Raw genomic sequence first — 110,096 nt, forward strand, 5'->3', positions numbered from 1 at the left:
CATGTGGAGGAGCAGCTCTTCGCGGTCGAGGGAGCAACGGCCCGCCGCTGACCCGCCGAGGGCGGTAGGGGGCGGGCGTCGCCGGCGGGCCGGGGCCCGCAGGGCACAGCTTCGAAGGCAGACCGCCGCCACACCGCCGCCACACCGGCGACCGGTCTCCGCGCCGGCGGCAGGGGACGTCCGTGGTGGACCGACCGACCGACCGGGGCACGGTTCGCAGGCACACCACTGCCGCACCCACGGCCGACACGGCGGCGCAGACGCGAACAGCGGCTGCCGGGACACAGGACGGCACACCGCCAGCACCCCGGCGGCCGGGAGACACTCCGACGGTGAGGGGCCGGGCCCTGCCGCCACTCCGGGGGCCGGTCAGGGCGCCGGAGTGGTGCGCCTGCCGCCCGGGGCGAGGGCGCTTGGGCAGGCCGGTGTCGCGGCGGAGGTGGGCGGGGCGGTCAGGAGGCCTGGGGCTGGGGGGCGTGGTGGATCTCCACGTCGCCGGAGTCTCCGAAGGTCAGGCGGCAGGTGTCCGCGCGGTAGGTCGCGACGGAGAACGCGGCGGTGCGGCCCTCGGCGAGGTAGCGGGTGGTGACCACGAGGACGGGCGCGCCCGGGAGGCGGTCCAGTTCCTTCGCGTCGTCCGCCCCGACCGAGCCCAGCTCGACCGCGCTCTCCTGCCGCTCCAGTTCCCCGCGCTGCAGTTCGCGCAGCACGGCACGCGCGCGTGCGGCACCGGAGGGCGCGTCGATGGCGGTGAGGTCGGGCACCGAGGCCGGCGGAACGTAGAGCAGCTCCGCGGCGACGGGCTGGCCGTGGGTCACGCGGGAGCGGCGGACGGTGTGGACGGGCTCGTCACGGCCGGTCCCCAGCGCGTCGGCGACGGCCGCGGGAGGGGCCGCGAGGACGCAGTCGGCCGGCTGCCAGGCGTCGTCGTCGGTGCCGGGCCAGGCGTGCCGGCGGGTGCCGACGGCCACGCCGACCCGCGGCGGGGCCACGGTCGTACCGACGCCCCGGCGGCGCTGGAGCCTGCCTTCCAGCTCGAGCTGTTCCAGGGCCTGGCGCAGGGTCGCGCGGGCGACGCCGAAGCGGGCGGCGAGGTCGCGTTCGTTGGGCAGGATCTCGCCCACCTCGAACTCCGAGTCCAGCGCCTCGCTGAGCACGGTCCTGAGATGCCAGTACTTCGGTTCCGGCACCGATTCCAACTGCGTGGTCCCCACCCTGTCCTCCGCAATCGCCGTGGTCCGGCGGCGTTTTGACGCCCTTGTTTATTAAAGGTTGTTGCAGTTCTCTGCGACCATAAAACGGACCATCCCCTTGGTCAAGACCAATCCCGCGACAGGACGGCCCCGACCCCCGTCGCGGAACGGGGACCGGGGCCGGGGCGAGGCCGGGGCGGCGCTAGGCGATGTCGGCCAGGGATACCAGTTTGTCCGGGTTGCGGACGATGTACATCGACTGGATGCGTCCGTCGACGACGTCCACCTGGACGACGGAGTCGGGCTTCCCGCCGGACCGGACCAGCAGGGCGGGACCGCCGTTGAGCTCCAGGAGCCGGAAGGTGACGTCCGGGATGCCCTGGTGCGCGACGCCGAGCAGGAAGCGGCCCACCTTGTCGGAGCTCTCCAGCACGCGCAGCGGCGCCTTGGACTTGCCGCCGCTGTCGCCCACCAGCCGCACGTCCGGCGCGAGCATCGACATCAGGCCGGCCAGGTCACCGCCGGACGCGGCGGCGAGGAAGCGTTCGGTGAGGTCGCGGCGCTGCGCCGGGTCGACGTCGTAGCGGGGCCGCCGCTCGTCGACGTGCTTGCGGGCCCGCCCGGCGAGCTGGCGTACCGCGGCCTCGCCGCGCTCCAGCATGGCGGCGATCTCCGCGTACGGGTAGCCGAACGCCTCCCTGAGGACGAACACCGCCCGCTCCAGCGGTGACAGGGACTCCAGGACGACGAGGACGGCGAGGGACACGGTGTCGGCGAGGACGGCCTGCTCGGCGGTGTCCGGCGCGGTGTCCCCGAAGTCGGTGACGTACGGCTCGGGCAGCCAGGGGCCGACGTACGTCTCCCCGCGCGACTTGATCTGGCGCAGCCGGTCGATGGCGAGGCGGGTGGTGACGCGCACCAGGTAGCCCCTGGGCTCGCGGACGGCGGACCGGTCGGCGCCGGACCAGCGCAGCCACGCGTCCTGGACCACGTCCTCCGCGTCGGCCAGGCGGCCCAGCATGCGGTAGGCGACGCCCAGCAGGACGGGCCGGTGCTCTTCGAAGACGTCGGTCGAGGTGTCGGTGGTCACCCCTCCATCCCAGCGGACGCGTCCGGTGGTGTCCAGGCGGAATCACCCTCACCCGGCACCGGGGGCTACCCGTCGGTAGCTCTTACTGACAGGCTGTCTACGCACTGCCGTCCCCGTTACCGACAAGGAGCCCCATGTCCGCGACGCTCTCCTTCACGGCCCCCACCGGCCACGGTCCGCAGGACATCACCCTCGCCTACACGCGCGTGGGCACCGGCGAGCCGCTGCTTCTGCTGCACGGCATCGGCCACCACCGGCAGGCCTGGGACCCGGTGATCGACATCCTCGCCACCGAACGCGAGGTGATCGCCGTGGACCTGCCCGGGTTCGGGGAGTCCTCCGCGCTGCCGCACGGGCTGCCGCACGACCTGCCGACGACGAACGCGGTGCTCGGCGCCTTCTGTGCGGCGCTCGGCCTGGACCGCCCGCACGTGGCGGGCAACTCGCTGGGCGGCCTGCTGGCCCTGGAGCTCGGCCGGGAGAACCTGGTGCGGTCGGTGACGACCCTGTCCCCGGCCGGCTTCTGGACCCAGGCCGAGCGGCGCTACGCCTTCGGCGTCCTGACGGGCATGCGCCGCACCGCGCGGACTCTGCCGCTCCCGCTGGTCGAGCGGCTGTCCCGCACGGCGGTCGGCCGCACCGCGCTGACCAGTACGATCTACGCCCGCCCCGGTCGCCGCTCCCCCGAGGCCGTGGTCGCCGAGACGCTCGCGCTCGCGCACGCCGAGGGGTTCGCCCAGACGCTGCGGGCCGGACGGAGCGTCCTGTTCACCGAGGACGTCCCCGGCATCCCCGTCACCGTGGCGTGGGGCAACCGGGACCGGCTGCTCCTGCCCCGCCAGGGCATACGCGCCAAGCACACCATTCCGCGGGCCCGGCTGGTGCGGCTGCCCGGCTGTGGTCACGTCCCCATGAACGACGACCCGGCACTGGTCGCCCGCGTCCTTCTGGACGGCAGCCGCGCTCAGGAGGCGAGCGCGGCGAGGACCTCCTTCAGCACGGTCGGGTTGTAGGGCATGTTGACGTGCGGCGTGCGGTCGTCCGGGTCGATGTCCTGGAGGACGACGTTGTTGACGTAGCGGCCCTCGGCCGGTTCGAGGGCGCACGAGGTGTACGGGGTGACCACGTCGTCGTACCGGGTGGCGACGACCGTGTGCCGCACGCCCTGCGTGGTCTCACCGAGGTCGGCCAGCTCGCGCTGGAAGGGGTGGTCGTGCTGGAGCTGCGGCCAGGCCGGCACGACCTCCGCGACGGCGCCCTGTTCGAGGAGTTCGACGGCTCCGGGGATCTGGCGGGCGAGGTTCATCAGTCCCTGCGCGGTGACGCCGTGGTTGCTGGGCGCGATGCCGACGAAGTTGTGCACCTTGGGCCCGCCGCCCAGGGCGTTGAGGTAGTAGCGCGGCAGCATGCCGCCCTGCGAGAAGCCGACGAGGTCGACCTGCTGGGCGCCCGTGCGCCGCAGCACATCGTCGACGAACTCGGCGAGCTGCCGGGCGGAGTGCTTGATGTCGCCGAGGCCGAAGATCACGGGGTTGCCGTGCTGGCCGTAGTCGAGCCGGAAGACGCGGTGGCCGTGCTGCCGCAGCAGGGGCGCGGCCGAGGTCCAGGTGTAGCCGCGGTTGCCGAAGGTGCCGTGCACCAGCACCACGGGGCGCGGATGTTCTTCCGTCGCGGGGATGTTCCAGTCGTCCTCCCCCGCCTGTACGTCGACGGTCGCGACGACCTGGGCGCCGCCGGCCTGCGCGACGGCGGCCAGTCGGTGCGGGGCTTCGGTGAGGTCCGTGGTGACGTCCTCGGAGTTGACCCCCGGGGTGCGGGGATTCAGAAAACTCACGACGATCTCCCTGTCGTTGGGAATGCCCGTCGGGATTGCCGATGGGCTCGCTCCGACTCCTCAGTCTCGCGTCCATCGAATTGCGCAACGATCCCTCGTCCGGGGGAAAGAATTCCCTCCATCGAGTAAGTAGGGTTCGCTTATTCGAATGCGTCATACGGCCAGCAGCCCCGTCGCGGTGCGGAGCAGACGCACGTACCAGCCGCATCCGGCGGGACTGGCCACCCTCCCGGTCAGGGCCCGCTCGGCGCAGTCCAGACTGTGCCGGAACGCCGCGTCGTGCAGCGGCCGGACGATCAGCGCCCAGGCCAGCCAGCGCACTCCGCGCGGACGCACGACGAGGGTGTTGCGCAGCACGGTCCCTCGCTCGTCGAGGCCTTCGACGCTGAACTCGTGAAAGCCCTCGAACCCCCGCGGTCCGGTGAACCGGAACCGGACCCACCGGCCCGGCACGTAGTGACTCACCACGTACCGCACCGGTCCGTGGCCGCCGGGCACGCCGACGGAAAGGGGCCGTTCGAGACGCATCGGCGGCCAGTCGGGCGGCCACAGGCGGTCGTCCTCGCCGCCCAGCGAGTCGATCAGGGCGCCCACGGTTTCCGGTGGGGCGGGCAGGGTGCGTTCATGCACGTTCAGTACGGCGATCACGCAATTCAGCCTGCCCGCAGGCGCCTGGCGGCAACTCCGCCGAAAGGTGGAGGCGAAAAGGCACGCCCGGAGCGCGTTTCCCTGACCGCGCGCCGTCGTTCGCGCGCCAACGCGCGGTCGGAGGACGGGCGTTGTGCGTGGGGGGTGGGACGGCGTCCGAGCGTAAGGACAGATGAGACGCCGGACCGCCGGTACGGCTCACAGCGAGGGGGACATGGTCATGGCCGCAGGGCCCGAGGTGCCCGAGTCCGGTGACGACGGGGCGAGTTGGCCCGTCGTCCCGCCGGAGGCACTGCCCGGGACGTGGCAGCCCCTGTTGGGGCGGCCCGCCCTGGCGGAGCTGCTCGCCCATCCTCTCGCGGGCGCCGCGCTGACACGGATGTGCCGGCTGCCGCCCCGCATCGCGTTGCACTCCCTGCGGACGTTTCTGCTGGCCGACGCCTGCGCGCGGACTCGTGGCACCGCCTACGACCGGGTCGGGCTGCTGGCCGCCGCGGCCTTCCACGACGCCGGCCTGGTGGGGCGCGCGCCGCTCGGACGCGGGGGATTTCCCGGCCGCAGCGCCGAGTTGCTCGACCGCTTCCTGGCCGGGCATCAGGTGGGCGCGGCACGGCGCGGGGCCCTGACCCGCGCCGTGCGCGAGCACATGCGGCCGTTCCCCGCGCGCGACGCCGGGCCGGAGGCGCGACTGCTGCACTTCGGTGCGTGGCTCGACGTCACCGGGCGCGGCGAGCGCCTCGTACCGGGAGACCGGCGGCGGCTGTCCGAGCTGGCGCCCACTCCGTGGTTCGCCGTCTCCTTCTCCGCCCGGGTGGCGGCCTGCGGGCTGCGCCGGGTACTGCCCGCGTCCACGGTCGCCCACCGGTGAACCCGGTGAACGGGCAACTCGCTCTTCCCGTCGCGAAAGGAACCGCAGACATGCAAGAGGACCAGCGTGTTTTCGATGTCGCCATCGTGGGTGGCGGCATCGGCGGGACGATGCTGGGGGCCGTTCTCGCGCGCCACGGTGTGCGCGTGCTGCTGCTGGAGGGCAGCGGCCACCCCCGCTTCGCCATCGGAGAGTCCACCGTCCCCGAGACCACGTTCGGCCTGAGGGTGCTGGCCCGTCGCTACGACGTCCCGGAGATCGAGCACCTGGCGACCAACGGGGCGCTGCGCCGCCACGTGTCGTCCAACTGCGGGGTCAAGCGGAACTTCAGCTTCGTCTACCACCGGGAGGGCGAGCCGACCCGGCCCGACGAGTGCACGCAGTACCCCACCTGGGGCCCGCCGCTGGGCCCCGACTCGCACTACTTCCGGCAGGACGTGGACGCGTACATGTTCCACGTCGCCGTGTCCTACGGCGTCACCGCGTACACCCACACCCTCGTCGACGACGTGAAGTTCGAGGAGGACGGCGCCACCCTCGTCACCCGGGAGCGGGGCAGCTTCCGGGCCTCGTACGTGGTCGACGCCGGCGGGATGCGGGCGGTGCTGCCCGAGCGGCTCGGGCTGCGGCAGGATCCGCCGTACCGCACGAGGTCGCGCACGATCTTCACGCACATGGTGGACGTGCGGCCCTTCGACACCGTGGCGCCGCCGCGTGAACAGCACGGCATGCCCAGCCCGTTCAGCCAGGGAACGCTCCACCACATGTTCCGCGGCGGGTGGCTGTGGGTCATCCCGTTCGACAACCAGTCGACGAGCACGAGCGAGCTGTGCAGCGTCGGCGTCAACCTCGATCTCGACCACTACCCGCGCCCGGACGACGTGTCGGCCCAGGACGAGTTCTGGCAGCACGTGAGCCGGTTTCCCAGTGTGGCGCGGCAGTTCGAGCGGGCGCGGGCGGTGCGTCCGTACGTGTCCACCGACCGCACGCAGTTCGCCTCGCAGAAGGTGGTGGGCGACCGCTGGTGCCTGCTCCCGCACGCCAGCGACTTCATCGACCCGCTGTTCTCCAGCGGCCTCGCGGTCACCGTGATGGCGCTCAACGCGCTGGGCCACCGGCTGATCGAGGCCGTGCGCCAGGACGACTTCGACACCGCACGGTTCGCGTACCTGGACCACTGGACCAAGCGCATGTTCCGGTTCTACGACGACCTGGTGTCGTGCAGCTACATCTCGTTCGACGACTTCGACCTGTGGAACGCCTGGAACCGGGTGTGGACCATCACCACGCTGTACGGGACCAACTCCCAGAACCAGGCCGCGGTGACGTTCGAGAAGACGCACGACCCCGCGATCTTCGACACGCTGGAGCTGCCGCCGTACCGGGGCCTCCAGGCGGTCGACAACCCCTGGGTGGAGCGGCTCTTCGACCAGTCGAGGGACGCCGTACTCGCCTACAGGACAGGTGAGTTGACGAAGGACGAGACGATCGCGCGCATCTACGGGCTGCTGCGCGAGAGCGAGCTGTGCCCGGCGGTGTGGGGCACGCTCGACCCCGAGGACCGGTGCCCCTCCGGCGTGTTCACCCTGTGGCCGCTGATGAAGATCCTGCTGTGGGGCAAGTACCGCTCACCGCGCCATGTGCGCGGGTCCTACTTCACCGGCGGCGCCCGCCTGGTGGGCAAGGAGGCCGTCCAGGCGTACACCACCGAGCTGCGCGCCGGCAGCTCCCAGGTGCACCAGACCGTCCGGGACATGTGGTTCAACTGGAACCGCGACTGGGCCCGGCGTCCGGCACCGCGGAAATGACGGTGAAGAATCATTCCTGCCGACCGCCGGAGTCACACATTCCGGTTTGCCGCTCCAGGGCCTCGGGTAGGAAAAACACATGGCCGACAATAGAAAGTCGGCCGCGGTTCTCCCTGCTCAATCCGAGAGACAACGGGCTGCAATCCACAATGGTGCGACATTCCACCTGCCAATCGCCCGCTGAATGCTCCTGGGAAGACATCTTCCAGCATCAGGACCGCCTCATGCGGTTGGTTCGGCGAAGACTGCCGAGTTTTCAGGACGCCGAGGACTGCGTCCAGGAGACCATGGCCCGCGCAGCCGCCCACGCCTCGTTGGACAGGAATCGACTCGGTGCCTTTCTGACGTCCGTGGCGCTTCGCCTCTGCATCGACTTCTACCGTGAAATGGACCGCCGCAGCAGACTTCTGCAGCGTGCGGCACCCCTGGACGCCTCCGGCACGACCGAGGAGGACGTCTGCGACAAGGACTTCGGCAGATGGCTGCTGGGTCAGGTGCAACACCTGCGGGGGCGCGAACAGGAGGTCATACTCGCCCGCGCCAAGGGGATTTCCACCGCGGAATTCGCCCGCATGCACAACATCTCCGTCAAGGCGGCCGAAGCCGCCTTCACCAGAGGCCGCGCCCGCCTCAAGAATGTGTGCGCCAAGGCCCTTGAAGGCTGCATCCAGTAATCCTGGACCATTCCGGGACCATTCCGGGACCATTCCGGAAGCAATTCGGAAAGCCCCATCTCCTCGCATCAGAGAGACATCACAGAGAAACGGAAAGGAACCCCACCCATGTCCAGCAACAAGAACATTCAGGATATCTTCAAGGACCTGGTCGGCAATATGGCCGACAGTGGGAAGGAGGCCTTCGACGACATGCTCAACCGGCCGGACAAGCCCTGCTCGTCCACCTCCGGGAATCCCGTCGACACCCTGGCCGGGCTGCCCGCGAACGCGCTGGGCGTGCTGGCCGGCGCCGTCAACCCGGCGACCGCGCTGGCGGGCGCCGCCAACCCGCTGGCGGCCCTCGCAGGCGGCATGGGAGGCCTGGGCGGTGCGGGCAACCCCCTCGCCGCGCTGGGCCCGGGAGCCGCGAGCCAGTTGGCGAACATCGCCGGCGCCGCGCAGAACCCCCTGGCCCTGCTCACCGGAGCCGCCGGGGCGGCGAACCCACTCGCCGCGCTGAGCGGGGCCGGCAACCCCCTGGCGGCGCTGGGCGGCGCCGCGAACCCGCTCGCCGCGGTCGGCGGTGCGGCCGGTGCCCTCGGAGGGCTCGGCCAGCTCGCCGGGGGCCTCGGGCAGGCGGCCGGCGGGGTGGGCGACCTGATGTCGCTCCCGACCCAGCTCACCCAGCTGCTCCAGGTGCTGCCCAAGCTCATCGAGGCCCTCCAGGGCCTGCAGAACCTGGCCAACATCCCGGCCCAGGCGGGGCAGCAGGGCCTCGCCGCCCTCCAGGGCCCGACCGGGCAGCAGCCGGGGGGCCAGCCCCAGGGCGGGCAGTCCTCGTCCTCGAGCTGACCTGCCGTGCCCTCGCCGCGTACCCGCTCCCGAACCGAGGAGGATCACCCACGATGACGTCTGTCGTCGGCGACCGGCTGCGTCTCGTGGTCAAGGTCCTGGGCAGCCTCGTGGCCGACGAGGTGGGGCAGGCGACGCGGTTGCGCAGACGTGCGCGCCGTGACGCGCGGTCCCCGGCGGAGGGCGCCGACGCCTCCGCCGGATCCGGCGCCGACGCCTCGGCCGGGGCGGAGCAACGCCGTGCCAAGGCGGTGCGGCAGGCGCTGGAGAGCCTCGGGCCCTTCTACGTGAAGCTCGGTCAGATCCTCTCCACCCGCCCGGACATGGTCCCGCAGTCGATCCGCGAGGAGCTGCAGAACCTCCACGACCAGGTGGACGTGCAGCCGTTCTCGGTGTTCGAGCCGGTGCTGGCGCGGGACCTCGGGCCGGACTGGAAGCTGCGCTTCGACGACGTCGAGACCGCCGCCCCGCTCGGGGCGGCGTCCCTCGCCCAGGTCTACGGGGTGACCCTGCCCGGCGGACGCCCGGCCGTGGTCAAGATCCAGCGGCCGGGCATCCGCGAGGGCGTGCTCGCGGACATGGCGCTGATGCGCCGGGCGTCCAAGATCGTGGCCCGCGTCGCGCCCCGGTTCAACGAGGTCATCGACATCGAGGCGATGCTCGGCTCGGTCTTCGACGCGATGGAGCCGGAGCTGGACTTCAACGGCGAGGCCCGCAACATGGACGAGGCCCGCGAGCACATCAGGCCGTTCCGCTCGCTGGAGGTCCCCCGGGTGCTGCACGCCAGCCCCCGGGTCCTGGTCCAGTCGCTGGCCGGCGGGAAGTCGGTGCGGCACATCGACCGCGCCCACTTCACCGACGACGAGCGCGTCGAGATCGGCAGGGACCTGCTGCGCTTCATGTACCACGGGTACTTCGTGCACCGCTTCTTCCACGCGGACCCGCACGCGGGCAACGTCTTCGCCGCGCCGGGCGGGCCCGCGACGGTGATCGACTGGGGCATGGTCGGCCGTCTCGACCGGCGCACCAGCCTGCAACTGCTGCCGCTGTTCATGACCCTGGCGCAGAACGACGGTGCTGGACTGGCGCAGCACTGGGCGGAGATGGGCCGGATGACGCCGTGGGCCAACATGCCGGCGTTCGCCGCCGACATGGCCGCGTTCGTGCCCAAGGTCTCCCATCTGTCGCTGGAGGACATGAACTTCGGCGTCTCGCTCACCACGGTGCTGGCCAAGGCGACCAAGCGGGGCATCGGTTCGCCGCCGGCCGTCTCGCTGCTGGGCAAGTCGTTCGCCAACCTGGACGGCTCGGTGCGCTGCCTGGCCCCGGAGATCACGCTCCCGGAGGTGTTCCAGGGCGAGGTGCCGAAGATCCTCTTCGCGCTGGGCCGGGAGTTCCTCGGCCGCAACCAGTTCGCCCGCAACTCCATGGAGGTGCTGCTGGCCGCCGTCACCAGCCCCGAGCAGGTCCGCGGGGTGCTGTCCGACATCGCCAACCGCCAGTTCGCGCTGAACATCCACGAGCCGCGGACGCCGGCCTCGATGGGCGGCCAGCGGCCCACCCGCCCCTCGAACGGACTGCTGGCGCTCGGCGCGCTGGCCGTCCTGCTCAGCCGCCGCCGCTCCCCCTGAACGGCACGGCGCGCCCGCCGAACCGACTCCACCGACTCCACCGACTCCACCGACACGGAGGTCCCCCATGCCGGACACCGCCCGGCCCCACCCCTCGCCCGCTTCGGGCCTCCCGCTGCCGGACGGGCTGTCCCGGGTCGCCCTCTGGACGGCGTCCGCCCACGCCGCCGAGCACGGTCGGCCCACGCCGTACGTCCGCGATCCGTGGGCCGCGGACTTCCTGCGCGCGGCCGGTTTCTCCGGTGGCCCCCCGGGCGACGGACCGCTCCAGCGGCTGCTGCCCGACTGGGCCGTGGTGCGTACCCGCTTCTACGACGAGCACCTGGTGGCCGCGGCCCGCTCGGGCTGCCGTCAGGTGGTGCTGCTCGGGGCCGGTCTCGACACCCGCGCCTTCCGGCTCGACTGGCCGACCGGTACCCACGTCTTCGAGGTCGAGGATCCCGCGCTGCTGGCCTTCAAGAATCACGTACTGGACTGCGCTCCGCCGTCCTGCGGGCGCCGCAGCACCGTCGGCGCCGACCCGGCCGGCTCCTGGCGCGAGGAGCTGCTCGCCGCGGGGCTGGATCCGCGCCGGCCCACCGCGTGGCTGTGCGAGACCCACCTGTACCACCTCCAGCCGCGCACGGTGGAGTCCATCGTCCGCACGATGACCGACCTCTCCGCGCCCGGCAGTACCTTCGGTGCCGAGTGCGTGAACGCGGGGGCCGCGTCCTCGTCGTTCGTGGCGCCCTTCCTGGAGGCTCTCTCGGCCACCGGCATCTCCTGGCACTGGCAACTTGCCGATCCGGAGGGGTGGTGGGCGGAGCACGGCTGGGACGCGGGGGTGGCCGACCTGTTCACCCTGCCGTACGTGGTCCAGCGGCTGGCGCCCTATCTGCCGCTGCTCACCGAGGCCGCCGCGAAGTGCGTGTTCCTGACCACCGGGACGCTGGGCGACCGCCGCTGAGCCGGCGACCGGACGACACGGCAGGGGCCCCGACACCCGGGGCCCCTGCCGTGTCCGTCCCGGGCGCGCTCCCCTAGGGCCGTTCCAGGTCCAGGAGTGCCGCGAGCCACAGGTCCGGGAGTTCGTCGGCGGTCGTCAGTGCCTCGTCGTGGATCACCGCGAGGCAGGCGGTGTCGTGCTGGCTCGTGAGTGTGGTGAGGCAGCGGATTCCGGCGCCGAGCCCGGAGTAGACGACGGCCCGGCGGGCGGCGTTGCCCTGGTGGACGAGGGCGCTGCCGAAGTTCACGCTGCTCACGGGCCCGGCGACCGACCGGCCGTTCACCATCCGGGTCCCGACCCGCGCGCCGATCCCGCGCGGCCCGGCCGTCAGCATCAGGCGCAGGGCCTCACGCTGACGGCCGGTGCGCAGGGCGTCGGTGCGGGCCACGACGCGGTCCAGGGCGTGCCGCGGGGACGGCGCGTCGCAGGGCAGCAGGACGCGGGCGACGACGAGCCGGTTGCCCGGGGCGCACTCCTCGCCCCGGGTCCGCACGGACATCGGGACCGCCACCGGCAGCGGCGGATGGCCGGATCCGGTGGCCTTCCGGTGCCAGGTGCCGACGGCGTGGGCGAGCGCGGCGAGGAAGACGTCGTTGACCGTGGCGCCGTGGGCACGGCCGACGGCGCGCAGCCGCGCCAACGGGACGACCGCCTGGCACATGTTCGTGCGTCCGCTGACCGGTACGTCGAAGGCGGGCTTGTCGCTGCGGCGGAAGGAGGCCGCCACGTCACCGACGGCGCTCGCGATGCCGCTCAGCGCGGGCCGCCCGCGGCGGTGCGCCGGGGGTCCGCCCGCGGGGTCGTCGTCGAGCAGCGCCCGGGCGGTGTGCGCGGCCCCCACGCCGTCCTGGAAGGTGTGGTCGGTGCGGTAGCACAGGCTGTGGCCGCCGGTGGGGCCGTGCACGAGCCACACGTCCCAGGGCGGCCTGGCGTCACCGCCCATGGGCCGGGACATCATCAGCCGCCCCGCCCCCGAGCCGTCGTCGTCCCCGGGCAGCCAGGCCTCGTGCACGTGCCGCTCCACGTCGATCCGCTCGACGCGGGAGAACGTACGGCTCTCGCGGGCGATGCGGTAGCGCAACGCCGGGATGCGGTGGGCGCGTTCGGCGACCCGGGCGCGTAGCGACTCCAGGGAGGGGGCGCGGCCGGAGAACCCGAACAGGACGCCGGCGGGCAGCGGTCTGCCGCGCATGGCCAGGTGGTAGGCGAAGTCGGCGGTGCCCATGGGCAGGGACGCCGGCAGTCCGCCGTCGGTGCCGGGGTGGGGGTGGCGCATCGGGAACCTCTCTGTGGGTTGCGAGGACATGGCTACCGCGCCGGACCGCCCCGTCAGCACGCGTGCCGCGCGACACGCCCGAGCGTGTCCACGTACCCGCGCAGCAGAAGCCGGCCGGGTCCGCGCAGGGGCAGGCGCGGGGCCCGGGAGCGGTGCCAGGGCAGCGGCTCGCCGGGGTCCGGCTCGCCCAGCAGCGCGGCGGCCACGTGCGCGCCGTGCGCCACGGACAGGGCGAGGCCGTGCCCGCAGCAGCCGCCGATGTACCAGACGTCGGGGAAGCCGGGGACGGGCCCGACCACCGGCAGGTCGTCGCCGGTCATGCCGATCCGGCCGGACCAGCGGTGGCTGACCCGGACCCGGGCGAGGTCGGGGTGCAGGGACCGCAGCCAGCGCTCCAGCCGGCCCCAGGCGCGCTCCCGCAGGGCGTCGAGCCGCGGGGCGCCGAGCCCGGCCGGAACCGTGGCGGTGCCGCCGCCCGCGACCAGGCCCCGGTCCGGGAGCAGTCGGAAGTACGGCGCCAGCGGCACGGCGTCGACGACGGCGTGCCCGGCGCGCCCGCCCAGTGCCTCGTAGGCCGCGGCACCGATCGGCTCGGTGGCGACGGCGTACACCTCCAGCGGGATGATCGTGCCCACCGGCAGGTCCAGTGCCTGTGCGGCGGAGTTGACGGCCAGCACCGCCTGGCCGGCGTAGAGCCGGCCGTGCGGGAGGACCAGTTCGGGGCCGACCAGGTCGCCGGGGCGCAGCGCCAGCAGCGGGCTGCGGCCGTAGAACCGCACGCCCTTGTCCGCGCAGGCGCGGGCCAGCGCGCAGGTCAGGGCGGCCGGGTCGAGGGTGGCGGCCGGGCGGTGCAGCAGCGCCGCGCGGTAGGGCACGCCGACCCGCTCGCGGATGCCGGCCGGGGTGAGCACGGGGACGTCCAGGCCCAGTTCGCGGCAGGCGCGGGCCTGGCGGGCGAGCGCCACCAGGCCCGCGGGTGAACGCGTGGCCATGAGCTGCTCGCCGGGTCGCAGCCCGCAGGGCGCGTCGAGCCGTGCGCTGAGGTCGAGCACGTCCCGCACCGCCTGCTGACTGGCCCGGTGCATCCGGCGTGCCGTCCGGGCGCCGAACCGGCGCACCGCGCGGTCGAGGGCGGGTCCGGCCCGGGGACCCAGCAGGCCGGTGCCCCGGCCGCTGGCTCCGGCGGCCGGTTGCTCGGCGTCCACCACGGCGATGTCGAGCCCGGGGGCGCGTTCCGCGAGGTGGTAGGCGCAGGACAGCCCGGCCAGACCGGCCCCGACGACGGCCACGTCCGCGGTGACCACGCCGTGCAGCTGGGGCTGGGGCGGCAGTTCGGCCGGGCCCCAGTACGGCGTTCCGGCCGGCCGCCGGGTCATCCGGCCGCGTCCGGCACCGGCTCGGTCAGCGAACCGAACCGGCGGTCGTGCCAGAGCAGCGGACGGCCGGGACCCACGTGCACGGCGGCGACCCGGCCGACGACGAGGTGGTGGTCGCCGTAGCGGCGTACGTCCTCGGTGAGGCACACCGACCAGGCGAGCGCGCCCGCCAGCACGGGGACGCCCAGCACCTGCCGGGTGTCCGTCCCCGCGAACCGCTCGGCCGCGCTCGTCGTCGGGGACGCGAACCGGCCCGCCAGCTCCTGCTGTTCCTCGCGCAGCAGGTGCACGGCGAAGGCCCGGCGGGCGCGGACCGCGGCGAGGGTGCGGGAGCCGTCGCGCAGGCAGGCCAGGAGCAGCGGCGGCCGGGCGGAGAGCGAGGTGACGGCGGACACGGTCATGCCGAGCGGGCCGTCCTGGCCGCGGGCGGTCACCACGGCCACACCGGCGGCCAGCTTGGCGTACAGGCCGAGGCAGCGGGCGGCGCCCGGTCCCGGTTCCTCGTGCAGGGGGTCGGCGGTCGCCGCCGCCCGGTCAGCCACGAGCCGCAGCCGCGCGTTCATCGATCACCTCCGCGTCCGCCAGGCCGCGCAGCACCCGGGCGATGTTGGTCCGCACCGTCGACTCGGCCACCGGGTCGAGGATCTCGGCCAGCGAGGGGATGCCCAGGTCGAAGGCGGCCGTGAAGACGACGAGCGTGCCGTCGCCGCGCCCCTCGCAGCGCCAGCTCCCCTCGAAGGTCTGGAAGTCGCCGCTGAGCTGCTCGAAGGCGAGGGAGTACGTCTCGGGCGAGTAGGTGTCGCGTTCCCGCCAGCGCATCAGGCCGCCCCGGAACTCGACGGTCCAGTCCGAGACCGTGGAGCCGTCGGGCAGCGGGGGCTCGACGCGCACCTCGCGGAAGGTGTCGCTGTACTCGGGGTAGCGGCCGAAGTCGCTGATGCGGCGGTAGACGTCGGCGGGTGCCAGGCCGTCGGCGAGGGCGTGCAGGACCACGTGGCGCATGGGTCGTTCGGTTCCTTCCCGGAGGGTTCGCGGGCGCTGGTGTCAGCCGTCCCGGTGTCAGCCGGCCATGCGGCCGGCCGTGCTGTGCAGGGCCTCGGTGAGCGTGGTGAGGAACAGGTCGAGCGCGGTGTCCTCGACCACGGCCGGCGGGGTCAGCCGCAGCACCCGGGTGGAGTTGAGGGAGTGGTTGACGAGAACGCCGCGGGCGATCAGTTCCAGCAGGAGTTCGCCGACCGCCTGTTCCTCGGCGAACTCGATGCCGATCAGCAGTCCCCGGCCGCGCACCTCGCGGACCAGGCCGCCCTCGTAGGGCGCGCACACGGCCCGTACGGCGGTCAGGACGCGCAGGCCGAGCGCGGCGGCCCGGGCCACGGTGTTCTCCTCCTCCATCGCCCGTACGGTGGCGAGGGCGGCGGCGCAGGCGATCGGGGAGGCACCGAAGGTGGAGGTGTGCAGGTAGGGGTCGCGGCTGAAGGGCGCGTACGCCTCGGCGGTGGCGGCCATGGCGGCGATGGGTACGACGCCGCCGCTGAGTCCCTTGCCGGCCAGCAGCACGTCCGGGCGCACCGCCTCGGCGTCGACGCCCCACCAGGTGCCGAGCCGTCCCATGCCGGTCTGGATCTCGTCGACGACGAGCAGGGCGCCGTAGGCGCTGCACAGCGCGCGGACCTGGCTCAGGTAGCCGGGGCGCGGGATGCGGACGCCGCCCTCGCCCTGGACGGGTTCGACGATGACGCAGGCCCGGTCCCGGCGGGCGGCCAGGGCTTGTTCGAGGTCGGCGGGGTCGTCGTAGGCGACCTGGGTGACGTCGGGGAGCAGAGGCTGGAAGGGCGTCTGGTAGGTGGCGTTGGCGGTGACGCTCAGCGCGCCCAGCGTCTTGCCGTGGAAGCCGCGGCGGGTGGTGATCACCGAGCTGCGGCCGTGGGCGCGGGCCAGTTTCAGGGCGGCCTCGGTGGCCTCGGCGCCGGAGTTGACGAAGTGGACGTAGTCGACGCCGGGCGGGGTGTGGGCGGCGAGGGCCTGGGCGGCGCGGGCGGCGACGGGTTCGAGGAAGACGCGGCTGGCCAGCGGGTGGGTGTCGATCTGGCGGTGCACCGCCTCGACGACGGCCGGGTGGCGGTGGCCGAGGATGAACACGCCGTAGCCGCCGAAGTCCAGGAAGCGGCGGCCGTCGTCGGCGTGGATCCAGGCGCCCTCGGAGCGGACCTCGGCCATGCCGCCCATGACCCGGCCCATCACGGCGCGGCCGGAGCCGATGTGCTTGAAGTAGAGGTCGACGAGGTCGGTGGTGGCCTCGCCGGGTTCGGCGGCCTCGGTGGCGCCGGTGGCGTCGGTGGTCTCGGTCGAGGCGGGCGACACGGTCATCACGCCACCTCCGTCGCGCTCGCCGCGGCCGCGTGCGCGCGGTGCCGGCTGAGTACTCCGGGCCGGTCCGCGGCCCAGCTCTCCAGGTTGCGGACGAGCGCGGCGCGCAGGTCGGCGCGGGTGAGGCGGGTGCCGCAGTGCGGGGTGCCGAGGGAGGAGTCGAACGGCAGCTCGCGCTGGAAGACCAGGAGCAGTTCGGCGTAGTGCTGGAACCGCTGCCGCACCGAGGCGGGCAGTGAGGTGCCCTCGAGCATCGGCAGCAGCAGCCGGTGGACTGCCTCGACGGGGATGAGCCGGGGGCGCAGCGGCCGGGGCAGGCCGTGGCGGACGGCGAACTCGGCGCAGGTGTCGGCGATCTCGCTCAGGGCGGGCGCCTGACCGCCCGCGGTGAGCCAGTACTCCCCGCTGCCGACGCCGCCGCGGATCAGGTCGCCGAGGGCCCGGGTGACGTAGTCCTGCGGGATCATGTCGACGCGGGCCTCGGGGGCGCCCGGCAGCACCGGCACCTGGCCGAGGACCATCGCACCGATCGTCTTGGTGAGGCCCTGCTGCCCGGCGATGTGCCCGGTGGACGAGTGGCCCATGACCACGGAGGGGCGCACGATGGCGCCGGGCACGCCCGCGTCGCGCATCAGCTGCTCGGCCCTGCTCTTGGACGCGAGGTAGGCGGCGGCGCCCGGGAAGCGCTCCTGGTCCTCCTCGCTCGGGGTGTTGGCGACGAAGGCGGTGCTCACCAGGTAGAGGGGGGCGTCGGCGCGGGCGGCGAGGTCGAGCATCGTCTCCGCGCCGAGGGTGTTGGTCCGCACGATCTCCTGGGGCGGGGTGCGCCAGTTGGTCTGGGCGGCGGAGTGCAGCACCACGTCGACGCGCAGGGCCAGTTCGTACCAGGCCCCGGCGTCCAGGCCGAGGCGCGGCGCGAGGAGGTCGCCCTCGATCTCGCGCACCCGCGGATCGTGCAGCGGCCTCGTGCGGCGCAGGCAGAGCAGGTCGTAGTCGGGCGCCAGTTCGTCGATCAGGGCCCGTCCGAGGACTCCCGAGCCGCCGGTGAGCAGCAGGGTGGGACGGTCGCGCGCGGTGCTGCGCGGTGGCGCGGGCAGGACGGTGGGGCGTGGGGCGTTTCGCGGCATGGTGGGCTCCCCTCGACGGGTTTCGACTGCCGTGGAACGTGGGGGTGGCGGTCCGGTGACCGACACCGGGGCGGGCCGGACGGCGACCGGCATTGGGACGGGCGGGACGGGCGGGACGGACGACCGGCGTTAGGACGGGCCAGACGGACGACCGGCGTTAGGACGGGCCGGACAGACGACCCGCGATGGGACGGGCCAGACGGACGACCCGCGTTGAGACGGACGGGACGGACGACCCGCGCTGAGACGGGCCGGACAGACGACCGGCAATAGGACGGACCAGACGGACGACCGGCATTGGGACGGGCCGGACAGACGACCCGCGCTGAGACGGGCCAGACGGACGACCCGCGATGGGACGGGCCAGACGGACGACCCGCGTTAGGACGGGCCGGACAGACGACCCGCGTTGAGACGGACGGGACAGACGACCCGCGCTGAGACGGGCCGGACAGACGACCCGCGCTGAGACGGGCCGGACAGACGACCCGCGCTGAGACGGGCCGGACAGACGACCGGCGTTAGGACGGGCCAGACACACGACCCGCGTTGAGGCGGACGGGAGACGACCGGCGTTGAGGTGGGCAGGTGGGCCGGCGCGCGTCAGGCGATGGCGAGCGGGCCGTCGGCCAGGTAGGCGGAGAGCGGACCGGTCATGCGGGAGCGCGACGGCGGGTGCAGGGACAGTCCGTTGGCGCAGGCGGCCAGGTGGCCCACCTCGTCGGAGGTCATGAAGTTCAGTCCGCCGAGCAGTTCGACCGCGCGGGGCACGATGCGGGCGAGGGCGTCCTGGACGCCGTAGCGCACGCACAGCGCCTGGGCGAGGGCCGACTCGTCCAGGTCCCCGGCGTCGACCCGGCGGGCGACGCCCTCGGCGGTGGCCATGGCGGCCTCGGTCTCGACGAAGAGGCGCACGCGCTCGTGCTCGGGGATCCGGTCGTTCAGCAGCACGCGTTCCACCAGGGCGCAGGCGGCACCGAGGTAGCTGCCGGTCATCAGCACCTGGAACCAGACCAGGCCGGCGGTCTGGAGTTCGTCGAGGCGCTCCCCGGAGGTGGTCGCGGTGCGCAGGACGAGTTCCGGCGGCACGAGGACGTCGGTGAGGGTGACCTGTTCGCTCTCGGCGCCGGCCAGGAAGGTGCTGGACCAGAAGCCGCTGACGCTCAGGCCCTCGCTGTCGGCGGGCACGAGGGCGACGGCGAGTTCGTCGCCCTGGCCGTCCTCGCGCGGGATGACGACGCCGGCGGTGAGCACGTCCATGGAGTGGGCGAGGCTGCACGGGCGTTTGACGCCGTTGATGCGGATGCCGTCCGCGGTCGCGGTGGCGGTCATCGACGGGTCCAGGATGCCGGCGCCGCTGCGGCCCTCGGCGAAGCCGGAGGCGATGACGCGGTTGGTCGAGGCGACGCCTTCGATCAGCATCCACTCCAGGCCGTCGCCGAGGCCGCCGAGACCGACCAGGGTGGCCATGGAGAAGTGGTGCATGGTGGTGGCCACGGCCAGGGACGGTGAGCGGCTGCCGATGGCCCGCTGCACGCGCAGCGCGTCCAGCGCGGTGGCGCCGCGCCCCTGGTGCGACTCGGGGACGAGCAGCCCGGGGCCGCCGCTGTCCCGGAAGTGCCGGATGCCGGGGCTGCCGGGCCGCTCCAGCTCCATCAGGGGGATCTCGCGCAGGGCGGGGTCCAGGTCGGGCAGCAGCTTGGCGAGGGTGGTGCGTTCACGCTCGAGGAATCTCATGGGTGTGCGGTCCTCCTGGGTGACTGGGACGGGGGACGGGGGACGGGGGACGGGACGAGACTGCGGTGCGGACGTGGGCGGGCCGTGCGGGCGCCGGTTCTCACACGGCGTTGGTGGCGCGCAGCAGTTGCCACACGGCGCCGGGGCGGGGCCTGCCGCGGAAGGCGATGTACTCCGGGAGGACCGCGTGCGGCGCCCATTTCTGCTTGTACTCGAGCTGGGAGGCCGCGGGGTAGACCGCGTCGCCGTGCTCGGCCAGCAGCCGGGCGAACCGGGTGAACAGGCGGCTGGCACCGGGCAGTTCGTGGCGTGAGTCGAGGCCGGTGAACGGCGTGAACCCGAAGTGCAGCCAGCCGGCCCCGTCGGCGGTCAGCCGCTCCATGACGGTGGCGTTGAGCGCCTCCATCACGCCGGGCGGGGCGTCGGGGCGGCGCCGGCTGAGGTCGTGCAGCATGCCGGGGCGGCTGCCGTAGACCGGCGAGTAGTTGACGTACCCGACCGCCTCGCCGTCGATCCGGCCGACGAACAGGCGGCGGTGCCTCTGGAGGCCGCCGGTGCGCTGGCCGACGAGGAACCGCAGCTCCTTGACGTGCCGGCCCTTCTCCCGCAGCCAGCGCTGGTCGATGTGGTCCAGCTCGGCGCAGTCGTCGCCGTTGAGTACCTCGGCGACCTCCAGGCCGGCCCGCCGGGCGCGCGAGATCTTGTTCCGCAGGCGCACGAACCGTGAGCCGCGCAGCGTGAAGCGGCTCAGGTCGACGGCGTACGACGCCCCGATCTGGTTGACCGTGAACCCGTGCGCCGCGTACAGCTCCGCGTCCGCCCGTTGCAGTTGTACGGCGACCAGGCGGCGTCCGGTGTGGGTGGCGAAGGCGTCCAGCAGCCGCGCGCGGTGCTCGGGTGCCGTGAAGGGGCCGCCGAATTGCAGGACGTAGCGGCCGGAGGTGCGGTAGGCGCAGGCGCCGTCGAACCGGTCGTCGTGGAAGTACGCGTTCCCGCTGTTGAGGGCGAGAAAGGAACTGGGGTTGTCGCTGTGCGCGGCGAGCGTGTCAAGTACGGACGGCATCGGTGTCCTCCACGGAATTCCGCACCGCGCCGCTCGCGGCGGCCTCACCGGAACGCGCCGCCGGTCGATATCGCTGCTCGAACAGCCGGAACGCCGCGTTGGTTTCGGGTTCGAAGGCGACGCCGAAGGGTTTGAGGGAGTTCCCGAAGAGCGCCCGGTCGCCCATGAGGTGGATCGGAAGGGCGAGCAGCGCCCATTCCGGCCGGACGAACAGGGCCCACGCGCCGGCCAGGACACCCGCGGTGACCAGGCTGTGCATCGTGTTGTAGGCCACGTAGTAGCCGCGCGGAACCCGTCTGTCCGGGCGGCGCCGGAAGGCGATCGCGCCGGGAATGTATCCGATGGCGTCGATCACCGTGAACAGCAGCGCGAAAACGCCCCAGCGGATTTCCGCACGGTGCTGGAACGCGAGCACGAGCGATACGGCGAGAAAGCCCAGCCATTCGAGTCGGGAGAGAGCGAAGGTGACCTTCGTCTCGAAACGGTTCTTGGCGTCCACGGGCGCTCCTGGATTGCGCGTACGATTCCGGGGCCCGGCGGCGGCCTGCCCCCTCGCTGTGGTCTGTCACTCCGGTTTACGCACCAGCGGGTCCAACCCCTCGTAAAGTGGGGGCGATTGGGACGACGTGATCCTCGGGGGACTGTTTTCGTGACGTCAGCGTGGGAGTTGTTGCTGCCCGCCGCCTCGGCACCGGCACGCGCGCGTGGCCGTGCCCTCCAGGCGGCGTTGCGGGACGCGGTCCGCTCGGGCCGGCTGGCCCCCGGCACCCGCCTGCCGTCGAGCCGGGACCTCGCGGCCGACCTCGGCGTGTCGCGCGGGCTGGTGACGGAGGCGTACGAGCAGCTGACGGCCGAGGGGTACCTGCGCAGCGGACAGGGTGCGGGGACCTGGGTGGGCGAGGCCGTGCGGGCCGCCCGTCCGCGCGCGCGTGATCTCGCCCCGCGACCGGCCGGTGAGCGGGCCGACTTCGTGCCGGGGACGCCGGACCTGTCGCTCTTCCCCCGTTCGGCGTGGGCCGCGGCGCAGCGGAGCGTGCTGGCGGACCTGCCGCACGAGAGCCTCGGCTACCCCGATCCGCGCGGGCTGCCCCGGCTGCGGACCGCGCTGGCCGAACTGCTCTCGCGGCGCCGGGGCGTGGTGGCCGACCCCGAGCGCATCGTGGTGGTCTCCGGAGTGGCGCAGGCGTCCGCGCTGCTGGCGAGCGTGCTCCACGCGCGCGGGTGGCGCACCGCCGGTGTCGAGGACCCGGGCAGCCCTCAGCACTGCGCCCTGTACGCGTCGGCGGGCGTCGGCACCGTGCCCCTGCCCCTGGACGAAGAGGGGCTCGCCCTCGACCCGCTGCGTACCTCGGGTGTACGGGCCGTCGTGACGACACCGGCCCACCAGTTCCCCACCGGGATCGCCTACTCGGCGCGTCGGCGTGCCGAACTGCTCGACTGGGCCCGGTCCGTGGACGGCCTCGTCCTGGAGGACGACTACGACGGCGACTTCCGATACGACCGTGCCCCCGTGGGCGCGCTCCAGGGGCTCGATCCGGAGCGGGTCGCCTATACGGGGTCGGTCAGCAAGTCCCTGGCTCCGGGGCTGCGGCTGGGCTGGCTGCTGGTGCCCGACTGGCTGGCGGAGGCGGTGGTCGAGCGCAAACGCACCACCGACCTCGGCCACCCTGCCCTCGACCAGGCGCTGTTCGCCCGCTTCGTCGAGCGCGGCGACTACGACCGCCAGCTCCGTGTCTGCCAGCGCGCCTACCGCGAACGCCGCGACGTCCTGGTCGCCGCGCTGGCCGAACACTTCCCGGGCTCACGCGTCACCGGCATCGCCGCCGGCCTCCACGCCATCGCCACGCTCCCCGAGCGGTACGGGCCCGAGGAACGCTTCCTCGCGCGCGTGACGGAGGCGGGCGTCGCGGTGCGCCCGCTTGCGGCGTACGGGCACGGGGCGGCCGACGGGCCGGCGGCGACGAAGGAGGTGCGTCTGGTGCTGGGGTACGCGCACCTGACGCCGGGGCGGATCCGGGCGGGGGTGGGGAGGATGGCGGAGGCGGGGTGACGGCACATGCGGCCGATCACTCGTGTCGTTCGGGTCGCCCATGTCGTTCGAGTCGCCCGTGTCGTTCGGGTTGTTCGGGTTGTTCACCCGCAATTTCCGTGGGCGCCGCGCCGTGCCAGTAGGTCTGGCTCTGCACACTGGCCGTCACCCTGGCCGGATCCCGTCTCTGGAGGCGCATCCATGTCCCCTCGTCCGTTGCCCGGTCGCCGCAGCGTGCTGCGCGGTTCGCTCGCCGCCTCGGCGGCCCTGACCCTGCCCACCACTCTCGGGGCGGCGCCGGCGTTGGCCCGTTCCGGACGGCCGGGGGCCGGCTGGGGGGTGCAGACGGGAGACGTGACCTCCCACTCCGGTCTGGTGTGGGTGCGGTCCGACCGGCCGGCCCGGATGATCGTCGAGACGTCGGCGACCGAGTCGTTCCGCAACCCGCACCGGTGGCACGGTCCACTGCTCGGGCGCGACACCGACTTCACCGGCACCACCCGGCTGCGCGGACTGCCGCCGGGCGAGCAGATCCACTACCGCGTGCTGCTCGCCGACCCGGACGACCCGCGCCGCACCGGCGAACCGGTGTCCGGCACCTTCCGTACGGTGCCGGTCCGGCGGCGCGACGGGGTGCGGTTCGTGTGGTCCGGTGACCTCGCGGGTCAGGGCTGGGGCATCAACCCCGATCTCGGCGGCTACCGCATCTACGACGCCATGGGCGCCCTGGACCCGGACTTCTTCCTGTGCAGCGGCGACAACATCTACGCCGACGGCCCCATCGCGGAGACGGCCGCCCTGCCCGACGGCAGTACCTGGCGGAACATCACGACCGAGGAGAAGTCCAAGGTCGCCGAGACGCTCGCCGAGTTCCGCGGCAACTTCCGCTACAACCTGCTCGACGAGAACCTGAGGCGCTTCAACGCCCGGGTCCCCTCGATCATCCAGTGGGACGACCACGAGGTCCGCAACAACTGGTACCCGGGGCAGACCATCGCGGAGACGGACGCCCGTTACACCGAGAAGAGCGTGGATGTGCTGGCCGGCCGGGCCCGGCGCGCGTTCAGTGAGTACTTCCCGATCTCCATCCTGCGCCCCGGCGCGCGGGAGGGCCGCGTGCACCGGGTGCTGCACCAGGGGCCTCTCCTCGACGTGTTCGTGCTGGACATGCGGACCTACCGCAACGCCAACTCCCCGGGCGACCAGACCGTGGACCCGCAGGGCATCCTGGGCCGCGAGCAGCTGGAGTGGCTCAAGCGGGAGTTGGCGCGTTCGCGTGCGGTGTGGAAGGTGATCGCGGCCGACATGCCGATCGGCCTGGTCGTGCCCGACGCGACTGAGGGCGCCGCCAACATCGAGGCGATCGCGCAGGGCGACCCCGGCGCGCCGCTGGGGCGCGAGCTGCAGATCGCCGAGCTGCTCCGCTTCGTCAAGCACCGGCGGATCACCGGCACGGTGTGGCTGACGGCCGACGTGCACCACACCTCGGCCCAGCACTACCAGCCCTCGCGGGCGGCGTTCACCGACTTCGAGCCGTTCTGGGAGTTCGTGTCCGGGCCGCTCAACTCGGGTGCGTTCCCGGCCAGCGACCTGGACGGCACGTTCGGCCCTGAACGGGTGTTCGTGAAGGCGCCGACCGCCTCGAACGTCTCGCCCGCGGACGGCTACCAGTTCTTCGGCGAGGTCGACATCGACGGCGACAGCGCGGAGTTGACGGTGCGGCTGCGCGAGCAGGACGGCACGGTGCTGTTCACGAAGGTCCTCCGGCCGGGCCGGGTCGGCCAGTAGTCCCGTAGCCTGGGCCGTGCCGCGCATCGGCGTCATCCCCCGGTGCGCGGCGCGGGATTCCGCCGCCGCAAAAGGCAACAAATCTCCCAGAAGCCTTCTTTACCCAGCGGTCACAGAGCGTTCGTGATCACGCAACACCGTTCCTTCACAGTGGATGCATGAGTCGAGACATGTCTGATGTGACGGACGCCGTGGCACGCCTCGTCGAGCACGGCCCCGCGGTGCCCACCATGGTGCTGGCCTCGGTGGCGGCGCTGATCGCCACGGCGCGCTTCCACACCCGGTGGTCACGACGCCACGGCCAGGCGCCGCCGGCGGACGATACCGGCGCCCGGCCGCCGACCGCCGAGCGGCCGGCCGGGTCCGTGGAGACCGGGGCGGCGTCGGCGGTGGCCGCGGCCGCGGTGGATGCCGGGCCCGAGGGCGGTGAGAGCGCGCTGTGGCGGATGCGGACGACGGTGCGGGACGCACCGGGATCGCTGGCCGTGCTGTGCGCGGCCCTGGCCGAACAGCGGATCGACATCCTGAGCCTGCAGACCCACCCGCTGGCCGACGGCACGGTGGACGAGTTCCTGCTCCGGGCCCCGGGTGAGCTGAGCGGCACCGAGCTGGCCGGCGTGGTGACGGCAGCCGGCGGCACCCACACCTGGACCGAGCGGGCGGACGCCCACGACCTGGTCGACGCACCGACCCGGGTGCTGGCCCTGGCCGCCCGTACGGCCCTGGACGCGGCGGAACTGCCGCTGGCGCTCAGGCAGTTGCTGGGAAGGTGCACCATCAAATCGCTGCCCGCGGGCTCGGGCGCGGACGTGAGCGGCGCCGTGCCGCCGGAAGGCACCCTCGAGGACACCGTGCTGCGGCTGCGCGCCCCGGAGGGCGGGGTGATCAGCGTGGAGCGCGCCCATCTGCCGTTCACCCCGGCCGAGTTCGCGCGGGCGCGGGCCCTGGTCGAGCTGGACGCCCGGCTCGGACCGCGGATCCCGCACGGCCTGGACGTGCTGACGCTGCCCGAGGGGAGCGACATCACGGTCCGCCGGGCCGACACCCGGGACGTTCCGGCGGCGAAGGCGATGCACGAACGCTGCTCGGCGCGGACGCTCGGGATGCGGTACCACGGCCCGGTCGGGGACGCCGACCGGTATCTCAACCACCTGCTCAGCCCCCGTTTCGGCCGCACCCTCGCCGTACAGACCGCCTCGGGGCGGATCGTCGGGCTCGGTCACCTGCTGTGGGACGGGGACGAGACGGAGGTCGCGCTGCTCGTCGAGGACGCGTGGCAGCGCCGGGGCATCGGCGGCGAGCTCCTCGGCCGGCTCGTGGCGATGGCGACGGAGACGGGCTGCGAGAGCGTGTACGCACTCACGCAGGCGTCCAACACCGGCATGGTCGCCGCGATGCGCGGCCTGGGCCTCCCCCTCGACTACCAGATCGAGGAGGGGACCCTGGTCGTCACCGCCCGCCTGGACCCGTCGGCCCGCTCCGCGACGCGGCTGCCGCACGGGGAGCGGATCGGCCAGGAGTAGCAACAGGTCAGTGGGGTGAGCGGGCACGGCGGGGCCGCGGGTCTCTCGACCCGCGACCACCCCGGCCCACGGCCACCCCGCCCCGGCCCGCGGCCACCCGGCCCGCGACAGCGGCCCCGCAGCTGGGGCCGCGGGACCTTCGGTCCGCAGTCGGCCCCCGAAACGCGGTCACCCGCTCCGCGGTTACCCGGTCCGCGGTCACCCGGTCCGCGACAGCGCCTCCCGCGGCGGGACCGCTCCGGCCGTCCGCTCCCCCAGCGCCGCGTCCAGGTCGGCCCACAGGTCGTCGACGTCCTCGAGGCCGACCGACAGCCGCAGCAGCCGGTCGCCGACCCCGGCGCCCCTGCGGTCGACGGCGTCCACGATGCGGTGGCTGATGGACGCCGGGTGCTGGATGAGCGTGTCCACGCTGCCGAGGCTGACGGCCGGGGTGATCAGGCGGACGCCGCCGATGACCTCGTGCGGGTCGCCGTGGACCTCGAAGGAGACCATCGCGCCGCCGATGCGCGGATAGTGCACGCGGGCCACCCGCGGGTCGGCGGCGAGGCGACCGGCGAGTTCCGCGGCGTTCGCGGAGGCGGCCCGCACCCGCACGGGCAGGGTGGACAGCCCGCGCAGCAGGAGATAGCCGGCCAGCGGGTGCAGTACGCCGCCCGTCGCGAAGCGGACCTGCCGCAGCCGCCCCGCGAACTCCTCGTCGCAGGCCACCACCCCGGCCAGCACGTCCCCGTGGCCGCCGAGGTACTTGGTGGCGCTGTGCAGCACCAGCCGGGCACCGTGTTCGGCGGGGCGCTGGAGCACGGGTGTGGCGAAGGTGTTGTCCACGAGCAGCGGCACCGATCCGCAGGCGTGGGCGACGGCGCGCAGGTCGACCTCGGCCAGCGTGGGGTTGGCCGGTGACTCCACGAGCACCAGGCCGGTGTCCGGGCGCAGCGCGTCCGCGACGCCCGCGGGGTCGGTCCAGGTGACCTCGGAGCCGAGCAGCCCGGCGGTCAGCAGGTGGTCGCTGCAGCCGTACAGCGGCCGGACGGCGACGACGTGCCGCAGCCCCATCGAGCCGCGGACCAGCAGGACGGCGCTCAGCGCGGCCATGCCGCTGGCGAAGGCGACGGCGGCCTCGGTCCCCTCCAGCCGGGCCAGTGCCGTCTCGAAGCGGGCGACGGTCGGGTTGCCGAGGCGGCCGTAGACGGGCGGGCCCTCCGGCTCGGCGCCGGTGGCGGCGAACGCGTCGATACGGGCGGCCTCACCCCGGCTGTCGTAGGACGGGTAGGTCGTCGACAGGTCGATGGGCGGGGCGTGCAGTCCCTGGCCGGCGAGGTCGTCGCGGCCGGCGTGCACGGCTTCGGTGGCCAGTGCCCTGCCCGTGGGTGCGGAGGTGCGTACGTCGGCGGGTGGTGACGTGTGCGTGCGCGCAGAGTCCATGGCCGAAGGGTGAACACCGGCCGGGCCGGTCCGGTCGTACGCCGTGCTACGTTCGGGCCATGGCCGATTCCGTCGTACTGGATCCGGTGGATCTTCATCTGCTGCGGCTGCTGCAGAACGACGCCCGGACCACTTACCGCGAGCTCGCCGCCCAGGTCGGCGTCGCCCCCTCGACCTGCCTTGACCGGGTGTCCCGGCTGCGGCGGGCCGGGGTGATCCTCGGCCATCGCCTCGAACTGGACCCGGCGAAGCTGGGGCGCGGTCTCCAGGCGCTGCTGTCGGTGCAGGTCCGCCCGCACCGGCGGGAGCTGGTCGGCCCGTTCGTGGACCGGATCCGTGCACTGCCCGAGTCGCGCACCGTCTTCCACCTCACCGGCCCGGACGACTACCTCGTGCACGTCGCGGTCGCGGACATGGCGGATCTGCAACGGCTGGTCCTGGACGAGTTCACGTCCCGGCGGGAGGTGGCCCGCGTGGAGACCCGGCTGATCTTCCAGCGGTGGGAGTGCGGACCGCTGCTGCCGCCGGCCGGGTCCGGGGCCACGCCCTGAGCGAAATCCGGCCGCACGCGCGGCCGGGCCCGGTCCACCGGGCTGACGCGGCACCGGTATCCGTATGAGGATGTCCGCATGTCAGAGACCAAGAGCCCGCTGCCCCGCGAGGTCGCCGACGCCTACGTCGACGACCTCATCGCCCTCGACCCGGTCACCGGTACCTATCTCGGTGTCGCCGAGAGTTCCAGCCGCCTGCCCGACTTCTCGCCCGCCGGGCAGGAGGCCCTCGCGGAGCTGGCCCGGACCACCCTCGCCCGGCTGGACGAGGCGGAACGCCGGCCCGGCGGGGACAGCGACGTGGAGCGGCGCTGCGCGCGGCTGCTGCGCGAGCGCCTGACGGCCGAACTCGCGGTGCACGAGGCCGAGGAGGGCCTGCGCTCGGTCGGCAACATGGGCACCGCCGCCCACTCGGTGCGCGAGGTCTTCACGATCACCCCGACCCAGACGGACGAGGACTGGGCGCGGATCGCCGAGCGGCTGCGCGCGGTGCCGGCGGCGCTGGCGGGCTACCGGGAGTCCCTGGCCCGGGGCCTGGAGCGCGAGCTGTACGCGGCGCCGCGCCCGACCGCCACGTTCGTCGGGCAGCTCGGCGAGTGGGCGGACACCGGCGAGGGCCGCGGCTGGTTCGAGGACTTCGCCGCCGACGGCCCCGAGGCGCTGCGCGCGGAGCTGGACGAGGCAGCGCGGGGCGCGAGTGCCGCCGTGGTGGAACTGCGGGACTGGATGCGCGACGTGTACGCCCCGGCGATCGAGGGCGCCCCGAACACGGTGGGCCGGGAGCGCTACGCCCGCTGGTCGCGCTACTACAACGGCACGGACCTGGACCTGGACGAGGCGTACGCGTACGGCTGGGCCGAGTACCACCGGCTGCTCGCGGAGATGAAGCAGGAGGCGGAGAAGATCCTGCCGGGCGCCGCGACGCCGTGGGTGGCGCTGGCGCACCTGGACGAGCACGGCAAGCACATCGAGGGCGTCGACGAGGTCCGCGACTGGTTGCAGGGCCTGATGGACCAGGCGATCGACCAGCTGGACGGCACGCACTTCGAACTCGCCGAGCGGGTGCGGAAGGTGGAGTCGCGCATTGCCCCGCCCGGCAGCGCGGCGGCGCCCTACTACACCTCGCCCTCGGAGGACTTCTCCCGTCCCGGCCGCACCTGGCTGCCGACGATGGGCCAGACCCGGTTCCCGGTGTACGACCTGGTCTCGACCTGGTACCACGAGGGCGTCCCGGGCCACCACCTCCAGCTCGCCCAGTGGACGCACGTCGCACAGGACCTCTCCCGCTACCAGGCGTCAGTCGGCATGGTCAGCGCCAACGCCGAGGGCTGGGCGCTGTACGCGGAGCGGCTGATGGACGAGCTGGGCTTCCTCACGGACGCCGAGCAGCGCCTCGGCTACCTGGACGCTCAGATGATGCGGGCCGCCCGGGTCATCGTGGACATCGGCATGCACCTGGAGCTGGAGATCCCGGCGGACTCCCCCTTCCACCCGGGTGAGCGCTGGACGCCGAAGCTGGCGCAGGAGTTCTTCGGCGCGCACAGCAGCCGCCCGGCGAACTTCGTGGAGAGCGAGCTGACCCGGTACCTGACGATCCCGGGTCAGGCGATCGGCTACAAGCTCGGTGAGCGGGCGTGGCTGCTGGGCCGGGAGAAGGCCCGCGAGCGGCACGGCGACGCCTTCGACCCGAAGGCCTGGCACATGGCGGCCCTCTCCCAGGGTTCGCTGGGCCTGGACGACCTGGTGGACGAACTGGCGCGGCTGTGACGCCCGCTCAGCTCACCGCCTGAAGCCGCCCTCCGAGTCGACGACCTGACCGGTGACCCACGCCGCCTCGTCCGTGGCCAGCCACGCGATGAGGCGGGCCGGGTCGTCGGGCATGCCCCACCGCCCGCCGGGGAAGCGGGCGGCGACCGCCTCGTAGGCGTCGCCGGTCAGGTAACCGGTGTCCACGGGACCGGGGTTGACCGCGTTCACGGTGATCGCGTGCTCGGCGAGGGTCGTCGACAGGGAGCGGGTGACGGACGCCAGCGCGCCCTTCTGGAGCGCGTAGGCGATCTCGCCGGGCATGCCGCCCGCGATGTCCTGACCGGAGGTCATCATCACGACCCGGCCGCCGGGCGTGCGGGGCGGCAGTGCGGCGCGGTGCCGGGCGTAGGCCTGGACCAGCAGCAGTACGGAGCGGGTGTCGGCCTGCCAGTGCGCGTCGAGCATCGCGGCGTCGATCGTGTCGAGGGTGCCGTCGCAGCCGTTGAGGGCGTGGTTGGCGACGAGGACGTCCAGCCGTCCGCCGAGCGCTTCGGCGGCGGTGACGAGGAGTTCGCCGGGAGCGTCGGGGCGGGCGAGGTCGCCGGGGCCCGCGTGGACGGTGGCGTCCGGGTCGCCGAGCGCCGCGCGCACGGAGGCGACCACGTCCTCGGTGCGGTCGGCGCCCCAGGGCATGGCCGCGTCGTGCGGGACGTGGTGGTGCAGGTAGACACTCGCCCCGTAGGCGGCGAGCCGCCGGGCCACGGCGTGGCCGATGCCGCCGCGCCGGCTGGCTCCGGTGACGAGGGCGGTACGGCCGCGCAGGGGCAGCGGGTCGCGGCGCAGGTCTTCGGGGGCGGGGTGCGCAAGGGGTGGCATGGGCACCCATGATGGGTGCCGGCCGCGGCCCGCGCACTTCGATATCGCGCCGGTTACCGGTCCGCGAGCCGCCGCAGGTGTACGAGGCTCAGCCAGGTCTCGGGCCCGGGGCGCACCTCGGCCGCGCGCACGGCGTACCGGCCGGGGTCGAGCGCGACCCGGACGTGTCCGGCGCGGCCCGAGGCGGTGCCGGGCCAGGCGGCGTCGAACAGGACCACGGGGCCCGGCACGTACCAGGACACCTCGGGGTCCCACTCGGCCGCGTCGAGGGCGGCGGGGACGCCGGCCAGCACCTCGTCCTCGGAGTCCGCGGCGCACCAGCGGACGAAGGCGGCGTGGTCGGGGAGGTAGGCGGTGGAGGCGGGTTCGTCGCCGAGCACCAGGGCGGTGGAGTCGCCGACCGGGAGCAGTCCGACGTAGCCGTCGACCTCGCAGGCCCGGTCGTAGTCGGAGTCCGTCTCCTCGCCGTCTGCGCCGGTCCAGAACGGCAGGACCGTCTCCGGCACCGCTATGAGCGGTCCGCCGCCCGACTCGACCCACTCCACCGCGCCCGGCTCCGCGTATCGCACCATGGGCGAGAACCTACACGCCCGTCGCCAGCACCTCTCACCCGCGTCCACCGGGGCGTTCAGGGAAGGGAGTTCGCTCCCGCCGACGGTCGCGTCGCCTCACGGGGCGGAGAGCTTGCCCGGCCGTTCCCGGCGGGGGTGGTTCTGTTCGCGCCAGTCCCGGGGTGAGATTCCGTAGGCCCGTTTGAACGTCTTGCTGAAGTGGGTCGCGTCCACGAAGCCCCATCTCCTTCCTATCGCCGCGATGGTCCGCAGCCGCCCGTTCGGGCCGGCCAGCTCTCGTCTGCACTCGGCCAGGCGGCGGGTGCGGATCCAGTCCCCGAGGCTGATTCCCGACCGGGACAGCACCGCGTAGAGGTGCCGTACCGAGATGTCGTGGGCGGCGGCTATCCGCGCCGCCGACAGATCGGGATCGGCCAGGTGCTCCCGGATGTACTGCTTGACCCGCAGGCTGAGTGTCGCCTCCAACGGCGCCGTGGCGAGGCCGGCGTTGCCGTGCTGGGTCGTAAGGACGGCACGGAGGAGTTCGACGCTGGGTTCCACGACGGTGTCGGCGTGCGCGGCCTGGTGCAGTCGGTCGCTGACCGCCAGTTGGGAGAAGTAGGTGAAGGCGAGGCCGACAAGGGGGTTGTCGGGCCCCAGGGTGACCGTACTGGTGTCCCGCAGCAGGTGGTCCGGGAGCGCGAGTGCCGCGCGCGGGAAACGCAGGAAGTGGTGGTCGACTCCCTCGTCGAAGAGCAGCGTGTAGGGAGAGATCGATTGGTACACGGCCAACTCGCCCGGCTTCAGCACACATTCGCGGCCGTTCTGCACCACGAGGCTGGTGCCCGTCATCTGGAGGCCGAGGAAGACGGCCGGCTCCTCGTCCACCCGGGCCAGCTGCTCCGTCCGGCGGACGGTCACCGCGGACGCCCTGGCCGAGCAGAACCTGAGAGGCCCGACGGCGCCGAGCCCGATGCGGACCGCGATGTCCTCGGCCGCGGGACGGTGGTCGATGTCGACCGCCACCAGGGATTCCCACACCGCGTTCCGGACCACTTCCTCCCGCTCCCGCGGCGGTATGAACGCGGTGTCCAGGACCGGGCTCATGAAGCCGACCTTCGTCCGCCCCGGTCATGGAGCCGGCCTGGCGGCACCTCGGCCCGTTCCCCCACAAGACCCCCTCGACACGGATGGTTCCCGACCCCAGTGTGGCGGGGAACCCACTCGCCGTGCAACGGCTTCGAAAGCCGTGCCCAGGACCCGCTCGGCCGATGCGGCACCGGGTCGCGGCCGTGCACCACTGACACAGTTCCCTGCACGATCAGCCAAGTCCGAAGCGCACGTTGCCCCTAAGGTCCATGGGCGAGGCCCGAAAATTTGGAGCGACCATGAGAATTCGTAAGCTCGCGTCGAGCGTTCTTTCCGTGACGATGCTGTCGGTCGGCGTCGTCGCGATGGAATCGACGGAGGCGGCTGCCGCGACCCCCAAGTGCAGCCGCGCGGTCAAGATGAAGCCAAGGGCCGCATATTCGTACTACATGCTCATTCCGAAGTCGGCCAACACGGTCAGCTGCAACATGAGTCCGGGAGCGCGGAACAAGGGCGTAACCGCTCTTCAGACGGCGCTCGCCTACTGCTACAACGTCAACACCGGCGTCACCGGTCACAAGTTCGGCCCCGGCGACATCGACGGCATCTACGGGAACGCCACCAAAAACGCGGTGTATTACCTCCAGCTGCAGCTCTTCCCGCAGCAATCGAGCGAGCAGGACGGCATTTACGGGCCGAATACCGCGATCAACATGAAATTCCCGTGGCACAACCCGAGCAATGACCGGATCATGGACACGTGCACCCGGCGGAACGGGAGCTGACGGAGACGTTCGAGCAGCCAGGCGGTGCGGGCCGGGCGGGGCGGGTCAGCCCGTGCCGCGCTGGCGCAGGGTCGAGCCCGAGCGGTCCTTCACGACCTCGAGTTGGGCGTGGATCCGCCGCCGCAGGTCGGCGACGTGGCTGACGATGCCGACGCTGCGGTCCCGCTCGCGCAGGGAGTCGAGGACGTCGAGGACCTCGTCGAGGGTCTGGTCGTCGAGGCTGCCGAAGCCCTCGTCGATGAAGAGGGTGTCCAGGCGGACGCCGCCGGCCTCGTCGGTGACGACGTCGGCGAGGCCGAGCGCGAGGGCGAGCGAGGCGAAGAAGGTCTCGCCGCCCGACAGCGTGGCCGTGTCGCGCTCGCGGCCGGTCCAGGCGTCGACGACGTGCAGGCCGAGGCCGCTGCGGCCGCGTCCGGTGCGGTCGTCGGAGTGGACGAGGGTGTAGCGGCCGGAGGACATGCGCGCGAGCCGCGCGGTCGCCGCCGCGGCGACCTGCTCCAGGCGGGCGGCCAGCACGTACGACTCCAGGCGCATCCGGCGTTCGTTGTCCGCGGAGGTGCCCGCGGCGAGCGAGGCGAGGCGGGCGACGCGGGTGTGCTCCTGCCGCAGTGGGGCCAGCCGGCGCACGGAGGTGGTGGCGTGCGTGGACAGCCGGTCCAGCTCGGCACAGCACCGGGCGGCGGCGTCACGGGCCGAGGACGCCTCGCGCAGGCGCCGGCCCGCGTCGGCGGCCGTCCGTTCCGCCGCGGCGAGGTCGGCGGGTGGCCGGGCGGCCGCGGCGGCGGTGTCGGCCTCGGCGAGGACCGCGCGGACGGCGGTGTCCTCCAACTGCCATGCGTCGAGCCGCCGTTGCAGCTCCCGGTGGGCGGCGTCGTCGAGCAGCGCGGCGGCCGCGTCTTTGGGGGTGTCGAAGCCGGCCCGGAAGGCGGCGTCGGCGAGGCGGGCGTCGGCGTCCTTGAGCCGCTGGGCGGTGTCCTCGGCGACGCGGACGGCGTCGGCGGCCTCCGTGAGCAGTGCGGTCCGGCGCTCCAGCTGTGCCGCCCGCACCGTGACGCTCTCCGCGGTGCCGCGGGCCCGCGTCAACTCCTCCTCAAGCGCCGTCTGTTCACGCTCCAGCCGGTCCCGGCCCGCGACCCGGGACGCGGACCGGACGGCGGCCTGCTGCTGGGCGGCGACACGCTGCTCGCGCTCGTGCTCGGCCCGCCGCAGCTCCTCCTGCGCGGCGTGCAGCCCGGACGCGACGGCCCGCGCCCGCGCGTACTGCCGCTCCAGTTCCTCGGCCTCCTCGGCCAGCCGGACGGTGGGCGCGTCCCCGGCCTCCGCCGTGGCGGCGGCGAGCGCCTCGCGTACGGTGCCCAGGCGCCGTTCGGCCTCCGCGCGCCGTTCGTCGGCGGCCTGGTAGGCGGCGAGGGCGTGTTCCTCCGCCTCGCGGTCGACGTGCCCGGCGATCTTGTGCGCGGGGGCGGGGTGTTCGGTGGCGCCGCACACCGCGCAGGGCGTGCCGTCGGTGAGGTTCGCGGCGAGTTCGGCGGCGATGCCGTTCAGTCGCTGTTCCTTGAGGTCGAGCCAGTGGGCGCGGGCCTCGACGGCCTGTTCGGCCGAGGTGAGGGCGAGCCGCTGGGCCGCTTCGGTGTCGGCGGCGTACTGGTCGCGTTGCCGGGCGGCGCCCAGCCGGCGCTGTGCGGGGTCGCGCTGGACGGCGAGCTGTTCGGCGCGGGTGGCGGCCTCTTGCGTGGTCTCGACGCGGGTCTGGAGTCCGGTGCGGGTGGTCTCCCAGTCGGCGAGCCAGGTCTCCGCCTCGTGCAGGACGTCCTCGTCCGCGCGTTCCTGGCGGTCGAGGCCGGCGCGCTCCTCGACCAGCTCGGCGAGGCGCCGTTCGGCCCGCCGGGCCGACTCGAGGCCGCCCAGTTCCTCCGCGGCCCGGCGGGACGCGGCGGCGAGCCCCGTGGCGCCCGCGTCGGCGAGGGCCTGTGGCAGCAGGGCACGCGCGCGTGTCTCCGAGGCTGCCGCCCGCCGGTGTTCGGTGTCGGCGGCGTCCCGCAGCTCCAGTGCGGGTGCCACCGCCTCGGCCTTGCGGCCCCGCTCCATGCGCTCCCGCGCCGCGCGGTGGGCGTCGGCCCGCTCCGCCAGCCCTGCGGCCCGCTCCCGCGCCTCGGCGAACCGGCGTTGCAGTCGGTCCAGTTCCCGGGCGTCGGCCAGGTCCCGTTCGGCGGTGGTCTGGGCCGACTCGGTGGCCGTGAGCCGGCAGTCGGCGAGGGCCAGCAGCTCACGGGCGGTGCTGCGGGCGACGGCGGCGGCGCCGAGGACCGCCTCGGCCAGGCCCGGCTCGCCCGGCGCCAGCTCCGGCAGCTCCATGGCCCGGCCGGCGGCCTGCTGCATCCGGTGGGCATCGGCGAGCAGGGTGGCGTCCCCCTCGCGCACCTCGGCCTCGGTCGTACGCCGCCGCTCGGCGAGGCGCTTTTCGACCTCGGCGAAGCGCCGGGTGTCGAAGAGCCGGCCGAGCAGCTTGCCGCGCGCTTCGGCGTCGGCGCGCAGGAAGCGCGCGAAGTCGCCCTGGGGCAGCAGGACGACCTGGCAGAACTGCTCGCGGCTCATGCCGAGCAGCTGCGTGATCTCCTCGCCGATCTCCTGGTGGGAGCGGCTGAGGTCCTTCCAGGCACCGGCCGTCGCGTCGTACTCGCGCAGCCAGGTCTGGGCCTTGTCGACGGTCGTGCCCCTGCCGCGCAGCTTGGGCCGTTCCCAGGGCGGCTGCCGGGTGATCTCCAGCCGGCGTCCGGCGACGGTGAGTTCGAGGCGCACCTCGGTGCGGGTGCCGACGACGGCGTGGTCGCTGCGCAGGGTCATGCCCTGGCCGCTCTGCCGGGCGCCCGGCACCGAGCCGTACAGCGCGTAGCAGACGGCGTCGAGGACGGAGGTCTTGCCGGCGCCGGTGGGGCCGTGCAGCAGGAAGAGGCCGGCCGCGGACAGGTCGTCGAAGTCGACGCTCTGCGAGGCGCCGAAGGGCCCGAAGGCGGTGATGTCCAGCCGGTGCAGCCTCACCGGGCCACCTCCCGCACCGTCTCGTCCGCGCGCACCGCGTCGAACGCGTCCCGCAGCACGCCCTGTTCGTGGTCGTCGGGCCCGGCGCCGCGCACGTGGGTCACGAAGTCCTCCGCGATCTGCTGGTCGCTGCGGTCGGCGAGGCGCCGGGCGTAGGACAGGCCCGGTTCGTCCGGGGCGCGCTCGGGGTCGAAGACGAGGCTCAGCGTGTGCGGGAACCGCGCCGTGAGCCGGGCCATGGGGTCGTCCGGGCGGACCGGATCGGTGAGGGTCGCCTCGACCCACGCCTCCTCGTGCGGGGTCAGCTCCGGGTCGGCGAGCAGGTCCTCCAGGGTGCCGCGCAGCCGGGCCAGGGCGCGGGGGACGGGGCAGTCGACGCGTTCGGCGGTGACCGAGCCGTCGGTGTCCAGGTCGACGAGCCACATGCTCTTGCGGTGGCGGTGCTCGGAGAAGGAGTACGGCAGCGGGGAGCCGGAGTAGCGGACGCGCCCGGTGAGGGTCTGGCAGCCGTGCAGGTGTCCGAGTGCCACGTAGTCGACGCCGTCGAAGACTCCGCAGGGCACGGCGGCGACCCCGCCGACGGTGATGTCCCGCTCGCTGTCGCTCTGCTCGCCGCCGGTGACGAAGGCGTGCGCGAGGACGACGGAACGGGTGCCACGCGCGCGCGTGGCGAGGTCGGCGCGGACCCGGTCCATGGCGGCGGCGAGCACGGTCTCGTGCCCCGCCTTCTCGACGCCGAACTCGGTCTTCACCAGGGCCGGTTCGAGATAGGGCAGCCCGTAGAACGCCACCTCGCCGTGGGTGTCCGTCAGCACCACCGGGGTGCCGCAGCCCGCGGGGTCGGTGCGCAGGTGGATGCCCGCGCGGTCGATGAGTCCGGCGCCCACCCCGAGGCGGCGGGCCGAGTCGTGGTTGCCGGAGATCATCACCGTCGGCACCCCGAGGTCGGCGAGGCGGTGCAGGGCGTCGTCGAACAGCTCGACGGCGGCGAGCGGCGGCACCGCCCGGTCGTACACGTCCCCCGACACGACCACGGCGTCGACGGCGTGCTCGCGCACGGTCTCGACGAGGTGGCCGATGAATCCGGCCTGGGCGCCGAGCATGTTCACCCGGTGGAACGCCCGGCCGAGATGCCAGTCGGAAGTGTGCAGCAGTCGCATGATCCCCGAGACTAACGGGAGGGTCCGACAGCCCGGGCGGTTACTCCCGTTTCGCCCCTCACACCCGCTCCGCAAACACCTGTTACGCCCTTGTTGTCCGCCTTGTCATGCGTCCCCGTAGGCCTCTCCGCCCAGTTCGAACCCGGCCGTCCCCGCGGTGGCGTCGGCGAGCCAGGAGCGGAAGGTGTCCACCTCGGTCTCCGGCAGGCCCACCTCGATGGTGACCGCCTCGGCGTACCGCACGTCGCGCACCGCGCGTCCGGCCGTGCGCAGGTCGTTCTGGAGTCTGCCCGCCCGCTGGTGGTCGACGGTCACCGTGGCCAGGCGGAACCGGCGGCGGGTGAGCGTGCCGAGGTCGTCCAGGGCTTCGCCGACGGCGCCGCCGTAGGCGCGGATGAGGCCGCCCGCGCCGAGCTTGACGCCGCCGTAGTAGCGGGTGACGACGGCGACGACGTACCGCATGTCGCGGCGCAGCAGCATCTGGAGCATGGGGACGCCCGCGGTGCCCCCGGGTTCGCCGTCGTCGCTCGCCTTCTGGACGGCGGCGTCGGCACCGATGACGTATGCCCAGCAGTTGTGGCTGGCGTCCGCGTGCTCCTTGCGTACGCCCGCGACGAACGCCTGGGCGTCCTGTTCGGTGGCGGCCGGGGCGAGGGCGCACAGGAAGCGCGAGCGGTTGATCTCGGTTTCGTGCACACCCGCGCGGGCGACCGTGCGGTACTCGTGCTGCATCCGGCCAGCCTAGGCGCTCACCGTGACCCGCCCCTCGGCACGGTCGTCGCGGTCAGCAGGGCCGCACCCGGGGCGAGCGCCCGCCAGGTGGTGCCGCGCCACGCCAGTACGGCGATCGCCGAGGTCGGGTACTTCACCCGGATCCGCTCCAGCGCGTCGTCCAGGGCGTCACCGGCGAGCGCGAGGACCAGCTCCTCCAGGCCGGGGTTGTGGCCCACCAGGAGCAGCGTCCCGGCCTCCGCGGGCGCCTCCCGCACCACCTCGAGCAGGCCGGGCGCACCGGCGCCGTAGAGGCGTGTGTCGAAGCGTACGGGCGGCGGCGTGCCCCACTGGGCGGAGGCCAGCTCCCAGGTCTGCCGGGCGCGTACGGCGGTGGAGACGAGGGCGAGGTCCGGCAGCCAGTCGGCCTCGGCGAGCGCGTGTCCGGCCGCGGGGGCGTCGCGCAGGCCGCGTGGGGCGAGCGGGCGGTCGTGGTCGGCGACGCCTTCGGGGCGGGCCGACTTGGCGTGCCGCAGGACGACCAGGCGGCGCAGCGGTCCCGACCCGGGGCGCGCGATCACGCCGGGGCTCCGAGGTCCCTGGTGAGGTGGAGGCCGAGGAACCGGTCGGCGTAGGCGCAGATCTCGAAGCGGGCCCCGTCCGGAAGGTCCGGATCGGTCTCGACGCGGCGCAGGACCCGCAGTACCCCGGGGGTGTCCAGGTCGTCCTCCCAGGCGGCCCGCAGCCGGTCGCGCACCTCGCCGGGGACCGGGCGGGACGGCTGCCTGGCCCAGTCGGCGACGGCACGGCGCCAGCGGGCGAGGGTGTCGCGGGCCTCGTCCACCGCGGTCGTGTCGAGCCGCACGCGCGCGTGGTGGTGCTGTTCCAGCAGGGCCAGGCGGACGGCGTCGGGGTCGGTGAGGTCGGGTTCGGCGGGGTGCACGGGGGCGACGGCGACCGTTGCCCCGTTCGGGGCGGCCCCTGACTCGCGCACGACTCGGACGCTCTGGCCCCTGCCAGGTCCGGAGCCGGCGGTGGCGCCGTCCTCGAAGGGCCGGATGCCGAGGGCGGCCGAGTCCCGGCGCAGCCGGTCCCCCTCCGCCCCGCCGGTCAGCAGCGCCCACGCGGGCGTGCCGTCGAGTTCCAGGGCGCGCACCAGCAGGTCCGCGACGAGCAGCACGCGCAGCGCGGTGGCGTCGTGGCCCGGCGCGTGGGCCTCGACACGGGTCGGTGCCCGTCGGGCGGGGGCGGCGGGGGCGGGTTCTCCGGTCCGGGCGTCGATGATGCGCAGCACGCAGTGAGCCTAGGCGGGGCGGCCCGGTCACGCACAGGGGCGCGCTCGCCGCGCCCCCGCGCCGCACGGGGAATCCCGGCACGCCGCCGTCCGTTGTCCGTGGCGGGAGGCGCGACACGCGGGTCGCCCAGGAGCGCAAGGAGGCCGCCGGTGTACGGCGACGAGGCAACCGTCCGCAAGATCCTCACCGAGCTGGGCGACACCTGGGCCGTGGTGGGCCTGTCGTCCAACCGGCAGCGCGCGGCGTTCGGCGTCGCCGAGGTGCTGCAACGCTTCGGCAAGCGCGTCGTTCCCGTGCATCCCAAGGCGGAGACGGTGCACGGCGAGCAGGGGTACGCCTCGCTCGCGGACATCCCCTTCGACGTGGACGTCGTCGACGTCTTCGTCAACAGCGACCTGGCCGGACCGGTCGCCGACGAGGCGGTCGCCAGGGGCGCCGCGGCCGTCTGGTTCCAGCTCGGCGTGGTCGACGAGGCGGCGTACGAGCGGACCCGGGCCGCGGGTCTTGAGATGGTGATGGACCGCTGCCCGGCGATCGAGATCCCGCGGCTCGGCTGATCGGGCGCCTGGCTCACCGGGCGCCGGCCGGACCGGAGTCGATGACCACGACGCGCGCCCAGTCGGGCGGTGAGTCGGGCACGTACTCGGGGTCGTCCTCGTCCCGGGAGCCGCCCGCCGACTCCCGGGGGAAGAGGCCCACCACCGTCCGGCAGGCCGGCCGCGTGTCCGGCCAGGGGGTCTGGCCGTCGGTCAGCACCACGACGGCGTCCGGCGCGGGACGCGACCGAAGCGCCTTGGCGAAGCCGGTGCGCAGGTCCGTGCCGCCGCCGCCCACCAACGGGATCCCCTCGGCCCGGCACAGGGAGTGCGCGACCCGGGCCGCCGCGTCGCACGGCACGACGCTGACCAGGTCCCGGCGGCCGCCGACGGCCCGGGCGATCGCGGCGACCTCCAGGAGCGCGCTGCCCAGTTCGGCGTCGCTGACCGACCCGGAGGTGTCGATGACCACGGCGACCCGGGGCGGTCTGCGCCGCAGGCTGGGCAGCACGACGCCGGGCGTTCCGGCCGAGCGCCGCGACGGCCTGCCGTAGGTGTAGTCCTCGCCCGCGCCGCCCGCGGAGGTGGCCGAGCGGATCGCGGCTCCCAGCAACTGGCGCCAGGGCTGCGGCGGGTGGAACACCTTCTCCGCCCACCGCTGCCACCCCTTCGGGGCACTGCCCGGGCGGGCGCTGATGCCCCGCGCCACCCGGAAGCGCACCGCGTCCCGTTCCTGCTCGCTGAGGCCGTCCGCGCCGTCGGGACCGAGGTCCCACTCCCGTTCGAGGCCGTCGGCGCCGCTGCCGCAGTCCAGCCAGGCGAGGCTCTCGGTGAGCCGCCCGAGCCGGAACTGGCGCAGGTAGTCCTCCATGAGCTGCCCCTCGGGCAGTTTCAGAAGCCGCGGCTCGACCGCGCCCTCGGGGCGGACCAGCCCGTCGCCGAACACGTCGTCGTTGATCTCGCAGTCCGCGGCGATGTTCATCCGCAGCCGTTCCGCCGGGCCACTGAGCCCGCGTTCGCGCGCCACCCGGTCGCCGCGCCCGTGGTGGTCGCGCAGCAGGTGCGACACCTCGTGCACCCACACCCCGGCCAGTTCCTCCACCGGCGTCCGGTCGACGAAGACCGGCGAGACGTAGCACCGCCAGTGCCGGTCGACGGCCATCGTCGGCACCCTCCGCGACGGGACGACGTGCAGGGCGAACAGCGCCGTCGCCAGGTAGGGCCGGGCCCGGGCGGCCTGCAAGCGGGCGGTGAAGAGCTTGTCGAGGTCGAGGTTCACCGGGGTCGGCTCGATCGTCGCCACACGCGCCGCGGCCTCGCCTACAGCTGCCTCGCCGGAAGCGGTCTCGCCGGACGCAGCTTCTCCGTGTACTCCCGCGCCCGTACCGGCCCCGGTCCCACCCGGCTTCGGCGCGCCGCCGGTCGGGCGACCCGGGTTCATCGGCCCGCCTTCGCGGCGCCCGCGATCCGCGCCGCCGCTCGATCCGCCGCGCGGTCCGCGCGCCGGGACAGGGACATGGCTCCGGCCAGCCGCTCGATCGCGGTCGGGACGTCCCAGTCCTGCTGCCGCAGCGCGGCCAGGGTCGTCGCCGGGACGACCACGACGTCGGGGGCGCCGGTCTCCATCGCCCGGGCCAGCAGCGCCCACGCCGCGTCCCACCGGGACTTGTCCGGCCGCTTGCGTACGGCGGCCACCACCCCGTCCAGTACGGCCTGGCGCAGGTCGCCCCGTTCGGGCAGGACCGCACCCGCCGGGTCGGCGAGCAGCGTCTCGGGGTCGGGGAGGTCCATCCGGTCCAGGCCTGCCATCAGTTCCAGCCCGGGGCCGTCCCCCACGGTCCCCCGCACCAGCAGGGAGAGCACTTCCCTGGACGAGCCGGCCGCGGTCGCGAAGGCGATCAGGCACAGGGTCATCTCCCAGCTCCGGGGCGAGGGCCAGGCGCCGCCCCGGCGCGTCTCGCCGTTCGGCAGCCGGTGCACGAGCCCGGGGCGGGCGGTGAGGAACTCGCACACCGCCCGGCGGGCGTAGCGCACGGCCGGCTCCAGTCCCGCCGGGTCGAGGCTCGGCAGGGTCGCCCGGGGCCAGGTCCCGCCGAGGCCCCGTACGACGACGTCGTGGTCGTGGGTCCACTGGAGGTGGACGAACCGGTTGGCCAGGGGCGGGCTCAGCTCCCAGCCGTCGGCCGCCGAGGACCGCGGGTTGGCGGCGGCCACGATCCGGACGCCGGGCGGCAGTCGCAGCGCGCCGATCCGCCGTTCGAGGACGAGGCGGAGCAGCGCGGCCTGTACGGCGGGCGGCGCGGTGGAGAGCTCGTCGAGGAACAACAGTCCCCGGCCGGCCCGCACCAGGCGCACCGCCCAGTCCGGCGGGGCCATCGGTACGCCCTGCTCGGCGGGGTCGTCGCCGACGACGGGCAGCCCGGAGAAGTCGGACGGCTCGTGCACGCTGGCGATCACGGTGGTCAGCGGGAGGTCCAGGGCGGTGGCGAGCTGGGTGAGGGCCGCGGTCTTGCCGATGCCCGGCTCTCCCCACAGCAGCACGGGGAGGTCGGCGGCCACCGCCAGGGTGAGGGCCTCCAGTTGGGTGTCGGGCCGCGGCTCGGTGGTCGCGTCGCGCAGGAGCGTCAGCAGTTCACCGGCGACGTCGAGCTGGGAGAGCGCGGCGGGAGCAGAGACAGGGGCAGGGGCAGGGGCCGGCACCGAGGAAAGGGGAGCACAAGTCGTCATTTGTCATCACCTGAGTGTTGGTCGTGGGTGGGAGCGGGCGCGGGGAGGGAGTGACCGTCCCCGGTCAGTCGAAGGAGGCGTGACGCGGGCGGAAGCGGCCCGTGCGGGGCCGGTGCCGGTCAGGGCAGACGCGTCCCGGAGCGGGTTCGTCGAGGCCCGCACGGAACATCCCGTGGGCGACCCGCCGCAGTGCCGCGGCCTCGAGGTCGTCCCGCAGGGCGCCGTCGCGCAGGCGTGCGCCGGGGCCCAGCAGAGCCTCGACGACGGCGAGGGCACCGGCGGTGTCCCCGTGGTTGAGGCGTTCACGGATGCCGGGGAGGCACTCCGGACGCCGGTGCGCCTCGTCGATGACCTGGAGACAGGGCAGCGGAGTGCCGGTCAGCGCCGCCAGGAGTTCCTCGCGGCGGATCTCGTCAGGGTCGTGGTCCAGCGCCGCCAGCACTCCGTCGACGAGGTCGAGCCGGTGCCGGGCGCCCCGGCACTCCACGATCCGCGGCCCTGCCGCCGGACCCGGCGTCCGCGGCGGCGCGGTCGCCACCCGTCCGCCAGCCACCAGTGCCGGCGCGACCAGCGGATGCAGCCGTCCGGCGTCGATCGCACCGGCGCGGAGCAGTTCGAGGTCGGGTGGTATCCAGGTGGCCGCGTCGGGGAGCACCGGCAGCGCGGAGGCGGCGCCGCCCGGAGGGGTCGCGACGATCCGGAGCGCGGGCGGACCGGCGCTGTCGGCCTCCGCGTCAAGTTCCAGGGCCAGCCGCTGCCCGGCGCCGACCCGTACGACGACCGCCCGGGTGCCGGCGTCTTGGGCACGCCGTCCGTCGGCGCGCAGCAGGATCCCCGCCTCGGCCGCCCACCGGTCGACGGCCCAGTGGCGGTCCTGCGGCGACGTCCCCGGCGCGTCCGGGTGCGTGGGCGGCAGGTCGGCGCCCGACCGGACGCGCAGTTCACCGGTTCTGCGCGCGTCCCAGAGGTGGCGGTGCAGGTCGAGCCGGAAGCGCCGGCTGGGCCGGGGATGCGGATGCCGTGCGCTGCCGGCGTCCGGGCCCGAACCGTCCCACAGGGCGAGGCTGATCCGCTGGCCGCCGTCCGCCCACGCGGGAGGGGTACGGACCACGAGGTGCACCGGGCGTACGCCGTCCTGGCCCGCGGCGTCGTACCGGGCCAGGGTGAGCGTGAGGCCCGGGCGCAGCAGCCCGTCGGGAGCGATTCTCGGCATGTGCCAGCGCAGCAGGTCGGGAGCGAACTGCCGCAGGTCGGCCCGGATCGCGGAGGCGAGCCACTGGCCGCGGCTGCGCGCCACGGAACGCAGGTCGAGGTCGACGTCGACGGCCGCGGCGGCGCACGCGCCCGCCCAGTCCCCGGCACGGCGGCGGGTGGTCGCGGTCTCGATCATGGAGGGCGGCACGGCGAACTCGCGCACGCGCTGCCAGAGGGAGAGACGGGAGTCGGAGTCCCCGTTCGCGAAGTGAGTGGCCATCAGCACTCACCTTGCGCGGACGGGTCCCCCAATCTGCCGACAGGAGGAGTAGTCATCGCGGGGAGCATAGCTTCGCCGATCCGGGCCCGCCAGGTGTTTTCCCGCGCGCAGGGCCACCGCGACCGTTCCCGCGGGCCGCGCGCCGCCGACATGATGCTCGCGTGACCGCGCCTTCCCCTCACCTCAACTCCCGCTCCCCACAACGCTTTTGGGTCGCCGTGGTAGGCGCGGGACCCGCCGGGCTCACCGCCGGCAACATCCTGCGCGCCGCGGGCGTCGACTGTGTGGTCCTGGAGACCGAGACCCGTGATTTCGTCGAACGGCGGCCGCGGGCCGGGGTACATCGAGGAGTGGGCCGTGCGCGGGCTGGAACGGCGCGGGCTCGCGCGCGACCTGCTGGCGCGGGCAACACTCGCCCGACGCCCCATCCTTCAGGGTGGAGTTGAGGGGCGTCCTGCCCATGACGCCCACACGGCCTCAGCGGCAGGGCTGAAGTCGCTTCGTCGAGCAGCAGAGTTGTCCGGCCTACCGCCGGACGGGCGGGAAGTCAGGCCTGCGGAGGCCATGTAAGACCGACTTTCACCGGTCGGCAGCGGCCCGTGAAGCAGGAACCCGTGGTGGTACTGCGTAGCAGTACGGACCGGAATCACCTGCCCTCGGGCAGGTGAGGGCGTCGATACCTCCAGTGTCCGCCGAGGTGTGGGACCACCAGGAGCTCTCCTGGTGGCTCGCGGAGATGTACCACGGCACGGCGTCGGGCGATCCGTACCGCGCGGGTGCCGCACTGGACCGGCTGCGCCGGCTGTTCGACTCCCCCGTCGCGGCGGCGTGGTTCGCCGAGCAGTGCCTCGGCGTCCGGACGACCGGCTGAGGGCTGCCGCTCAGTCGTGCAGCGGCCGGTCGCCGAGCCGGTGGTCGGCCACGTTCAGCGCCTCGTCGACCAGGCGGCGCAGATGTCCGTCGCGCAGCGCGTAGACGACCCGGCGCCCTTCCTTGCGGGTGCTCACCAGCCCCGCCAGCCGCAGCCTGGCCAGATGCTGGCTGACCGCCGGCCGGGCGGCTCCGCACGCCTCGGTGAGGGTGGTGACATCGGCCTCGCCGCCGGCCAGGGCGTGCAGCAGGGTCAGGCGGGTGCGGTCGCCGAGCAGGGCGAGGATCTCGGCGGCGAGAGCGAACTGCTCCTCGCCCGGGGTGCGCGGGTGCGCATCATCCGCAGGTGACAGGTGCATGCGTGCGCTCATACGCACATAATGGCTTCGTGGGCGGCGGACGTCCACCGACCGCACCGGGACACCGGAAGGGGCACCCATGAGCGACCCGCACCGGCACCACCACCACGAGCACGCCCGTGACGAGCACGCGCACCACGAGCACCACGAGCACCCCCACCCCGACCGCACCCCGGGCCACCGCTCCCCCGCCGGCCGATGGCACCGTCTCGCGCACCGGCTCACCCCGCACTCCCACGAGAGCGCCGACAAACTGGACCCGGCACTGGAGTCCTCGGCCCGCGGACTGCGCGCGCTGTGGGTGTCGCTGGCGGTACTGGGCGCGACGGCGGTCGCGCAGGCGGCCGTGGTGGTGGTGTCGGGGTCGGTGGCACTGCTCGGCGACACGGTGCACAACACGGCGGACGCGCTGACCGCCGTGCCGCTGGGCATCGCCTTCGTCCTGGGCCGGCGCGCGGCGACCCGGCGCTTCACGTACGGCTACGGGCGGGCGGAGGACCTGGCCGGGATCGTCATCGTCCTGACGATCACGGCGTCCGCGGTCCTCGCGGCGTGGACGGCGGTGGACCGGCTGCTCGACCCGCGTCCGGTCGCGCACCTCCCGGCGGTCGCCGTGGCCGCGCTGGTCGGCTTCGCCGGCAACGAGTGGGTGGCCCGCCACCGGATCCGCGTGGGCCGGGAGATCGGCTCCGCCGCGCTGGTCGCCGACGGACTGCACGCCCGTACCGACGGCTACACCTCACTGGCCGTGCTGCTGGGTGCCGGAGGCGCGGCACTGGGCTGGCAACTGGCCGACCCGGTCGTGGGGTTGGCGATCACGGCGGCGATCGTCCTGGTCCTGCGGGACGCGGCGCGCGAGGTGTTCCGGCGACTGATGGACGCCGTCGACCCGGCACTGGTGGACCGGGCCGAGCACGTGCTGGGCGAGATCCCCGGCGTGCGCGGGGTGGGCGAGCTGCGGCTGCGCTGGATCGGGCACCGGCTGCGCGCCGAGGTCGCCCTGGTCGTGGACGGCGAGGCGACCGTCCGCCAGGCCCACCGCATCGCCGTCGAGGCCGAGCACGCCCTGCTGCACGCGGTGCCGCGGCTCACCGCCGCCCTGGTCCACGCCGACCCGGCGCCGTCCCCGGGCGAGGCGGATCCGCACCTGGGGCTCGCCCACCACGCCACCGCGTGAGTGGTCAGGCGACGCCCAGCCCCTCCAGGACCTCGGCGCCGGGCAGCTGCGCGAAGGCCTTGCCGGGCACCAGCAGCTTGCCGCGCCGGCGCCCGCTGCCGACGAGGACGTACGGCAGGTCGACGACGGCCGAGTCCACGAGGACGGGCCAGTCGCCCGGGAGACCGAGCGGGGTGATGCCGCCGTACTCCATGCCGCTCTCGCCGGTGGCCGTGTCCATCGGGGCGAAGGATGCCTTGCGCGCCCCGAGGTGCCGGCGTACGACGCCGTTGACGTCGACCCGGGTGGTGGAGAGCACCACACAGGCGGCGAGCGTCGTGCCGCCGCCCCGCTTGCCGCTGACCACCACGCAGTTCGCGGACTGTTCGAGCAGCTCGCGGCCGTAGTGCTCGACGAAGGTGGCGGTGTCGGCCCATTCCGGTTCGGTGTCGACGTAGAGGATCTGGTCGGCGGGGACGGCGCCGCTCCAGTGGCGTACGGCGTCGGCGACCGGGCGGGTCAGTGCGTCGAGGCAGTCCGGGGCGGGCGTCGCGCTGTCGAAGTTCCCGATGGGTGCGTGCATGGCGGCACGCTAACAACTGCCGAGGCGGCGGAGAACGGCCGTCTCAGCGGACGGGCGGCACCGAAACCGCCATGATCATCTCCATCGGCCCGTCGCCCTCGTTGCCGTACGTGTGCGGGGTGTCGGACTCGAAGGAGGCGCTCGCGCCCGTCGGGACGCGGTGGGTCGCCCCGTCCACGGTGAGCGTCAGCTCCCCGACCGTCACGTGCACCAGCTCGACCGTGCCGGTCGGATGCGGGTCGGACGGGCTGCTCTCGCCCGGCATCAGCCGCCACTCCCACATCTCCAGCGGCCCCGGCGCCTCCACCCCGGCGAGCAGCCGGCTGTAGCTGCCGGCGTCGGTGTCCCAGAGCCGTACCGCCTGCTCGGCGGGGACGACGCGGACCGTGGGGCCCTGTTCCCAGTCGAGCAGGGTGGTGATGCTGACGCCGAGCGCGTCGCCGATCTTGACGACGGTGCCGAGGCTGGGGTTGGTGCGGGCCTGCTCGATCTGGATGAGCATGCCGCGACTGACACCGGCGCGGGCGGCCAGCGTCTCCAGGGTGAAGCCGCGCTCGGTGCGCCAGCGCTTGACGTTGCGCGCCAGGGACTGGGTCAGCAGGTCGAGGTCCGCCACATTCCATCCATTGACTTGTACATTATTTTAGATGACACGGTGCAATGCGTTGAACTATGGTCTGCTGCACCTGAAGGTCCACCGAACTGTACTGCGAGGCGACCGGATCATGACAGCGCTGTTCGCCCTGGCCACCAGCCTCCTGTGGGGCATGGCCGACTTCGGCGGCGGAGTCCTGACCCGGCGCCTGCCCGCGCTCACCGTGGTCGTGGTCTCCCAGTCGATCGCGGTCGTCGTCCTCGGCGCGATCGTGGCCGCGACCGGCGCGTGGAGCGAGGCGTCCCCCCTCCTGTGGTTCGCCGTCGGCGCCGGGCTGGTCGGGCCGGTGGCGATGCTCGCCTTCTACAAGGCGCTCGCCCTGGGCCCGATGGGTGTCGTCTCGCCCCTCGGCTCACTGGGCGTGGCCGTCCCGGTCACCGTGGGCCTGGCCCTGGGCGAGCGCCCCGGGCTGCCGCAGTTCGCCGGCATCCTGGTCGCCGTCGCGGGGGTCGTGCTGGCCGGCGGCCCGCAGCTGCGGGGTGCGCCGGTCCAGCGGCGGGCCGTCGCCCTCACGCTGGTCGCGGCGTTCGGCTTCGGAGCGGTCATGGCCCTCATCGCGGAGGCGTCGACCACGCTCACCGGTCTCTTCCTCGCCCTCTTCGTCCAGCGCGTCACCAACGTCACCGCGGGCGGCCTGGCGCTGTGGGCGTCCGTCCGGCGCGGCACCCCCGCGCTGCCCGAGCAGGGACTGGCCTGGCGCACGCTGCCGGCGCTGGCCTTCGTCGGACTCGCCGACGTCGCGGCGAACGGCACGTACTCGGTCGCCGCCCAGCACGGCCCGGTCACGGTGGCCGCCGTGCTGGCCTCCCTCTACCCGGTGGTGACCGCGCTGGCCGCACGCGGGTTCCTCAGCGAACGGCTGCGTGCCGTGCAGGCGGCGGGGGCGGGCCTCGCCCTGGTGGGCACGCTGCTGCTGGCCACGGGCTGAGCCCCGGGCCGGGACTGCCGCCCGCTCAGCTCTCCGTGGCCGGTTCCGGGAGCCTGCCCGCCGCCGGCGCCGGGTCGTCCAGCTCGGCCAGCCGGGCCACCGTCTCGTCGTCCAGCCTCGACAGCTCCGTCAGCTGTCCCGGCGTGACCCCGTCGGGAATCGGCACCGGCGCCGGGGTCCGCAGCGGCGGCTGCCAGCCCTCCGCGGGCGTCCAGCGCCGTACGACGCGGGCGGGGGCGCCGGCCACCACGGCGTGGTCGGGGACCGTGCCCCGGACCACCGCGCCGGCGGCCACGACCACGTTCCGGCCGATCCGCGCGCCGGGCAGGATCACCGCGCCGGTGCCGATCCAGCAGCCGGAGCCGATCTCCACCGGGTCCATCCGCGGCCACTGCTTGCCGATGGGCTGGTGCGGGTCGTCGTAGGAGTGGTTGGTGGAGGTGACGTAGACGTACGGGCCGAAGTAGCAGTCGCTGCCGATGGTGACGGTGGTGTCCGCGATGACGTGGCTGCCGCGGCCGAGGACGACTCCGTCGCCGATGCGCAGGATCGGCTCGGGCCCGAGGTCGAGGTCGGGCATGAGCCCCGCGGTCAGGGTGACCTGCTCGCCGATGATGCAGTGGGCGCCGACGTGGATCCAGGGTTCCCCGAAGACCGTGCCGAGCGGGAAGGCGAGCCGGGTGCCCGTGCCCAGGGCGCCGAAGCGGAAGCGGCCGGGGTGCGCCGCGGTGACGGAACCGGTGCGCTGCACCCAGGCCCAGCCCGCGTGGACGGCCCGCTGCGCGAGGCGGCTCCGCCAGGACGAGAACGTGTTCTTGCGCTTGGGCACCCGCTCACGGTAGTCCGCGCGCGGTGCGCCCTGGTCCGCGCCGTGCTGTGATCTTCACCCCACCGGGTGGCGTACGGTGCCGTACACCACCCGAGCAGGAGGCGAAGATGACGCAGAAGGCGCTGATCACGGGTATCGGCGGCAAGAACCCGAAGGTGGACGCGGAGGCGTTCGTGGCGCCGACGTCCTCGGTCGTCGGGGACGTGACACTGCACGCTGGGGCGAGCGTCTGGTACGGCGCGGTGCTGCGCGGCGACGTCGAGCGGATCTCCGTCGGGGCGGACAGCAACGTCCAGGACAACTGCACCCTCCACGCCGACCCCGGCTTCCCGGTGACCGTCGGCGAGCGCGTCTCCATCGGGCACAACGCCGTGGTGCACGGCGCGACCGTCGAGGACGACTGCCTGATCGGCATGGGCGCCACCGTGCTCAACGGCGCGGTGATCGGCGCCGGTTCCCTGGTCGCGGCCCAGGCGCTGGTCCCGCAGGGCATGCGGGTGCCGCCGGGCTCGCTGGTCGCGGGGGTGCCGGCGAAGGTGAGGCGGGAGCTGACGGAGGAGGAGCGTCAGGGGGTCACGCTCAACGGCACGGTGTACGCGGCGCTGGCCGGGCAGCATCGGGAGGCGATGGGGGAGGTTCTGTGATCAGCCGTCCGCGGCTTGTGGGGGTTGCTCGCGCCGGCGCGGCGGAGCCGCGGATCGACACGGCCCCGCGCCCCTGCGGGGCGTCTACTCCCCGGCGGTGACCGGCTGCGCCTCCGCCTGGGCCTTGCCCGCCTTGCGCTTGACGATCAGCATGGAGGCGATGCCGATGACGACCGCCAGCACGAGGCCCAGCCATGAGAAGCGCTTGAGCCAGGACTCGGCGACGACGCCGACGTAGTAGATCACGGCGGTGGTGCCGCCGGCCCAGACGATGCCGCCGAGCACGTTGGCGATCAGGAACTTCCAGTACGGCATGCGCAGCACACCGGCCAGCGGGCCCGCGAAGATGCGCAGCAGGGCGACGAAGCGGCCGAAGAACACGGCCCACATGCCCCACTTCTGGAAGGACCGCTCGGCGGTGGCGACGTGCCCCTCGCTGAAGTGTCTGGGGAACTTTCTGCCCAGCCAGGCCAGCAGGGGCCGACCGCCCTTGCGGCCGATGGCGTATCCGATGGAGTCGCCGATCACCGCACCCGCGGTGGCGCACACGCCGAGGACCACCGGGTCGATCCCGCCGTGCTGCGACGACAGCAGGGCCGCCGACACCAGGATGATCTCGCCGGGCAACGGGATGCCGAGGCTCTCCAGACCGATGACCAGTGCGACGACGGCGTAGACGGCCGCCGCGGGCACCGTGTCGAGCCATTCCTGGACGTGCAACGCCCCATCCTCCGCTTCGCGTGCCTGTTCCCGGTGCGCCTCGTTCGAGGCGCACCGGGAAGCGTACCGGGTCGGCGGACGTCAGCCGCCCGGACGCAGGGTCCATATGACGGTCATCTCACCGGTCACGGCACCGTCCTCGCGCTGGATGGCGACGCCGACCGGGAACTCGGGGCGGCTGCCCGCGTCCAGTTCGGCGACGACCTCGGCGACCGGGCGGCCGAGCGTCGCCGTGGCGGTGACCGGGCCGAGGGCGATCTTCTTGAAGGCGATCTCGGCGGAGACGGGCAGCGGCACCGCCCGGGAGAGCTGGTCGCCGAAGGCGGCCAGCACGATCGCGCCGCTGGCCGACTCGCCCAGCGTGAACATGGCTCCGGCGTGCGGTCCCCCGACGTGGTTGCGGTACTCGCTCTGGTCCGGCAGGGCCAGGACGGCCTTCTCCGGAGTGGTCTCCAGGTACTCGAGGTTCAGGGTCCGGACCATCGGCACCGTGGCGGCGAGCAACTCGCCGATCGACATCTGATCTGCGTTCATGGCGGCAGGTTACCCGCGAGTAGCATCCAGGGCCAGGCACCCGGGAAGATCGCCGTATGCTGTGCGCCCATGTGGCCAGGAGAGCAGTCATCCACCGGCGGACCGGACCCGCGGCAGCCCAACCCGTACCAGCAGCCCGGCTACCAGCAGCAGCCGTACGCGGGACAGCGGCAGCCCGCGCCCTGGAACGCCCCCACGGTCACGTCCGGTGGACCGGCGGGCGGACCGCCCGGCCGGGGAACCGGCAACGGCCGCACGAAGGTGGTGGCGATCGTCGCCGCCTCCGCCGTGGTGGTCGCCGCCGCCGTGACCGGTGCCGTCCTCCTGGGCGGCGGCGAGGACGACGGGGCCCGCCCCGGCCCCACCGCCTCCTCCCCGGCCTCCCCCGCCGACGACCCGCGCGGCGGTGACGACGCCCCGCGGCCCACCGTCGAGGGCTGGACCCTCGTGGCCAACCCCGATCAGGGCATCGCCTTCGACGTACCGGCCTCCTGGGCAGCGCAGTCGCGCGACTGGGTCACCTACGTCGCCGAGGACGACGACCCCGACGAGAAGCCCCTGGTCGGCATGAAGGCCCCCGCCGTCCTGAAGGAGAAGTGGTGCGGGTCGGACGGCGACCGGGACGGCTCGGTGGACTACACGCCCCTGGCCAGTGCGGGCACCCGCGGCAACAACGGCGCGCGGAGCACCGAGGAGATCGCCCGGAAGGACTCCGCGACCTGGGTCTACGGGGCCTTCACCCAGCCGGACCGGGACAAGGTCTCGACGGGACCGGTGACGTCCTTCACCACCGCCTCCGGCATCGAGGGCAGCGTGGCCACCTCCCGGTCGTCCGGGGTGGCGAAGAAGGGCAAGTGCGACGTGAACGGCAAGGCGACCACCTTCGCCTTCAAGTCCGCCGACGGCGACCTCGTCTCCTGGTCGTTCTTCGGCGCCGCCGACGTCGCCGACGAGGTGCCCGACGCCACCGTCCGCAAGATTCTGGCCACCGTCAGGGAGTACACCCCGGCGGACTCCTGAGGAGGCGATGTGCCCCCGGAGCGACGAACCTCCCCCACTTCGGTACGTCCCTGACAAGGCCCGGTGACCGAATCGTGTCCTGGACGGCATTAGGGTGACTGCTCATGTGGCCAGGACAGCAGCCGCCCGGGGGCGAGCAGAACCCGCAGGACAATCCGTACCAGCAGCCGGGGTACCAGCAGCCGAATCCCTATCAGCAGCCCGGCTACCAGCAGCAGCCCGGCACGTACGGGCAGCAGCAGTGGGGCGCTCCGCAGCCCGCCGGGGCTCCACAGCCCCCGCCGGGCCGGGGCGGCGGGGGCAACCGGACGAAGCTGGTCGCGATCATCGCGTCCCTCGCGGTGGTGGTGGCCGCCGGTGTCACCGGGTTCCTGGTGCTCGGCGGTGACAAGGACGACAAGGCGGACGACGGCAAGGGCAAGAAGCCGTCCGCGAGCGCGCCCGCGAAGAAGTCCCAAACCCCCTCCACCGACCCGAGCGCGTCCGGCTCCGACGAGAACCCGCGCGGCGGCGAGGGGGCGAAGGCCACCGTCGACGGCTGGAAGGTCGTCGCCAACCCGCGCTTCGGCACGATCTTCGACGTGCCCGCGGACTGGGAGCTCGACAGCACCGACACCAGCGTCGGTTTCGAGTGGGAAGAGGACGGCAAGACCGACCGCACCACCGTCACCGCCCCGGCCTATCTGAAGTCCGAGTGGTGCACGACCGACGAGAACAAGGACGGCCGCAAGGAGAGCACCGCCCTCGCCACCACGGGTACCCGCGGTGAGAGCGGCGCCAAGACCACCGACCAGGCGGCCGAGACGCGGGTGCCGTGGTGGATCTACGGCGGTTTCACCGAGCCGGACAAGAAGGCCGTCAAGTACGGCAAGCCGAAGGCGTACACCACCGCGTCCGGCATCAAGGGCAGCGTCATCACGGCCCACTCGGAGGGCGCGAAGAAGAAGGGGAAGTGCGACACCGAGGGCAAGGCGATCACCTTCGCGTTCAAGAACAGCGCGGGCGACTTCGTCACCTGGAACCTCTACGGCGCCAAGGGCGTCGACGAGGAGGTCCCGGAGGCGACGATCCAGAAGATCCTCAGCACCGTGCGTCTCACCGAGGAACCGCCGACCGAGTCGTAGTCGCACCGGGGCCCGGCGGTGTCCGCCGGGCCGCACCCGCCCGCCGCTCAGCCGATGCCGAACGCGCCGGCGGGCGGCTCGGGCGACGGTACGGCGTCCTCGTCGCGCACCGGCCGGGCGTCGCCGATGAAGTCCCGCAGGGCGGGCCCGTGCTCGACCCGGGCCGGGAAGGCGTCGGCGGCGGTGCGCCGGGCCAGCGTCGCCGTGTCCAGGGGCCGGTGCGCGGCGACGAGGACCGCGTTGCCGAAGCGCCGCCCCCGCAGCACCCCGGGTTCGGCGATGAGCGCCAGTGCCTCGAAGCACGCGGCGAACCCGGCCAGTTGGCCGCGCAGGAAGCCGAACGGCGCCGCGTCGGCCAGGTTGGCCACGTACACGCCGTCGGCGCGCAGGACCCGTGCGGTCTCGCGCGCGTAGGCGACGGAGGTCAGGTGCGCTGGCACGCGTGAGCCCCCGAAGACATCGGCGACCAGTACGTCGGCCGAGTCGGCGGGTGCGTTCTCCAGCCAGGCGCGGGCATCGGCGCCGTGCGCGGTGATGCCCGCGTCCCGGGGCAGCGGCAGGTGCTCGGCGATCAGGTCGAGCAGCCCCCGGTCGGCCTCCACGACGTCCTGTCGCGAGCCGGGCCGGGTGGCCGCCAGGTACCGGGGCAGGGTGAACGCTCCGCCGCCCAGGTGCAGTACGTCCAGCGCCCGCCCCGGCTCGGCGACGGTGTCCAGGACGTGGCCGAGCCGGCGCGTGTACTCGAACTCCAGGTGCGCCGGCTCGTCCAGGTCGACGTACGACTGCGGGGCCCCGTCGACGGTGAGCAGCCATGCCCGACGCCGGTCGACGTCGGGCATGAGCTTGGCGGTGCCGTGGTCGGTGTCGCGGCTGACGGGTATGGCTTCGTTCACCCGCCCCATTGTGCCAAGCGCCTCGCGCCCGTCACCGGCCTCAGCCGACGGCGGTCACGGTCCCCGCGCCCACGGTGCGCCCGCCCTCGCGAATGGCGAATCCGAGTCCGGGCTCCAGTGGCATGTCCCGGCCCAGCTCCACGGTCATCGTGACCGTGTCCCCGGGCCGGGCGACGGCCGTCTCGCCGAGGTCCACGTCGCCGACCACGTCCGCGGTGCGGATGTAGAACTGCGGCCGGTATCCGGTGGCGAGTGGCGTCGATCGTCCGCCCTCGCGCGCCGACAGCACGTACACCCGTGCCGTGAAGCGCCGCGCGGGCACGACGCTGCCGGGCGCGGCGACCACGTGCCCCCGGCGCACCGTGTCGCGGGCGACCCCGCGCAGCAGCAGCGCCACGTTGTCCCCGGCCTGCGCCTCCTGCATCGGCTTGCCGAAGGTCTCCAGGCCGGTGACGACCGTGTCGACCGACGCCCCGAGCACCTCGACCCGGTCGCCGACGCGGACGGTGCCGCGCTCGACGGCTCCGGTGACGACGGTGCCCCGGCCGGTGATGGTGAGCACGTTCTCCACCGACAGCAGGAACGGCGCGTCCAGGTACCGCTCGGGCATGGGCACGTACGTGTCCACGGCGTCGAGCAGCGCCTGCACGGAGGCCGTCCACCTCGGGTCGCCCTCCAGTGCCTTGAGTCCCGAGACCCGTACGACGGGCACGGCGTCGCCGCCGTAGCCGTGCGCGGTGAGCAGCTCGCGGACCTCCAGCTCCACGAGGTCGGTCAGCTCCTCGTCCCCGGCGTCCGCCTTGTTGAGCGCGACCACGATGTGGTCGACGCCCACCTGCCGGGCGAGCAGCACGTGTTCGGCGGTCTGCGGCATGATCCCGTCCAGCGCGGACACGACGAGGATCGCCCCGTCGAGCTGGGCGGCGCCGGTGACCATGTTCTTGACGTAGTCGGCGTGGCCCGGCATGTCGACGTGGGCGTAGTGCCGGGTGTCGGTCTCGTACTCGACGTGCGCGATGTTGATGGTGATGCCGCGCGCCGCCTCCTCCGGGGCACGGTCGATGCGGTCGAACGAGACGTACCGGGTGGTGCTGCCGGCGCCGCGCTCGGCGAGGACCTTGGTGATGGCGGCGGTCAGGGTGGTCTTGCCGTGGTCGACATGGCCCATCGTGCCGATGTTCAGATGCGGTTTGGTGCGGACGTACGCCGTCTTGGACATGGCGGTACCTCGAAGCCTCGTGGCGGTGTTGGGGACCCCTGGGGCCGGCCGACCCTCCCCCTGCGGGGTCCGCCGGACGATCCGGGGAGGGTCAGCTTCGGGCGCCGTCGACTGCGGCCGTCACGGCCTTGAAGAAGGGAACGGCAGCCTTCGGGGCATCCGCGACCGCGGATGCTGCGAGGTGGAAGGCGTACCGGAACATGACGCCGATCCTTGCCGACGCGTCGTCCCACGTCGAATGGTTTTTGAGGGAACGGGAGTTCGAGAACCGTGGCGTCCCGCGCTACGGGCCGATGGTCCGCAGTGCCTCCCGCACGGACAGCGGGGCCAGGCGTGTCCGGTGCTCGGCCACGAAGGCGCGTACGGCGTCCGGGGCGGTCTTGGCGTACTCGCGCAGGCACCAGCCGATGGCCTTGCGGACGAAGAAGTCGCCGTGGTCCGACTGGCGCAGGCAGTAGCCGAAGAGGCGGTCGGTGTCGGTGCGTTCCCTGTAGCGCAGTTGGTGCAGCAGCGCCGCGCGGACCAGCCAGAGGTCCTCGTCCCCGATCCAGGCGTCCATGTCGGCCGTCAGGCCGCGGTCGGCCGTGACCAGCGCTCCGACGACGTGCGCGGCGAGTAGGTCGACGGTGTCCCACCAGGGCACCGTGGTGAGCAGGTGGCGGACCACGGGCAGGAATCCGGAAGAGCAATGCGTCACATGCCGGCGCAGGAAGTCGACGGCGAAGTAGTGGTACTCGCGCTCGGGCAGCCGCCAGCAACGCAGCGCGATCGCCGTGCAGTCCGACTCGCTGGGGCGGGGCACGCCCTCCAGCACGGTGCGGGACAGGGCACGGCGAACGGGCGAGGTCAGGCCCAGGAAGGGCGCCACGTCCCTCATGTACGCCCGGATCTCGACGGCGCGTTCGGGATCGGCCTCGGCGGCGTACACGACGGTGAGCCGCTCCAGCACGGTGTCGGCGAGCGGGCTGTGCGGCGCGGCCGGAATTCCCCTGGCTGTGACGCTCATGAGACGCACCATACGGCGATCACACACATTTGTCGGTTAGTGTCACCGGATGCTCGATGCCACCACCCGCTCTGGGGGCACCGCCACGGTCTCTCCCCGGACCGCCGCGACGGAGCTCGCCGTCGCCACCGCCGCCGGGCCGGTCCCGCCGGTCGCACCGACCGGCTTCGCCGCCCGCGTGACGCGAGTGCTGCTCTCTCCGTGGTCGCGGCTCTCGCTGCTCGTCGCCCTGCTGGCCTCGGCCGCGACGGCGGTGGTGCTGTTCCAGCCGCAGCAGTTGCTGACGAACGGGTGGCCGCCTCAACTCGGCGGAGCCGCGGCCGCTCTCGCCTACGCGGTGGCGTACGGGCTGTGCACGGTCGCCTTCGTGCCGCGTCCGCTGCTCAACCTGGCCGCGGGCGCCCTGTTCGGCTCGCAGCTGGGCCTCGCCTCCGCGCTGGCGGGGACGGTGCTCGGCGCCGGAATCGCCTTCTGCCTCGGCCGGGTGCTCGGCCAGGAGGCGTTGCGCCCGCTGCTGCGGGGCAAGTGGCTGAAGGCCGCGGACGGGCAGCTCAGCAGGCATGGTTTCCGCTCGATGCTGGCCGCGCGGCTGTTCCCCGGGGTGCCGTTCGCCGCCGCCAACTACTGCGCCGCCGTGTCCCGCATGGGCCTGCTGCCCTTCCTGCTGGCGACGGGTCTCGGATCGATCCCCAACACCGCCGCCTACGTCGTCGCCGGTGCCCGCGCCTCGACGCCGACCTCGCCTGCCTTCCTGATCGCGCTGGCCTGCATCGCCCTGCCGGGGCTCGCGGGCGCCGTGGTGGCCTGGCGCAAGCGGCACCGGCTGCGCGGGCTCTGACGAGGCGTCACACCGCTTCCAGGATCATGGCGTTGGCGAGTCCGCCCGCCTCGCACATGGTCTGCAGCGCGTAGCGGGCGCCGCGTTCGTGCAGGGCGTGGACGAGGGTGGTGGTCAGCCGGGTGCCGCTCGCACCGAGCGGATGGCCCAGCGCTATGGCCCCGCCGTGCACGTTGACCTTGTCGAGGTCGGCGCCGGTCTCCTGCTGCCAGGCCAGCACGACGCTCGCGAAGGCCTCGTTGACCTCGAACAGGTCGATGTCGCCCAGGGAGAGCGACGCCCTGCGCAGCACCTTCTCGGTGGCCGGGACGACGCCGGTCAGCATCAGGAGCGGGTCGGAGCCGGTGACGGCGAAGCTGTGCAGCCGGGCGAGCGGACGCAGGCCGAGGCGGGCCGCGGTCTCGCTCGAGGTGATCAGCACGGCCGAGGCGCCGTCGTTGACCGGGCTCGCGTTGCCCGCGGTGACGTTCCACTCGATCTGCGGGAACCGCTGCGCGAAGGCCGGGTCGTGGTAGGCGGGCCGCAGGCCGGCGAGGATCTCGACGCTGCTGCCCGGCCGTACGCACTCGTCGCGCGCCACGCCGTCCAGGGGTGCGATCTCCGCGTCGAAGCGTCCGGTGTCCCAGGCGGTGGCGGCCTTGTGGTGGGAGGCGACGGCGAAGGCGTCCATCCGCTCCCGGGTGAGCGACCACTTGGCGGCGATCAGCTCGGCGCCGATGCCCTGCGGGACGAGCCCCTCCGGGTAGCGGGCGGCGACGCCCGGCCCGAAGGGGTCCTTGCCGGGCGGCACGTTCGACCACATCGGCACGCGGCTCATCGACTCGACCCCGCAGGCGACGACGAGGTCGTACGCCCCGGCCATGACGCCCTGCGCGGCGAAGTGGACGGCCTGCTGGGAGGAGCCGCACTGGCGGTCCACTGTGGTCGCGGGGACGGACTCGGGCAGGCCCGCCGACAGCAGGGCGTAGCGGGTGGTGTTCATGGCCTGCTCGCCGACCTGGTCGACGGTGCCTCCGATGACGTCGTCGATGAGCGCCGGGTCGACGCCGGACCGCTCGACGAGGGTGCGCAGCGTGTGCGCGAGGAGTTCCACGGGGTGGACGTGGGCGAGGGCTCCGTTCGGCTTGCCCTTGCCCATGGGGGTGCGTACGGCTTCGACGACGACTGCGTCACGCATGGCGGGGCCCTCCGGCTGCCGGCGACTACCAGTGAGTAGGAAATCTGGACTCACCATAGCCTTGCGAGTTGGAAAAACAAACCCTCCCCTAGAGTGGATGCCATGGCCGCCGCCCCCAAGAACCCGCGTCCCTGCTCGATCGCCGACACCCTGGCGCTCGTCGGCGAGAAGTACTCCCTGCTCGTCCTGCGCGAGGTCTGCCTCGGCAACGGCCGTTTCGACCAGCTCGTGCGCAACACCGGCGCCCCGCGCGACGTCCTCGCCACCCGGCTGCGGCGGCTCGTCGAGGCGGGGATCCTGGTCAAGCAGCCGTACAGCGAGCGCCCGCAGCGCTTCGAGTACCGGCCGACCCGCGCGGGACTGGAGCTGGAACCGGTCCTGATGACCCTCATGGCCTGGGGCGACCGGCACCTGCGAGCGGAAGACGACCGCCCCATGGTGATCGAGCACGTCTGCGGCCACGAACTGGTCCCACAGGTCACCTGCCCGGCCTGCGGCGACACCGTCCGGCACGAAGACCTGACCGCTCATCCGCAGGCCCCCGGCTGGACGGTGACGGGCCCCGCGGCGGCGTAGGAGCCGCTCCACCCCTGTCGCCTGGACTTCATTTAAGGGCGCTACGCTGCCCCTCGGCACGCCTGGTCCTGATCACTCCCGCGGCGGTTCGGCGTGCCCGTCGCCCCTTTCTCGATCGGCACTTGGACTCCGTAACCTCATGTCTTGGTTTGAATCCCTCGTCCTCGGACTCGTCCAGGGGCTGACCGAGTTCCTCCCCGTGTCGTCCAGCGCGCACCTGCGTCTGACCGCGGCGTTCTCCGGCTGGCACGACCCGGGCGCGGCCTTCACGGCGATCACGCAGATCGGCACCGAGGCGGCGGTCCTCATCTACTTCCGCAAGGACATCGGGCGGATCATCTCGGCGTGGACGCGCTCGCTCACCGACAAGTCCATGCGCCACAACTCCGACGCGCGCATGGGCTGGCTGGTGATCGTCGGCTCGATCCCGATCGGCGTGCTCGGCCTGACGCTCAAGGACCAGATCGAGGGTCCCTTCCGTGACCTGCGCATCACCGCGACGATGCTGATCGTCGTCGGCGTGATCATCGGCGTCGCCGACCGGATGGCCGCCCGGGACGAGAAGGGCGGCCGGCACCGCGCGCCCCAGCAGCGCAAGGAACTGGAGAACCTGGGCGTCCGGGACGGCCTGATCTACGGCCTGTGCCAGGCGGCGGCCCTCGTCCCCGGCGTCTCCCGCTCCGGCGCGACCATCAGCGGCGGCCTGTTCATGGGCTACCGGCGCGAGGCCGCCGCCCGGTACTCGTTCCTCCTCGCGGTCCCGGCGGTGCTCGCCTCCGGCGTGTTCGAGCTGAAGGACGCGATGGAGAGCGACCACGTCTCCTGGGGACCGACGCTCTTCGCGACGGTCATCGCCTTCGGGGTCGGGTACGCGGTCATCGCCTGGTTCATGAAGTTCATCTCCACCAAGAGCTTCATGCCGTTCGTCTGGTACCGCATCGCGCTCGGCATCGTCATCATCGCCCTGGTCGCGACCGGTGCCCTCAGCCCGCACGCCGCGGAGTCGTCCGGCTGACCTCACGCCTGCCGCCCCCGCTTGTGTAGCCGTCCGGTAGCGCAGTGTCAGTGCTTGCCCCTAGGCTTGTCCGCATGTCCCCCGATTACGTGACTCCTGGTTCCGTGCGGTCCGCCGCGGAACTGAACGATCAGATCCGTGCCCTGTGGCGGCGCGCGGGCGGGACCCTGTCGGCGCAGGAGCGTGTGGAGTACGAGTTGCTGGTGGTCGAGTGGGCGACCGCGATCCGCGGCGAGGTCATCGAGGCGGCCTGAGCGGCTCGGCGCCGCCCGCGCGCCGGTTCGGCGTCAGCGTCCGCCCGCCACCCGGAGCACGGTCCCCGTCGTGTACGACGCGTCGGGCGACATCAGCCAGGAGATCGCCGCCGCGATCTCCTCCGCCCGTCCCGCACGGCCCATCGGCACCGCCGCCCCCATCCGCCGCGCCCGGTCCGCGTCGCCCGCCGCCGCGTGCATCTCGGTGTCGATCACCCCGGGCGCGACGGCGTTGACCCGGATCCCGTCCGGGCCGAGCTCCTTGGCCAGACCCAGCGTCAGGGCGTCGACACCCGCCTTGGTCGCCGCGTAGTGGACGTACTCCCCCGGGCTGCCGAGGGTCGCGGCGCCCGACGACACGTTCACGATCACGCCGCTCCCCCGCTCCGTCATCAGCCGCGCGGCCCGCCGGGTGCACAGCAGGACGCCCAGCAGGTTGACGTCGAGCACCCGGCGCAGGTCCGCGGTGTCGCTGTCGGCGAGCCGCCCCAGCGGTCCGGTCACGGCCGCGTTGTTCACCAGACCCGTCACCGCGCCGAGCCGCTCCTCGGCCACGTCGAAGAGCCGCTCGACGTCGGCCTCGACGGAGGTGTCCCCCCGCACCGCGACGGCGTGGCCGCCCGCCTCGCGCACCCCCGCCACGACCGTCTGGGCGGCCGCCGAGTCTCGCGCGTAGCCCACGACGACGTCGTGTCCGTCCGCCGCGAGCCGCAGACAGGTCGCCGCGCCGATCCCCCGGCCGCCGCCGGTGACCACCGTGATGGGTCGTGCCATGAGTACCTCCAGCGCCATTTGATCGATCATCGATCACCATACTCAACAGTGGAGGCCGCGGGGAGTGGTGACGAGGTTTGACGGCCCAATAGACAACCGCTGTCTATTGAGGCTCGTCGAGGAGGGTGGTCCGTGCAGGACGTGGTGCTGGCGCTGCTGGTCGAGGAGCCGTCGCACGGGTACGACCTGCGCGGCCGGTTGATGGCGGCGCTCGGACGCTGGGCGAGACCCTGAACGCCGGGCAGGTCTACGTGACGCTCGCCCGGCTGGAGAAGGCGGGCCTGGTCGTCCAGGACCGTGAGGACGCGCCGGTGCGCGGCCCGCGGCGCAAGGTGTACGCGCTGACCGCGGCCGGGCGGGAGAGGGCGGCCGCGTGGCTGGCCGAGGGCACCGGGCCCAGAGCGGACGTGACGGAGTTCCACCTCAAGCTGGTGGCCGCCGCCGAGTCGGGTCTGGCCGATCCGCTCGTGCTCGTGGAGGCGCGGCGGCGGCAGCTGATGCGCGGCCTCGCCGAGGCCCAGCACGCCGCCCTCGCTCATGACACGAACTCTGAGGCCGGACTGCTCCTCGAGGGCATCGCCCTGCGGTTGCAGTCCGATCTTCGCCGGCTGGAGGCGTGCGGGCGGACCTGGTCCGTCCGCGTCCCGGGTGGGAAAGGCGGAGGAAGCGAATGACCAGGGACGGGCGGCGGTTCACGGACCGGTCGCGGCGAAGGAGTACGGGCGGCGGCCCCGGCACGGGACCGGCAGGCCACCACCCCGATGAGGCGTCCGGCCCCGTCCTGCGGGCGATCGGCCTGTCGCGGACGTACGGGCAGGACGAGAGCCTGCTCCGGGCCGTGGACCGGGTGGACCTCGACGTCCCGGCCGGGCAGACGCCCGCCGTGACCGGGCCCAGCGGCTGTGGCCGCCTGGGTCAACACCCCAGGTGCTGCTCGGCGTCACCCTCGCGCTCGCCGCCCTGTCCGCGCTCAACACCGTGTTCCTCGGCTGGAGCACCGCGGTGCAGGCCCGGCGCGCGCCGGCCGTCACCCGTACCCTCGGCGCCACACCCGGCCAGGTCGTCACCGCGCTCTGCACCGCACAACTCCTGCCCGCCGTTCCCGCGTTGCTCGCGGGTGTCCCGTTCGGGATCGTCCAGTACCGGTTCTTCAGCCCCAGACTGGTCGTGCCCCCGACGTCCTGGCTGCTCGGCGCCGCACTCGTCGTCCTGCTGGCCGTCGCGGCGCTGACCGCCCTGCCCGCGTGGCTCCACACCCGCAGCCCCGCCGGACGCGCCCTCGACGCCGAACCGTCCTGACGACCCCTTCCGCGGCCTCCCGCTCGGTCGACAACCGGTGTGATCAACTGAATTCGCCCTCGTCGCGGGCGCACACTGAAGGCATCACGGGGTAGGGAGGCGCCCATGAAGACGCTCGACCACTGGCTCGCCTCCCCGTGGCGGCGCTCGGCCGTCGCCGTGCTCGTCGGCGCGCTGCCCGTGCTCGCCTTTCCGGGTCCGGCCCTGTGGTGGTGGGCCTGGTTCGCGCTGGTCCCCTGGATCCTGCTGGCCCGTACCGCGCCGGACGGGAAGCGGGCGGCGTACGACGGGTGGTGCGGCGGGTTCGGGTTCGTGCTGGCCATGCACCACTGGCTGCTGCCGAACCTGCACGTGTTCACGTTCGTCATCGCCGCGCTGCTCGGCGCCCTGTGGGTCCCGTGGGGCCTGCTGGTGCGGCGGCTGCTGGGCGGGGCGCCGTCCGTCGGGAGGGCGGCCGCGTCCCTCGTGGTGCTGCCGTCGGGCTGGCTGCTGGCGGAGCTGGTCCGGTCCTGGGAGGGTCTCGGCGGTCCCTGGGGCATGCTCGGCGCCAGCCAGTGGCAGGTGTCCCCCGCGCTGCGGCTCGCCTCGGTGGGCGGGGTGTGGCTGCTCAGCTTCCTGGTGGTCGCCGTCAACGTAGCCGTCGCCGTCCTCGTCGCCGTGCGCAGGGCCCGGGTGCCCGCCCTGGCCGGGCTGGTCGCCACCGCCGCGGCCACCTCGGCGGCCTGGGTGTGGTCGCCGCGCCCCGACGCCGACGGCGAGCGGGTCGCGATCGGTGTGGTGCAGCCCGGCGTCGTCGCCGGGGCGGACAGCGCCGACCGGCGCTTCGACCGCGAGGAGCAGCTGACCCGCCGGCTCGCCGACCGGGACCTCGACCTGGTCGTGTGGGGCGAGAGCAGCGTCGGCTTCGACCTGGACGGCCGGCCCGACCTGGCCCGGCGGCTCGCGGCACTGTCGCGGGAGACCGGCGCGGACATCCTGGTCAACGTGGACGCGCGGCGCTCCGACCGGCCCGGCATCTACAAGAGCTCCGTGCTCGTCGGCCCCGATGGCCCGACCGGCGACCGGTACGACAAGATGCGGCTGGTCCCCTTCGGGGAGTACGTGCCGGCCCGCTCACTGCTGGGCTGGGCCACCTCCGTGGGCAAGGCGGCGGGCGAGGACCGCAGGCGGGGGACCGAGCAGGTGGTGATGGACGTCGGCGACGGGCTGCGGATCGGGCCGATGGTCTGCTTCGAGAGCGCGTTTCCCGACATGAGCCGCAGCCTGGCCGCCGACGGCGCCGAGGTGCTGCTCGCCCAGTCGTCGACGTCGACGTTCCAGCACACCTGGGCACCCGAGCAGCACGCGTCGCTCGCCGCGCTGCGCGCCGCCGAGACCGGCCGGCCCATGGTGCACGCGACGCTGACCGGTGTCTCCGCCGTCTACGACGCGAACGGCGCGCGGATCGGCTCCTGGCTCGGCACCGACGCCGACACCTCGCGGGTGTACGAGATCCCGCTCACCCGGGGCACGACACCGTACGTCCGCTACGGCGACTGGACGGTGCACGGGGCGCTGCTGGTCCTCGGGGCCTGGGCCGCCGCCGAGGGCGTACGGATGGTGCGGCTCAGGCGGAGCCGTCCAGCACGGTCCGTACCACCCGCTCGCACAGCTCATGGGTCTCCAGCGCGTCCCGGGCACTGAGCACCTTGCCGGCGCGCACCGCGTCGAGGAAGGCGAGGACCGCCTGCTCGATGCCGCGCTGGCGGGCGACGGGAACCCAGTCGCCGCGCCGCCGCACGGTCGGCTGGCCCTTGTGGTCGATCACCTCGGCGAGGTTGACCACCTGGCGTTTGGTGTCCTGCCCCGAGACCTCCAGGATCTCCTCCGCCGAGCCGCTGAGCCGGTTCATGACGCCGAGCGCGGTGAAGCCGTCCCCGGCGAGCTGGAGCACGACGTGGTGGAGCAGGCCGTCCTCGACCCGGGCGCGCACGGTCACGTCGTCGACCGGGCCGGGCACCAGGAACCTCAGTGTGTCGACGACGTGGATGAAGTCGTCGAGGACCATCGTGCGCGGGTCCTCGGGCAGCCCGGTGCGGTTCTTCTGCATGAGGATCAGCTCGCGCGGGTGCTCGGCGCACTGCGCGTACCCGGGGGCGTGGCGCCGGTTGAAGCCCACGGCGAGGCTGGTGCGCCGCTCCTCGGCGAGGGCCACCAGGCGCTCGGAGTCGGCGAGTTCGTAGGCGAGCGGCTTGTCGACGTAGGTCGGGACGCCGGCTTCCAGGAGCCGGGTCACGATCTGCGGGTGGACGGCCGTCGGCGCGTGCACGAAGGCGGCGTCCAGGCCCTGGGCGAGGAGCGCGTCGAGGTCGGTGTGGCGCTGCGGATCCGGGATGCGCAGGCCGTCGGCGACCCGGGTGAGCGTCGCCGGGGTGCGGGTCTGCAGGTGCAGTTCGACCCCGGGCAGGACGGCGAGCACCGGCAGGTAGGCCTTGCGCGCGATGTCTCCGAGTCCGATGCAGCCGACCTTCACTGGGTGTGCTCCTCTAACGCTCGTCGACCTGGGTCCGCGGGGAAGCATACGGGGGCTGCGGAGGCCGCCAGTCGGCGATGCCGTCGAAGCTCCGCAGGAACAGGGCGGGTACGGCCCTGGACAGTGCGCGGATCGCGGCGTCGCGGGCCGCGATGCCGGCGCGGTTGCCCATCAGGTTGAGGCGGGCGACCCTGACGGCCTGGCGGGCGACGGTGGTGGTCCGGGGCAGCCGGGCGGCGGTGTAGGCGGCGAGGTCCTGACTGTGGTGGGCGAGCACGACCGCGTCCTCGATGGCCTGGTTGCCGCCCTGGCCGAGGTTGGGCGGCATGGCGTGCGCGGCGTCCCCGAGGAGGGCGACCCGGCCGCGGTGGTAGGCGGGCAGCGGCTCGGCGATGTGGTGCACGTCGTGGCGCAGCACGTCCTCGGGGCGGGCGGCGGCGAGGACGGCGGGGATCGGGTCGTGCCAGTCGCCGTAGCGGTGCAGGAGTTCCGCCTTCTCGTCGGGCGCGTGCCCTCCGGCCGGTGTGACGGCGGCGGCGTACGCGTAGACCCGGCCGTCCTTGAGTGGGTGCGTGCCCCAGATGCGGCCCCGGCCCCAGGTCTCGTGGGAGGCGAACTCGACGCCGGGCAGCGGGATCACCACCCGCCAGGTGGTGAAGCCGGAGTAGACGGGCCCCGGGTGGTCCGGGAAGAGGGTGTGGCGTACGGCGGAGTGGATGCCGTCGGCCGCGACGACCAGGTCGGCCTCCCACGCGCCGTCCGGTGTGCGGACGCGGGCCGGACGGTCGCGGTCGCCGGGGTCGGCGAGCGTCGCGTCGGCTGCCGTGCGGACCGCGTCCGGGGGGAGCAGTGCGGCCAGCCGGTCGATGAGGGTGGCCCGGTGCAGCAGGACCAGCGGGCCGCCGAAGCGTGCCGCGGCGGCTTCGGCACTGGACCGGGAGAGCCAGCGTCCGCCGGGAGTGCGCAGTCCCCCGTCGCCCTGCCAGGCGGCGAGGTCGCGGATCTCGTCGCCGAGGCCGATGACGTCCAGGGCACGCAGGGCGTTGGGCGACAGGGAGATGCCGGCGCCGATCGGCCGGAGCGAGGGGGCGCGCTCCAGGACGGTGACCCGCAGACCGCTCCGGTGCAGGGCGGCCGCCGCGGTCAGGCCGCCGATGCCGCCGCCGATCACGACGGCCCGTTTCGTCCCTGTCATGACTCTCCTCGACGCTCGCCCGGCTCACTACAGCTGTAGTAGCACCTGCCGCCGACTGTACTACAGCCGTAGTGGGACAGGTAGGTTGATCTCCATGTCCCCACGCACCGCGCCGCCCGGGCCCCCAGCGGGCGCCTCGCGCGCCGACCTCGTCGCCGACGCGGCCCTGGCCCTGCTCGCCGAGCGCGGGATGCGCGGGCTGACGCACCGGGCGGTCGACGAGGCGGCCGGGCTCCCCCAGGGCTCCACGTCCAACCTCGCGCGCACCCGGCAGGCGCTGCTGGAACTGGCGGTGCGGCGTCTGGCCGACCGGGAGGCGCGGGTGCTGGCGCTGCACGAGATGCCGGACCCGCGGGCCGGCCTCGACGCCCTGGTGGACGCGCTGGCGCTGGCCACGCACCGCGCCCTGACCCGCAACCGCGCGCTGACGCTGGCACGGTACGAACTGGCCCTCGAGGCCACGCGCCGCCCCGAGCTGCGGGCCCACTTCGACTCGGCGGGCGCCCGCTTCCGGGAGCAGCTGGGAGCCCTCGTCACCGCGATGGGCTCGGCGGACCCGGGCCGGCACGTGCTCTCGCTCGTCGCCTGGGCGGACGGGCTGATGTTCAGCTGCGTGGCCGGGACCTTCCACGCCGAGGTGCCGGGTCTCGCGGAGGTCCGGTCGGGGCTGCGGGAGATCCTGGACGGCATGCTCGGCGGCCCGTCGACGCGCTGAAAACCCCTGGTGGGGAGAGCCGGTCCGGGCGAGGATACGGGTATGACGACCGAACGCAGCGAACCCGCCGTCGACGCCGACGAACGCACCATGCTGGAGGGCTGGGTGGACTATCACCGGCAGACCCTCGCGTGGAAGTGCGAAGGACTCACCGACGAGCAGCTGAGAACGGCCGCCGTGGCGCCCTCCACGTTGTCCCTGATGGGGCTGGTGCGGCACATGACGGAGGTGGAACGGAGCTGGTACCGGCGGGTGCTGGCGGACGAGGACGCGGGCCCCATGTACTACTCCGACCAGGACCCGGACGGGGATTTCCGGGTGAGCGGGTCGGACACCTGGCAGGAGGTGCACGCCACCTGGCAGGCCGAGATCGAGGCGGCCCGGCGCAACGCGGCCGGTGTGCCCCTGGGCGAACCGACCCGGGGCAAGCACCTGCGCACCGGTGAGCGCTTCACCCTGCGCTGGATCCACACCCACATGATCGAGGAGTACGCGCGTCACAACGGGCACGCGGACCTGATCCGCGAGCGCCTGGACGGGGCCACGGGCGACTGACGTCACCTCCGGTCGCCCGCGGACCTCCGTACGGGGCCGGAGATCACCCGTGCGGGGCAACCTCCGCTTGTCCGGCACCGGGGAGGGGCCCCGACCCAGCAGAGTGGCGCGGGTGCATCGAACGACGACCACCGCAACGCTTCTGGTGACCGTGGCAGTCTCGGCCCTGACCGGCTGTACGACGGTCCGGGGTCCGGCCGCGGCCGACCCGCCGGCGGCCGGCGCCCGCTCCTCCGCGCCGCGCCCCGACGGCCCGGCCGAGCCCCGGGTCGTACAGGCCCCGGCCCGCGAGGCGCTGGAGATGATCGGCCCCTCCCCGGACCGCGCCACCGGCACACCACGCGGTACGCACCCCCCGTCGACCGCGCCCGCCCCGCACGATCCGCCGGCCGCCCGTGCCCGCCCCGACCAGCGGACCGCCCGCCCCGCGGCACCGGAACACACCCGTGGGCCCGAGCCGTCCCGGCCCGAGGTGCCGGACCTGCCTCGCTCGTCCGGCAAGAACGGCAAGAACGGCAAAACCTCCAAGAACGCAGACGTGTGCTCCCTCGGCAAGCAGTACGGCGGTTGGCGGCCGGGCAGTACCGAGGCCCGCATCTGCGAGCAGGCGTACGGGCGGTGACCCCCGCTCCTCGCAGGGGCGGGCGCTACGGCCGCTGCCGCGGCGGCCGGCCCCGTCCCTCGGGCCGGTCGGGTCCGTCCGTGCCGCGACCGGCGTCGTCCAGACGCCGCTCCAGCCGGTCGATGGACGCCCGGACTCCCTCTCCGTAGCGGCCGGGGGCGAGGGACTCGGCCGCGGTGCGGGCGCGCCGCAGGTGTACGCGGGCGGCCTCGCGGTGGCCGAGGCGGTGGTAGTCCGCGGCCAGGTTCAGGTGGAGCGAGGGGTAGAGGGCGCGGGCGGCGGGCGTGCCCTCGTGCCGGTCGGCGAGCCGGTCCTCCGTCAGTTCCTCGGCGGCCGACAGCGCCCGCAGGTCCCAGGCGAGTTCGTCCTGCGGATCGTCCTGGGTGTCGGCCAGGTAGTGGGCGAGCGTGCAGCGGTGCAGGGGGTCGCCGTGCTCGCCGATCTCCGCCCACAGGCCGAGGAAGCGGTGCCGGGCCTCCTCGCGGTCGCCCGCGTGATGCAGCATGGCGACCTGGCCGATCCGCGTCAGCACGGCATCCGGCGCCGCCTGCTCCTGTCCCTGCGCCACCGCGTCCTCCGTGCCCTCGTCGGCTGTCCCGACGACGCTAACCGCACCTGCCCGCGTTCCCGGTCAGGCGGCACCGGGACGCGCGCGGGCCGGTCGGTGGCGGACCGGCCCGGGCGGCGGGGTCAGCCCAGGTTCGGGATGGCCCAGTCGATCGGCTCGTGGCCCTGCCGCGCGACCGCCTCGTTGATCTGCGTGAACGGTCGGGAGCCGAAGAACTTCTTCGCCGACAGCGGCGAGGGGTGCGCGCCCTTGACCACCACGTGCCGCGTCTCGTCGATCAGCGGCAGCTTCTTCTGCGCGTAGTTGCCCCACAGCACGAACACCGCCGGGTCGGTCCGGCCGGCCACCGCGCGGATCACGGCGTCGGTGAACAGCTCCCAGCCGCGGGCCTTGTGCGAGTTCGCCTCGCCGGCCCGGACCGTGAGCACCGCGTTGAGCAGCAGGACGCCCTGCTTCGCCCACGGCATCAGATAGCCGTTGTCCGGGACGGGGGTGTCCAGCTCCGCGTGCATCTCCTTGTAGATGTTCCGCAGGGACGGCGGGACCTTCACGCCCGGCCGGACGGAGAAGCACAGGCCGTGTCCCTGGCCCTCGCCGTGGTACGGGTCCTGCCCGAGGACCAGCACCTTCACCTGGTCGTAGGGCGTGGCCTCCAGCGCGGCGAAGACCTCCTCGCGGGGCGGGTAGACGGGGCCGTTCGCCCGCTCCTGCTCGACGAACTCCGTCAGCTCCTTGAAGTAGGGCTGCTGAAGCTCGCCGCCCAGCACCTCGCGCCAGGACTCGGGCAGCATGGCGATGTCGGTCACGTCAACTTCCTTACGCTGTGCGGTCGCTTCCAGTCCCGAAGAACCTACCGGCGACCACTGACAACGCGAGCGCCGACCAGCGCCTGCCGGCGGCTACCAGCTCGTCTTCCGCTGGAGCTGCCACATCATCATGATCGTCGACGGGTCCATGGCCTGCTCCGCGCCCGAGATGTCCGTGCTGGCGGCCACGTACTGCTTGCCCTGCCACAGCGGCAGCAGCCGTGCGTCGTTCACCATGATCTCCTGCGCCCGCTCGAACTCCCTCTCCACGTTGGCGCGGTCGCTCTCCCGGCGCGAGCGCGGCAGCAGTTCGCCGGTGATCTCCGGTGTGAGGTAGGGCGTGCCGAGGGCGTTCTGCTCGCCGACGAAGGGGGCGATGAAGTTCTCCGCGTCCGGGAAGTCCGGGGACCAGCCGCGGCCGAACACCGGGTACTCGCCCTTCTGGTAGCCCGTGACGTACGTCTTCCAGGGGCGGCTCTTGAGGGTGACCTCGAACAGACCCGAGGCGTCGAGCTGCCGCTTGATCTCCTTGAACTCCTGTCCCGTCTCCGAGCCGTAGCGGTCGGAGGTGTACCAGAGGGTGAGCGGGACGGGCTCGGTGATGCCGGCGTCCTTGAGCATCTCGCGGGCCTTGGGGACGCTGGGGTCGCCGTAGTCGTCGAAGAAGCCCGTGGTGTGCCCGGTGAGGCCCTTGGGGACCATCGAGTACAGCGGGTCGACGGTGTCCTGGTAGATCCTGTGCGCGATCGCAGCCCGGTCGATCACCTGGGCGACGGCCTGGCGCACCTCCTTGCGGCCCGCCCACGGGTCCTCGGGGTTGAAGACGAGGTAGCTGATCTCCGTACCGCTGCCCTCGACCAGTTGGAGGCCCTCGTCCTTGCCGGCCTTGCCCTGGAGGGTGATCACGTCGTCGGCGGCGAGGCCGCGGTAGGTCACCTGGATGTCGCCGTCGCGCAGCGCCTTGACCATCCCGGCGGAGTCCTTGAAGTAGCGGATGGTCACCGCGTCGTTGTGGCGTTCGGCGAAGCCCTCGTAGCGGTCGTTGCGCACGAGTTCGGCCCGTTCGCCGTCCTGGTACGACTCGAGCTTGTACGGGCCGGAGCCCACGACGTCGCCGCCCTCGCGCAGGGCGTCCGCTGGGTAGTCTTCGGGGTCGACGATCGACATGGCGGGTGTGGCGAGCACGAACGGGAAGGTGGCGTCGGGCTTGTTGAGGTGGAAGACCACCTCGCGCTCGCTCGGCGCCTGGACCCGTTCGAGGCTGCCGAGCAGGCCCGCCGGGCCGCCGTTGACGTTGATGTCCTTGATCCGGTCGATCGAGTACTTCACGGCCCGGGCGTCGAGGCGGTGCCCGTCGGAGAAGGTCAGGCCCTCGCGCAGCTCGCAGCGGTACACCTGGTTGGTGGAGTCGGTGAACGAGCACCGCTCCGCGGCGTCGGGCTCGGGCGCGGTGGCGCCGCTGGGATAGCTCAGCAGCGTCTGGTAGATGTTCCGGAACAGCTCCCAGGAGCCGTCCCAGGAGGCGGCCGGATCCAGGGTGCTGGGGGCACTGGTCGTGCCCACGACGATCGGTTCGTCGTCCTGCGAACTGTCGGACGACAGGATGCCGCATCCGGTGACCAGCGACGATATGGACACGATGGCCGCCACCCGACGCAGGCCTCGGTTCCGGTTGAACACGCGCACGCTCCTCGCTCCGCCGTACCAAGGGTCGGCAGACCATACCGCAGCGCCACGCCACCTGAACCCCCTTCTGAACAGGGGTTTTGATCATTTGGCGATGACTACGTTGTCATCGCCGACGTCGTCTCGGAACGCGGACACGGGCGCCGTTTTCGTCAACGGCGCCCGTGTCCGGGATCGATCTTGAGAGTCGGCTGTGGGCGAGTTCAGGCCACGCCGGCGTTGAGGAAGATGCCGCCGTCGACGACGAGCGTCTGACCGGTGACCCAGTCGGACTGCCCCGAGGTGAGGAACGCGGCGGCGCCGCCGATGTCGGAGGGCACGCCGAGCCGGCCCAGCGGGTAGCCCGAGGCGGCCTCCTCCTCGCGGCCCTCGTACAGGGCGGCGGCGAACTTGGTCTTCACGACCGCCGGGGCGATCGCGTTGACCCGCACCCTGGGCGCGAACTCGTGCGCCAGCTGCGCCGTGAGGTTGATCAGCGCGGCCTTGCTGACGCCGTACGCGGCGATGAAGGGCGAGGGGGAAAGGCCGGCGACGGAGGCGATGTTGACGATCGCGCCGCCGTTGTCCTTCTGCCAGGCGTGCCAGGTGCGCTGGGCGAACCCGAGCGCCGAGATCACGTTGGTCTCGAAGACCTTGCGCGCCACGTTCAGGTCGAGGTCGGCGATCGGCCCGAACACCGGGTTGGTACCGGCGTTGTTGACCAGGAAGTCGACGCGGCCGAAGGCCTCCATCACCCGTTCGACCGCGACGGCCTGGTGGGCCTCGTCGTGCGCCTTGCCCGCGACGCCGATGACCCGGTCGGAGCCGAGCCTGTCGACGGCCTCCTTCAGGGCGTCCTCGTTGCGGCCGGTGATGCAGACGCGGTCGCCGCGCGCCACGAGCGCCTCGGCGACGCCGTAGCCGATGCCGCGGCTGGCGCCCGTGACGAGCGCGACCTTGCCGGAGAGTCCGGGCAGTTCAGTCATGTCAGTGTTCCCCAACCGTTCCTGGTCTCCGTGTTGCCTAGTCGAGCGGTCCGCCGGCCACGTACAGCACCTGGCCGGAGACGAAACCGGCCGCCTCGCCGGTGAAGAAGGCGATGGCGTTGGCGATGTCGTCGGGCTCGCCGACGCGCGCGACCGGGATCTGGGTGGCGGCGGCCGCCTTGAAGTCGTCGAAGCCCATGCCGACGCGGTCTGCGGTGGCCTTCGTCATCTCGGTGGCGATGAAGCCGGGGGCGACGGAGTTGGCGGTCACGCCGAACTTGCCCAGCTCCTTGGCGAGGGTCTTGGTGAACCCCTGGAGACCGGCCTTGGCGGCGGAGTAGTTGACCTGCCCGCGGTTGCCGAGCGCGGAGGAGGAGGACAGGTTGACGATACGGCCGAAGCCGGCGTCCACCATGTGCTTCTGGCAGGCCTTCGACATCAGGAAGGCACCGCGCAGGTGCACGTTCATGACGGTGTCCCAGTCGGACGCGCTCATCTTGAACAGCAGGTTGTCGCGCAGCACGCCCGCGTTGTTCACGAGGATCGTCGGCGCGCCCAGCTCCTCGGCGATCCGCGCGACGGCCGCCCCGACCTGCGCCTCGTCGGAGACGTCGCAGCCGACCGCGATCGCCTTTCCGCCGGCCGCCGTGATCTTCTCGACGGTCTCCTTGCAGGCGGCCTCGTCGAGGTCGATGACGGCGACGGCGCGGCCCTCGGCGGCCAGTCGTACGGCGGTGGCGGCACCGATGCCGCGCGCGGCTCCGGTGACTACGGCGACCCGCTGCTCAGTGGTGGACATTCGCTGCTTCTCCTCGTCCTGGGGATGCGGCCCGTGCGGAGCGTGCGCCCTTGGGTGAGCGACCGCTTAGTACCTTCCGCAGACGTGACGCTAGAAGCCCTGGCACCCGGTGTCAACGGGACACCGGGCCGGTGTGATCCATTACCTGGCCTTCCCCGCGCGACACCGCCCCGCTCGCCCGTTCGGCCCAGCGCTGCGGGCCGCCGGGGCGCCGTGCCCATAGCGTCGAAGCGCTACCCACCATGACCGGAAAGGAGGCGTCCATGCGCCGTCGCACCGGGGCCGCGGGCATAGCCGTCGCGATAGCCGCGATCGTGCCGCTGACCGACACCGCACACGCCCAGGAGCTGGACTCACCCAGTCTCACCCGTCAGCCGGCGGCTCGGGCCGCCTTCGACAACGAACCGTACGACCCGGACGCGCCGGCCGAGGGCCAGTTCGCCCCGGACGGCTTCGGGGACGACCTGCTCGACGAGGGCGGGCTCACCGAGAGCCGTCCCGAAGGGGGCGGAAACGACGAGGGCGGAAACGACGGGGGCTCGTTCGACCCGGGCGGAACCGACCCCGGCGGGCCGAACGAGGGGCGCCCCGAAGGGAACCGGCCCGGTGACGACCAATTCGGCCAGGGCGGTCGCGACGAGGGCCGACCGGACGGAGGCCGTCTCGACCAGGGCGGGAACGGCCTGGGCGGAAATGGCTTGGGCGGAAACGGCCCGGGCGGGAACGGGGGTGGCGGCAACGGCCACGCCCGGGAGGTCGACGGCGGTGCGGCGCCGCCTCGGCCGGTCTCGCTCCCGACGACCTCCTCGACCTCCGTGCCCCGCCCCGCCCCCACCACCCCCGTCCCCGCACCGACCACCGCCACCCCGAGCCCGACGGCCTCCGCCGTCACGCCGACCCTCGGCACCCAGGGCGGCCTGGGCGGCGCGTCCGGCGCCGGACCGAGCCGCTCGGACATCGGCATCGGACTGGGCGGCGTGGCCGCCGCCACGCTCGCCGCGGGCTACGCGCTGTGGCGGCGCCGACGCGCCTGACGTCCGCCGCGGCTCCGGGCCGCGGCGAGCCGGCCCGGCTTCACCGCACCAGCAGGTCGAGGAGCCGTTCCGTCTCCGCCACCGGGTCCGCGGTGAGGCCGGTGTGGACGGGGCCCGGCTGGACGACGGTCGAGCGGGGTGCGATCAGCCAGCGGAAGCGGCGGCCGGGATCGTCCTCGGCCGCCTGGCCCGCCGCGTCCCCGCCGGTGCACACGCCCTCCACCGCACGCAGCGCCGCGCGTACGCCGGCCAGGTCCACCCGCGGGTCCAGGGCCAGCAGCCTGCCCTCGTCGAGGTGGGTGCGGGCGCCGACGTAGGACTTGGCCCGGCAGTAGACGAGTACGCCGGCGTTGACGCACTCCCCGCGCTCGACCCGCGGCACTACGCGCACCAGCGCGTACTCGAAGACATGGCGGTCGTTCACCGCTCCCCCTTGACGCGTTCGTGGATCGTGCCGGCCCGTGCGAGCAGGGGCCGGGCGTAGGCCCTGCGGAGGTCGTCCGGCGTGGCGAAGCCGGGCTCGTCGAGCAGCCAGACGTCCGGGATCTCGGCGGTGACCTCGGCGAGGAGTTCCTCGGTGACCAGCGGCGCCAGCGCGGCGGCGGCCGAACGGAGGTCCGGCGCGAAACGCGCGAGGGCGTGGTCGGCGGCGTCGTAGGGGCGGGCGGCGGAGGCCTCGGCGCCGGGCCAGTTGTGGTGCCAGATCATGGTCGCGCCGTGGTCGATGAGCCACGTCTCGCCCCGCAGGCGCAGCAGGTTGGGGTTGCGCCAGGACCGGTCGACGTTGTTGACCAGCGCGTCGAACCAGACGATCCGTCCGGCCTCCTCGGCGCTCACCTCGAAGGCGAGCGGGTCGAAACCGAGCGCGCCGGAGAGGAAGTCCATCCCGAGGTTGGTGCCGCCGCTCGACTTCAGCAGCTCCTGTACCTGCTCGTCGGGTTCGCCGAGGCCCAGCACCGGATCGACGTCGACCGTCACGAGCCGCGGCACCCTGAAGCCCAGCCGACGGGCGAGTTCGCCGCAGACCACCTCGGCGACGAGCGTCTTGCGGCCCTGTCCCGCGCCGGTGAATTTCAGGACGTACGTCCCGAGATCGTCGGCCTCGACGAGTCCCGGCAGCGAGCCGCCCTCACGCAACGGCGTGATGTAGCGGGTCGCGATGACTTCCTTGAGCATCGCCCCAGGTTATCCGGCGTGGTGAGGGAGTGCGGGCCATGGGCTGCGCCCGGCCGACAGCGAATCGACAGCCGTGTTTTACGCCCGCCCGACCGCCGACCCGACAGCATCTCGGCACGGTCTGAACAGCCTGTGCCACGGGGCCGTACCTCTCGGCAGATCATCACGCATCCACCCCGGAAGGGAACCCCAGCATGACCAGCGCATCGTTTCACCCCGCAGCCGGACCGGCCCGTCGTACCGTCGTGGCGGCGGCCGGAGCGGCGGGGCTCACCGTCGTGCTGGCCGCGTGCGGTGGCTCGGACGAGGACGCGTCGAGCGACACCGGCACCGCCCCCTCGTCCCCCGCGTCCGACGAGGCGGGCGGCGGCGGTTCGGGCGGCGGCGAGAACGCCGGGGCCGGCCCCGCGCTCGCGGCGACCGCCGACATCCCCGAGGGCGGCGGGAAGGTCTTCGCCGACCAGAAGGTGGTGGTGACCCAGCCCGCGGCGGGCGAGTTCAAGGCGTTCTCCGCCACCTGCACCCACCAGGGCTGCGCCGTGAAGAGCGTGTCCGACGGTGTCATCAACTGCCCCTGCCACAACAGCAACTTCTCGATCACCGACGGCAGTGTGCAGGGCGGTCCGGCGCCCAAGCCGCTGCCCGCCGTGCAGATCACGGTCAGCGGGGACTCGATCCGGCTGGCCGGATGACCGTGACCGTCCCGCAGCGCCGGGGCCGGAAGATCATGATGACCCCCGGTGAGCTGGACGGGTTCCTCAGCTCCCAGCGCACCTGCCGGGTCGCCACGGTCTCGGCCGACGGCGCACCGCACGTGAGCACCCTCTGGTTCGTCTGGGACGGCTCCTCGATGTGGCTGTACTCCGTCGTGCGCAGCAGGCGGTGGACGGACCTGCGGCGCGATGCGCGGGTGGCGATCGTGGTCGACACCGGCGAGGAGTACGACGAGTTGCGGGGCGCGGAGCTGTCCGGCCGGGTGGAGTTCGTGGGCGAGTCGCCGCGCACCGGGGAGCTGTGCGCCGAACTCGACTTCCCGGAGACGCTGTTCGCCCGCAAGAACTTCGGCCTTCAGGAGATGCCGCACGACGGCCGGCACGCCTGGCTGCGGCTGACGCCGGAGAAGGTCGTCTCCTGGGACTTCCGCAAGCTGGCGTCGCGGTAGTCGGCCGGGGCACACACCGTCGCCGGGCTCACCCGGCCTGTCCCACCTCCCGCGCCGTCGCCCGCAGCGCGTCCACCGCCGCCCGGATCGACGGGCGGCGGTCGGCGTCCGCGCGCCAGACGACGTACACGTGCCGGCGCACCCGCTGCCTCAGCGGCGCGGTGACGACCGCGGCGGGCATCGGATGGCGTCCGAGCAGCGGCGCGATGCACACGCCGAGCCCCGCGGCGACCAGCCCGAGCTGGGTGTGGGTCTCGGCGGCGCGGTGGCCGACGATCGGCTCGATGCCCTTGGAGCGCAGCGTGAACATCAGCCACTCGTGGCAGAACTCGCCCTCGCCCCAGGTGATCCACTCGTCCTCGGCGAACTCGGCGAGGTCCACCTCGTCCCGGCCGGCAAGCCGGTGGCCGGCCGGCATGGCCACGTCGGCGGGATCGTCCAGGAGCGGTGCCTTGACCAGGCCGTCGGGCAGCGGCATCGGCTTGTTGTACCAGTCGAGCACGACGGCCAGGTCGAGGTCGCCGCGCACCACCCCGTTGACGCCGCGCTCCGGCTCCAGCTCCGAGGAGCGGATGCGCAGCGCGGGGTGCTCGGCGCGCAGGGCGGCCAGCGCGCCGGGGAAGAGTCCGCGGGCGGCCGTCGGGAACGCCGACAGCCTCAGCTCGCCCGCCACCTGTCCGCGCTGCGCCTCCAGGTCGGCCTGGGCCAGCTCGACCTGGGAGAGGATGCGGGCCGCGTGCTCGGCGAGCAGCCGTCCGGCGTCGGTGAGCCGTACGCCCCGTCCGTTCTTGGCGAGCAGCTGCTGGCCGGCCTCGCGTTCCAGCTTGGCCAGCTGCTGGGAGACGGCCGAAGTGGTGATGTGCAGGCCGGCGGCGGCGCCGCTGACCGATCCGTGCCGGGCGAGGGCGTCGAGGGTACGCAGGCGCTCCAGGTTCAACATGTAAGCAATGCTACGAGATACCGCGTGCGAAATTTCGATTGTGCTACGAAGACGGCTGCCGCATCGTTGCCCGCATGAACAGCAGTGTCACGTCCTCCCCCGCCGCCCGCCGCGTCTTCGACTGGCGGCTGCGCTTCGGTCTCCTCTCCCTCGTCTGGGGCTTCAGCTTCCTCTTCATGAAGGTGGGCACCGAGGCCTTCGCCCCGTTCCAGGTCACGCTCGGGCGGCTGGCGTTCGGTACGGCGGTGGTCGCCGCGGCGATGGGGGTGAAGCGGGAGCGGCTCCCGCGCGGGGCGCGGACGTGGGCGCATCTGGCGGTCGCCGGATTCCTGCTCAACGCGCTGCCGTTCTCCCTGTTCGCGTTCTCGGAGCTGACGATCCCCTCCTCCCTCGCGGGCATCTGCAACGCGACCTCGCCGCTGTGGGGCATGGCCCTGTCGCTGGTCGCCCTGTCCGAGGACCGGCCGACGCGGCGCCGGGTGGCCGGCCTCGGCATCGGCTTCCTGGGTGTCCTGACGGTGCTGGGTGTCTGGCAGGGCTTCCACGGCCTCGACGTCACGGGCACGGCGCTGGCCCTGCTGGCCTCGCTCAGCTATCCGATCGGCTGGATCTACGTCCGCCGCACACTGGCCGGCTCCAGCCACTCCCACCTCTCGCTGAGCGGCACCCAGCTGGGGCTGGCGACGCTGCAACTGGCCGTCGTGACACCGGTGTTCACCTCGGCACCGACCAGTTTCCCGGTGCTCCCCCTCCTGTCGGTCGCCGCCCTGGGAGTCCTCGGCACCGGGCTCGCCTTCCTGATCCAGTACGACCTGGTCGCCGAGGTCGGCCCGACGACCGCGCAGATGGTCACCTACTTCACCCCGGTCATCGCCACGGCGGCGGGCGTCGCGCTCCTCGGCGAGTCGCTGTCCTGGTCGACACCGGTCGGTGCGGTGATCGTCCTCGCCGGCGCGGCACTGACCCAGTCCCGCCCGCGGACCACCCCACGCGCCACCGCGCCCGCGCCGCCCCACCCCGCGCGGGTACGACAGAGGTCGCGGACCTGAGGACGACCCGAGCGAGAGCCGACGCCGCCACACGCGCCCGGCGAAGCCGCGCCCCGGCCCGGCCCGACCGTCGGCCATCCCCGCCCCGGCCGGCACCGCGTCCGGGGCGGCGGTGTCCGGCACACCCTGCCCCCCCCACCGAGCGCCAATCCCGCCCCCACCGGGCCCGCGGCCATTCCCGATGGGACCACCCCGCCTCGCACGGGACTCGGCGCACCAGACCGGGCATGCCGCCCGGTCCCCACGCCGGGCAGGGGTCCGTATGCCCCGGTCGGTCACCGGGGCATACGGACCCCTGCTTCGTGTGACGGGCCCATGGCGGCGCTCCCGAGTCACCGCTCAGGCCGGTCGGCTCGGCGCCACCCGGCAATGTGCCCGGCGGTTCCGTCCGTCCGCTTGAGCCCTCCGACCGGTTCTCCCGCCACCGCAGGCGGCCCCAGGACCGGCCAGGTGCTCACGCGGGGCCGGTCGGTGGAACGCGGCGGCGTGTGCGCCTTGGGCCGTGGAGGGGCGCCGGGGACATCGGGTCCCGCGGCTCAGACATAGCTTCGTGGCGGCCCCGTCCCCGGTCCCACCGCTGCCGCGACCGCCTCCGCCAGCGGCACGATGTCGTCCTCGGTCAGCGTCGAGACGGTGATCCGGATGCCGGGCGGGGCGCTCACGCGGAAGCGGGCGCCCGGGGCCACGGCCCAGCCGGCGTGCAGGAGCCGGGCGACGGCGCCGGTCTCGTCCGGCACGGGGATCCACACGTTCATCCCGCTGCGCCCGTGCGCGGCGACCCCGTGCCTCGCGAGGGCGCGAAGGAGCGCGTCCCGGCGTCGCCCGTACACCGCCGCCGCGCGTGTGTCCACCGCGCCGTCCGCCCACAGCAGGGCCACGGCCCGCTGGGTGATGCGGCTGACCCAGCCGGGGCCCAGCCGCTGCCGCCCGCGCACGCGGTCGAGCGTGACGGGGTCCCCGGTGAGCACGGCGAGCCGGAGGTCGGGCCCGCAGGCCTTGGCGGCCGAGCGGACGAACGCCCAGCTGTGTGTCGTACCGGCGAGTGGGTTCAGGGGGAGGTCCACGATGCGGTGGCCGTGGTCGTCCTCGATGAGCAGCGTCCCGGGGTGGTCGCGCAGTACGGATCGCAGGGCACGCGCGCGCGTGGCGCTCACCGCCGCGCCGGTCGGGTTCTGCGCACGGTCCGTGACCACCAGCGCGCGGGCGCCGGACGCGAGGACCCGGCGTACGTCGTCGGGCAGCGGCCCCTGGTCGTCGACGCCGACGGCGACCGTGCGCAGGCCGAGCGCGGGCACCAGGTCGAGCAGACTGCCCCACCCCGGGTCCTCGACGGCGACGGCGTCGCCGGGCTTGAGATGGGCCGCGAGGACCCGTTCCATCGCGTCCAGCGAGCCGGACGTCACCGCCACGGGTCCGTCCGGGACACCGTCGGCGTCCAGTTCGGCCCGCGCGACACGCGCCAGTTCCGGGTCCACGGGCGCGTGCCCGTACAGCACCGGTTCACGGTCGCCCCGCGCGGCCGCCGCGGCGAACACCGGGCCCAGCGCGGGCAGCAGCGCCGGGTCCGGATTGCCGTCGGACACGTCGCGCACACCCTGGGGCACCTCGACCCGGATGAACTCCCGCCCGGTGGTGGCCGGCTTCGCGCGCACCCTGCTGCCCCGCCGCCCGGCCGTCTCGATGACGCCGCGCTCGCGCAGGGTGCGGTAGGCGGCGGCGACGGTGTTCGGGTTCACCCCGAGGCGCCGCGACAACTCCCGCATCGGGGGCAGGGGTTGCCCCGGCTCCAGCTCCCCCGAGCCCACCGCACGCTCGACGCTCGCGGAAATCTCCGCTGCGCCCCGTCCCGTGATCCGATACTCTCCTAGCACAAAGTAGATTATGCACTAGTGCAATGGAGAGCGCCATGCAGGGGACCACGCGGACGCCGACACCGTCGCAGCCCGGGACCGCCTACCCGTCCACCGACCGCACCGTCCCCACCCGCTCCACCGACCGGGCCTCCTACGACAAGGAGCTGGTGCACTCGATACTCGACGAGGGCTACGTCTGCCATCTCGGCTTCGTCCGCGACGGCGCCCCGGTGGTCCTGCCCACGCTGTACGGCCGGGTGGGCGAGCGGCTCTACGTGCACGGCTCGACGGGTTCGCGCCCGCTGCGGATGACGGGCGCGGCCGACCCGGGCCTGCCGGTGTGCCTGACGGTGACGCACGTGGACGCGCTGGTGCTGGCCCGCTCGGCCTTCCACCACTCGATCAACTACCGGTCGGTGGTGGTGCACGGCACCGCGTACGAGGTGACGGACCCGCAGGAGCGGCGCACGGCCCTGGACGCCCTGGTCGACCACGTGGTCCCCGGCCGCTCCCGCGACTCACGGCCGGCCGACAAGAAGGAGCTGGCCGCCACCGCCGTGATCCGCCTCGACCTGAACGAGGTCTCCGCCAAGCTCCGCACCGGCGGGGTGAACGACGAACCGGAGGACCTCGCCCTCCCGCACTGGGCCGGGCTCGTCCCGCTGCGCAAGGGATACGACGCCCCGGTCGCCGACCCCGGCCTGGACTCCGGCACCACCCTGCCCGACTACCTGTCGGCCCTGTGATGCTGGTCCACCCCTGGGACGCGCCGCAGGACGACGCCGAGTGGCAGGGCTGGCTCGCGGGCCACGACTTCGGCCAGCTCGCGGTCAACGGCCCGCCCGGCGAGCCGCCCCACGTCCAGCCGCTGCACTTCGCCTTCGACGCCACGTGCGGTCCGTACGGCGAGGTGGTCACGCACCTGGCACGGCCCAACCCGCTGTGGCCCGCCCTGGAGGCGGATCCTGTCGTGCTGCTCAGCGTGGTCGACGACTACGTCTACGTCCCCGGCCCCTGGCAGGCCGCTGCGGACGAACCGCCCGAGCACGGCGTGCCGACCAGCTTCTACGCTGCCGTCCAGCTCCGTTGCCGCGCCCGCGTCGTGGACGACCCGGCCGAGAAGGCCGCCCTGCTCAACCGACAGGTCGGCCACTTCCAGCCGCACGGCGGCTCCGCGCGGGCCGCGGCGGGCGAGGCGCCGTACGGCAGGCTGCTGCCCGGCATCCGCGGGCTGCGGCTGGAGGTGACCGGCGTACGGGCGAAGTTCAAGTACGCCGGCAAGCGGACCGACGATGTCCGGGAGCGGATCGCGGCCGGGCTGGCCGGACGGGGCGGCCCGCGTGACGCCGCGGCACGGGAGCATCTCTCGCGGCGCGGCGGACTCCGCCCGAAGCCGTCGGACTGACGGCCTCGGACGGAGGACGAGCGGGTCGCGTGGGGGCCTCTCGCCTCTCCCCTCGAGAGGGCCCCCGTCCTCACGCAGGCGCGGTGCGCGTCCGCGCCTCCCGCGTCTCCGTCACCGCGAGCCCAGCGACCGAGCCGAGCATCAGCAGCGTGCCGGCCAGGGTCGCCGCCGTGAGGTGCTCCCCGAGCAGCAGGACGGCGAGCGCCGCCGCGCTGACCGGCTCGAGCAGCATGATCACGGAGACGGTCGCGGACCGCACGACGGCCGCGCCGGCGAAGTAGAGCCCGTAGGCGAGAGCGGTCGGGACGGCCGCGACGTACGCCAGCAGCCACAGGAGCCGCACCGGTTCGGCGGTGTGCGGCACCAGGCCCTCGGCCACGGCGAGGGGCAGCAGGCACAGGCTCGTGACGGCGAACGCCCCCACGGACGTACTGGCGGCGTCCGCCCCGCCGTCCCGTCCCCACCAGCGGGTGAGCAGGGTCATCACCGAGTACCCGGCGGCCGACAGCAGGGCGAGGAGTACGCCCGACAGGCGGACGGTGGTACTCCCTCCGCCCAGGACGAGCACCACGAGCCCGGCGAGCGCGCCGACGACGGCCGCGGCGCCGCCCCGTCCCAGATGCTCGCCGAGGGCGAGGCGCGCGCCGAGCGCGATCAGCACGGGGCCGGCGCCGAGCGTGACGACGGTGGCCACGGCGAGCCCGGTGGACTGCACCGCGGCGAAGTACGCGGTCTGGAACACGGCGAGACCGATACCGGTGACGAGAGCCCGCAGCGCCTTGCGCGCGAACGGCTCACGGACGGCCGTGCGCCCGCGCGGGCGCAGGGGGCGGGCGGCGAGCAGCAGGACGAGCCCGGCCGCGCAGCGCCAGAACGACAGCGCGACGGGCCCCATGTCGCTGGCGCGGTAGACCAGTGAGGCGGCGGCACCGGCGGTGCCCCAGGCGACACCGGCGACGATCAGATAGAGGAGGCCACGCCCGACGGGCAGGCCTGAGACGGCATTCGACACGATTTCTCTCCGCAGACGCGCACGGGGCGCGGAAGTTCGAAGCGGCCCCGGAACGACCGGGGGCGCGGGGACTTCACGTCTGCGGGCAGCACCGTCCGGCCCGGCGGCACTGTGCCGGGCGCGTCGCGGGGGCCCGCCTCAGGCGGCCGGAGGCGGGAGGACGAGTGCGTCGGAGTGCATGATCGGCACCTTAGGTCGACGTCCCCCGGCTCGACAACTCCCTTTCGGGCCCCCCGCTCGCCACCGGGTTCGCGGAGCCCTTCGCCGGCGTCGACGACTGGGCGATGAAGGCCCCGACCAGCACCACGACGCCGCCGATGATCTGCGGGGCGGAGAGGTGCTCGCCGAGCAGCACCCAGGCCAGGACGGTCGCGATGACCGCTTCGAGGCACGCCACGACGCCGGCGACCTGAGGAGAGAGCCGGCGCACGGAGACCACACCGGTGACGTAGGCGAGGACCGTGGCGAGGAGCACGATCCAGGCCAGCAGCAGCGCGGCGGCGACGGAGGTGTTGTCCATCGGGACGCTGTCGGCGAGGACCGACCACTCCATCGACCAGGGCCGGGCGACGACGGTGAGCACGGCGGCCCCGACGAGCAGGCCGTAGGCGATGACGCCGAGCGGGTCGGGCGCCTCCTCACCGGCGTCGGCGCCCTGGTCGGACAGGACGAAGTAGCCGACCTGGCAGCAGGCGGCGCCGAGCGCGAGCAGCAGTCCGAGGGCGTCGAAACGCAGCCCCGCCCAGACCTCGACGACGCAGGCGAGCCCGCCGACCGCCAGGACCACGCCGAGCGCGGCGGCCCGCGTGACCGGCCGCCGCTGCACGAACCGCACCCAGCCGAGCACCAGGGCGGGTGCCAGGTACTCGACGAGCAGCGCGACGCCCACGGGGATTCGGGAGATGGCGGCGAAGTAGCAGGCCTGCACGCCGGCCACGGCGAGCAGCCCGAACCCGGCGAGCAGTCCTGGGCGGCGGCGCAGCAGCGCGCGGTGGCGCACGGCGAGCGGCAGCATCACCAGGGCCGCGCCGGCCACGCGCAGCCAGACGACGTGGAGCGGATCGAGTCCGGCCTCGATCAGCGGCTTGGCCGCGACCCCGGAGCCGCCGAAGGCGACCGCCGAGGCCAGTGCCAGGCCGAGACCGGTGCCCTTGCCGCGGTTGCCGCGAGCGCTGTCAGACGTATGCACCGGCACATGATGACAGGGGTCGACATGACCGTCACCCCCAATGACACCTGTCTCACCGAATGGACGTCCGGGGTCGCGGCGGGCTCGGCTTCGGGCCGGGGGCGGGGGCGGGGCCGCCGTGGCCCGAAACCAAACCCGGGCTCAGGAAGTCGCCTCGAAGTGGCTCTCCACGCGCGCGAGCACCGTGTGCGGCTCGACGGCCGCGCGGGCCAGCACCTCGACGGCGCGCGCCTGCGGGTCCGCGACCAGGGCGGCGAGCAGGTCGACACCGCAGGCCCGGGTCACGCCACGCCGGTCGGCGCGTGCGCAGGCGTCCTCCATGGCCGCCGCGGCCAGCGGGGAGAACCCGGCGGCTCCGGTCACGACGGGCACGGCGCCGGAGTCCTCGACGGCGCTCTGCCAGCGCAGGCCGTATCCGATGCTGCGCTGCACGAGATAGCCGAGCAGCCGGGCGATCCGGGGCCCGTCACCGAGCAGCGCACGTGCCTCGGCGTCACACTCCAGGAGCGAGTGCAGCAGATGGGCCGTGTCGATCTGCCGGTCCCCGTCCCGCACCGCCCGGCGGCGGGCACCGGAGACCGCCGATGCCAGTTCCGCGCTGAACCGGTCATCGAGGTCGGTGCCTTCCGGGCGCCGGCCGCCTTGCTCGCCGGCCGACTGCCGGGGGATACGGGGTTGCACATCACCCAGCTCATCAGTCCCAGGGGGCCGGGTCATCCCCGAAGGGAAGCATTTCGTCGTCCCACACAGAGTGGACCCGACCGACCGGAATCTCCTCCTTGCGGATGAGATCAAGCCGTTTCGGCCCGCCGGGCGCGCGCCGCCTTGCCGCGCGCCCCCTGGGGCAACCGAAACGTGCCCTCGCGGGTCGAACAGGGGCATGAGGAGCAGGTGCTGGCTCGTGGCACTGCCTGCCGTCGACGGCAGGCAGTACGTGTACCGGGTGGACGCCCCGGCGGAGGCGCTGCCCGCCGACCTGTTCTGGGAGGCGTGGCACTGCCACGACGAGAGCGCCTTCCCGCGCGCGTGGGACCTCTTCGACGCGGCGGTGATACGGCGGGTCGACTGAGCGCGCCCGCACGCGAAGGTGCCCCGCGGAGCACTCCGCGGGGCACCTCTCCACGACGCCGTACGGTGTCGTACCGCGCCGTCCGGCCTCAGTCCTCGTCGGCGAGGATCAGGTACAGCTTCTTGCGGGCGTCACCGATGACGGCGAGCGCCTTCTCCCGCTGCTCCTTGCTGCCGGTCTTCCAGACCTGGCCGAAGGCCTCCATCAGTCCGAAACCGGCCTGCCGGATGTCGTTCAGAGCCTCCCAGTCGACGCCTCGCGAGGCCTCTTCCCAGGGTGCCTCCGGGCCTTCCTCGGCCGCGGTCCGACCCGACTCGGTGAGCGCGAAGAGCTTCTTGCCGCCCTCGCTCTCGCTGGCGATCAGGCCCTCGTCCTCCAGCAGCTGGAGGGTGGGGTACACCGAACCGGGGCTGGGCTTCCACGCCCCGCCGCTGCGCTCGGCGATCTCCTGGATCATCTCGTAGCCGTGCATCGGCCGGTCCTTCAGGAGGGCCAGGATCGACGCCCGTACGTCGCCACGCCGTGCCCTTCCCCTGGGCCCACCGCGCCCTCGGCCACCCCAGGGGCCGCCGTGGCCGAAGCCCGGCCCGAAGGGACCGCCGGGACCGCCGGGACCACCGCCGGGACCGCCCGGCCCGAAGGGGCCGAAGGCCGCACGCCGGCCGTCGAAGCCGCCGCGACCGAAGGGGCCGCCCTCGCCGTGGCCGTGTCCACCGTGTCCACGCTCGTATCCGTGGGTACGCATCGCCATCACTCCATTCAGTCGTTGATCTGTCGCGATGCCTCAACGATATATCGGAACGTATCGCATGACAACCCCTGCCGAACGGAAGGCCGCCCGGTCCCGCTCGAACCGGAAAGATCTCTTATCCGGTACTCGAAACGACGCGGGCCGCCTACAGTGAGGCGGCGATGGCACTCCTACACGCTCATGACTACGGGGGCGACGGCCCCCAACTGGTTCTTCTGCACGGCTACTCACGGTCGCTCACCGACTGGGACGCCGCGGCCGCCCTGCTCACCGCCGGACACCGGGTGCTCGCCCTCGACCTGCCCGGACACGGCGGCTCGCCGAGCGCCTCGCCCTGGACCGTTCCCACCGTGGTGCGGCACATCGCGGACACCCTCGAGGCACATGGCGTGCCGGAGGCCGTCGTGGTGGGCCACTCGCTCGGCGGACTGATCGCGGTCGAGTACGCCCGGGCCGACCCGGCCCGTGCCCGGGCCCGCGCCGCCGTCAACCTCGACGGCTTCTGGTGGGGACGCGAGCGACCGGGCGCGGAGCAGCTGGCCGAGGGCCTGCTGGCGTCGGCCGGGGCGATCGCGTCATCGGGGTACGTCGAGGGGCGGGTCGAGGACTCCGCCCCGTTCGGGATTCCCGCCGACCGGGCGGCGGCCGCCGCCCGCGCGGCCGCCCGCCCGTTGCCCGACGGCAGGTGGCAGACGCTTCCGGAGCGGGCTGAGGCGCTCGAGATCTTCGACGAGCTCCACCGCCTCGGCGCGCTCGGTGTCAGCTCGTGGCTGGCGGGGATCGACCGTCCCCTGCTGGTGGTGCAGGCAGGGCGGCGGCCGCCGCCCGCGCCCGGCATGGAGTGGTTCGACGAGTTCAGCGCCCGGTTCGCGCGAGAGGTCTCCGACGAACTGACCGCGCTCGCCCGCACCCGGCCGACGCTCGCGGTCAGCCGTATCGACGCCACTCACGTCATGAACATGGAGACCCCGGAGGCGGTGGCGTCGCTGGTCACCGGGTTCGTCCGAGGACTGCCCGACTGAGGGTCCCGGCCGGGCCGCGAGTCGGGGGCGGGCCCGAGTGAGGTTCCCGCCTCGCCGAATCCGGTCCAGAGCTCGGGAATTGGCCTTGGTCCACGGTGTGGGCCGGCGTCTAGCGTCGGGCCATGCGCATCCGAATCGTCGACGCCTTCACCGACCGGCCCTTCGCCGGCAACCCCGCCGGGGTCCTGCTCCTCGACGCCTTCCCGGACGACGACCGGCTCCAGCGGGTCGCCCTGGAGGTCAACCACGCCGAGACCGCGTTCGCCCACCGCCTGCCCGCGGGCGGCGAGGCCGACTGGGCGCTGCGCTGGTTCACGCCGGCCACCGAGGTCGCGATGTGCGGCCACGCGACGCTCGCCACCGCCCACGTCCTGCACACCACGGGCGCCCACGAGGGGCCGGTGTGGTTCGCCACCCGCAGCGGCGTGCTCGTCGCGACGCCCCGCGAGGACGGCTCGGTCACCCTGGACTTCCCGACCGCGCCGCTCACCCCGGTCGAGGCCCCGGCGGGCGTCGCCGAGGCCCTGGGCGCCGAGCCCCACGCCGTCCTGGACACCGGCCCGAACACCGGTGACCTGCTGGTCGAGGTCGCCGACGAGAAGACCGTCCGCGGCCTGACGCCGGATCTCAAGGCGCTGGCCGCCCACTCGGAGCGCGGCATCATCGCCACCGCCCGTGCGCAGGACCCCGGCGCCGGCTACGACTACGTCTCCCGGTGCTTCTTCCCGGGCGTCGGCATCGACGAGGACGCCGTCACCGGCAGCGCCCACACGGCCCTGGCGCCGTTCTGGTCCGAGCGCCTGGGCCGCCCCGACCTCACCGGACTCCAGGCCTCGCCCCGTTCCGGGCGGGTGCGCACGCAACTGCGGGGCGGGCGCACGCTGCTGACCGGGCACGCGGTGACGGTGATCGACGGCGAGCTGCTGGCCTGACCCGGCACGGGGTGGCGCGGTGACGCCCCAGTGCGTTCACGCCGTCGGCAGCCAGTCCACCTTCCCGGCCAGCAGCCCGTAGCCGACGAAGGCCCCGATGTCGAGCAGCGAGTGCGCCACCACCAGCGGGCCCACCCGCCCCCAGCGGCGGTACAGGTAGACGAACACGACGCCCATCACCATGTTGCCGACGAAGCCGCCGATCCCCTGGTAGAGGTGGTACGACCCGCGCAGCACCGAACTGGCCGCCATCGACGCGCCCGCACTCCAGCCGAGGCGGTCGAGCCGCCGCAGCAGATAGCCGACGACGATGACCTCCTCCAGGACGGAGTTCTGCACCGCCGAGAGGATCAGTACGGGGTACTTCCACCACACGTCGGGCAGGGCCTCGGGCACCACGGTGAGGTTGAAGCCGAGGCCGCGGGCCGCCAGGTAGAAGGCGATACCGGTACTGCCGATGACGGCGGCGACGGCGGCCCCGCGACCCAGGTCCGGCCACGGGCGGCTGCGGTCGAACCCCAGAGCGCGCAGGCCGCTGCCCTCGCGCAGCAGGAAGTGCGCCACGAGCGCGACGGGGACGAGGGCCGTGGTGATCCCGAAGAGCTGCCAGGCCAGGTCCAGCCAGGGACGGCCGGGCGCCGCCGAGGCGTTGAGGGTGGCCGCCTGGTCCTTGAGCCCGCCGGGCCGGGTGACCGAGCCGACGAAGCTGATGAGGGCGGACACGCCGCTCGCGCCGAGCGAGAGCGCGAGAACGAGCAGCGTCTCGTCACGCAGGATCCGCCGCGTGAGCCGCTCCTCGGCCCATGGCTCCTCGCCGAGTCGCTTCTGAGGGAACGAATCGTCCACCGGGCCCGCCTCCGCCATGCACACCTGCCTCCAGCTGGGACGTCACAGCTTGCCCGATCAGTATGGGGCGGCGCGCGGCGGGGGCGGGCCCGGTGTCGGTCAGCTCGGCGGCACCGGCTCCGGCGGGCCCACCGGCCACAGGTGCACGGGGTCGCCCAAGCGCATGAGTTCGACGTAACGGCGGGTCGTGGCGGCCAGCGCGGCCTCCCGGGACAGGCCCGCCTCCAGCCCCCGGTGGAACGTGGCCGCCTGCCAGGACGCGCCGTTGACCCGGCGCCGGCACCGCTCCTCGATGACGCCGAGGTACAGGTCCCGGTCCGCGGGCTCCACACCCCACGCGTCGAGACCGGCCTCGGCGAGCGGCAGCAGTTCGTCGCGTACGAGGACGGCGGCGTCGACCTCCGCGGTGCCGCCGAGCCGGCCGCGCCGGGGCCACTCGAAGCGGGCGTCGATGCCGTGGCGGCACGCGGCCTCGAAGTTGGCGGCGGCGGCCTCGAACGGCAGCCGGGTCCACACCGGCCGGGGCTCCTCGGCGAGCGCGCGCACGACGCCGTAGTAGAAGGCCGCATTGGCGATGACGTCGGTGACGGTGGGCCCGGCGGGCAGGACCCTGTTCTCCACCCGCAGGTGCGGAACGCCGTCGGCGATGTCGTAGACGGGGCGGTTCCAGCGGTAGACGGTGCCGTTGTGCAGGACGAGTTCGGAGAGCGAGGGCACGCCGCCCGCGTCCAGGACCTCCAGCGGGTCCTCCTCGTCGCAGATCGGCAGCAGCGCCGGGAAGTAGCGCCGGTTCTCCTCGAACAGGTCGTAGGCCGAGGTCACCCACCGCTCGCCGAACCAGGTGCGCGGCCGCACGCCCTGGGCCTGCAGCTCGGGCGGGCGGGTGTCGGTGGACTGCTGGAACAGCGGGGGCCGCGACTCACGCCACAGCTCGCGGCCGAACAGGAAGGGTGCGTTGGCCCCGAGGGCGATCTGTGCGGCGGTGACCGCCTGGGCCGCGTTCCACACGTCGGCGAAGCGGTCCGGGGTGACCTGGAGGTGCAGTTGCACCGAGGTGCAGGCGGCTTCGGGGGCGATGGACTTGGAGGTGCAGGTCAGACGCTCGACGCCCTCGATGTCGAGGGTGAAGTCCTCGCCGCGGGCGGCCACGATCTGTTCGTTGAGCAGCGCGTAGCGGTCGACGGCGGAGAGGTTGGAGGAGACCAGGTCGTCCCGGTCCAGCGTCGGCAGAATGCCGATCATCGCGATTCCCGCGTCCACCTCGCCCGCCTTGCGGTCCGCATATGCCAACGACGTACGGATCTCCTCGGCGAGCCGGTCGAATACCCGGCCGCCCAGGCGATGGGGAGCTATGTTGACTTCCAGGTTGAACATGGCGAGTTCTGTTTGGAAGTCGCGACTCGCGATGCGCTCGAGGACTTGCGCATTCAACATTTTCGGCATCCCGTCGGCACCGACGAGATTCAATTCGATCTCCAGCCCCATGAGGTTCTTCGGGCGGTCGAACCGCTTCTCCGCCAGAAGTCGCTCCAGGCCCGTCAGGCACCGCTGGAGCTTCTCGCGGTAGCGCTGGCGATCGGACAGGTCGAACTGACCTGCCACGACCTTCTCCCCCATGGAAGAGTCCCTTCTCGGAGCGATGAGTGGAAGCGCCGGCCGCCGGTGGCCGGTCCGGTGGGATGATGCCCAGCCGAAGCGATCGATAACGTCCCCGCACCGGCCCGGCACCCGCTACGCTGTGCCGATGTGACCGGTGGCACATTCACCGGGCATGGCACGGCGAGCAGTTTCCCGGGCCGACAACTCGTGAAAAACGCCGACGACAATTGGCCGACCGCTTGGTGAACATTCCCCGAGGTCACCGTCGTACACCCGGCCCGAAATCCGGAGGATTCCCGCATATCGGCGGCCGAATTCAACCTTGTACTGGTTACCGGAATCGGCTAGCCGAAACACAGTCTGAACACATGTCGTATAAACTCCGCGGACGAGGCAGCGGACCGGCGCCCGCGGTCGAAGGATCCTGCCGTCGAGCTGACGCGCGGCAGGCCTCACCCACTTCTCGGTTCCAGGACCCGGACCCTGCCTCCCCAGCCCCGTGAGCCGACAGCGTCGTCCGCCCCGCTCCGCCCTCGCGCCACCGTGCCTTCGAATGAGAGGCGACCCATCATGCCCCTGCGTGTCTCCCCGGCCCCCGCGCCGGCCCTGCGCTCCGTCCTCACCGCCCTCTCCTCGCCCACCGCGGTCCGAGAGGCCCGGACTCCCGCCCTGCTCGGCGCCCAGGGACCCGCCACGCCCGAACTGCCGCTGCCCGTGCACGTCCTCGACCGGATCACGGCGGAGGGCGTGACGGCGACGCGACTGACCGGGTGGCGGTTCCACATCCGGTGCGGCGACCGGGCGGTGGCGGCGGCGGAGACCATGCTGACCCCCGACGGCTGGGCGTTCTCGCACTTCTTCGAAGGCCCCTACGTCGCCTCGACCGAGCGCGCGCTGCGGCAGGCCGAGTCGGTGACCCAGTCCTACCAACCGCGTCTGCTGTCGGTTCCCGAGCTGTACATGCTCACGCTGTGGCTGCACGGCGACTGCACCGCGGACGCCGCCGCCGGGCACCCCGCGGCCACCGACCTGCTGGTGCCGCTGGCGCCGGCGCCTCCCGGCATCGCGGCCCACCGGCCGCACCGGGTCGCCGACCTGCTGCCGGTCCTCACGCACCGGCTGACGCCGACGCGGCTGCTGGGTTCTCCCGCCTGACCCGCCCCGCTCTCCCCCACCCGCGCGGACTAGCCCCATCCGGCCATGACGAACCATCCGAAGTGACAGTGCAGTTGGGCTGAACCGTCCGCGCGGGTGATGCGTCATCAACCTGTGAGAAGCGGTGCTGCGAAATACCTGCGGATCGACGCCCGTGGGGCAACACTGGGTTCGGACCGACTTATACAACGGGGGGCGGCCATGGACGACGTTTCACGCCGCGGGACAGACAAGACAGCGCACTCACCCATCACGACAGACCGAGAGACCCCACTCATGTGTCAGCACAAACCACCGTGCCCCTCAGCCGTCTCCGCCGACCGGGAGTCCGCCCGCCTCGTGGCGCACCACCCGGAGCAGGGGTGGAGCCTGCTGTGCAACGGTGTCGTCCTCTTCGAGGACACCGGTGAGCTACTGCCGGACGGTCAGGTCATCGCCCCGCACCGCCCTGTCGGCGCGGGTCTGATCACCGCCGCCTGACCACCGACCGGGCGGGGTGACCCCACCGCGCCCGGTGCATCACGGGGCCGGCCCGCAGCCACGGCTGCGCACCGGCCCCCACGCGTGTCCGGAGCCGGTCACTCCCCGTAGCTCCGCTGGTCCGACGCGGTGACAGCCCGGTATCCGGGCCCGGAACGCCTTCCCCCGAGCGCCGGGTTTCCGGAAGACTCCTGGAGGTTTCACGGTCCGCGTCGACGGAGGTGGGGGAAGTGGCAGCAGACGGGGCCCGGGTCAGGACGGCTTCCGGTGGCCGGGGCAGGGTCACGATCACGGACATCGCCCGTCGCGCGGGGGTTTCGGTGCCGACCGTGTCCCGGGTCGTGAACGGCCGGTCGGACGTGTCGCCCGGGACCCGGGCGCGGGTGGAGGAGTTGCTGCGCCGGTACGGCTACCGCAAGCGCGCCGTCTCTCCCGGCCGCCGGGCCGCCCTGATCGACCTGGTCTTCAACGACCTGGACAGTCCCTGGGCCGTGGAGATCATCCGGGGCGTCGAGGAAGTGGCCCACGCCGCCGGGGCGGGCACCGTGGTGTCCGCGATCCACGGACGTTCGGGCGACGCCCGTCAGTGGATGCGCAATCTGCGGGCCAGGGCCTGCGACGGCGTCGTGCTCGTCACCTCCGCCCTCGACCCGGTCCTCCACCAGGAGCTGCGGATCCTCGGTGTGCCGCTGGTCGTCGTCGACCCGGCGGGCTCCCCCGCACTGGACGTGCCCACCGTCGGCGCCGCCAACCGGTCCGGCGGCATGGCGGCCACCGAGCACCTGCTGGCGCTGGGACACCGCAGGATCGGCCTGGTCACCGGGCCGCCGCGGCTGCTGTGCTCACGGGCCCGCCTCGACGGCTACCGAGCCGCTCTGGAAGGCGCCGGCATCGGCGTGGACGAGTCGCTGATCGTCCCCGGCGACTTCCGCCACGAGTCCGGCTTCGCCGGCTGCGACGCCCTGCTGGACCTGTCCGCGCCGCCGACCGCCGTCTTCGCGGCCAGCGACCAGATGGCGCTCGGCGCGATCGAGGCGCTGCGCCGGCGGGGGCTGAGGGTGCCGCAGGACATGAGCGTCGTCGGCTTCGACGACCTTCCGGAGGTCCGCTGGTCGGCGCCGCCCCTGACGACGGTGCGCCAGCCGCTCGCCGACATGGGCAAGGTGGCCGCGCGCACGGTGCTCCGCCTGACCCGCGACGAGCGGCCGGACTCGCCACGGGTCGAGCTGGGCACGGAACTGATACTCCGGTCCAGCACGGCACCCCCGCCCGGCTCCGCGGCACTCTCCCGCTGAGCCCGCGCTCTACGCCTTCCGCCCGAGCCCGCGGCGCGGCGAGCGCACCACGACTTTCCCCCAGCTGATCGCACCCGCGATCTCCACCCTGAGCACCACGGGCGCCCCGGTGTCGACCGTCCGCGGCGTCTTGACCTCGGCGAAGCTCGTCACCAGTGAGTCGGTGTCCACCACGATGCCGGGCCGGGTCAGCAGCTTCAGCGCCCCGGCCTGCATGTCGAGGTCGATGCGGAGGGTGTCGTGGGTGATCACGGCCCGGGCCAGGTCGAGCGTCACCTCGCCCCAGGCCGAGCGGATCTCCATCCGCCGCGGCACCACCCAGCCCTCGCCGCGCCGGGTGGACGCGCCCTCCTGCTCGATGCGGACGACGTCCTTGGCCGCGGCGGCGGGGGCCGGGGCCCCGTCCGTCACGACGGGCAGGTCGGCGGTGAGGACGGCCAGCTCGCCCTGGGTGCGCGCGGTGAGTGCGGCGCCCACCCGCTCGTCCAGCTCCTCGGCGGTCAGCCGGCCGTCGCTGGCGGCGGCGCTCAGTATGTCCACGGCTCTGTCCCGGTCCGTGTGCGAGGCCCGCAGTGCGGGCGTCCCGCCGTCCTGTGAAGGCTGCACCGACATAGCTCGACCCCGATCTCCCCGGGGCGTCGTGCGCGACCACCCCACCACTGCGGCAGACTAACGCTATATCGCGTTATACCCAACGGCCAACCCCGCGTCCGGCGTTCCCCTCCCCCGGCCTATCGTGACCGGCATGCAGTCCTACACGATCGGCCAGGCGGCACGGCTGCTCGGCGTCAGCCCGGACACCGCCCGCCGCTGGGCCGACGCGGGCCGGTTCACCACCCAGCGTGACGAGGGCGGGCGGCGCGTCGTCGACGGGCGCGACCTGGCCGCCTTCTCGGTCGAACTCGCCCGCTCGGGTGGCGCCGACGCGGACACCCCGTACACCTCGGTCCGCAACGCCTTCCCGGGGATCGTGACCGCGATCAAGCTCGGCGACGTCGCCGCCCAGGTCGAGATCCAGGCCGGCCCGCACCGGCTCGTCTCCCTGCTGACCCGGGAGGCGGTGGAGGAACTCGGCCTGGAGGTCGGCATGGAGGCCACCGCCCGGGTGAAGTCGACGAATGTCCATATCGACAGAACCTGACCGGACGCCCGGCGTGGCCGGAGCCGCGTGCACCTCACCGGAGCGGGCGACGGCCCAAGACGACGCAGACGCGCGCATGCCCGGCGCAAGGCTTCCACCGGGCTACGGTGCCCTCATGAGCCTGAGCATCCGCAACCAGCTCCCCGGCACCGTCACCGCCGTCACCCCGGGCGAGGCCATGGCGACGGTCGGGATCCGCCTCTCCGGCGGCCAGGACCTCACCGCGGCGATCACCCGGGACGCCGCCGAGGACCTGGCTCTCGCCGCCGGCACCGCCGTCCGGGCCCTGGTGAAGTCCACGGAAGTCGCCCTGGCCACCGGGCCCGTCGAGGGCCTGTCCATCCGCAACCGGCTCCCCGGTACGGTCACCGCTCTCACCACCGGCGCCGCGATGGCCTCCGTCGCGGTCGCCGTCGAGGGCGCCGAGCTGACCGCCGCCATCACCAGGGAGGCCGCCGACGACCTGGGCCTGGCCGTCGGCGTTCCGGTCGTCGCGCTGGTCAAGGCGACCGAGGTGTCCCTCGCGACCGCCTGACACGAGAAGAGGCTCCGTCCGGGCCTGCGCCCGCACGGAGCCTCTCTGCTACGGGACTCAGTCCTCGTACGCGTCCAGCGGCGGGCAGGAGCAGACGAGGTTCCGGTCGCCGAAGGCCTGGTCGATGCGGCGCACCGGCGGCCAGTACTTGTCGGCGGCGGACACCCCGGCCGGGAAGACGGCCTCCTCGCGGGTGTACGCGTGGTCCCACTCGCCGCCCAGCGCACCGGCGGTGTGCGGTGCGTTGCGCAACGGGTTGTCGTCCTCCGACCAGGCGCCGGAGCCGACCTTCTCGATCTCCGCGCGGATGGCGATCATCGCCTCGCAGAACCGGTCGAGCTCGGCCAGGTCCTCGGACTCGGTCGGCTCGATCATCAGCGTGCCGGCCACCGGGAAGGACATCGTCGGCGCGTGGAAGCCGTAGTCGATCAGGCGCTTGGCCACGTCGTCGACGCTCACGCCGGTCGCCTTGGTCAGCGGGCGCAGATCGATGATGCACTCGTGCGCGACCAGCCCGCCGGGGCCGTTGTAGAGCACCGGGAAGTGCGGCTCCAGGCGCTTGGCGATGTAGTTGGCGGACAGCACGGCCACCTGCGTGGCGCGCTTGAGTCCCTCGCCGCCCATCAGCCGGACGTACGACCACGAGATCGGCAGGATGCCGGCCGAGCCCCACGGCGCCGCCGAGATCGGGCCGACACCGGTCTGCGGACCGGCCGCGGGCTGCAGCGGGTGGTTGGGCAGGTACGGCGCCAGGTGCGACCGTACGGCCACGGGGCCGACGCCGGGACCGCCGCCGCCGTGCGGGATGCAGAACGTCTTGTGCAGGTTCAGGTGGGAGACGTCGCCGCCGAAGTGGCCGGGCTTGGCGAGGCCGACGAGGGCGTTGAGGTTGGCGCCGTCCACGTAGACCTGACCGCCCGCGTCGTGCACCCGGGCGCAGATGTCGGCGACGTGCTCCTCGAACACGCCGTGCGTGGAGGGGTAGGTGATCATCAGCACGGCGAGCTCGTCGCGGTGCTTCTCGATCTTGGCGCGCAGGTCCTCGACGTCGATCTCGCCGTCCTCGGCGGTCTTGACGACGACGACCTTCATGCCGGCCATCACGGCGCTGGCGGCGTTGGTGCCGTGCGCGGAGGACGGGATGAGGCAGACGGTGCGCTGCTCGTCGCCGTTGGCCCGGTGGTAGCCGCGTACGGCCAGCAGGCCCGCGAACTCGCCCTGCGACCCCGCGTTCGGCTGGAGCGACACCTTGTCGTACCCGGTGACCTCGGCGAGCCGCTCCTCCAGCTCACGGATGAGGGTCAGGTAGCCCTGCGCCTGCTCGGCGGGTGCGAAGGGGTGCAGCGCGCCGAACTCGGGCCAGGTGACCGGTTCCATCTCGGTGGTCGCGTTGAGCTTCATCGTGCAGGAGCCCAGCGGGATCATGCCCCGGTCCAGCGCGTAGTCCCGGTCGGCGAGGCGGCGCAGGTAGCGCAGCATCGCGGTCTCGGAGCGGTGCTGGTGGAAGACGGGGTGGGTCAGGAAGTCGTCGGTGCGCAGCAGCGCCTCGGGCAGCGTCTCCCCGGTCTCCGCGTCCAGCGACTCGATGTCGCCCTCCACGCCGAAGGCGTGCCACACGCCACCGACCTGGGCGCGCGTGGTGGTCTCGTCGCAGGCGAACGACACGTGGTCGGCGTCGACGAGCCGGAGGTTGACGCCGTTCCCGCGGGCGGCGTGGACGACCTCTGCGGCCCTGCCGGGCACCCGCGCGGTGACCGTGTCGAAGTAGGAGCCGTGGACGATCTCCACGCCGTCGGCGGCGAGCCCCGCGGCGATGACGGAGGCGTAGCGGTGGGTGCGCCGGGCGATCGCCCGCAGGCCCTCCGGCCCGTGGTACACGGCGTACATGCCGGCCATGACGGCGAGCAGCACCTGCGCGGTGCAGATGTTGCTGGTGGCCTTCTCGCGGCGGATGTGCTGCTCGCGGGTCTGCAGGGCCAGCCGGTAGGCCTTGTTGCCGTCGGCGTCCACGGAGACGCCGACCAGGCGGCCGGGGAGGCTGCGGGCGAACTTCTCGTGCACGGCCATGTAGCCGGCGTGCGGCCCGCCGAAGCCCATCGGCACACCGAAGCGCTGGGTGGTGCCCACCGCGATGTCCGCGCCCAGCTCGCCGGGCGAGGTGAGCAGCGTGAGGGCGAGCAGGTCGGCGGAGACGGTGACGAGCGCGCCGAGTTCGTGCGCCCGGTCGACGACCGGCTTGATGTCACGGACGGCACCGGAGGCGCCCGGGTACTGGATCAGGACGCCGTTGATCTCCCGCTCGGCCACCTCGGCGGGGATGCCCGCGCTCAGGTCGGCGACGACGACCTCGACGCCGGTCGGCTCCGCACGGGTCCTTATCACGGCGACGGTCTGCGGCAGGGCGTCCGAGTCGACCAGGAACAGGCCCTTCTTGTTCTTGCCCATGCGCCGGGAGAGCGCCATCGCCTCGGCGGCGGCGGTGCCCTCGTCGAGCAGCGAGGCACCGGAGGTGGGCAGACCGGTGAGCTCGGCGACCATGGTCTGGAAGTTGAGCAGCGCCTCGAGGCGGCCCTGGGAGATCTCCGGCTGGTAGGGCGTGTACGCCGTGTACCAGGACGGGTTCTCCATGACGTTGCGCAGGATGACCGGCGGGGTGAAGGTGCCGTAGTAGCCGAGGCCGATCATGGAGTCGAGGACCTGGTTGCGGTCGGCCAGTGAACGCAGCTCGGCCAGCACCTGGGCCTCGGAGCGGGCGCCCGGCAGGTCCAGCGCGTCGGCGTTCTTGATCACATCCGGCACCGCGGCGGCCGTCAGCTCGTCGAGCGAACCGTAACCGACCTGCGCGAGCATCTTGGCCCGGGCCTCGTGGTCGGGGCCGATGTGGCGCTGCTCGAAGGGCATTGCCTGTTCGAGTTCGGAGAGCGGAGTGCGGTGGGCGGTCATTGCGGAGGCCTCCTGGTCTGACGACCTTCGAGGGGCACCACGGCGCGGGTACCCGGACGGCCTCCCCCTCTGTCATCTCAACCTGAGAGCTTCACCGGGCGAGCCCGAGGGCCCTCCCGGCTTTCACCGTCGGTGAGAGCGGAAGCCGTCGACACCCGCCCTGCTTTCCAGAGTGACCTCGTCCGTGCGGTACGTGAGCCTGAGAGATTCCGGGGAGGATTTGCTCCTTCGGCGCCTCCGATGGTGTTCGGAGGACTCTCCCGCGCGGGGTCAGCAGCCGTTTGCCAGCGTACCAGCGAGGCCGCCGCACGGACTTCGAGTGGCCGAGCGGCCACATGTGCTCTTTTGTAGTACTTACGGATGATTAGGCGGCTGGTGTGCGACCCCAGTGCGGCCCAGTGGTGCGATCAAGTGGAGGGCCCCGTGCGTACTGACATCGATCCGCGGAACCTGATCGGCCGCAAGGCGTTCGACCGCGACGGCACCAGGATCGGCACCGTGGACGAGGTCTACCTCGACGATGCCACCGGCGTCCCCGAGTGGGCGGCCATACGAACGGGACTCTTCAGCCGGGACGCCTTCGTCCCCCTGGAGCCCAGCGAGCTGGTCGACGGCACCCTGCGCGTGCCCTTCGACCGGGCCCTGATCAAGGAGGCGCCCGACTTCGGCGTCGGCCGCCACCTCTCACCGGAACAGGAACTCCAGCTCTACCACCACTACGGCCTGGACGTGGCGGCCCCTCCCCCGCCCCCCGACCACGACTTCGGCAAGCTGGCCGGCAAGGGCAACGAGGACAACTGACACACCGTCCCTCCGTCACCCATCACCGGGCCACCGGCCTCGCGGGCCCGGCCTCCCCGGGTCTTCGTGCCGCGCGCGCGACCAGCGGCAGCGGATCCGCCGGGGTCAGCTCCGGGTCGTCCACCGCAAAGGTCCGCACCCGGCCGGTCGGCGAGTACGGCGTCTCGAACCGCACGGTGACCCGCCCGAGACCGCTGCCCTGCACCCACCCGTGCCCGTGCTCCACGTGCCGCACGTCGTGCCCCGACGGCCATCGACGCTCGGTGGGGGACGGCTGCTGCTCCTCGGCGGGATCTGTCTCTGGCTCCTCGGCCGGTTCCTCGGCCAGCTCCCCCGCCGCCTGCGCGAACAGGTCCTCCTGTGTGTAGTCGGCGAGCCCGCTGACACCCACCCCGAGCAGCCGCACGCCGCCCGTGGTGTCCACCGAGTCCAGCAGCCGGGCGGCCGCCTCCCGCACCACCGCCGGGTCGTCGGTTGGGCCGCGCAGCGTCTCGGAGCGGGTCAGCGTGGAGAAGTCGTACCTGCGCACCTTGAGCACGATGGTCCGCCCGGACAGACCGGACCCGCGCAGCCGCCGCACGCACCGGTCCGCCAGGCGCCCCACCTCGACGCCGACGCGCACCCGGTCGTGGATGTCCACGTCGTAGGTGTCCTCGACCGACACCGACTTGGTCTCCCGCTCGGCCACCACGGGCCGCTCGTCACGGGCCAGCGCCATGGCGTACAGCGCGTGGCCGTGCGCCTTGCCCAGCAGCCGCACCAGCTCGTCCTCGCCCGCCTCGGCGATCTCGCCGACCGTGGTGATCCCCGCCCGGCGCAGGTGGTCCCCCGTGGCCGGTCCCACCCCGGGCAGCGTCCGCACGGTCATCGGCTCCAGCATCGCCCGCTCCGTCCCCGGCGGGATGAGGACCAGTCCGTCGGGCTTGGCCTCTTCCGAGGCGATCTTGGCGAGCATCTTGGAGGCTGCCAGTCCCACCGACCCGGTGAGGCCGGTGACGGTACGGATGTCCGTGCGCAGCTTCGCTCCGGCCAGCCGCGCGGACGCCGCGTCCCAGGCCGTCCCGCCGGCCTCCAGGTCCACGAAGGCCTCGTCCAGGCTCAGCGGCTCCACCAGCGGCGACAGCTCCCCCAGCAGCCGCATCACCTGCTCGCTGATCGACCGGTACAGCTCGAAGCGAGGAACGAGGTAGGCGGCGTGGGGCGCGAGCCGACGGGCCTGGCCCATGGGCATCGCGGAGTGCACACCGAACACCCGCGCCTCGTACGAGCAGGTGGCGACCACGCCGCGTGGTCCGAGGCCGCCCACGACGACGGCCTTCCCGCGCAGGCTCGGCTTGGACGCCTGCTCCACCGAGGCGAAGAAGGCATCCATGTCGAGATGCAGGATCGTGGGCGCGGTTCTCACATCTCCGATGCTGCCCTACGCCACTGACAATGCGGCCGGACGGCGGTCGGAAGGCGTCCGCCGGAGCGGCGGTGGATCAGACCGCCCTGTTGCGCCGCCGTGCCAGCTCGTCCGCCGGATTGTGCCCGACCAGGGTCTCCCCCGTGTCGATCCGCTCCCCGTGAAGCTGCGACAGGGCGCTCTCCACGTCCCGCCACACCACGCCGACCGCGATACCGAAGATGCCCTGACCGCCCTGCAGCAGGGCGTGCACCTCGTCGGGCGAGGTGCACTCGTAGACGGTGGCGCCGTCGCTCATCAGCGTCATCCGCTCCAGGTCGCAAAAACCGCGCTCCCTCAGATGCTGGACGGTGGTGCGGATGTTCTGCAGTGACACCCCGGTGTCGAGGAAGCGCTTGACGATCTTCAGCACGACCACGTCGCGGAAGCTGTACAGGCGCTGCGTACCGGAACCGTGCGCGGGCCGCACGCTGGGCTCGACGAGCCCCGTGCGGGCCCAGTAGTCGAGTTGCCGGTAGGTGATACCGGCGGCCGCGCAGGCCGTCGGCCCGCGATAGCCGATCTGCTCGGACGCCATGGACGTCGCCCCTCCGCTGGTCGGCACGACTGCCGGTCGCCGCAGACCCGGATCGGCCGCGCCACCGTGCTGGGGATGGCCCCCGCTCGTGCGGAGCCGAGAGCCCGGGGGAGGGTACGGACCGCCTGCCCCGAGGCTGTGCCCGGGGCCACCCCCAGCCGTACCGTCGCCGCTGATTCTCACGCCGACCTCCGTCCTTGACCTGCCTCCTCGAAGGTAGGCAGTCACCAAGGGTGCGTCAACGATCGCCACACTCGGCACGCCGAGTGATAATCACCCTACGAGTGGTTTCCCGTGCCCTGTCTCGGGGAAAGGCTAGCCGAATGTGTCCGGCCGGGGGCCGTACGGCGCCCCGACCCACATCGGCCCGCGCGTCTCACTGGTTGCTGGTCCCGAAGTCCTCGGGCGAGATCTGGTCGAGGAACTCGCGGAACTTCTCCACCTCGTCCTCCTGCTCGTCCGGGATGGCGATACCGGCGTCGTCGAGGACCGTGTCACTGCCGTAGATCGGTGTACCGGTGCGCAGGGCCAGCGCTATGGCGTCGGACGGCCTGGCACTGACCTCGACCCCGCTCGCGAAGACCAGCTCGGCGTAGAAGACCCCGTCGCGCAGGTCGGTGATGCGTACCTCGGTGAGCTCCTGGCCGACGGCTTCCAGCACGTCCTTGAACAGGTCGTGGGTCAGCGGCCGTGCGGGAGCCATGCCCTGCTGGGCGAAGGCGATCGCCGTCGCCTCCCCCGGTCCGATCCAGATGGGAAGGTAACGGTCGCCTCCCACCTCGCGCAGCAGCACGATCGGTTGGTTGGAGGGCATCTCGACCCGGACACCTACGACATCGAGCTCGTTCACACAGCAACCCTAGGCCGTGCCCGGGACGTTTGGGTAGTCGGGCCGGGATCGGGTGGGCGATCCGGGTCTGCGGACACGTCCGATTCAGGGCAGCCGCACGCCGAGGGCGGTCTGCACCAGCGCCGCGTGCAGCTGCACCGCCAGCCCCGCCAGCTCCTTGGTGCGGGCTTGTGCGTGTGCCCTGGTCTGGGGGTTGCGGTGGCGCTTCAACGGGGCCACCACCTGGTCCACGAGTCCGGCGTCCCGGTCGGCGGCGGCCTTCATCACCCGCAGGTGCCTCGGTTCGATCCCGAACCGCCCCAGCTGCACCACCAGCGACGCCACGGTGACCGCCTCGGCGTCGTACGCCCCGTCGGGCAGTGGGGCGAGGAGTCCGTACGACTCCCACTCCTTCAGTTCCCGGTCGTCGATTCCGGCCGTGGCGAGCAGCTCGTCCCGCCCGATCCTGGCCACCGTCGGGCTCTCGGCGGGCTCCGCTACGGTCTCCCCGTCACGCTGGCGACCGACCCTCGGCAGCGCCACGGCCTCGCCGCGCTCCACGGCGTCCAGGTGCTCACGGATCACCTTGAGGGGCAGATAGTGGTCCCGCTGCATGCGCAGCACCTCGGCGAGGCGCTCGACGTCGTGCGCGCTGAACTTGCGGTACCCGGCCGGGGTCCGCCGCGGCTCGACGAGGCCCTCCGACTCCAGGAAGCGGATCTTGGAGATGGTGATGTCGGGGAACTCGTCACGCAGCGCGTTCAGCACTGCGCCGATGCTCATCAGCCCACTGTCCGTGGCGGCGGCGCCTTGCCCGGCGCCGCCGCTCGGTGTTTGAAGCATGGACCTTCCCTGGAGGTTCCCCGGGCGGGAGGCCCGGGGGCGGGTCAGTAACCCCGCTGGCTCGCGTAGAACACCAGCCGGTACTTGCCGATCTGCACCTCGTCACCGTTCGACAGGGCGACCTGGTCGATGCGCTCCCGGTTGACGTACGTGCCGTTCAGGCTGCCGACGTCGGCGACCGTGAACGAACCGTCGGGACCGCGGCGGAACTCCACGTGCCGGCGCGAGACCGTCACGTCGTCCAGGAAGATGTCGCTCTGCGGGTGGCGTCCTGCGGTGGTCAGCTCGCCGTCCAGCAGGAAGCGGCTGCCCGAGTTCGGACCGCGGCGCACGACCAGGAGCGCTGAGCCCAGCGGCAGCGCGTCCACGGCGGCCTGCGCCTCGGGAGAGAGTGCCGGCATCGCCGTCTGGCCGGTGACCTCGGCGTCGTACGCCTCCAGACCGGAGATGGAGATCGTGGAGGTCGTCTCGGACGCACGCTCCGGAACCGCCCCGGCACGCAGCGGCGCCCCGCAGTTGGAGCAGAAGCGGCTGTTCTCCGCGTTGCGGTTACCGCACCTCGTACACACCAGGGCCGACATGGACGGATCCTCCTGCCGCGGCTGCCCCGCCGGGGCGTTCGACGCGTACGGGCCGGGGGCAAAACCTCCACCCGTACCTGAGGTTGACGGTTGGCCGAAACCTATGCCGCCGGACTGTGCGGGGTCAACAGACGGCGCGCCCTGACCACTGGGAATGTCACCGCCCGGACCAGCCACCTGGTCCCGGAACATCGGGCGTCGGCCCTCCGCGTCGGGCTGCGCGCGATGGCGAGCGGTCGCGTTGTCGCTACCCTCTCGCGCGCTCTTGCCGAACAACTTCGCAAACAACTTCACGGGCGATTCCCCTTGACCGAAACAGACCCGCCCGTGGGGCAGGACGAACCCTTACCGAACGTACTGGTCGACCCGGACACCTTCACAACGTCCGTCTCCACCAGACAGTTTCCACCACGCACCACCCAATCGGTGCGCCGACCCCCCGCAACCTCATGCCCTCGCCGGACGCCCACCATGCACCGCCGGTTCACTGGGAGGACGACCGAGCGTAGTCAGGCCGCTTCGCCGCTCGCAAGGCGTCCACAACGATCTTGCTCGACCGCTCAACAGTAACGGTGGCCTGTTCCTTCTCCAGAGTCTGCACCACGCCTCCAGGAATGTTGAGAGCCGGTTCGAGGTCCTGCGGCTTGCCGATGACCTGGAAACGATAGGGCGCGTTGATCTTGTTCCCGTCGACGCTCACGGACTTGTCGGCGTCCGCGAGGTACGTGCCCGCGACGACCCGTACGCCGTTCACCTGGATCGCCTCCGCACCCGCGGCGCGCAGCTCCTGGATCGCGTCGAGCAGCATGTCCGCCTCGACCGTCCCCTTCGTGTCCTCGATCGTCACCGTGATGCCGGGCCCCTGCGCGGCCACGGTGCCCGCGAGAATGCCCAGTTGCCGCTCCTTCTCCAGCGTCTGCTTGCGGGCCTCCTCCGCCTGGTCGGAGCTGTTCTCCAGCTCGTCGCGCTGCTTCTCGAGGCCCTGCTTCTCGTCTTCAAGACGCTGAGTACGGTCGTCCAGTTCATCGAGGATGCGGACCAGATCCTCCTGCCGGGCGCCACGCAGCGCGCTGTCGCTGTCACTGTTGGACGCCACCTGGACCGCGAGCCCGAAACCCAGCCCGAACAGGAGCAGGGCGACGATGAGTTGCGCCCTAGTGAGGCGCGGCGGCCACAGCCCCTTCAGCAGCCGCTGCCTGCCGGTCGCTCCTGGCTGCCCATCCGCCGGGGCGTCACCCCCCGCCGTGTCCGCGGCCGGGGACTCCGACGGCGCCACTTCCTCGGGCAGCTCCTTGCGGAGTCGGTTCGCGGGCTGCTCGTCGTGGTCGCTCATCCGCCTCACGCCCGGAAGACGTGGCGTCGGATCGCCGCGGCGTTGGAGAAGATGCGGATGCCGAGGACGACCACGACACCGGTGGACAGCTGGGCACCGACGCCCAACTTGTCGCCGAGGAACACGATCAGTGCGGCCACGACCACGTTCGACAGGAACGACACCACGAAGACCTTGTCGTCGAAGATGCCGTCGAGCATGGCCCGCAGACCACCGAAGACGGCGTCCAGCGCCGCCACGACGGCGATCGGCAGATACGGCTCCACGGCCGCCGGCACCTCGGGCCGGACCAACAATCCGGCCACGACTCCCACGACGAGGCCCAGTACGGCGATCACGATGTGCCCTTCTCGGTTATCGGCTGTGCTGTACGTACGATCACGCTCGGTGCGGCCGGCAGCTTGAGGTCGTCCGCGACGGAGATGGCGGTCCGGATGCCGTAGTTCTCCTGGAGGGCGTGCAGGTAAAGACCGTCGGCGCTGTCCTGGAACGTGCTGCTCAGCCGCTCGCCATCGCCCACCGCGAGCACCGTGTACGGCGGCACCAGCGGCCTGTTGTCGACCAGTATCGCGTCACCGGCGGCCCGGATCGCCGACAGGGCGGTCAGACGCTGTCCGTTGATGGTGATCGCCTCGGCGCCCGACTCCCACAGCCCGTTGACCACGCGCTGCATGTCCCGGTCCCGCACCCGGCCCGTGTCGGAGAACCCGGACGTGCCGCGCGGCTGCCCGTCACCGCCCGTGCCCACGTCCTTGGCATCGTTGATCACGAGCTTCACACCCGGGCCGTGCACCTCGACCGCGCCGGACAGGATGCCCACCACGTCGGACCGATCGCTGTCGCCGCTCTTCTCCAGCGCCTCGCGCCGCCGCGCGTCCACGTCGTCGCGCAACTCGTCGACGCTCTGCTCGAGCTTGTCCGCCGCCGAGGTCTCCCCCTCTATGCGGTCGACGAGTTCTTCGCGTTCCTTGGCGACGACCGGAGCGGCGACCCGCGCCTGGGCCGCGCCGACCGTCACGACCAGGGCCGCCAGCACGAGGCCGGTCGCCAGTCCGAGCTTGGCACGCAGGGTCCTCGGCATACCGCCGCTGCCGTCGGCCTTCTTCCGCGCGGCGGCCTCGGCGTATCCGTCGTCGAGGCTGTGATCCATGACATTGGTGAGCAATGACATGGACGCGTCCGGGCGCGCGGGCCGCGTGGATGTGCTCCGAACGGGGGGTGGCTGCGGCATGCCGCACATCGTCGCACGCCACCGCCACTACCTCCGAACGGCCCCACCGGCGTGCCGGACAGGCCCCCTTGGGGACACTTGTCCGGCACGCACGCGTGCGGTGTGTTTTACCGGCCCGCGCTGTCCACCACCGCGGACCACTCGTCCAGCAGCGCCTGCGCGGAGGCGTCGTCGGGACCCTCGGCCCACAGGTGGGTGACGGCCTCGGCCGGGTCGGGCAGCACCATGACCCAGCGCCCGTCCGTCTCCACCACCCGTACACCGTCCGTCGTGTCCACGGAGCGATCCCCGGCCGCCTCGACGACCCGCCGCATCACCAGGCCCTTGACGGCCCACGGGGTGGCCAGATCACGCTTGAGGACGTGCGCCCGCGGAATCCGCGCGTCGATCTGGCTCAGCGTGAGCTGCGTGCGCGCGACCAGCCCGATCAACCGCACGAAGGCCGCCGTACCGTCGTAGACGCTACTGAACTCCGGGACGATGAAGCCGCCCTTGCCGTCACCGCCGAAGATCGCCCCTTCCTCACCGCCGACCCGCGTCAGGTCGTCGGGGGAGGTGGTCGTCCACTCGACCTGGGTGCCGTGGTAAGCCGCCACCTGCTCGGCGATCCTGGTGGTCGTCACCGGCAACGCCACCCGTCCGCTGCGCCGCTCGGCCGCGATCAGGTCCAGCATCACCAGTAGCGCCCGGTCGTCCTCGATGATGCGACCCTTCTCGTCGACGAGCGAGAGCCGCTCACCGACCGGGTCGAACCGCACCCCGAACGCCGCCCGCGAGGACGCGACGATCTCCCCGAGGCGCACCAGACCCGAGCGCCGGATGTCGGCCGACTCGGTCGGCCTGGACTCGTCGAGCCCCGGGTTGATGGTCAGCGAGTCCACGCCCAGCTTCCCCAGCAGACTGGGCAGGACCAGCCCCGCACTGCCGTTGGAGGCGTCCACGACGACCTTCAGCCCGGACTCGGCGATCCCCGTGATGTCGACGTTGCGCAGCAGTGACCCGGTGTACGAGTCGAACACGCTGGACGGGAAGTGCAGGTCCCCGATCTCTCCGGGGAACGCCCGCCGGTACTCCTGCCGCGCGAACACCCGGTCCAGCTTCCGCTGGCTCCCCTGTGACAGGTCGGCGCCCTGTCCGTCGAAGAACATGATGTCGACGGAGTCCGGCACCCCCAAGGTGGTCCGGATCATGATCCCGCCGGCGCTCCCCCGCGCGGTCTGCTGCCGCGCGACGGGCAGCGGAACGTTCTCCAGGTCCCGTACGTCGATGGCGCTGGCCTGGAGGGCCGAGATCACCGCCCGCTTGAGCGCGCGGGCACCACGGGAGTGGTCGCGGGCCGTGGTGACGGTGGAGCCCTTCTTGAGGGTCGTCGCGTAGGCACCGGCCAGCCGGACGGCCAGTTCCGGCGTGATCTCCACGTTCAGGATGCCGGACACGCCCCGGGCGCCGAACAAGTGCGCCTGGCCCCGGGACTCCCAGATGACCGAGGTGTTGACGAAGGCACCGGCCTCGATGGTCTTGAACGGGTAGACCCGTACATTCCCCTGGATGATCGATTCTTCACCGACCAGGCACTCGTCCCCGATGACCGCGCCGTCCTCGATCCGCGCGGCGCGCATGATGTCGGTGTTCTTGCCTACGACACAGCCCCGCAGATTGCTGTGCGGTCCGACGTACACGTTGTCGGCCACGACGGCCTTGTGCAGGAAGGCGCCGGTCTTGACGACGACGTTGGAGCCGATGACCGTGTGCTCCCGGATCTCGGCGCCGGCCTCGACCTTGGCGTAGTCGCCGATGTACAGAGGCCCCCGCAGCACGGCGTCGGCATGCACCTCGGCGCCCTCGGCCACCCAGACGCCGGGCGAGATCTCGAAGCCGTCGATGTCGACGTCGACCTTGCGCTCCAGAACGTCGGCCTGGGCCTTCACATAGCTCTCGTGCGTGCCGACGTCCTCCCAGTAGCCCTCGGCGACATAGCCGTAGACGGGCTTGCCTTCCTTCATCAGCTGCGGGAAGACGTCTCCGGACCAGTCCACGGGCACATCGGCGTCGACATAGTCGAAGACCTCGGGCTCCATGACGTAGATCCCGGTGTTCACCGTGTCCGAGAAGACCTGGCCCCAGGTCGGCTTCTCGAGGAATCGTTCGACCTTGCCCTCTTCGTCGACGATGGTGATGCCGAATTCCAGGGGGTTGGGCACGCGCGTCAGGCACACGGTGACGAGCGCGCCCTTTTCCTTGTGGAAATTGATCAGGTCGGTGAGGTCGAAGTCGGTCAGCGCGTCGCCGGAAATGACGAGGAAGGCATCGTCCTTCAACGCCTCTTCGGCGTTCTTGACGCTTCCGGCAGTACCGAGTGGCTTCTCCTCGTTGGCATAGGTGAGCTCCATTCCGAGCTCTTCGCCGTCACCGAAGTAGTTCTTGACCAGCGAGGCCAGAAACTGGACGGTGACCACGGTCTCGTTGAGCCCATGCCTTTTGAGCAACCGAAGAACGTGCTCCATGATCGGCCGGTTGACCACCGGCAGGAGCGGCTTGGGCATGCTCGAGGTCATGGGACGAAGGCGCGTGCCTTCGCCTCCAGCCATCACGACGGCCTTCATGTCGGAAGCGTCCTCCTCTGAGAGACGACGGTTTGGCCGACTTCACCCCTCTAGGGTCCCGCACTTTTCCGGCGCGGGCCATCCGGCCACTGGGGCCGCACAATCAGCGAGTTCAATCGGCTGCGGCGTCCGCACGAACCAGGCGGCGGACCTGCACCACGTAGAGAACACCTGCCCACCAGTACAGGGTTGTACCCCATCCGGCGAACGCCCATCCGAAAACAGCGGCGAGTGACGCGATCCACCCGCTTCCGTCACTGAGCAGAAGCAAGGGGAAGGCGTACATGAGGTTGAAGGTGGCGGCCTTGCCGAGGAAGTTCACCTGCGGCGGCGGATAGCCGTGACGCCGGAGGATGCCCACCATCACCAGCAGCATGGCTTCCCGGGCAAGCAGTACAAGGGCCAACCAGAGCGGGAGAATCTCACGCCAGGTGAGCCCCACCAGCGTCGAAAGAATGTAAAGGCGGTCGGCCGCGGGGTCCAGGAGCCGGCCGAGACTGCTGATCTGGTTCCAGCGCCGCGCGAGCTTTCCGTCCAGGTAGTCGCTGATCCCGCTCAGGGCCAGTACCAACAGCGCCCAGCCGTCGCTCTGCGGGCCGCCGAACTCGGGCCTGAGGATGAGCCACAGGAAGAGCGGCACGCCGGCGAGGCGCGCCATGCTCAGGATGTTCGGGATGGTGAGGACCCGGTCGGTCTGCACGCGGGTCTCCTGGACCTCCACGCGGGGGCCTCCTGGGGTGAAACGAGCCAATGATGCTCCCTGACCCTACCTCAACGCAAAAAAGCTCTGGCTCTCGGGCTGCATGCCCAAGAGCCAGAGCTCTAAAAGGAGTTCGGCGGCGTCCTACTCTCCCACAGGGTCCCCCCTGCAGTACCATCGGCGCTGTAAGGCTTAGCTTCCGGGTTCGAAATGTAACCGGGCGTTTCCCCTACGCTATGACCACCGAAACACTATGAAACTCTCAACCGCACCATGTGTGGCACATGGGGTTGTTCGTGGTTTCAGAACCAACACAGTGGACGCGAGCAACTGAGGACAAGCCCTCGGCCTATTAGTACCGGTCACCTCCACACCTCACGGTGCTTCCAGATCCGGCCTATCAACCCAGTCGTCTACTGGGAGCCTTAACCCCTCAAAGGGGGTGGGAGTCCTCATCTCGAAGCAGGCTTCCCGCTTAGATGCTTTCAGCGGTTATCCCTCCCGAACGTAGCCAACCAGCCATGCCCTTGGCAGGACAACTGGCACACCAGAGGTTCGTCCGTCCCGGTCCTCTCGTACTAGGGACAGCCCTTCTCAAGACTCCTACGCGCACAGCGGATAGGGACCGAACTGTCTCACGACGTTCTAAACCCAGCTCGCGTACCGCTTTAATGGGCGAACAGCCCAACCCTTGGGACCGACTCCAGCCCCAGGATGCGACGAGCCGACATCGAGGTGCCAAACCATCCCGTCGATATGGACTCTTGGGGAAGATCAGCCTGTTATCCCCGGGGTACCTTTTATCCGTTGAGCGACGGCGCTTCCACAAGCCACCGCCGGATCACTAGTCCCGACTTTCGTCCCTGCTCGACCCGTCGGTCTCACAGTCAAGCTCCCTTGTGCACTTACACTCAACACCTGATTGCCAACCAGGCTGAGGGAACCTTTGGGCGCCTCCGTTACTCTTTAGGAGGCAACCGCCCCAGTTAAACTACCCATCAGACACTGTCCCTGATCCGGATCACGGACCCAGGTTAGACATCCAGCACGACCAGACTGGTATTTCAACGACGACTCCACCCACACTGGCGTGCGAGCTTCAAAGTCTCCCAGCTATCCTACACAAGCCGAACCGAACACCAATATCAAACTGTAGTAAAGGTCCCGGGGTCTTTCCGTCCTGCTGCGCGAAACGAGCATCTTTACTCGTAGTGCAATTTCACCGGGCCTATGGTTGAGACAGTCGAGAAGTCGTTACGCCATTCGTGCAGGTCGGAACTTACCCGACAAGGAATTTCGCTACCTTAGGATGGTTATAGTTACCACCGCCGTTTACTGGCGCTTAAGTTCTCAGCTTCGCCACACCGAAATGTGACTAACCGGTCCCCTTAACGTTCCAGCACCGGGCAGGCGTCAGTCCGTATACATCGCCTTACGGCTTCGCACGGACCTGTGTTTTTAGTAAACAGTCGCTTCTCGCTGGTCTCTGCGGCCACCCCCAGCTCAGAGTGTAAAACTCGTCACCGAGTGTGGCCCCCCTTCTCCCGAAGTTACGGGGGCATTTTGCCGAGTTCCTTAACCATAGTTCACCCGAACGCCTCGGTATTCTCTACCTGACCACCTGAGTCGGTTTAGGGTACGGGCCGCCATGAAACTCGCTAGAGGCTTTTCTCGACAGCATAGGATCATCCACTTCACCACAATCGGCTCGGCATCAGGTCTCACCCACATGCCATCCGGATTTACCTGGATGACGGGCTACACCCTTACCCCGGGACAACCACCGCCCGGGATGGACTACCTTCCTGCGTCACCCCATCACTCACCTACTGCAAGTCTGGTTCGCCGGCTCCACCACTTTCCTTTCCCCGAAGGGTCCGGAACGGCTTCACG

Annotated in this window: 111 protein-coding genes, 2 rRNA genes, 1 pseudogene and 1 riboswitch (2 of these 115 only partly in view); of the genes and pseudogenes, 47 read left to right on the plus strand and 67 right to left on the minus strand. The window is 72.7% G+C overall.

The window, feature by feature from the left end; genetic code table 11:
- Nucleotides 1–51: the end of an ROK family transcriptional regulator gene (locus ACGH7X_RS06280; RefSeq protein WP_399882439.1), read on the plus strand. The gene continues 1,104 nt to the left of window position 1, outside the view; the window shows 51 of its 1,155 coding nt (coding positions 1,105–1,155); its start codon lies off the left edge, out of view; it ends in the stop codon at nt 49–51.
- Between the two features lie 401 nt (nt 52–452).
- On the opposite strand, the gene ACGH7X_RS06285 is transcribed toward ACGH7X_RS06280, so the two are convergent.
- Together ACGH7X_RS06285 and ACGH7X_RS06290 are read right to left on the minus strand one after the other, a co-directional pair.
- A complete protein-coding gene (locus tag ACGH7X_RS06285; protein ID WP_399882441.1) occupies nt 453–1,214 on the minus strand; it encodes a GntR family transcriptional regulator in 762 nt (253 codons plus the stop codon).
- Between the two features lie 181 nt (nt 1,215–1,395).
- Complete coding sequence (locus ACGH7X_RS06290) at nt 1,396–2,283, minus strand: RNA polymerase sigma-70 factor (protein ID WP_399882442.1); 888 nt, start codon at nt 2,281–2,283, stop codon at nt 1,396–1,398.
- A gap of 134 nt (nt 2,284–2,417) precedes the next feature.
- Here ACGH7X_RS06290 and ACGH7X_RS06295 point away from each other — a divergent pair, with 134 nt between their 5' ends.
- Nucleotides 2,418–3,296, plus strand: a complete 879-nt coding sequence (locus ACGH7X_RS06295; protein ID WP_399882444.1) for an alpha/beta fold hydrolase — start codon at nt 2,418–2,420, stop codon at nt 3,294–3,296.
- On the opposite strand, the gene ACGH7X_RS06300 is transcribed toward ACGH7X_RS06295, so the two are convergent.
- Both ACGH7X_RS06300 and ACGH7X_RS06305 read right to left on the minus strand, forming a co-directional pair.
- Entirely contained in the window at nt 3,248–4,117 is an 870-nt protein-coding gene (locus ACGH7X_RS06300) for an esterase/lipase family protein (RefSeq protein WP_399882446.1), read from the minus strand. The genes ACGH7X_RS06295 and ACGH7X_RS06300 overlap by 49 nt on opposite strands.
- 153 nt (nt 4,118–4,270) lie before the next feature.
- Nucleotides 4,271–4,762, minus strand: a complete 492-nt coding sequence (locus tag ACGH7X_RS06305; protein ID WP_399896818.1) for an SRPBCC family protein — start codon at nt 4,760–4,762, stop codon at nt 4,271–4,273.
- Nucleotides 4,763–4,937: 175 nt separating this feature from the next.
- Here ACGH7X_RS06305 and ACGH7X_RS06310 point away from each other — a divergent pair, with 175 nt between their 5' ends.
- The 6 genes from ACGH7X_RS06310 (at nt 4,938) to ACGH7X_RS06335 (ending at nt 11,526) form a co-directional block, all read left to right on the plus strand.
- Nucleotides 4,938–5,633: a hypothetical protein gene (locus ACGH7X_RS06310; protein ID WP_399882448.1), complete on the plus strand. Its 696-nt coding sequence runs from the start codon at nt 4,938–4,940 to the stop codon at nt 5,631–5,633.
- A 50-nt stretch (nt 5,634–5,683) separates the two neighbouring features.
- Nucleotides 5,684–7,441, plus strand: coding sequence for an NAD(P)/FAD-dependent oxidoreductase (locus ACGH7X_RS06315; protein ID WP_399882450.1), 1,758 nt, complete (start codon nt 5,684–5,686; stop codon nt 7,439–7,441).
- Nucleotides 7,442–7,590: 149 nt separating this feature from the next.
- Nucleotides 7,591–8,115 (plus strand): RNA polymerase sigma factor, encoded by a 525-nt coding sequence (locus tag ACGH7X_RS06320; protein ID WP_399882451.1) that lies wholly within the window; start codon nt 7,591–7,593, stop codon nt 8,113–8,115.
- 108 nt (nt 8,116–8,223) lie between these two features.
- Nucleotides 8,224–8,949, plus strand: coding sequence for a hypothetical protein (locus ACGH7X_RS06325; RefSeq protein ID WP_399882453.1), 726 nt, complete (start codon nt 8,224–8,226; stop codon nt 8,947–8,949).
- A 53-nt stretch (nt 8,950–9,002) separates the two neighbouring features.
- Nucleotides 9,003–10,580: an ABC1 kinase family protein gene (locus tag ACGH7X_RS06330; protein WP_399882455.1), complete on the plus strand. Its 1,578-nt coding sequence runs from the start codon at nt 9,003–9,005 to the stop codon at nt 10,578–10,580.
- A gap of 67 nt (nt 10,581–10,647) precedes the next feature.
- Nucleotides 10,648–11,526: an SAM-dependent methyltransferase gene (locus ACGH7X_RS06335; RefSeq protein ID WP_399882456.1), complete on the plus strand. Its 879-nt coding sequence runs from the start codon at nt 10,648–10,650 to the stop codon at nt 11,524–11,526.
- A gap of 73 nt (nt 11,527–11,599) precedes the next feature.
- On the opposite strand, the gene ACGH7X_RS06340 is transcribed toward ACGH7X_RS06335, so the two are convergent.
- From ACGH7X_RS06340 to ACGH7X_RS06380, 9 genes are all read right to left on the minus strand, one after another.
- Nucleotides 11,600–12,841 carry a wax ester/triacylglycerol synthase domain-containing protein gene (locus tag ACGH7X_RS06340; RefSeq protein WP_399882458.1) on the minus strand — a complete coding sequence of 414 codons (1,242 nt, stop codon included), beginning with the start codon at nt 12,839–12,841 and terminating at the stop codon, nt 11,600–11,602.
- Nucleotides 12,842–12,894: 53 nt separating this feature from the next.
- Entirely contained in the window at nt 12,895–14,217 is a 1,323-nt protein-coding gene (locus tag ACGH7X_RS06345) for an NAD(P)/FAD-dependent oxidoreductase (protein WP_399882459.1), read from the minus strand.
- Entirely contained in the window at nt 14,214–14,780 is a 567-nt protein-coding gene (locus ACGH7X_RS06350; RefSeq protein WP_399882460.1) for a flavin reductase family protein, read from the minus strand. Before ACGH7X_RS06350 ends, ACGH7X_RS06345 begins: the two co-directional genes overlap by 4 nt.
- The gene (locus ACGH7X_RS06355) at nt 14,752–15,219 is read right to left on the minus strand and encodes an aromatase/cyclase (RefSeq protein ID WP_399882462.1); all 468 of its coding nucleotides are present in this window, start codon (nt 15,217–15,219) and stop codon (nt 14,752–14,754) included. The genes ACGH7X_RS06350 and ACGH7X_RS06355 overlap by 29 nt, the downstream gene beginning before the upstream one ends.
- A 57-nt stretch (nt 15,220–15,276) precedes the next feature.
- Nucleotides 15,277–16,584: an aspartate aminotransferase family protein gene (locus ACGH7X_RS06360; protein WP_399882463.1), complete on the minus strand. Its 1,308-nt coding sequence runs from the start codon at nt 16,582–16,584 to the stop codon at nt 15,277–15,279.
- Nucleotides 16,584–17,711: an SDR family oxidoreductase gene (locus ACGH7X_RS06365; protein ID WP_399882465.1), complete on the minus strand. Its 1,128-nt coding sequence runs from the start codon at nt 17,709–17,711 to the stop codon at nt 16,584–16,586. The genes ACGH7X_RS06360 and ACGH7X_RS06365 overlap by 1 nt, the downstream gene beginning before the upstream one ends.
- Nucleotides 17,712–18,314: 603 nt before the next feature.
- A complete protein-coding gene (locus tag ACGH7X_RS06370; RefSeq protein ID WP_399882466.1) occupies nt 18,315–19,448 on the minus strand; it encodes an acyl-CoA dehydrogenase in 1,134 nt (377 codons plus the stop codon).
- A gap of 100 nt (nt 19,449–19,548) precedes the next feature.
- Complete coding sequence (locus ACGH7X_RS06375; RefSeq protein WP_399882468.1) at nt 19,549–20,511, minus strand: bifunctional lysylphosphatidylglycerol flippase/synthetase MprF; 963 nt, start codon at nt 20,509–20,511, stop codon at nt 19,549–19,551.
- Nucleotides 20,495–21,010: a hypothetical protein gene (locus ACGH7X_RS06380; protein ID WP_399882469.1), complete on the minus strand. Its 516-nt coding sequence runs from the start codon at nt 21,008–21,010 to the stop codon at nt 20,495–20,497. Before ACGH7X_RS06380 ends, ACGH7X_RS06375 begins: the two co-directional genes overlap by 17 nt.
- A 150-nt stretch (nt 21,011–21,160) precedes the next feature.
- Between ACGH7X_RS06380 and ACGH7X_RS06385 the strand changes: the two genes are divergently transcribed.
- The 3 genes from ACGH7X_RS06385 to ACGH7X_RS06395 all read left to right on the plus strand — a co-directional run bounded on the left by ACGH7X_RS06385 (nt 21,161) and on the right by ACGH7X_RS06395 (nt 25,851).
- Nucleotides 21,161–22,561: a PLP-dependent aminotransferase family protein gene (locus tag ACGH7X_RS06385; protein WP_399882471.1), complete on the plus strand. Its 1,401-nt coding sequence runs from the start codon at nt 21,161–21,163 to the stop codon at nt 22,559–22,561.
- Nucleotides 22,562–22,741: 180 nt separating this feature from the next.
- The gene (locus ACGH7X_RS06390; protein WP_399882473.1) at nt 22,742–24,328 is read left to right on the plus strand and encodes an alkaline phosphatase D family protein; all 1,587 of its coding nucleotides are present in this window, start codon (nt 22,742–22,744) and stop codon (nt 24,326–24,328) included.
- Nucleotides 24,329–24,498: 170 nt separating this feature from the next.
- Nucleotides 24,499–25,851: a GNAT family N-acetyltransferase gene (locus ACGH7X_RS06395; RefSeq protein ID WP_399882475.1), complete on the plus strand. Its 1,353-nt coding sequence runs from the start codon at nt 24,499–24,501 to the stop codon at nt 25,849–25,851.
- 198 nt (nt 25,852–26,049) lie between these two features.
- On the opposite strand, the gene ACGH7X_RS06400 is transcribed toward ACGH7X_RS06395, so the two are convergent.
- Nucleotides 26,050–27,273, minus strand: coding sequence for a trans-sulfuration enzyme family protein (locus tag ACGH7X_RS06400; RefSeq protein WP_399882477.1), 1,224 nt, complete (start codon nt 27,271–27,273; stop codon nt 26,050–26,052).
- 59 nt (nt 27,274–27,332) lie between these two features.
- Between ACGH7X_RS06400 and ACGH7X_RS06405 the strand changes: the two genes are divergently transcribed.
- Both ACGH7X_RS06405 and ACGH7X_RS06410 read left to right on the plus strand, forming a co-directional pair.
- A complete protein-coding gene (locus ACGH7X_RS06405) occupies nt 27,333–27,824 on the plus strand; it encodes an Lrp/AsnC family transcriptional regulator (RefSeq protein WP_399882479.1) in 492 nt (163 codons plus the stop codon).
- Nucleotides 27,825–27,902: 78 nt separating this feature from the next.
- Nucleotides 27,903–29,591: a DUF885 domain-containing protein gene (locus ACGH7X_RS06410; protein ID WP_399882481.1), complete on the plus strand. Its 1,689-nt coding sequence runs from the start codon at nt 27,903–27,905 to the stop codon at nt 29,589–29,591.
- A gap of 12 nt (nt 29,592–29,603) precedes the next feature.
- Here the strand turns inward: ACGH7X_RS06410 and ACGH7X_RS06415 are convergent, their stop codons facing one another.
- From ACGH7X_RS06415 to ACGH7X_RS06425, 3 genes are all read right to left on the minus strand, one after another.
- The gene (locus tag ACGH7X_RS06415; protein WP_399882483.1) at nt 29,604–30,449 is read right to left on the minus strand and encodes an SDR family oxidoreductase; all 846 of its coding nucleotides are present in this window, start codon (nt 30,447–30,449) and stop codon (nt 29,604–29,606) included.
- 53 nt (nt 30,450–30,502) lie between these two features.
- A complete protein-coding gene (locus tag ACGH7X_RS06420; RefSeq protein WP_399882484.1) occupies nt 30,503–31,021 on the minus strand; it encodes an immunity 21 family protein in 519 nt (172 codons plus the stop codon).
- Nucleotides 31,022–31,117: 96 nt separating this feature from the next.
- Nucleotides 31,118–32,107 carry a helix-turn-helix domain-containing protein gene (locus ACGH7X_RS06425; RefSeq protein WP_399882485.1) on the minus strand — a complete coding sequence of 330 codons (990 nt, stop codon included), beginning with the start codon at nt 32,105–32,107 and terminating at the stop codon, nt 31,118–31,120.
- A gap of 323 nt (nt 32,108–32,430) precedes the next feature.
- Here ACGH7X_RS06425 and ACGH7X_RS06430 point away from each other — a divergent pair, with 323 nt between their 5' ends.
- Nucleotides 32,431–32,874 (plus strand): peptidoglycan-binding protein, encoded by a 444-nt coding sequence (locus ACGH7X_RS06430; protein WP_399896821.1) that lies wholly within the window; start codon nt 32,431–32,433, stop codon nt 32,872–32,874.
- Between the two features lie 45 nt (nt 32,875–32,919).
- On the opposite strand, the gene ACGH7X_RS06435 is transcribed toward ACGH7X_RS06430, so the two are convergent.
- The 5 genes from ACGH7X_RS06435 to ACGH7X_RS06455 all read right to left on the minus strand — a co-directional run bounded on the left by ACGH7X_RS06435 (nt 32,920) and on the right by ACGH7X_RS06455 (nt 39,078).
- Nucleotides 32,920–35,913 (minus strand): AAA family ATPase, encoded by a 2,994-nt coding sequence (locus ACGH7X_RS06435; RefSeq protein ID WP_399882487.1) that lies wholly within the window; start codon nt 35,911–35,913, stop codon nt 32,920–32,922.
- Nucleotides 35,910–37,073 carry an exonuclease SbcCD subunit D gene (locus ACGH7X_RS06440; RefSeq protein WP_399882489.1) on the minus strand — a complete coding sequence of 388 codons (1,164 nt, stop codon included), beginning with the start codon at nt 37,071–37,073 and terminating at the stop codon, nt 35,910–35,912. The genes ACGH7X_RS06435 and ACGH7X_RS06440 overlap by 4 nt, the downstream gene beginning before the upstream one ends.
- 105 nt (nt 37,074–37,178) lie before the next feature.
- Nucleotides 37,179–37,805 carry a YigZ family protein gene (locus ACGH7X_RS06445; protein WP_399882491.1) on the minus strand — a complete coding sequence of 209 codons (627 nt, stop codon included), beginning with the start codon at nt 37,803–37,805 and terminating at the stop codon, nt 37,179–37,181.
- Between the two features lie 17 nt (nt 37,806–37,822).
- Entirely contained in the window at nt 37,823–38,365 is a 543-nt protein-coding gene (locus tag ACGH7X_RS06450; protein ID WP_399882493.1) for a SixA phosphatase family protein, read from the minus strand.
- Nucleotides 38,362–39,078 carry a hypothetical protein gene (locus ACGH7X_RS06455; RefSeq protein ID WP_399882495.1) on the minus strand — a complete coding sequence of 239 codons (717 nt, stop codon included), beginning with the start codon at nt 39,076–39,078 and terminating at the stop codon, nt 38,362–38,364. The genes ACGH7X_RS06450 and ACGH7X_RS06455 overlap by 4 nt, the downstream gene beginning before the upstream one ends.
- A 150-nt stretch (nt 39,079–39,228) precedes the next feature.
- Between ACGH7X_RS06455 and ACGH7X_RS06460 the strand changes: the two genes are divergently transcribed.
- Nucleotides 39,229–39,636 carry a CoA-binding protein gene (locus ACGH7X_RS06460; protein WP_399882497.1) on the plus strand — a complete coding sequence of 136 codons (408 nt, stop codon included), beginning with the start codon at nt 39,229–39,231 and terminating at the stop codon, nt 39,634–39,636.
- A gap of 13 nt (nt 39,637–39,649) precedes the next feature.
- Here ACGH7X_RS06460 and ACGH7X_RS06465 read toward each other — a convergent pair whose 3' ends face one another.
- The 3 genes from ACGH7X_RS06465 to ACGH7X_RS06475 all read right to left on the minus strand — a co-directional run bounded on the left by ACGH7X_RS06465 (nt 39,650) and on the right by ACGH7X_RS06475 (nt 43,816).
- On the minus strand, nt 39,650–40,918 hold the full coding sequence (locus tag ACGH7X_RS06465) for a VWA-like domain-containing protein (RefSeq protein WP_399882498.1): 1,269 nt from the start codon (nt 40,916–40,918) through the stop codon (nt 39,650–39,652).
- Nucleotides 40,919–41,052: 134 nt separating this feature from the next.
- Nucleotides 41,053–42,342 carry an AAA family ATPase gene (locus tag ACGH7X_RS06470; RefSeq protein ID WP_399882500.1) on the minus strand — a complete coding sequence of 430 codons (1,290 nt, stop codon included), beginning with the start codon at nt 42,340–42,342 and terminating at the stop codon, nt 41,053–41,055.
- 64 nt (nt 42,343–42,406) lie between these two features.
- Nucleotides 42,407–43,816 (minus strand): hypothetical protein, encoded by a 1,410-nt coding sequence (locus ACGH7X_RS06475; RefSeq protein ID WP_399882502.1) that lies wholly within the window; start codon nt 43,814–43,816, stop codon nt 42,407–42,409.
- Nucleotides 43,817–43,977: 161 nt separating this feature from the next.
- On the opposite strand from ACGH7X_RS06475, the pseudogene ACGH7X_RS06480 reads away from it, so the two are divergent.
- Both ACGH7X_RS06480 and ACGH7X_RS06485 read left to right on the plus strand, forming a co-directional pair.
- A pseudogene (locus tag ACGH7X_RS06480) lies at nt 43,978–44,224 on the plus strand (FAD-dependent monooxygenase); the annotation flags it as partial.
- A gap of 277 nt (nt 44,225–44,501) precedes the next feature.
- Entirely contained in the window at nt 44,502–44,687 is a 186-nt protein-coding gene (locus ACGH7X_RS06485; RefSeq protein WP_399882504.1) for a hypothetical protein, read from the plus strand.
- A gap of 10 nt (nt 44,688–44,697) precedes the next feature.
- Here the strand turns inward: ACGH7X_RS06485 and ACGH7X_RS06490 are convergent, their stop codons facing one another.
- The gene (locus ACGH7X_RS06490; RefSeq protein WP_399882506.1) at nt 44,698–45,057 is read right to left on the minus strand and encodes an ArsR/SmtB family transcription factor; all 360 of its coding nucleotides are present in this window, start codon (nt 45,055–45,057) and stop codon (nt 44,698–44,700) included.
- A 67-nt stretch (nt 45,058–45,124) separates the two neighbouring features.
- Here ACGH7X_RS06490 and ACGH7X_RS06495 point away from each other — a divergent pair, with 67 nt between their 5' ends.
- Nucleotides 45,125–46,222, plus strand: a complete 1,098-nt coding sequence (locus ACGH7X_RS06495) for a cation diffusion facilitator family transporter (RefSeq protein WP_399882507.1) — start codon at nt 45,125–45,127, stop codon at nt 46,220–46,222.
- Between the two features lie 4 nt (nt 46,223–46,226).
- On the opposite strand, the gene ACGH7X_RS06500 is transcribed toward ACGH7X_RS06495, so the two are convergent.
- Both ACGH7X_RS06500 and ACGH7X_RS06505 read right to left on the minus strand, forming a co-directional pair.
- The gene (locus ACGH7X_RS06500; protein ID WP_399882509.1) at nt 46,227–46,784 is read right to left on the minus strand and encodes a YbaK/EbsC family protein; all 558 of its coding nucleotides are present in this window, start codon (nt 46,782–46,784) and stop codon (nt 46,227–46,229) included.
- Nucleotides 46,785–46,827: 43 nt separating this feature from the next.
- Nucleotides 46,828–47,400, minus strand: a complete 573-nt coding sequence (locus ACGH7X_RS06505) for a helix-turn-helix domain-containing protein (protein ID WP_399882511.1) — start codon at nt 47,398–47,400, stop codon at nt 46,828–46,830.
- Nucleotides 47,401–47,509: 109 nt separating this feature from the next.
- On the opposite strand from ACGH7X_RS06505, the gene ACGH7X_RS06510 reads away from it, so the two are divergent.
- Nucleotides 47,510–48,367 (plus strand): EamA family transporter, encoded by an 858-nt coding sequence (locus tag ACGH7X_RS06510; protein ID WP_399882513.1) that lies wholly within the window; start codon nt 47,510–47,512, stop codon nt 48,365–48,367.
- Nucleotides 48,368–48,392: 25 nt separating this feature from the next.
- Here the strand turns inward: ACGH7X_RS06510 and ACGH7X_RS06515 are convergent, their stop codons facing one another.
- Nucleotides 48,393–49,196: an acyltransferase gene (locus ACGH7X_RS06515; protein WP_399882515.1), complete on the minus strand. Its 804-nt coding sequence runs from the start codon at nt 49,194–49,196 to the stop codon at nt 48,393–48,395.
- A 107-nt stretch (nt 49,197–49,303) separates the two neighbouring features.
- On the opposite strand from ACGH7X_RS06515, the gene ACGH7X_RS06520 reads away from it, so the two are divergent.
- Entirely contained in the window at nt 49,304–49,840 is a 537-nt protein-coding gene (locus ACGH7X_RS06520; RefSeq protein ID WP_399882517.1) for a gamma carbonic anhydrase family protein, read from the plus strand.
- Between the two features lie 84 nt (nt 49,841–49,924).
- Here ACGH7X_RS06520 and ACGH7X_RS06525 read toward each other — a convergent pair whose 3' ends face one another.
- Nucleotides 49,925–50,560: a DedA family protein gene (locus tag ACGH7X_RS06525; protein WP_399882519.1), complete on the minus strand. Its 636-nt coding sequence runs from the start codon at nt 50,558–50,560 to the stop codon at nt 49,925–49,927.
- A gap of 81 nt (nt 50,561–50,641) precedes the next feature.
- A complete protein-coding gene (locus ACGH7X_RS06530) occupies nt 50,642–51,079 on the minus strand; it encodes a DUF4442 domain-containing protein (RefSeq protein WP_399896823.1) in 438 nt (145 codons plus the stop codon).
- Between the two features lie 84 nt (nt 51,080–51,163).
- Between ACGH7X_RS06530 and ACGH7X_RS06535 the strand changes: the two genes are divergently transcribed.
- Together ACGH7X_RS06535 and ACGH7X_RS06540 are read left to right on the plus strand one after the other, a co-directional pair.
- A complete protein-coding gene (locus ACGH7X_RS06535) occupies nt 51,164–52,114 on the plus strand; it encodes a hypothetical protein (protein ID WP_399882521.1) in 951 nt (316 codons plus the stop codon).
- Between the two features lie 104 nt (nt 52,115–52,218).
- Nucleotides 52,219–53,238, plus strand: coding sequence for a hypothetical protein (locus ACGH7X_RS06540; RefSeq protein ID WP_399882523.1), 1,020 nt, complete (start codon nt 52,219–52,221; stop codon nt 53,236–53,238).
- Nucleotides 53,239–53,285: 47 nt separating this feature from the next.
- Here ACGH7X_RS06540 and ACGH7X_RS06545 read toward each other — a convergent pair whose 3' ends face one another.
- The 3 genes from ACGH7X_RS06545 to ACGH7X_RS06555 all read right to left on the minus strand — a co-directional run bounded on the left by ACGH7X_RS06545 (nt 53,286) and on the right by ACGH7X_RS06555 (nt 56,356).
- A complete protein-coding gene (locus tag ACGH7X_RS06545) occupies nt 53,286–54,131 on the minus strand; it encodes a spermidine synthase (RefSeq protein ID WP_399882524.1) in 846 nt (281 codons plus the stop codon).
- A 40-nt stretch (nt 54,132–54,171) separates the two neighbouring features.
- Complete coding sequence (gene tuf, locus ACGH7X_RS06550) at nt 54,172–55,350, minus strand: elongation factor Tu (RefSeq protein ID WP_399882526.1); 1,179 nt, start codon at nt 55,348–55,350, stop codon at nt 54,172–54,174.
- A 283-nt stretch (nt 55,351–55,633) separates the two neighbouring features.
- On the minus strand, nt 55,634–56,356 hold the full coding sequence (locus ACGH7X_RS06555) for a DNA alkylation repair protein (protein ID WP_399882528.1): 723 nt from the start codon (nt 56,354–56,356) through the stop codon (nt 55,634–55,636).
- 49 nt (nt 56,357–56,405) lie between these two features.
- On the opposite strand from ACGH7X_RS06555, the gene ACGH7X_RS06560 reads away from it, so the two are divergent.
- Nucleotides 56,406–57,194 carry a TVP38/TMEM64 family protein gene (locus tag ACGH7X_RS06560; protein ID WP_399882530.1) on the plus strand — a complete coding sequence of 263 codons (789 nt, stop codon included), beginning with the start codon at nt 56,406–56,408 and terminating at the stop codon, nt 57,192–57,194.
- A gap of 7 nt (nt 57,195–57,201) precedes the next feature.
- On the opposite strand, the gene ACGH7X_RS06565 is transcribed toward ACGH7X_RS06560, so the two are convergent.
- A complete protein-coding gene (locus ACGH7X_RS06565; protein WP_399882532.1) occupies nt 57,202–58,371 on the minus strand; it encodes a thiolase family protein in 1,170 nt (389 codons plus the stop codon).
- A gap of 102 nt (nt 58,372–58,473) precedes the next feature.
- Between ACGH7X_RS06565 and ACGH7X_RS06570 the strand changes: the two genes are divergently transcribed.
- From ACGH7X_RS06570 to ACGH7X_RS06580, 3 genes are all read left to right on the plus strand, one after another.
- The gene (locus ACGH7X_RS06570; RefSeq protein WP_399882534.1) at nt 58,474–58,947 is read left to right on the plus strand and encodes a winged helix-turn-helix transcriptional regulator; all 474 of its coding nucleotides are present in this window, start codon (nt 58,474–58,476) and stop codon (nt 58,945–58,947) included.
- 139 nt (nt 58,948–59,086) lie between these two features.
- A complete protein-coding gene (locus ACGH7X_RS06575; RefSeq protein WP_399882536.1) occupies nt 59,087–59,962 on the plus strand; it encodes an undecaprenyl-diphosphate phosphatase in 876 nt (291 codons plus the stop codon).
- 74 nt (nt 59,963–60,036) lie between these two features.
- A complete protein-coding gene (locus tag ACGH7X_RS06580) occupies nt 60,037–60,216 on the plus strand; it encodes a hypothetical protein (protein WP_052838833.1) in 180 nt (59 codons plus the stop codon).
- 33 nt (nt 60,217–60,249) lie between these two features.
- On the opposite strand, the gene ACGH7X_RS06585 is transcribed toward ACGH7X_RS06580, so the two are convergent.
- Complete coding sequence (locus ACGH7X_RS06585) at nt 60,250–60,990, minus strand: SDR family NAD(P)-dependent oxidoreductase (protein WP_399882537.1); 741 nt, start codon at nt 60,988–60,990, stop codon at nt 60,250–60,252.
- 251 nt (nt 60,991–61,241) lie between these two features.
- Here ACGH7X_RS06585 and ACGH7X_RS06590 point away from each other — a divergent pair, with 251 nt between their 5' ends.
- The 3 genes from ACGH7X_RS06590 to lnt all read left to right on the plus strand — a co-directional run bounded on the left by ACGH7X_RS06590 (nt 61,242) and on the right by lnt (nt 63,972).
- Nucleotides 61,242–61,664: a PadR family transcriptional regulator gene (locus tag ACGH7X_RS06590; protein ID WP_399882539.1), complete on the plus strand. Its 423-nt coding sequence runs from the start codon at nt 61,242–61,244 to the stop codon at nt 61,662–61,664.
- Nucleotides 61,665–61,917: 253 nt separating this feature from the next.
- Nucleotides 61,918–62,289: an FtsX-like permease family protein gene (locus tag ACGH7X_RS06595; protein WP_399882541.1), complete on the plus strand. Its 372-nt coding sequence runs from the start codon at nt 61,918–61,920 to the stop codon at nt 62,287–62,289.
- A gap of 105 nt (nt 62,290–62,394) precedes the next feature.
- A complete protein-coding gene (gene lnt, locus ACGH7X_RS06600; RefSeq protein ID WP_399882543.1) occupies nt 62,395–63,972 on the plus strand; it encodes an apolipoprotein N-acyltransferase in 1,578 nt (525 codons plus the stop codon).
- Here the strand turns inward: lnt and ACGH7X_RS06605 are convergent.
- The gene (locus tag ACGH7X_RS06605) at nt 63,896–64,801 is read right to left on the minus strand and encodes a Gfo/Idh/MocA family protein (RefSeq protein ID WP_399882545.1); all 906 of its coding nucleotides are present in this window, start codon (nt 64,799–64,801) and stop codon (nt 63,896–63,898) included. The genes lnt and ACGH7X_RS06605 overlap by 77 nt on opposite strands.
- A gap of 13 nt (nt 64,802–64,814) precedes the next feature.
- A complete protein-coding gene (locus ACGH7X_RS06610; protein WP_399882547.1) occupies nt 64,815–65,996 on the minus strand; it encodes an FAD-dependent monooxygenase in 1,182 nt (393 codons plus the stop codon).
- Between the two features lie 94 nt (nt 65,997–66,090).
- On the opposite strand from ACGH7X_RS06610, the gene ACGH7X_RS06615 reads away from it, so the two are divergent.
- From ACGH7X_RS06615 to ACGH7X_RS06625, 3 genes are all read left to right on the plus strand, one after another.
- The gene (locus ACGH7X_RS06615) at nt 66,091–66,711 is read left to right on the plus strand and encodes a TetR/AcrR family transcriptional regulator (protein WP_399882549.1); all 621 of its coding nucleotides are present in this window, start codon (nt 66,091–66,093) and stop codon (nt 66,709–66,711) included.
- 42 nt (nt 66,712–66,753) lie between these two features.
- Nucleotides 66,754–67,266 carry a DinB family protein gene (locus ACGH7X_RS06620; RefSeq protein WP_399882551.1) on the plus strand — a complete coding sequence of 171 codons (513 nt, stop codon included), beginning with the start codon at nt 66,754–66,756 and terminating at the stop codon, nt 67,264–67,266.
- Between the two features lie 151 nt (nt 67,267–67,417).
- Entirely contained in the window at nt 67,418–67,888 is a 471-nt protein-coding gene (locus ACGH7X_RS06625; protein ID WP_399882553.1) for a hypothetical protein, read from the plus strand.
- Nucleotides 67,889–67,913: 25 nt separating this feature from the next.
- Here the strand turns inward: ACGH7X_RS06625 and ACGH7X_RS06630 are convergent, their stop codons facing one another.
- The 5 genes from ACGH7X_RS06630 to fabG form a co-directional block, all read right to left on the minus strand.
- Nucleotides 67,914–68,456, minus strand: coding sequence for a hypothetical protein (locus ACGH7X_RS06630; RefSeq protein ID WP_399882555.1), 543 nt, complete (start codon nt 68,454–68,456; stop codon nt 67,914–67,916).
- Between the two features lie 122 nt (nt 68,457–68,578).
- Nucleotides 68,579–69,262 (minus strand): uracil-DNA glycosylase, encoded by a 684-nt coding sequence (gene ung / locus ACGH7X_RS06635; RefSeq protein WP_399882557.1) that lies wholly within the window; start codon nt 69,260–69,262, stop codon nt 68,579–68,581.
- Between the two features lie 93 nt (nt 69,263–69,355).
- On the minus strand, nt 69,356–70,942 hold the full coding sequence (locus ACGH7X_RS06640) for an ABC transporter substrate-binding protein (RefSeq protein WP_399882558.1): 1,587 nt from the start codon (nt 70,940–70,942) through the stop codon (nt 69,356–69,358).
- A 209-nt stretch (nt 70,943–71,151) separates the two neighbouring features.
- Nucleotides 71,152–71,913 carry an SDR family oxidoreductase gene (locus ACGH7X_RS06645; RefSeq protein ID WP_399882560.1) on the minus strand — a complete coding sequence of 254 codons (762 nt, stop codon included), beginning with the start codon at nt 71,911–71,913 and terminating at the stop codon, nt 71,152–71,154.
- A gap of 37 nt (nt 71,914–71,950) precedes the next feature.
- Entirely contained in the window at nt 71,951–72,712 is a 762-nt protein-coding gene (gene fabG / locus ACGH7X_RS06650; RefSeq protein ID WP_399882562.1) for a 3-oxoacyl-ACP reductase FabG, read from the minus strand.
- A 263-nt stretch (nt 72,713–72,975) separates the two neighbouring features.
- Here fabG and ACGH7X_RS06655 point away from each other — a divergent pair, with 263 nt between their 5' ends.
- Nucleotides 72,976–73,746 (plus strand): hypothetical protein, encoded by a 771-nt coding sequence (locus tag ACGH7X_RS06655; RefSeq protein ID WP_399882564.1) that lies wholly within the window; start codon nt 72,976–72,978, stop codon nt 73,744–73,746.
- A gap of 40 nt (nt 73,747–73,786) precedes the next feature.
- Here ACGH7X_RS06655 and ACGH7X_RS06660 read toward each other — a convergent pair whose 3' ends face one another.
- Together ACGH7X_RS06660 and ACGH7X_RS06665 are read right to left on the minus strand one after the other, a co-directional pair.
- Nucleotides 73,787–74,170, minus strand: coding sequence for a DUF3037 domain-containing protein (locus tag ACGH7X_RS06660; RefSeq protein WP_399882565.1), 384 nt, complete (start codon nt 74,168–74,170; stop codon nt 73,787–73,789).
- Nucleotides 74,167–74,922 (minus strand): HipA family kinase, encoded by a 756-nt coding sequence (locus ACGH7X_RS06665; RefSeq protein WP_399882567.1) that lies wholly within the window; start codon nt 74,920–74,922, stop codon nt 74,167–74,169. The genes ACGH7X_RS06660 and ACGH7X_RS06665 overlap by 4 nt, the downstream gene beginning before the upstream one ends.
- A 194-nt stretch (nt 74,923–75,116) precedes the next feature.
- On the opposite strand from ACGH7X_RS06665, the gene ACGH7X_RS06670 reads away from it, so the two are divergent.
- Both ACGH7X_RS06670 and ACGH7X_RS06675 read left to right on the plus strand, forming a co-directional pair.
- On the plus strand, nt 75,117–75,614 hold the full coding sequence (locus ACGH7X_RS06670) for a Rieske (2Fe-2S) protein (RefSeq protein WP_399882568.1): 498 nt from the start codon (nt 75,117–75,119) through the stop codon (nt 75,612–75,614).
- 2 nt (nt 75,615–75,616) lie between these two features.
- A complete protein-coding gene (locus tag ACGH7X_RS06675) occupies nt 75,617–76,084 on the plus strand; it encodes a pyridoxamine 5'-phosphate oxidase family protein (RefSeq protein WP_399896826.1) in 468 nt (155 codons plus the stop codon).
- A gap of 28 nt (nt 76,085–76,112) precedes the next feature.
- On the opposite strand, the gene ACGH7X_RS06680 is transcribed toward ACGH7X_RS06675, so the two are convergent.
- Entirely contained in the window at nt 76,113–77,024 is a 912-nt protein-coding gene (locus tag ACGH7X_RS06680; protein ID WP_399882570.1) for a LysR family transcriptional regulator, read from the minus strand.
- Nucleotides 77,025–77,098: 74 nt separating this feature from the next.
- Here ACGH7X_RS06680 and ACGH7X_RS06685 point away from each other — a divergent pair, with 74 nt between their 5' ends.
- The gene (locus ACGH7X_RS06685; protein ID WP_399882572.1) at nt 77,099–78,073 is read left to right on the plus strand and encodes a DMT family transporter; all 975 of its coding nucleotides are present in this window, start codon (nt 77,099–77,101) and stop codon (nt 78,071–78,073) included.
- A 536-nt stretch (nt 78,074–78,609) separates the two neighbouring features.
- Here ACGH7X_RS06685 and ACGH7X_RS06690 read toward each other — a convergent pair.
- Entirely contained in the window at nt 78,610–79,944 is a 1,335-nt protein-coding gene (locus ACGH7X_RS06690; protein ID WP_399882573.1) for an aminotransferase class I/II-fold pyridoxal phosphate-dependent enzyme, read from the minus strand.
- Nucleotides 79,945–79,979: 35 nt separating this feature from the next.
- Here ACGH7X_RS06690 and ACGH7X_RS06695 point away from each other — a divergent pair, with 35 nt between their 5' ends.
- Together ACGH7X_RS06695 and ACGH7X_RS06700 are read left to right on the plus strand one after the other, a co-directional pair.
- Nucleotides 79,980–80,672, plus strand: a complete 693-nt coding sequence (locus ACGH7X_RS06695) for a pyridoxamine 5'-phosphate oxidase family protein (RefSeq protein WP_399882574.1) — start codon at nt 79,980–79,982, stop codon at nt 80,670–80,672.
- Nucleotides 80,672–81,331 carry an FMN-binding negative transcriptional regulator gene (locus ACGH7X_RS06700; RefSeq protein ID WP_399882575.1) on the plus strand — a complete coding sequence of 220 codons (660 nt, stop codon included), beginning with the start codon at nt 80,672–80,674 and terminating at the stop codon, nt 81,329–81,331. The genes ACGH7X_RS06695 and ACGH7X_RS06700 overlap by 1 nt, the downstream gene beginning before the upstream one ends.
- 70 nt (nt 81,332–81,401) lie before the next feature.
- On the opposite strand, the gene ACGH7X_RS06705 is transcribed toward ACGH7X_RS06700, so the two are convergent.
- The 3 genes from ACGH7X_RS06705 to ACGH7X_RS06715 all read right to left on the minus strand — a co-directional run bounded on the left by ACGH7X_RS06705 (nt 81,402) and on the right by ACGH7X_RS06715 (nt 84,213).
- Entirely contained in the window at nt 81,402–82,343 is a 942-nt protein-coding gene (locus tag ACGH7X_RS06705; protein WP_399882577.1) for a DMT family transporter, read from the minus strand.
- Nucleotides 82,344–82,533: 190 nt separating this feature from the next.
- Nucleotides 82,534–83,538: an EamA family transporter gene (locus tag ACGH7X_RS06710; RefSeq protein WP_399882579.1), complete on the minus strand. Its 1,005-nt coding sequence runs from the start codon at nt 83,536–83,538 to the stop codon at nt 82,534–82,536.
- 135 nt (nt 83,539–83,673) lie between these two features.
- Nucleotides 83,674–84,213 (minus strand): Clp protease N-terminal domain-containing protein, encoded by a 540-nt coding sequence (locus tag ACGH7X_RS06715; protein WP_399882581.1) that lies wholly within the window; start codon nt 84,211–84,213, stop codon nt 83,674–83,676.
- 220 nt (nt 84,214–84,433) lie between these two features.
- On the opposite strand from ACGH7X_RS06715, the gene ACGH7X_RS06720 reads away from it, so the two are divergent.
- The gene (locus ACGH7X_RS06720; RefSeq protein ID WP_399882583.1) at nt 84,434–84,601 is read left to right on the plus strand and encodes a hypothetical protein; all 168 of its coding nucleotides are present in this window, start codon (nt 84,434–84,436) and stop codon (nt 84,599–84,601) included.
- Between the two features lie 88 nt (nt 84,602–84,689).
- On the opposite strand, the gene ACGH7X_RS06725 is transcribed toward ACGH7X_RS06720, so the two are convergent.
- Nucleotides 84,690–85,346 carry a PadR family transcriptional regulator gene (locus ACGH7X_RS06725; protein WP_399882585.1) on the minus strand — a complete coding sequence of 219 codons (657 nt, stop codon included), beginning with the start codon at nt 85,344–85,346 and terminating at the stop codon, nt 84,690–84,692.
- A gap of 167 nt (nt 85,347–85,513) precedes the next feature.
- Here ACGH7X_RS06725 and ACGH7X_RS06730 point away from each other — a divergent pair, with 167 nt between their 5' ends.
- On the plus strand, nt 85,514–86,374 hold the full coding sequence (locus ACGH7X_RS06730; RefSeq protein WP_399882587.1) for an alpha/beta fold hydrolase: 861 nt from the start codon (nt 85,514–85,516) through the stop codon (nt 86,372–86,374).
- Nucleotides 86,375–86,496: 122 nt separating this feature from the next.
- On the plus strand, nt 86,497–87,306 hold the full coding sequence (locus ACGH7X_RS06735) for a PhzF family phenazine biosynthesis protein (RefSeq protein ID WP_399882589.1): 810 nt from the start codon (nt 86,497–86,499) through the stop codon (nt 87,304–87,306).
- Between the two features lie 36 nt (nt 87,307–87,342).
- Here ACGH7X_RS06735 and ACGH7X_RS06740 read toward each other — a convergent pair whose 3' ends face one another.
- Both ACGH7X_RS06740 and ACGH7X_RS06745 read right to left on the minus strand, forming a co-directional pair.
- Entirely contained in the window at nt 87,343–88,170 is an 828-nt protein-coding gene (locus ACGH7X_RS06740; RefSeq protein WP_399882591.1) for a CPBP family intramembrane glutamic endopeptidase, read from the minus strand.
- 81 nt (nt 88,171–88,251) lie between these two features.
- Nucleotides 88,252–89,769: a glutamate--cysteine ligase gene (locus tag ACGH7X_RS06745; protein ID WP_399882593.1), complete on the minus strand. Its 1,518-nt coding sequence runs from the start codon at nt 89,767–89,769 to the stop codon at nt 88,252–88,254.
- Nucleotides 89,770–90,321: 552 nt separating this feature from the next.
- Between ACGH7X_RS06745 and ACGH7X_RS06750 the strand changes: the two genes are divergently transcribed.
- The 3 genes from ACGH7X_RS06750 (at nt 90,322) to ACGH7X_RS06760 (ending at nt 92,681) form a co-directional block, all read left to right on the plus strand.
- Nucleotides 90,322–90,906: a hypothetical protein gene (locus ACGH7X_RS06750; RefSeq protein WP_399882595.1), complete on the plus strand. Its 585-nt coding sequence runs from the start codon at nt 90,322–90,324 to the stop codon at nt 90,904–90,906.
- Nucleotides 90,907–91,182: 276 nt separating this feature from the next.
- Nucleotides 91,183–91,386, plus strand: a complete 204-nt coding sequence (locus ACGH7X_RS06755) for a DUF5999 family protein (protein WP_399882597.1) — start codon at nt 91,183–91,185, stop codon at nt 91,384–91,386.
- A 230-nt stretch (nt 91,387–91,616) separates the two neighbouring features.
- Nucleotides 91,617–92,681 carry a LacI family DNA-binding transcriptional regulator gene (locus ACGH7X_RS06760; protein WP_399882599.1) on the plus strand — a complete coding sequence of 355 codons (1,065 nt, stop codon included), beginning with the start codon at nt 91,617–91,619 and terminating at the stop codon, nt 92,679–92,681.
- A 9-nt stretch (nt 92,682–92,690) separates the two neighbouring features.
- On the opposite strand, the gene ACGH7X_RS06765 is transcribed toward ACGH7X_RS06760, so the two are convergent.
- Complete coding sequence (locus ACGH7X_RS06765) at nt 92,691–93,293, minus strand: DUF1707 domain-containing protein (protein ID WP_399882601.1); 603 nt, start codon at nt 93,291–93,293, stop codon at nt 92,691–92,693.
- 133 nt (nt 93,294–93,426) lie between these two features.
- Here ACGH7X_RS06765 and ACGH7X_RS06770 point away from each other — a divergent pair, with 133 nt between their 5' ends.
- Nucleotides 93,427–93,822, plus strand: a complete 396-nt coding sequence (locus ACGH7X_RS06770; RefSeq protein WP_399882603.1) for a molybdopterin-binding protein — start codon at nt 93,427–93,429, stop codon at nt 93,820–93,822.
- A 115-nt stretch (nt 93,823–93,937) separates the two neighbouring features.
- Nucleotides 93,938–94,357 carry a molybdopterin-binding protein gene (locus ACGH7X_RS06775; protein WP_399882605.1) on the plus strand — a complete coding sequence of 140 codons (420 nt, stop codon included), beginning with the start codon at nt 93,938–93,940 and terminating at the stop codon, nt 94,355–94,357.
- Between the two features lie 57 nt (nt 94,358–94,414).
- On the opposite strand, the gene gcvP is transcribed toward ACGH7X_RS06775, so the two are convergent.
- On the minus strand, nt 94,415–97,300 hold the full coding sequence (gene gcvP, locus ACGH7X_RS06780) for an aminomethyl-transferring glycine dehydrogenase (protein WP_399882607.1): 2,886 nt from the start codon (nt 97,298–97,300) through the stop codon (nt 94,415–94,417).
- A 177-nt stretch (nt 97,301–97,477) separates the two neighbouring features.
- Nucleotides 97,478–97,573, minus strand: a riboswitch (glycine riboswitch).
- Nucleotides 97,574–97,723: 150 nt separating this feature from the next.
- Between gcvP and ACGH7X_RS06785 the strand changes: the two genes are divergently transcribed.
- On the plus strand, nt 97,724–98,101 hold the full coding sequence (locus tag ACGH7X_RS06785; protein WP_399882609.1) for a PRC-barrel domain-containing protein: 378 nt from the start codon (nt 97,724–97,726) through the stop codon (nt 98,099–98,101).
- Nucleotides 98,102–98,123: 22 nt separating this feature from the next.
- On the opposite strand, the gene ACGH7X_RS06790 is transcribed toward ACGH7X_RS06785, so the two are convergent.
- The 12 genes from ACGH7X_RS06790 to ACGH7X_RS06845 form a co-directional block, all read right to left on the minus strand.
- Complete coding sequence (locus tag ACGH7X_RS06790) at nt 98,124–99,506, minus strand: DNA polymerase IV (RefSeq protein ID WP_399882611.1); 1,383 nt, start codon at nt 99,504–99,506, stop codon at nt 98,124–98,126.
- 76 nt (nt 99,507–99,582) lie between these two features.
- The gene (locus ACGH7X_RS06795) at nt 99,583–100,083 is read right to left on the minus strand and encodes a MerR family transcriptional regulator (protein WP_399882613.1); all 501 of its coding nucleotides are present in this window, start codon (nt 100,081–100,083) and stop codon (nt 99,583–99,585) included.
- Nucleotides 100,084–100,459: 376 nt separating this feature from the next.
- Nucleotides 100,460–100,933 carry a bifunctional nuclease family protein gene (locus ACGH7X_RS06800; RefSeq protein WP_030189411.1) on the minus strand — a complete coding sequence of 158 codons (474 nt, stop codon included), beginning with the start codon at nt 100,931–100,933 and terminating at the stop codon, nt 100,460–100,462.
- Nucleotides 100,934–101,017: 84 nt separating this feature from the next.
- Nucleotides 101,018–101,755: a MerR family transcriptional regulator gene (locus tag ACGH7X_RS06805; RefSeq protein WP_399882615.1), complete on the minus strand. Its 738-nt coding sequence runs from the start codon at nt 101,753–101,755 to the stop codon at nt 101,018–101,020.
- A gap of 44 nt (nt 101,756–101,799) precedes the next feature.
- Nucleotides 101,800–102,336, minus strand: a complete 537-nt coding sequence (locus tag ACGH7X_RS06810; RefSeq protein WP_399882617.1) for an FHA domain-containing protein — start codon at nt 102,334–102,336, stop codon at nt 101,800–101,802.
- Nucleotides 102,337–102,820: 484 nt separating this feature from the next.
- Nucleotides 102,821–103,669, minus strand: coding sequence for a DUF881 domain-containing protein (locus ACGH7X_RS06815; RefSeq protein WP_399882619.1), 849 nt, complete (start codon nt 103,667–103,669; stop codon nt 102,821–102,823).
- Nucleotides 103,670–103,674: 5 nt separating this feature from the next.
- Nucleotides 103,675–104,007 (minus strand): small basic family protein, encoded by a 333-nt coding sequence (locus ACGH7X_RS06820; protein ID WP_003977440.1) that lies wholly within the window; start codon nt 104,005–104,007, stop codon nt 103,675–103,677.
- Nucleotides 104,004–104,909 carry a DUF881 domain-containing protein gene (locus ACGH7X_RS06825; protein ID WP_399882621.1) on the minus strand — a complete coding sequence of 302 codons (906 nt, stop codon included), beginning with the start codon at nt 104,907–104,909 and terminating at the stop codon, nt 104,004–104,006. The genes ACGH7X_RS06820 and ACGH7X_RS06825 overlap by 4 nt, the downstream gene beginning before the upstream one ends.
- A 98-nt stretch (nt 104,910–105,007) precedes the next feature.
- Nucleotides 105,008–107,503, minus strand: a complete 2,496-nt coding sequence (locus tag ACGH7X_RS06830; RefSeq protein ID WP_399882623.1) for a sugar phosphate nucleotidyltransferase — start codon at nt 107,501–107,503, stop codon at nt 105,008–105,010.
- A 112-nt stretch (nt 107,504–107,615) separates the two neighbouring features.
- A complete protein-coding gene (locus ACGH7X_RS06835) occupies nt 107,616–108,224 on the minus strand; it encodes a CDP-alcohol phosphatidyltransferase family protein (protein ID WP_399882624.1) in 609 nt (202 codons plus the stop codon).
- A gap of 110 nt (nt 108,225–108,334) precedes the next feature.
- Nucleotides 108,335–108,451, minus strand: a 5S ribosomal RNA gene (gene rrf / locus ACGH7X_RS06840).
- An 84-nt stretch (nt 108,452–108,535) separates the two neighbouring features.
- Nucleotides 108,536–110,096 (minus strand): 23S ribosomal RNA (locus tag ACGH7X_RS06845); it runs 1,562 nt beyond the window's last position.

Source organism: Streptomyces sp. BBFR51 (assembly GCF_044591655.1).
Taxonomy (GTDB): Bacteria; Actinomycetota; Actinomycetes; order Streptomycetales; family Streptomycetaceae; genus Streptomyces.

Bases quoted from the DNA above. Each gene is read 5' to 3' on its own strand.
- ACGH7X_RS06430 (WP_399896821.1), top strand. From the start codon at position 32,431: ATGCTGTCGGTCGGCGTCGTCGCGATGGAATCGACGGAGGCGGCTGCC.
- ACGH7X_RS06365 (WP_399882465.1), bottom strand. From the start codon at position 17,711: ATGCCGCGAAACGCCCCACGCCCCACCGTCCTGCCCGCGCCACCGCGC.
- ACGH7X_RS06570 (WP_399882534.1), top strand. From the start codon at position 58,474: ATGGCCGCCGCCCCCAAGAACCCGCGTCCCTGCTCGATCGCCGACACC.
- ACGH7X_RS06530 (WP_399896823.1), bottom strand. From the start codon at position 51,079: ATGTCGATCGGCGAGTTGCTCGCCGCCACGGTGCCGATGGTCCGGACC.
- ACGH7X_RS06495 (WP_399882507.1), top strand. From the start codon at position 45,125: ATGAGCGACCCGCACCGGCACCACCACCACGAGCACGCCCGTGACGAG.
- ACGH7X_RS06510 (WP_399882513.1), top strand. From the start codon at position 47,510: ATGACAGCGCTGTTCGCCCTGGCCACCAGCCTCCTGTGGGGCATGGCC.
- ACGH7X_RS06540 (WP_399882523.1), top strand. From the start codon at position 52,219: ATGTGGCCAGGACAGCAGCCGCCCGGGGGCGAGCAGAACCCGCAGGAC.
- ACGH7X_RS06390 (WP_399882473.1), top strand. From the start codon at position 22,742: ATGTCCCCTCGTCCGTTGCCCGGTCGCCGCAGCGTGCTGCGCGGTTCG.
- ACGH7X_RS06345 (WP_399882459.1), bottom strand. From the start codon at position 14,217: ATGACCCGGCGGCCGGCCGGAACGCCGTACTGGGGCCCGGCCGAACTG.
- ACGH7X_RS06560 (WP_399882530.1), top strand. From the start codon at position 56,406: ATGCTCGATGCCACCACCCGCTCTGGGGGCACCGCCACGGTCTCTCCC.
- ACGH7X_RS06750 (WP_399882595.1), top strand. From the start codon at position 90,322: ATGCCCCTGCGTGTCTCCCCGGCCCCCGCGCCGGCCCTGCGCTCCGTC.
- ACGH7X_RS06375 (WP_399882468.1), bottom strand. From the start codon at position 20,511: ATGCCGTCCGTACTTGACACGCTCGCCGCGCACAGCGACAACCCCAGT.
- ACGH7X_RS06655 (WP_399882564.1), top strand. From the start codon at position 72,976: ATGCGCCGTCGCACCGGGGCCGCGGGCATAGCCGTCGCGATAGCCGCG.
- ACGH7X_RS06500 (WP_399882509.1), bottom strand. From the start codon at position 46,784: ATGCACGCACCCATCGGGAACTTCGACAGCGCGACGCCCGCCCCGGAC.
- lnt (WP_399882543.1), top strand. From the start codon at position 62,395: ATGAAGACGCTCGACCACTGGCTCGCCTCCCCGTGGCGGCGCTCGGCC.
- ACGH7X_RS06425 (WP_399882485.1), bottom strand. From the start codon at position 32,107: ATGAGCCCGGTCCTGGACACCGCGTTCATACCGCCGCGGGAGCGGGAG.
- ACGH7X_RS06335 (WP_399882456.1), top strand. From the start codon at position 10,648: ATGCCGGACACCGCCCGGCCCCACCCCTCGCCCGCTTCGGGCCTCCCG.
- ACGH7X_RS06445 (WP_399882491.1), bottom strand. From the start codon at position 37,805: ATGCAGCACGAGTACCGCACGGTCGCCCGCGCGGGTGTGCACGAAACC.
- ACGH7X_RS06355 (WP_399882462.1), bottom strand. From the start codon at position 15,219: ATGCGCCACGTGGTCCTGCACGCCCTCGCCGACGGCCTGGCACCCGCC.
- ACGH7X_RS06415 (WP_399882483.1), bottom strand. From the start codon at position 30,449: ATGCCACCCCTTGCGCACCCCGCCCCCGAAGACCTGCGCCGCGACCCG.
- tuf (WP_399882526.1), bottom strand. From the start codon at position 55,350: ATGTCCAAGACGGCGTACGTCCGCACCAAACCGCATCTGAACATCGGC.
- gcvP (WP_399882607.1), bottom strand. From the start codon at position 97,300: ATGACCGCCCACCGCACTCCGCTCTCCGAACTCGAACAGGCAATGCCC.
- ACGH7X_RS06695 (WP_399882574.1), top strand. From the start codon at position 79,980: ATGCAGGGGACCACGCGGACGCCGACACCGTCGCAGCCCGGGACCGCC.
- ACGH7X_RS06440 (WP_399882489.1), bottom strand. From the start codon at position 37,073: ATGCGACTGCTGCACACTTCCGACTGGCATCTCGGCCGGGCGTTCCAC.
- ACGH7X_RS06370 (WP_399882466.1), bottom strand. From the start codon at position 19,448: ATGAGATTCCTCGAGCGTGAACGCACCACCCTCGCCAAGCTGCTGCCC.
- ACGH7X_RS06490 (WP_399882506.1), bottom strand. From the start codon at position 45,057: ATGAGCGCACGCATGCACCTGTCACCTGCGGATGATGCGCACCCGCGC.
- ACGH7X_RS06700 (WP_399882575.1), top strand. From the start codon at position 80,672: ATGCTGGTCCACCCCTGGGACGCGCCGCAGGACGACGCCGAGTGGCAG.
- ACGH7X_RS06330 (WP_399882455.1), top strand. From the start codon at position 9,003: ATGACGTCTGTCGTCGGCGACCGGCTGCGTCTCGTGGTCAAGGTCCTG.
- ACGH7X_RS06825 (WP_399882621.1), bottom strand. From the start codon at position 104,909: ATGTGCGGCATGCCGCAGCCACCCCCCGTTCGGAGCACATCCACGCGG.
- ACGH7X_RS06740 (WP_399882591.1), bottom strand. From the start codon at position 88,170: ATGGCGGAGGCGGGCCCGGTGGACGATTCGTTCCCTCAGAAGCGACTC.
- ACGH7X_RS06310 (WP_399882448.1), top strand. From the start codon at position 4,938: ATGAGACGCCGGACCGCCGGTACGGCTCACAGCGAGGGGGACATGGTC.
- ACGH7X_RS06810 (WP_399882617.1), bottom strand. From the start codon at position 102,336: ATGTCGGCCCTGGTGTGTACGAGGTGCGGTAACCGCAACGCGGAGAAC.
- ACGH7X_RS06610 (WP_399882547.1), bottom strand. From the start codon at position 65,996: ATGACAGGGACGAAACGGGCCGTCGTGATCGGCGGCGGCATCGGCGGC.
- ACGH7X_RS06575 (WP_399882536.1), top strand. From the start codon at position 59,087: ATGTCTTGGTTTGAATCCCTCGTCCTCGGACTCGTCCAGGGGCTGACC.
- ACGH7X_RS06420 (WP_399882484.1), bottom strand. From the start codon at position 31,021: ATGGTGCGATACGCGGAGCCGGGCGCGGTGGAGTGGGTCGAGTCGGGC.
- ACGH7X_RS06775 (WP_399882605.1), top strand. From the start codon at position 93,938: ATGAGCCTGAGCATCCGCAACCAGCTCCCCGGCACCGTCACCGCCGTC.
- ACGH7X_RS06805 (WP_399882615.1), bottom strand. From the start codon at position 101,755: ATGCTTCAAACACCGAGCGGCGGCGCCGGGCAAGGCGCCGCCGCCACG.
- fabG (WP_399882562.1), bottom strand. From the start codon at position 72,712: ATGTCCACCACTGAGCAGCGGGTCGCCGTAGTCACCGGAGCCGCGCGC.
- ACGH7X_RS06795 (WP_399882613.1), bottom strand. From the start codon at position 100,083: ATGGCGTCCGAGCAGATCGGCTATCGCGGGCCGACGGCCTGCGCGGCC.
- ACGH7X_RS06400 (WP_399882477.1), bottom strand. From the start codon at position 27,273: ATGGACTCTGCGCGCACGCACACGTCACCACCCGCCGACGTACGCACC.
- ACGH7X_RS06320 (WP_399882451.1), top strand. From the start codon at position 7,591: ATGGTGCGACATTCCACCTGCCAATCGCCCGCTGAATGCTCCTGGGAA.
- ACGH7X_RS06520 (WP_399882517.1), top strand. From the start codon at position 49,304: ATGACGCAGAAGGCGCTGATCACGGGTATCGGCGGCAAGAACCCGAAG.
- ACGH7X_RS06350 (WP_399882460.1), bottom strand. From the start codon at position 14,780: ATGAACGCGCGGCTGCGGCTCGTGGCTGACCGGGCGGCGGCGACCGCC.
- ACGH7X_RS06665 (WP_399882567.1), bottom strand. From the start codon at position 74,922: ATGCTCAAGGAAGTCATCGCGACCCGCTACATCACGCCGTTGCGTGAG.
- ACGH7X_RS06405 (WP_399882479.1), top strand. From the start codon at position 27,333: ATGGCCGATTCCGTCGTACTGGATCCGGTGGATCTTCATCTGCTGCGG.
- ACGH7X_RS06680 (WP_399882570.1), bottom strand. From the start codon at position 77,024: ATGTTGAACCTGGAGCGCCTGCGTACCCTCGACGCCCTCGCCCGGCAC.
- ACGH7X_RS06470 (WP_399882500.1), bottom strand. From the start codon at position 42,342: ATGACGACTTGTGCTCCCCTTTCCTCGGTGCCGGCCCCTGCCCCTGCC.
- ACGH7X_RS06725 (WP_399882585.1), bottom strand. From the start codon at position 85,346: ATGCGTACCCACGGATACGAGCGTGGACACGGTGGACACGGCCACGGC.
- ACGH7X_RS06770 (WP_399882603.1), top strand. From the start codon at position 93,427: ATGCAGTCCTACACGATCGGCCAGGCGGCACGGCTGCTCGGCGTCAGC.
- ACGH7X_RS06360 (WP_399882463.1), bottom strand. From the start codon at position 16,584: ATGACCGTGTCGCCCGCCTCGACCGAGACCACCGACGCCACCGGCGCC.
- ACGH7X_RS06580 (WP_052838833.1), top strand. From the start codon at position 60,037: ATGTCCCCCGATTACGTGACTCCTGGTTCCGTGCGGTCCGCCGCGGAA.
- ACGH7X_RS06670 (WP_399882568.1), top strand. From the start codon at position 75,117: ATGACCAGCGCATCGTTTCACCCCGCAGCCGGACCGGCCCGTCGTACC.
- ACGH7X_RS06410 (WP_399882481.1), top strand. From the start codon at position 27,903: ATGTCAGAGACCAAGAGCCCGCTGCCCCGCGAGGTCGCCGACGCCTAC.
- ACGH7X_RS06295 (WP_399882444.1), top strand. From the start codon at position 2,418: ATGTCCGCGACGCTCTCCTTCACGGCCCCCACCGGCCACGGTCCGCAG.
- ACGH7X_RS06685 (WP_399882572.1), top strand. From the start codon at position 77,099: ATGAACAGCAGTGTCACGTCCTCCCCCGCCGCCCGCCGCGTCTTCGAC.
- ACGH7X_RS06325 (WP_399882453.1), top strand. From the start codon at position 8,224: ATGTCCAGCAACAAGAACATTCAGGATATCTTCAAGGACCTGGTCGGC.
- ACGH7X_RS06745 (WP_399882593.1), bottom strand. From the start codon at position 89,769: ATGGGGGAGAAGGTCGTGGCAGGTCAGTTCGACCTGTCCGATCGCCAG.
- ACGH7X_RS06615 (WP_399882549.1), top strand. From the start codon at position 66,091: ATGTCCCCACGCACCGCGCCGCCCGGGCCCCCAGCGGGCGCCTCGCGC.
- ACGH7X_RS06475 (WP_399882502.1), bottom strand. From the start codon at position 43,816: ATGGCCACTCACTTCGCGAACGGGGACTCCGACTCCCGTCTCTCCCTC.
- ACGH7X_RS06535 (WP_399882521.1), top strand. From the start codon at position 51,164: ATGTGGCCAGGAGAGCAGTCATCCACCGGCGGACCGGACCCGCGGCAG.
- ACGH7X_RS06815 (WP_399882619.1), bottom strand. From the start codon at position 103,669: ATGAGCGACCACGACGAGCAGCCCGCGAACCGACTCCGCAAGGAGCTG.
- ACGH7X_RS06730 (WP_399882587.1), top strand. From the start codon at position 85,514: ATGGCACTCCTACACGCTCATGACTACGGGGGCGACGGCCCCCAACTG.
- ACGH7X_RS06830 (WP_399882623.1), bottom strand. From the start codon at position 107,503: ATGAAGGCCGTCGTGATGGCTGGAGGCGAAGGCACGCGCCTTCGTCCC.
- ACGH7X_RS06565 (WP_399882532.1), bottom strand. From the start codon at position 58,371: ATGCGTGACGCAGTCGTCGTCGAAGCCGTACGCACCCCCATGGGCAAG.
- ACGH7X_RS06735 (WP_399882589.1), top strand. From the start codon at position 86,497: ATGCGCATCCGAATCGTCGACGCCTTCACCGACCGGCCCTTCGCCGGC.
- ACGH7X_RS06765 (WP_399882601.1), bottom strand. From the start codon at position 93,293: ATGTCGGTGCAGCCTTCACAGGACGGCGGGACGCCCGCACTGCGGGCC.
- ACGH7X_RS06620 (WP_399882551.1), top strand. From the start codon at position 66,754: ATGACGACCGAACGCAGCGAACCCGCCGTCGACGCCGACGAACGCACC.
- ACGH7X_RS06585 (WP_399882537.1), bottom strand. From the start codon at position 60,990: ATGGCACGACCCATCACGGTGGTCACCGGCGGCGGCCGGGGGATCGGC.
- ACGH7X_RS06755 (WP_399882597.1), top strand. From the start codon at position 91,183: ATGTGTCAGCACAAACCACCGTGCCCCTCAGCCGTCTCCGCCGACCGG.
- ACGH7X_RS06395 (WP_399882475.1), top strand. From the start codon at position 24,499: ATGTCTGATGTGACGGACGCCGTGGCACGCCTCGTCGAGCACGGCCCC.
- ACGH7X_RS06340 (WP_399882458.1), bottom strand. From the start codon at position 12,841: ATGCGCCACCCCCACCCCGGCACCGACGGCGGACTGCCGGCGTCCCTG.
- ACGH7X_RS06645 (WP_399882560.1), bottom strand. From the start codon at position 71,913: ATGACTGAACTGCCCGGACTCTCCGGCAAGGTCGCGCTCGTCACGGGC.
- ACGH7X_RS06315 (WP_399882450.1), top strand. From the start codon at position 5,684: ATGCAAGAGGACCAGCGTGTTTTCGATGTCGCCATCGTGGGTGGCGGC.
- ACGH7X_RS06555 (WP_399882528.1), bottom strand. From the start codon at position 56,356: ATGAGCGTCACAGCCAGGGGAATTCCGGCCGCGCCGCACAGCCCGCTC.